Raw genomic sequence first — 113,637 nt, forward strand, 5'->3', positions numbered from 1 at the left:
AAACAGCCCGTTCGATCTACAAACAGTCCACTGGACTGTTTGCTTCACGATCAAACCTCGTCAGGCTCATAACCTGAAGGTCAGAGGTTCAAATCCTACTCCCGCAAACCAAAATAAAACACATCATATCAGTATGTTACGCACCGCCCCCGGCGGTGTTTCTATTTGTGCCAAACCAACTGGAAGCACTGTGGAAGCAAATGGACGCGAATTGGGAGTGTGGCCACGGCGGCGGTAACGGACAACCATATGTGCCTGCTGGCCGTTGCGGCAATGATGTATTCGACAAATGTTGGGGCACAGACCCCACGGTATCTCGTGGTCGGCAATGACAGGGGTGGATATTTACATGACCGACTGTTGGAGCTTGAAAACCTGGAACGCAACGGTGTGCAGGTCCGGATTCGAGGACGGGTGTGCTTTTCAACCTGTACGATGTTTCTCGGACTGCCAGGTACATGTGTGGACCCGGATACGATATTTGGATTTCACGGACCGTCCCGCGGCGGGCGACGACTGCCTCAAAAAGACTTTGACTATTTCAGCCGGGTTATGGCTGACTACTACCCGGAACCCCTTAAATCATGGTTCATGGACAAAGGGCGCAATCGGATCACAGGAGTCTACCGGATCAAAGGGTCGGAGATCATCCAAATGGGTGTACCAGCCTGCCAAACAGCCTGAAGACAGGCTTGCCCGGACCAACCGTCACAGGTATCTCTCTGTGATCCATTTCGATAGCGACTTCGGGAAAATCACTCGGAAGGTCATTGCAGCGTGCTGCCATCTCTCCCTAACCTCTTCGGACGCCGAGCTGTTTTTTCGACGCCTGCCCCGGATAATCCCATCTGTGTGATTGGGGACGTGCACGGTTGTATAGCTCAGCTTGAAATGCTGTTGGTCCAAGTGCCAGAGGATCATCAAGTTATTCTGGTTGGTGATTGCGTTGATCGCGGCGAGCACAGCGCAGAGGTGCTCCGCTTGATCAGTGCGCGTCCGGAATTCACCTGTCTGAGGGGCAATCATGAGGAGATGCTGTTGCGGTTCCTCGAAAGCCCCGAGGCTTACGGACCGCGATGGCTGCGCTATGGTGGGCTGCAAACTCTGGCCTCATTTGGTGTGCGGAGTGCCAGGGCAGAGATGAGCAAATCAGAATTGCGAGGTTGCCGGGATGCTTTGCAGGACGCGATGGGGGACGTGCTGTGTCAATGGGTGCAGGGGCTGAAGACGTCCTGGTCTTCTGGCAATGTGCTGGTCACCCATGCGGGCGCGGATCCTAATTCAGATCCAGCCCAGCAATCCGATACATCGTTGGTTTGGGGACACCCGTCTTTCCAAAAAGTCGATCGGCGCGATGGAGTTTGGGTGGTTTACGGGCATACCATCGTTGGTCAGGCAGGTGCCACAAGAGGGCGCATCGCGGTGGATACAGGTGCTTATGCGACAGGTGTGCTGAGTGCGGTATGTCTTGACGGAAACGAGCCAAGGTTTCTGACGGCACGCCCGTGATTTTGGACTGTTTCCATTCTATCAAGCCCCAAGTTTCTGTTATTTAAGTATTTTTCACACCCTCGAGACGCATCATGCCCCGCACGAAAAAAACATTTATCCTGCTGAGGTAGCAGCAAAAAAGCTCTTTTTCTGGTTGATTTCAGTCTTGGACTTGTCACTGTAACTCACATTCAATAGGACCAAGTTAAAGTTGAACAGATTTCGAGCCCAATATGTTGATTACTCCAGTTCTCCTCTGCGGAGGTTCCGGTACGCGCCTTTGGCCTTTGTCCCGCAAAAGCTATCCCAAGCAATTCGTGCCATTGGTAGGGGAAGAAACTCTGTTTCAGGCATCCGCACGACGGCTGTCGGGCAAAACCGGAGATCTGAGTTTTGCCGCACCGGTTGTGCTGACCAACTCGGATTTTCGGTTCATCGTTGTGGAACAGCTTCAGGCTATTGGGATTGATCCGGGGACGATCATCATTGAACCCGAAGGGCGCAATACGGCTCCGGCCGTTCTGGCCGCTGCGCTGTGTGCGTATCACGAGGACAAGGATGCGGTTCTTTTGATTGCGCCGTCAGACCACGTTGTTCCAGATGCCGCTGCGTTTCAAGCAGCAGTAGCGCGTGGTCTGGACGCGGTTGCACAGGGGCAACTGGTGACGTTTGGGATCATGCCAACCCATGCTGAGACCGCCTATGGGTATCTTGAGCTCGCAAATACGCCGGATGAAAACGGCTCGCCTGTTCCGCTAGAGCAATTTGTCGAAAAGCCAGACCTGCCCCGCGCGACCGAGATGCTGGCGGCCGGAACCTTTAAATGGAATGCGGGGATCTTCCTGTTCCGCGCCAGTGAAATCATCGCGGCCTTTAAGACACATGCGCCCGAACTGATTGAGCCGGTCACCGCAGCGGTTGAAACCGCAACCGCGGACCTGGGATTCCTGCGCCTGAACCCCGAACCTTGGGGGCAGGCCGAGGATATCTCGATCGATTACGCCGTCATGGAGAAAGCCACAAATCTGTCGGTGGTTCCGTTTGATGCCGCATGGTCAGACCTGGGCGGCTGGGATGCGGTCTGGCGCGAAAGTGAGCCGGACGCGCAGGGCGTGGTGACCAGCGGCGGCGCGACCGCAATTGACTGCCACAACACGCTCTTGCGGTCGGATAGCGACCAACTGGAAGTAGTTGGTATTGGTTTGGACAACATCATTGCCGTTGCGATGAACGACGCGGTTCTGGTTGCCGATACATCGCGGGCCCAGGACGTTAAGAAAGCCGTTTCCGCATTGAAGGAAAAGGGCGCGGCTCAGGCGACGACTTTCCCCAAGGACCACCGCCCGTGGGGCTGGTTTGAAAGCCTTGTGGTCGGTGACAGGTTCCAGGTGAAACGGATTGTGGTTCACCCCGGTGCGTCGCTGAGCTTGCAGAGCCATTTCCACCGGTCTGAACATTGGATCGTTGTTGAAGGCACCGCCAGTGTGACGATTGACGACACGCAGCAGTTGGTGACAGAAAATCAGTCGGTATACATCCCGCTGGGCGCGGTCCACCGGATGGAAAACCCGGGTAAGGTTCCAATGGTCCTGATCGAAGTGCAGACCGGTGCCTATGTCGGCGAAGATGATATCGTTCGCTATGAAGACATATATGCGCGGGGCCAGGGGGCAAAAGGCTAAGCGTCGTGAAGGTCGCAATCGTTCACTATTGGTTGGTGGGCATGCGCGGTGGAGAAAAGGTGCTTGAGGCCTTTCTGGATATTTATCCGGATGCTGTGATTGTCACCCATGTCTACGACCCCGGAAGTGTAAGTGACAAAATCCGGCAACACGAGGTGCGGCAAACCTTTATAGGTCGTCTGCCTGGTGCCAAGTCGCACTATAAGAAGTATCTGCCATTGATGCCGATGGTGGAACTCGCGGGTTTTCACAGGGTTGTTGTGTCTTAAGGCTTGCTCAAAAAGCGGCTGAGGCCCTCTTGGACGCCATCGCCGTGGATCAAAAAATTTGACTAAATAGTAAAAAAATGCTCGCATCCTGCAAAACAGGAGAGAGTGATGACCCAAAACAGATTAACACGTCGAGTGCTGCTGGCTGCGGTTGCTGCCGCCTCAACACTATACTCCGCCGGGCTGGCTGCTGCCGAAACGGTCAAAGTTGCTGCGATTTACACATTGCCGGTGGAACAGCAATGGATCAGCCGCATCCATTTGGCGCTGAACACTGCGGCCGAACGCGGAGACATCGAATATGTGTTCTCGGAAAACGTGGCCAACACGGATTATGAACGGGTGATGCGCGAATATGCCGAACAAGGCGCGCAGTTGGTCGTAGGTGAGGTTTTTGGTCTAGAGCGCGCCGCGCGCAAAGTGGCGAAAGACTATCCCGACACCGCCTTTCTGATGGGCTCGTCCTTTGGTCCGGTCGGACCCAATTTCTCGGTTTTTGACAACTGGATTCATGAACCGTCCTACCTGACCGGCATGGTGGCTGGTGCAGCCACCGAATCCAACGTGATTGGCATGGTCGGTGGCTATGCGATCCCTGAAGTGAACCGGTTGATGAACGCGTTCATGGAAGGTGCGCGCGAAGTGAACCCGGATGTCACCTTTCTGGTGACCTTCATCGACAGCTGGTACGACCCGCCAAAGGCCAAGGAAAGCGCCATCGCGATGATGGATGCGGGTGCGGACATTATGTATGCCGAACGCTTTGGCGTCTCGGACGCGGCGGTTGAGCGTGGTGTGAAGGCCGTGGGCAACGTGATCGACACGTCCGGCGATTACCCAGGCACTATCATGGCCTCGGCCCTTTGGCATATGGAGCCTACGATCGACAAGGCCATCTCGAACGTGGCCGACGGATCGTTTGAGGCGTCTGATTACGGCCAGTACAGTTTTATGGGCTATGGCGGTGGATCGATGGTTCTGGACGAAGCGTTGGTTCCGGCCGAGGTTCTTGAGGCGGTCAATGCCCGGCAAACCGAAATCCTTGAAGGTCTGTACCGGGTTAACGTAAATGACGACCGCCCGGTCTCGGACAATTGATTGCAATCGGGCCGGCTCTTGTGCCGGCCCGCCATTTCCATGACTGATTCCATAGTTCTCAAGCTCAATGGGCTGAGCAAGCGTTTCGGCTCGGTCGTAGCCAATGACGACGTCAGCCTGACCCTGAACCGGGGTGAGGTGCTGGCGCTGCTAGGCGAAAACGGCGCGGGCAAGACTACGCTGATGAATATGCTATTTGGGCACTACCTGCCCGATGCGGGCACCATCGAGGTGGCGGATGAGACTGGCGTGCTGCAACCGCTGCCGCTGGGCCAGCCGCAAGTGGCGCTGGGTGCGGGCGTTGGCATGGTGCACCAGCATTTTACGCTGGCCGAGAATATTTCGGCCCTAGACAATATCACGTTGGGGTCGGAACCTTTGTTTGCGCTGCGCCGGAACCGGCGTGAGGCCCGCAAGAAGATCGAGGCGATCATAGCCCAAAGCGGATTGAACGCGCCGCTGGATACACCTGTTGGGCGGTTGTCTGTTGGTGAACGTCAGCGGGTTGAGATTCTCAAGGCGCTGTATCGGCGGGCTCGTATTCTGGTGCTGGACGAACCCACGGCGGTGCTGACCCCGCAAGAGGCTGACACGCTGTTCGAGAACATTCGGATGATGACGAATGAAGGGCTGTCGGTCATCTTCATCAGCCACAAACTGCGTGAGGTCCTGGCCTTTTCCGACCGCATCGCAGTGCTGCGCCATGGGCACCTTGTCGGTGAAATGGCGACATCTGAGGCGGACGAAACATCCATAGCGCGGATGATGGTTGGTGCGGAAACGCCCGAACTTGCGAGCACCAGAATCGCGCCGGGCTCACCGGTTCTGACCCTGTCTGGGGTCTCGGTCTCGGGTCGGTCCAAACGGGATACGCTGAGCGCGGTTGATCTGACCGTTCACGCGCATGAAATTCTGGGGATCGCCGGGGTTTCGGGCAACGGGCAGAGCGGGCTGGCCAACGTGATCTCGGGGTTGGCGCAAGCAGAACAGGGTCTGATTAGGGTAAATGAGGTGGAAATTGACGCGCCAACCCCAGCCGCGATGGTGCGCGCAGGTGTGGGTCGTATTCCCGAAGATCGTCACCACGAAGGTATTGTCGGCGCGATGAGCGTGGCCGAAAACATGGTTATCGAATATCTGGATGACCCGGGCGTGCAATCGCGCGGTCTGTTGCGGCATGAGGCGATTCAGTCCAACGCCGAACGTCTGGCCAAAGCCTATGATGTCCGCGGCCCGGGTGTGGACGCCCCGGCACGGCTGCTGTCGGGTGGTAATATTCAGAAACTCATTCTGGCGCGCGTATTCGACCGCGCCCCCCGTCTGATTCTGGCCAATCAACCAACACGCGGGCTGGACATGGGCGCGGCGGCCGAGGTCGGGCGACGCTTGCTTGAGGCACGCGAACGCGGGGCTGGTGTTGTGTTGATCTCGGAAGATCTGGACGAGATTCTGGGCCTTGCCGACCGGATCGTCGTGATCCGCGACGGAGAACTGCACGAAGCCCCTGGCCGCGATCGGGAACAGATCGGACTGATGATGGCAGGAGAACCGGCATGATCCGTATTGAACCGCGCGAGACGCAATCGCGGACCTTCACGCTGGGTGTTCCGATCCTGTCAGCGGTGATAGCGCTGGCCTTGGCCGCCATCCCGTTGCTGGCCGCCGGGGCCAACCCAATCGTGGCTTATGCCGAGATGTTTCGCGGTGTGTTTGGGTCTGTTTTTGCGTTTTCCGAAGTGTTGACCCGTGCCACGCCGCTGATCTTTACCGGTTTGGCTGCCGCTTTGGCGTTCCGGGCAAAGCTGTGGAATATCGGGGCAGAGGGGCAGCTATATTTGGGGGCAATGGCTGCCGTGGCCATCGGGTCCGGGGTGCTGGATGTGCCCGGTATTCTCCTGTTGCCGATGATCGTGATTCTGGGCGCGGCTGCTGGCGCTGCGGGGATGGTCGCCCCTACCTATCTGAAAACGCGGTTCGGCGCGGATGAGGTTGTCACCACGCTACTGCTGAACTTTATCATTCTGATCTTTGTGCAGATGATGCTGGAAGGGCCTTTGCAGGACCCGATGAGCTTGGGCTGGCCACAATCGGCGCCGGTTCTGGATCAAGGCATGCTGCCCCCGTTGATGGAACGGCTGCGGGTGCATTCCGGGCTGATTTTGGCTCTGATACTGGCCGGATTGGCTCAGTTTATGCTGGCGCGCTCGGTCTGGGGGTTTCGGTTGCGGGCGGTAGGTGAAAACGCCGCTGCCGCGCGCCATGCCGGGATCAACGTGAAGCGATCCTTGTTTGGCGTCGCCATCCTTTCGGGTGGTTTGGCCGGTCTGGCTGGGGTCAGCGAAGTGGCGGGACTCAAAGGCTATTTGACCGCCGATCTGTCGCCCGGATTTGGCTATACCGGCATCGTTGTGGCCATGCTGGCGGGCTTGTCACCTGCGGGCGTAGTGATTGCCGCGCTGTTCATCGCTTCGGTCTTTGTGGGCGCGGACAGCATGAGCCGCGCCATGGGCGTGTCGTCCTTTCTGGCCGATCTGGTGGTTTCAATGTCTTTGCTTTGCGTGCTGGTCGGCGGCTTTGTCGCCCGTTACCGGATCGTTCGGTCCAGTACCGCGAGGGCCGCCTCATGATGGACATACTCAACATCCTGTTGTCCGAGAGTTTCTGGGCTGCGTCCCTGCGTATCGCCACGCCACTGATCTTTGGCGTGCTGGGCGCGTTGATCTGCGAGCGGGCGGGCGTGTTGAACCTGGGGATCGAGGGGATCTTTGTCGTTGGCGCCATGTGCGGCTGGATGGCGGTCTGGCTGGGCGCTGGGCTGTGGGGTGGCGTGTTGGTGGCGGCACTTGCGGGTGCGTTTTTCGGCCTGTTACATGCGATCCTGACCGTGCCGCTGGGCCTGTCGCAGCACGTCTCGGGGCTGGGGATCACGCTGTTTGCAACCTCGGTCAGCTATTTCACCTATCGCACGGCGTTGCCGAACGTATCCTCGCCGCCGCGGATCGAGCCGTTTCAGCCGTTGGACCTGCCGATCCTGTCAGATTTGCCATTTTTAGGGTCTGTTTTGTTCCAGCAAACCGCATTGACCTGGCTGGCCCTGCTGCTGGTCGCGGTGGTGTGGTATGTGATGAACCGCACCGCGCTGGGCGTGGCGATAAAGGCTGTAGGGGACAACCCCGACAGCGTCGATGCCCAAGGATTGTCGGTCTATGCGCTGCGGATGGGCGCGATCACCGTGGGATCAGCGCTGATGGCGCTGGGCGGGGCATTCCTGACCATGAGCGCCTTTGATGCGTTTTTCTTCGGCATGGTCAACGGGCGTGGCTGGGTCTGTATTGCGCTGGTGATCTTTGCCAGCTGGCGGCCGGGCAAGGCCTTGCTGGGTGCGTTGCTGTTTGGGGCCTTCGATGCCCTGCAAGTGCGTCTACAGACCGAGATCGGTGCGCTGGTGCCAGGGCAGGTGTTCCTGATGGCGCCCTATATCCTGTCGATCATCGCCCTTGTGATTGCGGCGCGCTCGGCAGACTATCCGCGTGCATTGCTCACCCCTTGGTTCAAAGGCCAACGCTAATCATGCTTGATCTGCTCATCAAAAATGCCACCCTGCCCGACGGCCAGACCAAAGCGGACATCGCCTGCAAGGATGGCAAGATCACTGCGGTCGAGGCCGGGATCACAGCCGAAGCCGCCGAGGTCATCGATGCTGAGGGCCAACTGGTATCCCCGCCCTTCGTTGATCCGCATTTCCACATGGATGCCACTCTGTCGCTGGGGACGCCACGCATGAATGTCTCTGGCACCTTACTGGAGGGCATTGCCCTGTGGGGCGAACTCAAGCCGATCCAGTCAGTAGATGACATCGTCGCCCGCGCGCTGCGTTACTGTGAGTTGGCCGTTGCTAAGGGGATCGGAGCGATCCGCAGCCATGTGGACACCTGCGATGATGAACTCAAGGGCGTGCAGGCTCTGCTGCAAGTACGCGAACAGGTGAAAGACTACCTAGACCTGCAATTGGTGGCCTTCCCGCAGGACGGTGTTCTGCGTGATCCGACCGCGATGCAGAACACGATTCGGGCGCTGGATATGGGTGTCGACGTGGTGGGCGGTATTCCGCATTTCGAACGCACCATGGGTGATGGGGCAGAATCCGTGCGTCTGTTATGTGAAATAGCCGCTGAGCGTGGTCTGATGGTCGATATGCATTGCGATGAAAGCGACGACCCGCTGAGCCGCCATATCGAAACGCTGGCCTATGAGACTCAGCGCCTTGGTCTGCAGGGCCGGGTGGCCGGATCGCACCTGACCTCGATGCATTCGATGGACAACTATTACGTCTCGAAATTGATTCCACTGATGGTCGAGGCCGGGGTGCATGCCATCCCCAACCCGCTGATCAACATCATGCTGCAGGGCCGACACGACAGCTATCCCAAACGCCGTGGCCAGACCCGTGTGCGCGAGTTGCGCGATGCAGGGGTCACGGTCGGCTTCGGCTCGGATTGCGTGATGGATCCGTGGTATTCGCTGGGCAAGGCCGACATGCTGGACGTGGCCTTTATGGGGTTGCATGTTGGGCAACTGTCCAGCCGCGCCGATATGGCCTGGTGTTTCGATGCCGTGACCGAAAACTCGGCCCGGATCATGGGGCTGCAGGGCTATGGCGTGGCCAAAGGGTGTGACGCGAATTTTGTGCTGTTGCAGGCGACCGACAGGATCGAGGCGATCCGGTTGCGTGCCCATCGTCTGGCTGTGGTGCGCAAAGGCCGGGTCATCGCCCGGTCAAACCCGGTGACGCATGCGCTGAACCTGCCCACTGGCCCGGCCATTCTGGACGAGGCGCGGGTGCCGTTCGAACAATGACCGCAGCCGATTGCTGACAACGCATCCCCGGATTGATACTCTGGAGGTATCCAGTGCCTCATTTTCAGCCCGGAGATTTCACATGCTTTTCATCACCAACCGATTTCCAACCCAAAGCATTCGCACGCGCCGCGGGCGACGGTTTACCTTTGATCTGAACAACAACGCGCCGTCTAACTCGGTCTTTTATTGCGAAAAAGGCCCGGACGAGCACCATACCGAAATTACCAGCAAGGAACTGCTGCGCCGGGTGCGTGACAGCCAGTGCCGGCAGATTCTGCTGTATCTGCACGGGTTCAACAATCTGCCCGAGGACGTGTTCGAAACCACGGCCGAGCTGCAAAGGCTGTGTGATGCTGCCAATCCAAACGAAGTTCTGGTGCTGCCCCTGATTTGGCCCAGTGACGCCGAAGAGGGCATCGTGCAGAAATACTGGGACGATCAGAAATCCGCAGACCAAAGCGGGTTTTCCTTTGCCCGGGTGCTGGAGCGGTTCATGGAGTGGCGTAACAGCGCCGATAACGAGCCCGATGTTGCGCCCTGTCTGAAACGGATCAACCTTCTGGCCCATTCGATGGGCAACCGGGTGCTGCGGCAGACTCTGATCGCCTGGGACCGGTATGATCTGGCGTCCGGGGTGCCGCTGCTGTTCCGCAATACATTCATGGTGGCCGCCGACGTGGTAAATGAGACCGTGCACGAGGACGAGCCGGGTGTTCTGGTTAGCCATGCCTCGCGCAATGTGGTGGTCTATTACGCTTCTGACGATCTGGCGTTGCGGGCCAGCAAGGCGGCGAACCTCAGGAACAAGGTGGCCTCACGCCGGTTGGGGCATACGGGGCCGGAAAATATCGACCGCACCCCGCGTAACGTGTTTCAGGTCGATTGCGATGACGTCAACACCCGCTATGACACGCCGACCGGACACAAGTATTTTGGCGCCAAAAAACGCGGCGGAGACGCCGGCAAGGTGTTCGTGCATATTATGCAATGCGTGCAATCGGGTCGTGTCTTTCCGCAGGATCCGCATCAGCGCTCGATCATACTGGATTAACATCTTTACCCGTCTGATATGTGACGTTTCCAGCCGACTTTCCCTTGGGTCGGGGCGGGTGAGCACAATCTAATGTTGCAACTGGCAAAATGATCTGGATGATCAGGTTCACCATGGCCGCAAAAAGCGGCCCGCCGTCCAAAACCGACGGTGCATACAAAAAACAGGGGAGACTATAATGATCCTAAGAAACTTGATGATGGCTGCCAGCGCCACCGCGTTGATGGCCACAGGTGCATCTGCTGAAACTTTGCGCTGGGCGCGTGCTGGCGACTCGCTGACGCTGGACCCGCATGCTCAGAACGAAGGTCCGACATCGGCGCTGGCGCACCAGATCATGGAAACGCTGGTGATGCGCGACCATTCCGGCGCGCTTGTGCCCTCGCTGGCCACCGAATGGGCCCCGTCCGAGGAAAACCCGAACATTTGGGTGTTCAAGCTGCGTGAAGGCGTGACCTTCCATGACGGTGCCGAGTTTGACAGCGAAGACGTTGTGTTCTCGCTGAACCGGGCGATGACGCCGGACAGCGATTACAAGGAACTGCTGGCCTCGGTCAAAGAGGTGCGCGCACCGGACAAATACACGGTTGAGATCGAAACCGATGGTCCGAACCCGATCATGCCCAACAACCTGACCAACATGTTCATGATGGATAAAGGCTGGGCCGAAGCGAACAACGCCGTCAAGGTGCAGGATTATGAGGGTGGTGAGGATACGTTTGCCGCCAAGAACGCCAATGGCACCGGCCCCTACAAGCTGGTTAGCCGCGAACCGGACGTGAAAACTGTTCTGGCGGCCAATGAAAACTATTGGGGACAGGGTGAGTTCCCGCTGCAGGTGACCGAGGTGATCTACACCCCGATCCAGAACGCCGCCACCCGCGTTGCGGCACTGTTGTCGGGCGAGGTCGACTTTATTCAGGACGTGCCCGTACAAGACCTCGAGCGGGTTGCGGGTTCCGACGGTCTGGACGTGCGCACCGCGCCGCAGAACCGGGTCATCTTCTTTGGCATGAACATGGGTGATGCGGATTTGGCCAATGACAATGTCGACGGCAAGAACCCGTTGTCAGATGTGCGTGTGCGTCAAGCCATGTCCAAGGCGATCAATCGCGATGCGATTAAACAGGTTGTGATGCGCGGCCAGTCGGCCCCGGCAGGCATGATCGCGCCGCCTTTTGTGAATGGTTGGGACGAAGGCATGGACAGCTCGTCCAGCACCGATATCGAAGGGGCCAAGGCGCTGATGGCCGAGGCGGGGTATCCGGATGGGTTCTCGATCCAGCTTGATTGCCCGAACGACCGTTATGTCAACGATGAGGCGATCTGTCAGGCTGCCGTCGGTATGCTGGCGCAGATCGGCATCACCGTTAATCTGGATGCCAAACCCAAGGCGCAGCATTTCCCGCTGATCAACAACCTGGAAACCGATTTCTACATGCTGGGCTGGGGTGTTCCGACCTACGACTCGGAATACATCTTCAACTTCCTGACTCACACCAAAGGTGAGAAATATGGATCATGGAACGGCACACGCTATTCCAACCCGGATCTGGATGCGAAGATCGTGGCGCTGGCCTCGGAAACCAACCTGCCCGAGCGCGATAAGCAGATCGCCGAGATCTGGCAGGTGGTGCAGGACGAACAGCTGTATATTCCGATCCACCATCAGGTGCTGAACTGGGGTATGAAGTCGAACGTCGGCACCGTGGTCGAGCCCGAGGATTCGCCCAAGATCAAGTACTTCACTCTGAATTAAGTCATTCAGATCGGTGATTTGGCAGGGCGCGTGTATAGCGCCCTGCCTTTTGCGCTATGGTTTGGTGCACCACCCGTTGCGGGACATACAGGGAGATTTCGCCATGATTCTCAGGAACAGTGCCATTGCTCTGGCCGTGCTGGCCGCCACCAGTGCCCAGGCCGCTGAATTCAAATGGGCCTCGACCACCGACCCGCAAACGATGGACCCGCACGCCGTCAACTCGGCCCCTGTTCTGGGGTTCTTGAACAACGTCTACGAAGGTCTGGTGCGCCGCGACAAAGACATGAGTGTTGAACCCGCGCTGGCTGTCAGCTGGGAGACGATTGGTGACGGCGAAGGCTGGCGGTTCAAGCTGCGCGAGGGTGTGACGTTCCACGACGGCAGCGGCTTTGATGCGCAGGACGTGTTGTTCAGCTATCAGCGCGCCTCGGGCGAGGCGGCGGATACCCGTAGCTGGTTTGCACCCATCAGCGAGGTGACCGTGGTCGACGACTACACTGTCGATTTCATGACCACCGCCCCGAACCCGTTGTTCCCGTCCTCGATCGCCAACTGGATGATCATGGATCAGGGCTGGACCGAGGCCAATGATGCCGTGGTGCCGGACAAGGAAACCGGGAACTATGCGACGCTGAACGCCAATGGTACCGGTGCCTTTAAGGTCACCGCCCGCGAGCCAGGTTTGCGCACGGTGCTGGAACCTTTTGAGGGCTGGTGGGATCAGGCCGAGCACAACATCACCAGCGCCGAGTTCACTCCGATCCAGAACCCAGCCACCGCCGTGGCGGCGCTGTTGTCGGGCGATGTCGATATGATCAACCCGGTGCCCATTCAGGATGTGGCGCGCCTGCAGCAAAGCGGTGATGTCGAGGTCATTCAAGGCATCGAAGCCCGCGTGATCATGCTGGGGTTCGATCATCAGGCCGAGGTTTTGAAATACACCGACGATGCGGGTAAGCCGAACCCGTTCCGTGACCCGCGCGTGCGCAAAGCCGTGGCGCAGGCGGTCAATGTAGACGCTATTCTGGCCACCATCATGCGCGGCAATGCCGAGGCTGCCTCGCAACTGGTCAGCCCAGCGATGAGCGGCTATTCTCAGGCCAATGCAGACCGCCCCGCTTTTGACGTCGAAGCCGCCAAGGCGCTGTTGGCCGAGGCCGGGCATGCGGATGGGTTTTCCTTCGGGCTGAAATGCCCCAATGACCGCTATCTGAATGACGAAGCGGTCTGTCAGGCGGTTGTCAGCATGCTGGCGCAGATCGGGATCACGGCAGAGCTGGACGCGATGCCCGTGCGCAACTACTGGCCCGAGCTGCGCGAAGACAAGTACGACATGTACCTGCTGGGCTGGAGCCCCGGCACTTTTGATGCCGAACATCCCGTACGCTTCCTGGTCGCCACGCCAAACGAAGAGAAAAAGCTGGGCAGCTGGAATTTCGGTGGCTTCTCGAATGCGCGGGTGGATGAATTGCTGCCGGTGATCCAGTCGGAACTGGATGCGGGTAACCGGCAAGCCATGCTGGATGAGGTCGCGCAGATCATTCAGGACGAACAGGTCTATGTCCCGATGTATGTGCAGCCTTTGGTCTGGGGTACGCGCAGCACGGTTGATCTGACGCAGCGCCCGGATAACTTCTTTTTGCTGCGCTGGGTGACTGTGAACTAAAGGCCAGAGTGTTAGCGATACCTTGACCATCTGATCACGCGCGGCCTAGAGAGGCCGATCAACGAGGAAAACGAATGTTCGCTTATATTGTCCGAAGGATGTTCCAATCCGTGATCGTGCTTTTGGTCGTGGGTTTGGTTGCCTTTTCGATGTTCCGCTTTGTCGGTGATCCGATCGACAACATGCTGGGGCAGGAACGGACGCAGGCCGATATCGACCGCCTGCGGACGGAACTTGGCCTGGATCAGCCATTCCCGGTGCAGTATTTCAAGTTCCTTAAGGGCGCTGTGCAGGGCGACTTTGGCGTCTCGTACCGACAGGGGCGTCCGGTCTCGACGATCCTGATCGAGCGGGCTCCCGCCACGCTTGAGCTGGCTTTTGTCTCGGGCTTTCTGGCCATCACCATGGGCATTGCGCTGGGCGTCTTTACGGCGATTCGACGACAAGGGGTGGCTGCGAATGTCATCATGACCGTGTCCCTGCTTGGAGTGTCCCTGCCGACCTTCCTGATCGGAATATTGCTGATTTACGTCTTCTCGATTGAGCTTGGCGTTCTCCCCAGCTTTGGGAGGGGCGAGACCGTTATGATTGGCAGTTGGTCCACGGGGTTCCTGACAACCTCGGGGCTGAAGGCGCTGATCCTTCCGGCGATTACGCTGGGCCTGTATCAGATGACGCTGATCATGCGACTGGTTCGGTCGGAAATGCTTGAGGTCATGCGGGCTGATTACGTGCGTTTTGCCCGCGCCCGTGGGCTGTCGGACCGGGTGATCAACTTTCGCCATGCGCTGAAGAACACATTGGTTCCGGTGATCACTATTACCGGTCTGCAGCTGGGCTCGATCATCGCCTTTGCCATCATCACTGAGACGGTGTTCCAGTGGCCGGGCGTTGGCCTGCTGTTCATCAACGCGATCCAGTTTGTCGATATCCCCGTCATGGCTGCGTATCTGATGCTGATCTCGGTCATGTTCGTGTCGATCAATCTGATCGTCGATCTTCTTTATTATGCCATTGACCCGCGCCTGCGCGTCGACGCGAGGGCCACATGACCGACACCATCGAATCCCCCAAGACCCCCGAGCAATCACGCTTTGCCAAATTCTGGGACAGCGATTTTGCGTGGTCGTTCCGCCATTCGCCGGTGGCTATTGTGGCCTCGGCCGTTGTTGTGCTTTTGGTACTGGCGGCGATCTTTGCACCGCTGATTGCACCGCATAACCCGTTTGATCCGGCAACCCTGAACCTGATGAACGGGTTTACGCCCCCGGGTACGCCAAATGCCTTCACACAAGAGAGCTTCTTGCTGGGCACCGACGATCAGGGGCGCGATGTGTTTTCGACCATCCTGTATGGGATGCGTATTTCGCTGTTTGTTGGCGCCTCGGCGGTGCTTTTGGCGATGATCATCGGTGTGATCCTGGGGCTGGTTGCAGCCTATTTCGGCGGTTGGGTCGAGACCCTGATCATGCGGATCGCCGATGTGCAGTTGACCTTTCCCGCCATTCTGGTCGCCATGCTGATCTTTGGTATCGCCAAAGGCGTAACCCCGCCCGAATACCGCAATGAGATGGCGATCTATGTGCTGATCATCGCCATTGCCCTGTCGGACTGGGTGCAGTTTGCACGCGTCGTGCGCGGCGCGGCACTGGTGGAAAAGAACAAGGAATACGTGCAAGCCGCGCGCCTGATCGGGCGCGGGTCGATCCCGATCATGTTCCGTCACATCCTGCCCAATGTGCTCAGCCCGGTTCTGGTGATCGCAACGATCTCGCTGGCGCTGGCCATTATTGCCGAGGCGACGCTTAGTTTTCTGGGCGTCGGGGCGCCGCCAACCCAGCCGTCTCTGGGTACGCTGATCCGGATCGGGCAGGGGTTTTTGTTCTCGGGGGAATGGTGGATTCTGTTCTTCCCGTCCTGCACGCTTTTGGCGCTGGCCCTGTCTGTTAACCTGCTGGGCGACTGGCTGCGCGATGCGCTGAACCCCAAGCTGCGGTGATCTCATGAGCCTTCTGACAATCAACGACCTGACAGTCGAATTTCCCACGCGCCGCCAGTTGTTTACGGCCGTGGATCATGTCGACCTGTCGGTTGAACCCGGTGAAATCCACGGTCTGGTGGGCGAATCCGGTGCTGGCAAGTCGACCATCGGCGCCGCGATCATGGGTCTGCTGGACCGGCCCGGGCGCATAGCCAGTGGCATGATCCGGCTGAGCGGAGACCAGATCAGCGGGTTGGACGCCGAGGCGATGCGCGGACTGCGGGGCAAGAAGATTTCGATGATCTTTCAGGACCCGCTGACCTCTCTGAACCCATTGTTCACGGTACGCGAGCAACTGACCGAGACCATTCAGGCCCATCTGGGCGGCTCTGAAGCCGAGGCGAACCAACGGGCTCGTGACCTGATTGACCGGGTTGGTATTCCCGACCCGGATACCCGGCTGGATCAATACCCGCACCAGTTCTCGGGCGGGATGCGGCAGCGTGTGGTGATTGCGCTGGCGCTGTGTACCGAACCCGATGTGATCATCGCGGATGAGCCGACCACGGCGCTGGATGTCTCTGTTCAGGCGCAGATTCTGGACCTGATCAAGGAACTGGCGCAGGAACGGCAGGTTGGGGTCATCCTGATCACCCACGACATGGGTGTGATTGCGGATACCACCGACAAGGTAACGGTGATGTATGCCGGCAAGGTGGTCGAAACCGGCCCGACCGCGCAGGTGATGGGTCAGCCCAGCCACGAATACACCAAATCGCTGATCGCCGCCGTGCCCCGTCCGACGCTGAAACTGCACCGCTTTCCGCAGATCAGCTATGGCGGGCGCGAGACCCGCTTTGCCATCGAAGACATGGCGCGCCACTGGCCCAAGGTGGACAATGACACTTCAAAACCGGTGTTTGAGATCCGCAACTTGACCAAGAAATTCCTGCAACGTCGCGGATTGTTGCCCTGGGACCGGACCTATTTCACCGCCGTGGACGAAGTCAGCTTTGATATTCGGGCAGGCGAAGTTTTTGGCGTCGTGGGCGAATCCGGCTCGGGGAAATCCACCATCGCGCGGATGATTGCGGGGCTGTATCCGGTGGATGGTGGCACCATCACGTTTGAAGGTCAGGTGGTCAGCGATCTGACCAACCGCGCCGCGCTGGATGCGTATCGCAAGAACATTCAGATGATCTTTCAGGACCCGTTTTCCTCGCTCAACCCCCGGATGCGGGTGGACGATATTGTGGCCGAACCGATCCGCCATCACCGGCTGATGGACGGGGCTGATATCAAGCGCCGCGTTGATGAGTTGCTGGATCAGGTCGGGCTGGGCCACGTTGCCGGAACAAAGTACCCGCATGAGTTTTCAGGCGGGCAGCGGCAGCGGATCTCAATCGCTCGCGCCCTGGCCACGCAGCCGCGGTTCCTGATCTGCGACGAACCGACCAGCGCACTGGACGTGTCCATTCAGGCGCAGATTCTGAACATCCTGAAGGATTTGCAGGAACATCTGGGCCTGACCCTTTTGTTCATCAGCCACGACCTGCCGGTGGTGCGCCAGATGTGCGACCGGGTGGCGGTGATGAAGCAGGGCAAAGTGGTCGAACTTCAGGCCACCAACGACCTGTTTGCCAATCCGCAAACGGATTACGCAAGTGAGTTGCTGCGCCTGATGCCCAAGCTGGATGATCTGTCGACCGAAGGCCTAACCGCCGAGACTTGATCCATTGGTTCATGCCGGGCGGGGCAACATGACATTGCCTGCGCTGTGCGGCCTGCGGTCCGGCCTTGATCACAGGTTTCTGACAGGGCTCGGGCAATTTCGCGGTTGAGGCGCTGGTGTCATCGGTCAACAAATTCATCGAAGGTGAGCCTGGATCTGCATGCGCAGTGGGACGCGATGCAGAAAACCGGCCAGTGGCGCTTAACCCCTCCGACCTGTGTGGTTGCGCCGCCGGGCGCGGAGCCCGCATACTGAGAACCGCGAAGTCATGGTTTTCGGGATGCGGGCACTGGGTTTGAAACCCTGCTATCGAATGAATGGCTGTCACCCATCATTGTGACGTGCTTCTGCCCGGCAGACCCGAATTTCAACTTCGGCCAGTTCTACGATGTGATGAAGGATCAGGGGTTTATCATCTATCCGGGCAAGCTGACGAACGTTGAGAGTTTTCGCATCGGTTGTATCGGTCGGATGGATGCGACGGTTATGCGGGCGGTGGTTGCCACGGCGAAACAAGCGCAGGATCAGATGCAGGTCACCAGCGCCGCACCCAGGTCCGAGGCGGTGGCCGACGCATGGTGCAGATCACTTGATCTGACTATTTGACAACTATTTCGTCAACATGACGGAAATATTGGTGATTTCGTCAAGATTGCCCCTGCGGTTCGAACAGGCGCGGCCTCATACTTTCTGAAAAGAAAGAGGAGACCTGTTTTGAGCTGGAACATTTGTGTCATTGGCGCAGGCAAGATCGGTCAGATGATCGCCAGCCTGTTGCATGCATCGTCGAACTATTCGGTCACGGTTGCCGACCGGGATTTGCAGGCTTTGTCGGTGTTGAACAGGCAAGGGATTGCGACCCGCCAGATCGACGTGAGTGACGACCATGAAATGGCACAAGGGATGGCTGGCTTTGACGCGGTCATTTCGGCGGCTCCGTTCTTTCTGACACCGAACATCGCCAGGGCCGCCAAAATCGCTGGCGCGCATTACTTTGACCTGACCGAAGACGTTGCGGCCACAAACGCCGTGCGCGAACTGGCAGCAGACAGTAAAACCGCCTTTATGCCGCAATGCGGTCTGGCGCCTGGGTTTGTTGGTATCGCCGGCGCGTCGCTGGCGGCCGAGTTTGATGAGCTCGACAGCCTGCATATGCGGGTCGGCGCGTTGCCGCTCTATCCGACCAACGCGTTGAAGTACAACCTGACCTGGTCGACTGATGGGCTGATCAACGAATACTGCAACCCCTGTGATGCCATCGTGAACGGCCAGCGTGTAAAGACCGCGCCGCTGGAGGATTACGAGGTACTGGGCCATGACGGGGTCGAGTATGAGTGTTTCAACACCTCCGGTGGCTTGGGAACGCTGCCCGAAACGCTGGAGGGCAAAGCGCAGGCAGTGTCCTACCGCTCGATCCGGTATCCGGGTCATTGCGATATCCTGAAACTGCTGCTCAAGGATCTGGGGCTGGAACATCGCCGTGATTTGCTAAAGGACATCTTTGAAACCGCCTTGCCGCGCACGGATCAGGATGTGGTTCTGGTCTATTGCACCGCCAAGGGCAGGATCGACGGCGCGTTGCGCGAGAAATCCCTGATCAACAAATCCTTCGCCCGCACACTCAACGGTCAGGTCTGGAGCGCCATTCAGGTCACCACCGCCGCTGGCGTTCTGGGTGTGGTCGATCTGATGCGAACCGGTGGTCTGCCCAGCACAGGGTTTGTCCGGCAGGAACAGGTGGCGCTTGCGGATTTCCTGAATACCGAATTTGGCCGGCTCTATCGCGCTGGCGACGTAACCGAACAGAACAAGGCGGCCTGAGATATGAAAGACATCGTGATGACTGCACAAACCACACTTGCAAATCTTGACCTGACATCGTCCGAACTGACCGGCGGGACACTGGCCGTGCATTCGCCCATCGATGGCAGCCTGCTGGCCGAGGTGCATGAAACACCGGTATCTGAGATGGACGCCGTCTTTGCCCGGTCCAAAGCGGCATTCAAAGCCTGGCGCGTTGTGCCCGCCCCGCGTCGGGGTGAGTTGATCCGCCTATTGGGCGAGGAACTGCGCGCCGCCAAGGACGATCTGGGCGCGCTGGTCAGTTGGGAGGCCGGCAAAATCACTTCCGAAGGTTTGGGTGAAGTGCAGGAGATGATCGACATCTGCGATTTCGCCGTCGGACTGTCACGCCAGCTATATGGTCTGACCATTGCGTCCGAACGTCCCGGCCATCGGATGATGGAAACCTGGCACCCGGCTGGTCCGGTCGGCGTGATCTCGGCCTTTAACTTTCCGGTCGCTGTCTGGTCGTGGAACGCGGCGATTGCGCTGGTCTGCGGTGATCCGGTGATCTGGAAACCGTCCGAGAAATCGCCCCTGACCGCGATGGCTTGCCAGAAGATTTTTGAACGCGCGCTGGCCCGGTTCGGGGACGCGCCTAACAATCTGTTGCAGACCCTGATCGGCGGTGCCGCGCTGGGCGGGGCGCTGGTGGCCAGCGAGGACGTGCCGGTGATCTCGGCCACCGGATCAACCCGCATGGGCCGCGCTGTGGCCCCTATTGTGGCCCAGCGTTTCGGCAAATGCATTCTTGAGCTGGGCGGCAACAATGCGATGATCGTTGGCCCCTCGGCTGATCTGGAAATGGCCGTGCGCGCCATCGTCTTTTCCGCCGTCGGTACCGCCGGTCAGCGCTGTACCACGCTGCGTCGCCTGATAGTGCACAACTCGATCCGGTCAGAGTTGGTTAGCCGTCTGAAAAAAGCATATGCTGGTCTGCCCATCGGTAACCCGCTGACCGAGGGTACGCTGATCGGCCCGCTGGTGGATGAGGCCTCGGGCACAGCAATGACCGCAGCGCTGGAGGCCGCAAAGGCCGAAGGCGGCACCGTGTCCGGTGGTGACCGGGTGACCGAGGGCGTGCCCGCCGGTGTCTACATGCAGCCCGCCATTGTGGAAATGCCCGGTCAGACTGCCACGGTAAAGACCGAGACCTTTGCTCCGATCCTGTATGTCATGGGCTATGACACCTTCGACGACGCGCTTGAGTTGCAGAACGACGTGCCTCAGGGCCTATCATCCTGCGTGTTCACCCTGAATATGCGCGAGGCGGAACAATTCCTGACCGCAGCCGGATCGGATTGCGGCATCGCCAATGTGAATATCGGCCCTTCGGGGGCCGAAATCGGGGGCGCCTTTGGCGGCGAAAAGGAAACCGGTGGCGGGCGTGAAAGCGGATCGGATGCGTGGAAAGCCTATATGCGCCGTCAGACCAATACAGTGAACTATTCCGCTGAGTTGCCGCTGGCGCAGGGCGTTAAGTTCGATATCTGACCGATCGGCCCGGCGGCGCACCAGGTCGCCGGGTCAATCCGCAAACAGATACTCCAGTCGCATTATTGCCTGCGCCTGGTCTTGTGAGATGCCCAGAAACTCGGCCACGGCCGCTTCGTTTTCGATGCGCGGGCTGGATTCGCGGATGCGCAGATACCCGTCAAACCCGGCGCCCCGGATTAGTTCGGATTCATAGGCCATCGAATTGCGTAATGTTGGGATCAGATGGGCTAAGGCCTCAGCCGGGTTGTGTGCCCCGGCCAGCCCAACCCGCCGGGCATGTCCGATAAGGTAGTCGTCTGAATAGTCACACTCGATCTCAAGAATATGGGTTTTGGCCTGATCGGCGCAGAAATCCTGAATGACCTCCAGATCAGAAGGATCGACGCAGATTACCAACTTGTCGGTGTCAAAGCTGTCAAACAGCATCCGCACCACCGCGCGCCTGTGCCGGGACCGTTTCAGCAAGGTCGTCTCGATCCCGCCCAAATCGGGCAGAGCCGTTTCCTCTTCGTTGAACAGGTATTCGACACACGGAATATCCGTCTCAGAAACGATCTGATCCACCAGCCGTTTGGCGACGTGCCATTTCTTGCAGACGATCAGATAGACCTCACGTTCCGGGCCCAGCGTATTCCCGGCCTCCCAGAAGCGCTGGCCGAAACGGCGACCAACCCGGCCGCGCCCGGTCAGGAATCCAAACAGGTTGCGTCCCTCATCCGAGATTTTGAACGCGACCCCTTCGCTGGCATAAAGCTTGCCAAGCCGCTCCTTCAACTCATGCGCCTCGGGGCTGATCTTGCGGGCAAACAGGTAATCCTGACCCAGCAGTAGGTCGTAGTGGTCGTTGTAAAACGAAACCGGCATCCCGTAATCCGAGAACATCAGGAATGTGGGCGTCCGATTTTCAATCTCTTGCTTTGGGATCAGGTGCCGGACGAGGGTTTGAAAGAACGTCTCGTCCGGAATCCATGTGGTAGAAAAGAACCGCACCACATCCGGGCGTTGTTGCAGGAAATCCAGGATCATTTCGACCGTACGGCGGCGCAGACACCACCATTGACTGCCGATCATGATCTGAAGATCGGCCGGTATGTCACGTGTCAGGCCAAAACGCTTCTGCATTTCGAACGCGGTGTAGAACAGTTTGCTTTGGGTGCGTTCATTGAAGAAATGACGATAGATCAGCCGGTCTTTCTTCATGCCGGTCTTGATCCAGTTGCTGGCGAAAAAATCGTGACTTTCGACAAAATCCTTGTCGTTTTCGTCCAGAAACCAATGAGCATATTCGGCGGTCTTGATCGCCATGCAATCGCCCGACAGCATGTAGAAATGCGTCGCGCGCGGAAACGCGTCAACGGCCGCTTGCACGGCGTTCAGGGTGGCCTGCACCAAAGACCACTCTCCCCAACCGCACTTGATGCGCTTGGCTGCAAAAGTGACGTTGGGGTTGTCCTTCAATGCGTGGCGCATGCGGTCATAGGCCTTCGCATCAGCGCGTGCATCAAAGTGAATGGCCATGCAGTCCCCGGCGGCAGTCAGTTGCTCGGCCTGAGCAATGATGGCGTCGGGGTCTTTGTGACATAACAGAATATAGGCAATCCTTGCCATAATGCCCCTGTAAGGTTTGTTTTAGCTCGTTTCCATCCGTGATACTGAGGATGAGCGATTGAATAAACAGAATATTTTTGGTTCTTTGGGTACAAAAGCAGGCGTGTTTATTAAGTACCGACCGGTAAGGAGGCACAGCAGATGGGTTTTCCCGGCACATGGATGACCGAAAGTGAAAGCATGGTGTACCGTGTTGTGCCGAAATGTGCCTGCTCGACCATCGGGCAGATCATGTATTATTCGGACCATGGACAGTTCTTCGAGGGTGACATTCACGACGCCAAGGACGGGATGCACAAATGGGCCTTTGACGGCAGTCAGGGCAAAATCTCGAACAATGTCCGTGATCATGCCTCTTTTACGTTTACCTGCGTACGCAACCCGTACACGCGGATCCTCAGTTCGTTCTTCGACAAGATTTGCGGCATTCAGCGCAACGGCAAACGCTATCGCGGCAATCTGGTACCAACACTGATCTATAATTATGGGATTGATGTGGGCGGGGACGATGGCAGGGGCGAATTCGACCAGATTGCCAGCTTTCGGCGGTTTTTGTTGTTTGCGCGCGATACGATCCGTTGGCGCAGGCCGATGGATCCCGACATTCACTGGTCGGCGATGTCAGGCCATGTGTCGACCTTCATTGTCAACGGTGGCCGGTATGATCGGATTTTCTGGACCGAGAAATTCAATGACGGGATGCAGGGCGTTCTGGACAGCCTTCAAACGCAGCACGCGGTCAACCTGACCGAGATTCCACGGTTCAACGAATCCGAAGGTCATGGCCCCAAACGCGCCCATCCGGTCGAGGATTATTTCGACGATCTGTCGATGCATCTTGTGTACGAAATCTACAAACAGGATTTTGAGCTGTTTAAATACGATTTCGAGAATCCGGGGAACAAGATGCCAATTGGCGAGATCGATCTGGACGAGGTCCAGGCCAAGCTCGGCGACTAAGACACACAACAGCCACTCCCGCCCATCCTCGCTGTCTCAAACGAGACATCTCCTATGGTTGGGCCCGGCGCCGCGCTTTGCGCGGCGCCGGGCCCAAGACCGAACGTGGCATCTGCGCAGCAGATGGTGCGTTTCGGGGGCGGGAGGGGCTGGGTATGATCAGACCTCGCGTACTGCCCCTTTTGCGGCGCTGGTTGTCAGCTTGGCATAGGCCTTGAGCGCAGTAGACACTTTGCGCTTGCGCGGTGCAGCGGGTACCCAGCCTTTTTCGTCTTGCTCTGCGCGGCGTGCCGCCAATTCTTCGTCAGATACGGCCAGATGGATCGAGCGGTTCGGGATGTCGATTTCGATCCGGTCACCCTGACGCACCAACCCGATCACACCGCCTTCGGCTGCTTCGGGTGAGACGTGGCCGATCGACAGGCCGGAGGTTCCACCTGAGAACCGTCCGTCCGTCAGCAAAGCGCAGGCTTTTCCCAGGCCTTTGGATTTCAGGTAAGACGTCGGGTACAGCATTTCCTGCATCCCCGGTCCGCCGCGCGGACCCTCATAGCGGATGACAACAACATCCCCCGCTGTGACCTTGCCCGTCAGGATGTCATTGACGGCCTGATCCTGGCTTTCGCAGACATAGGCTGATCCGGTGAAGGTCAGGCTGTTGGCATCGACGCCTGCGGTCTTCACGATACAGCCGTCGCGGGCGATATTGCCAAACAGCACGGCCAGACCACCATCCTGACTGAACGCGTGTTCCTTGGATCGGATCACGCCTCCTTCGCGGTCGGTGTCCAAGTCTTTGTACCGGTTCGACTGGCTGAATGCCTGCGTTGTCCGCACGCCGCCGGGCGCTGCTTTGAACAGGTCTTGCGCCTTGGGATTGTTCGCGACCTTGATGTCCCAGTTCGCAATCGCCTCGCCAATCGTCCCGGAATGTACGGTGCTGCATTCATTGTGAAACAGCCCCGCGCGGCTGAGTTCACCCAGGATCGAGAAGATGCCACCAGCACGGTGTACGTCTTCCATGTGAACATTCTCGGTATTGGGCGCGACCTTGCACAGGCAAGGCACTTTCCGGCTGAGGCGGTCCATATCGGTCATGGTGAAATCAACCTCACCCTCGTGGGCGATGGCCAGCAGGTGCAGTACCGTATTGGTGGACCCGCCCATGGCGATATCCAGGCTCATCGCGTTCTCAAACGCTTCAAACGTGGCGATCTCTCGTGGCAGAAAACCTTTTTCGTTCAGGTCGTAGTGGCGTTTGGTAATCTCGACGATCCGGCGACCGGCTTCAAGAAACAGCTCTTTCCGATCTGAATGCGTGGCCAGGGTTGAGCCGTTGCCCGGCAGTGCCAAACCCAGCGCCTCGGCCAGACAGTTCATCGAATTGGCAGTGAACATGCCTGAACACGAGCCACATGTCGGGCAGGCGTTTTCTTCGATATGCTGGACCTGCTCATCGGTGAACTTGTCGTCAGCGGCGGCAACCATGGCATCAACCAGGTCGATCTTTTTGGCATCCAGATCGGCGATGTCGATCTTGCCCGCCTCCATCGGCCCGCCCGAGACAAAGATGGCCGGAATGTTCAGGCGCATCGCGGCCATCAGCATGCCCGGCGTGATCTTGTCGCAGTTCGAGATGCAAACCATCGCATCAGCACAGTGCGCGTTGACCATGTATTCGACGCTGTCCGCGATCACCTCGCGCGAGGGCAGGGAATACAGCATCCCGTCATGGCCCATGGCAATGCCGTCATCCACCGCGATGGTGTTGAACTCTTTGGCGACACCGCCTGCGGCCTCGACCTCGCGGGCGACCATCTGGCCCAGATCCTTCAGGTGCACGTGGCCCGGCACGAACTGGGTGAACGAGTTGACGATGGCGATGATCGGCTTGCCGAAATCGTCGTCACCCATACCGGTGGCACGCCACAGGCCGCGGGCACCGGCCATGTTGCGGCCATGGGTTGAGGTTCTGGATCGGTACAATGGCATGATGCTGTTTCCCTTTTGCCTCGGGTTGCATATCTTCGGGTTTGTGCGTTATAGCGCACGTATCACATGTGCGCTATAACGCACAAGAGGATTCGCAAGGTGGGACCATGGCACCGGACGACATAACGCTGAAACTACGCGATGTGCGGGCGGCCTCGGGTCTCAGCCTGTCCAAAGTGGCTGAGATGACCGGCGTCAGCAAGGCCATGCTGGGCCAGATCGAACGGGGCGAATCCAGCCCGACCATTGCGACGCTATGGAAGATCGCCAAGGGATTTGAGTTGCCGCTGAGTGCATTGATCGGGTCAGGGGCACTGCGCGACGCGGCCACGCCGGATGTGTTTCGCACGGTGACCTTTCCCGGCAGCATTGAGGTCAAGATTGTCTTTCCCTTTGACCCCGCCCTGCGTGCTGAAACCTTCCATGTCGACCTTGCGCCCAGCCAAAGCCATGAATCTGCCGCCCATGCGGCCGGTGTGACCGAAGAGGTCTTTGTTCTGAACGGGACTCTGGACATTCTGCGTGACGGGGCCTGGGTGCCGTTGCAAGCCGGGCAGGGGCTGCGATTTGCTGCGGATTTGCCACATGGCTACCGGGCAGGGGATCAAGGCGCGGCATTTCTGAACATGCATCATTACGCGCAGACCGACACGCTGGCCGCGATTGGCAAAGTGTGACGTAACAAAAAGGGGCACGCCATGGCGGCTTTTATTGACAGTCTGACCCTGGCGGATGCGGTTGGCTCGTTCGGAGCCCTGATCGTTGTGGCGGCCTATTTCGCCACCCAGATGCGGATGATGAATTCGGATGATCTGGCCTTTCCGATTCTGAACCTCGGCGGGTCGATCCTGATCGTCTATTCCCTGCTTGAAAGCTTCAATCTGGCCTCGATGCTGATCGAGTCCTTCTGGATTCTGATCAGTCTGCTCGGTATCGTTCAGTTTTTCCGGCTTAGGCGCGCAGGTTAGGCGTCCAAGACCCCATCCAGTCTTGAACCTGTACCCAGCCACGTATAGGGAAAACCCAAGCGCGCTTAGGGGAGGCTTTGATGAAGGACGATCCGAAAACCCTCGTTTCCACTGAATGGCTTGCCGCCCATCTCAAGGATCCGGACCTGCGGGTTCTGGATGGGTCGTGGTACTTGCCACAGCACGGGCGCGACGCCAAGGCTGAATATGACGCAGGTCATATCCCCGGTGCGCGGTTCTTTGATATCGATGACATTGCCGATCACCGGTCGGACCTGCCGCATATGGCACCTCCGGTCGAGAAATTCATGTCGCGCCTGCGGGCGATGGGCGTGGGCGATGGCCATCAGGTTGTGGTCTATGACGGGTCGGGCTTGTCCTCGGCCGCGCGGGTCTGGTGGATGTTCCGCCTGATGGGACAGGACAACATCGCCGTGTTGGATGGTGGATTTCCGAAATGGCAGTCTGAGGGGCGCGAGGTCGAGGATCTGCCCCCCGTGATCCGTGATCGGCACATGACCGTGCGGGTTCAGAACCACCTTGTCCGCGATGTCACCCAGGTTTCCGCGGCTGCCAAACTGGGCGATCACGAAATCATCGACGCGCGCGCGGCGGGCCGGTTCGTAGGGACAGACCCCGAGCCGCGCGAAGGCCTGCGTTCGGGCCGCATCCCCGGATCCAGCAATGTGCCCTTTGGCACATTGCTGAACAAAAACCACACGATGAAATCGCCCGAGGAGTGCCGCGCCATTTTCGAGGCCGCAGGTGTCGATCTGTCGAAACCGGCGATCACCTCGTGTGGGTCGGGCGTGACTGCAGCGATCCTCAGCCTGGCGCTGGAGCGCATGGGCAAGAAAGATCATTCGCTATATGACGGCTCCTGGGCTGAATGGGGTGCCTTCCCAACCCTGCCCGTCGCTACCGGAGAGAACTGATGTTCGAAAACCTGAAACCGCAACCCGCCGACAAGATTCTGGCGCTGATGCAAGCGTACCGTGAAGATCCCCGCGATCAGAAGATCGATCTGGGTGTGGGTGTCTACAAGAATGCCGACGGGATCACCCCGGTCATGCGCGCGGTGAAAGCAGCCGAAAAGCGCATTTTGGAAGAGCAGCAGAGCAAGGCCTATACCGGTCTGGCCGGTGATCCGGCCTATGCGGATGCGATGATCGACCTGATCCTTGGCACATCCATTCCGCGCGGCAACATCGCCGCCGTGGCAACCCCCGGCGGCACCGGAGCCTGCCGTCAGGCGTTTGAGATGATCCGCATGGCCAACCCCTCGGCGCGTGTGTTTGTGTCGAACCCGACTTGGCCGAACCACCTGTCGATCCTGAACTATCTGGGGATGGAGACGGTCCAGTATCGGTACTTCGACGGCGAAACCCGCGGCGTTGATTTCGAGGGCATGATCGCCGATCTGAAAACCGCCAAAGCGGGCGACGTTGTGCTGTTGCATGGCTGTTGCCACAACCCAACAGGTGCCAACCTGAACCTGGTGCAGTGGCAAGAGGTCGTGAACATCATCAACGAACTTGGCCTGGTGGCGATGATCGACATTGCCTATCAGGGCTTTGGCGATGGTCTGGAAGAGGATGCGCAGGCGACCCGTTTGGTGGCCTCATCGGTCAAACGCTGTCTGATCGCGGCGTCCTGTTCCAAGAATTTCGGCGTTTACCGCGAACGCACCGGTCTACTGATGGCGATCAGTGATGATGCGGCGCAGACTGCCCTGAATCAGAGCACATTGGCGTTTTTGAACCGCCAGAACTATTCCTTCCCGCCCGATCACGGCGCACGCGTGGTGACTACGATTCTGACCGACCCCACCCTGCGGGCCGACTGGGAGGCTGAGCTGGAGGAGATCCGCCTGTCGATGCTGGGCTTGCGGCAACAGCTGGCTGATGAGCTCCAACGCCACAGCGGCTCGGACCGGTTCGGGTTTGTCGCGCAACATCGCGGCATGTTCTCGCGCCTTGGCGCAGCCCCGGAACTGGTAGAACAACTGCGCGCTGATCACGGCATCTATATGGTCGGCGACAGCCGTCTGAACATTGCCGGGCTGAATGCCAACACGGTTCCGATTCTGGCCAAGGCGATTGTCGACGTCGGAGTTTAAATCTGCGGAAAAAAAGAAACCCGGGCGAAACCGCCCGGGTTTTTTGTTGGTTTGGGTTGGATATCAGCCCTTTGAGAACTCTGGGTACGCTTCCATGCCCAGTTCAGCCATGTCCAGGCCGTTGATCTCATCCTCTTCGCTGACGCGAATGCCGACGGTGGCCTTCAGGATCGACCACAGGATCAAAGCGCCGACAAAGGTGAACAGACCGTAGGCGAGGATACCCAGCAGCTGCGTACCCAGGCTGGCTTCGCCGTAAAAAATCACGGCGACGGTGCCCCAGATCCCGGCGAACAGGTGAACCGGGATGGCACCAACCACGTCATCGATCTTGAACTTGTCTAGCATCGGAACCGCAAAGACCACGATGACACCGCCAACGGCACCGATCCACAGCGCGCCGAACAGGGTCGGGGCCAGCGGCTCCGCAGTGATCGACACCAGGCCGGCCAGCGCGCCGTTCAGCACCATGGTCAGGTCAGGTTTTTTGTACAGCAGCTGTGTCAGGATCAGGGCTGCCACTGCGCCTGCGGCTGCGGCCATGTTGGTGTTGGCAAAGATGCGCGACACGTCGGATACGTCACCCACGGTGCCCATCGCCAGCTGCGACCCGCCGTTGAAGCCGAACCACCCCAACCACAGGATGAATGTCCCCAAAGTGGCCAGCGCCAGGTTCGACCCGGGCATCGGATGAACCTTGCCGTCTTTGTACTTGCCAATCCGCGGACCCAGGATCAGGGCACCCGCCAGAGCCGCCCAGCCGCCAACCGAATGCACGATGGTCGAGCCGGCAAAATCCGAGAAACCAGCCTCGGACAACCAGCCGCCGCCCCACTGCCACGAGCCAGAGATCGGGTACATGACGCCGGTCAGAACAAGCACGAAGATCAGGAAGGGCCACAGCTTGATACGTTCAGCTACAGCACCCGATACGATCGACGCAGTTGCGGCCACAAACACCAGCTGGAAGAAGAAGTCCGAACCAACCGAAGCATAATCCAATGCCGCGGCGTCAGCACCCACGCCCACCGGATCCAGGACCGTGGTTTTGAAGAACGGTCCAACCCACCCCGCGATGGTCCAGCCGTCGCCGGGGTACATCAGGTTGAAGCCGATCAGCCAGTACATGATCGCGGCAAAGGAAAACAGCGCCACGTTCTTGATCATCTGCATGGCCACGTTTTTCGACCGCACCAGCCCGCCTTCGAGCATGGCAAAGCCGGCGGCCATGAAGAACACCAGGAACCCTGCCATCAGAAACAGCAGCGTGGTGAAGATGTATTGTGTGTGCAGCGCGGCTTCGCCGGTGGCGGCCTCCTGCGCTAGGCCCACCTGCGGCAGCGCGACGATCGCGGCGGCAGGGATGAGAGATTTCATCAGGTTCATTGTCAGTCCTCGAATAGTGTTGAGTGGGGGCGCTTACAGCGCCTCTTCGTTCGTTTCCCCGGTCCGCACGCGCAGGGCCTGCTCGACATCAAGGACGAAAATCTTGCCGTCGCCGATCTTGCCGGTCTTGGCGGATTTGGTGATGGTTTCTACGATCTGGTCGGCCATCGTGGCGGGCACCACGATCTCCAGTTTGATCTTGGGTACAAAGTTCACAGCGTATTCTGCGCCGCGATAAATCTCGGTGTGACCCGATTGCGAGCCGAAGCCCTTGATTTCGGTCACCATCATGCCGCGAACGCCCGCTTCGGTCAGTGCTTCGCGCACCTCCTCGAGCTTGAACGGCTTGATTGTCGCAATGATCAGTTTCACGTTAATCCCCTCTGCTTCCCCGGTCTGTCCGGTTTGTTTGCACCTGCAGAAAAAGAACGCGCCTGAACGCTGTTAGGAACGGTATTGCGGGTAAATCGCCGGGGAAAATACAGGCAAGGTGCACATTTTTTGCACAGAATCTGCTGTTTGATTAAATTATAGGCGTGTTGAGGAGGCTGCCTTCCGGAATTTCATACCTCTACTTCGCGGGTATGGCAGGGTATGGTGCCCCAAAACGATAACGGGCAGAGTTTGAGCATGACTGAGTCCAGGCGCCGCAAGGCTCCGCTTGTCGCGGACAAGAGATACCCGTCGAAAGGGCGCAAACCCACGGCGACCAAGCGGGCTGCAAAGCCCGCGGGCAAGAAAGCGACGGCGCGCAAGACGACGACGCGGCGCACCACCCGCAAGAAAACACGCAAGAAGTCCGGCGGCGGCGGCGGGTTCTTCCGCCGGTTGTTCCGTTGGGCCTGGCGGTTGATCTGGGGCGTGACCTGGCGTGTCGGAGCGATTGCGGCGCTGTTGCTGGCGCTGGCGGTCGGGATTGTCTACTCCTCGCTACCCGATGTGGACGCGTTGCTGGACGGTCGGGCGCGCGGGTCGGTGACCCTGTTGGATCGCGACGGCAAGGTCTTTGCCTGGCGCGGTGATCAGTTTGGCGGGGTAATTACTGCCGACACCGTCTCGCCCTATCTGAAGAACGCCGTTGTCGCGACCGAGGACAAGCGATTCTACCGTCACTTCGGTGTCAGCCCCCGGGGTGTCGCCAGCGCGGTGCGCATCAACCTGAGCGAGGGGCGCGGGCCGCTGTCAGGCCATGGCGGGTCGACCATCACCCAGCAGACGGCCAAGCTGTTGTGTTTGGGTGTGCCTTATGTGCCCAGCGAATGGGAGTCTGAGAAAGCCTACGAATCCGATTGCCGTCAGGGATCGCTGTGGCGCAAGGCCAAGGAAGCGGTCTATGCGATGGCGATGGAGGTCAAATACTCCAAGGATGAAGTTCTGACCATCTACCTGAATCGCGCCTTTCTGGGCTCTGGCGCTCGTGGGTTCGAAGCCGCCAGTCAGCGCTATTTCGGGATTTCAGCCGCAGAAGTGAACCCATCCCAGGCTGCGATGCTGGCTGGTTTGCTTGTTGCGCCCACGCGGTACGCGCCCACAAACAACCTGCAACGGTCGCAGGATCGGGCCCAACTGGTGATTGGGCTGATGGAGGCACAGGAGTACCTGACTGCCTCACAGGCCAGCAAGGCGCGCAGCAATCCGGCTCAGCTGTCCGAGGCCGCTGCAGCGCGCGCTGGCGGTTATTTCGCTGATTGGGTCATCACCGAGCTGCCCAGTTTCTTTGGCACCGACACCACCGATGATGTTGTGATCCGCACCACACTGGATCAGCGCTTGCAGAAATCGGCAGAAGAGGCGCTGAAATACATCTTTGAGGAAAAGGTGCGCGAAGGATCGAAAGCGCAGGCCGCGATTGTGGTAATGTCAGCAGACGGAGCCGTGCGGGCCATGGTCGGCGGGCGCAAGACGCGGGTGTCGGGGGCGTTTAACCGCGCCACACAGGCGCTGCGTCAGACCGGGTCATCCTTTAAGCCCTTCGTCTATGCCACGGCGCTGGAGCTGGGCTATTCGCCGCTGGATACGGTGATGGATGAGCCGACGTGTTGGAACATCGCTGGATCGGGCCAATGGTGCCCCAAGAACTACACGAATAAATACTATGGGCGCGTCTCACTGGCCGACGCGCTGAAGAATTCACTGAACATTCCGGCGGTGAAAGTGGCCGAAATCTCAGGGCTGGACAATGTCCGCACCGTTGCCAGCGAGTTTGGTATCGAAAGTAATTTGGCTGAAGGACCCGCACTGGCGCTGGGCGCGTCGGAAAGCACTTTGATCGAGATGACCGGGGCTTACGCCGGTATCCTGAACGGGGGCTCATCCGTTGAACCCTATGGCCTGTCCGAGCTGAAACTTTTGGGCGACAGCGCGCCCATGATGGTGACCACAACGGGCATCGGCGAACGGGTGATCAACGACAAAGCTGCCAAGCAACTGACCTGGATGATGGAGCGTGTAGTCTCTGAGGGTACTGGCGGGCGCGCCAAGCTGCCCGGATGGCAAGTGGCGGGCAAGACCGGCACGACGCAGGCCGCGCGGGATGCCTGGTTCATCGGGTTCACGGCGGATTACGTGACGGGTGTCTGGATGGGCTATGACGACAACACGCCCCTGTCGGGTGTGACCGGCGGGGGCCTGCCTGCGGAAATCTGGAGAGAGACGATGGTGCGCGTGACCGAGGGGATGACCCCGACACCGCTGCCAATGTTGGCCCCGGACCCACCGGTTCGGACAGCACAACCGCAACAACAGCGCCGTAAGGGCAAAGGCTTCGAAGATACGATAAACAATCTATTGAAGAATATCTTCGGAAACTGAGAAGCAAAAGAAAAAGGCGGCGCACTGGGCACCGCCTTTTTTTCGAATATGGACCTGGATCAGAGGCTTTCCTCCAAAGCGGCAAGAATAGCGTCGCCCATTTCGGTGGTGGAAACCGGCTGAACACCTTCGCCGGCCAGCAGGTCTCCGGTGCGGACACCATCGGCCAGAACTTTTTCAATCGCGGCTTCCAGACGACCAGCCTCGTCACCTTGATCAAAGCTATAGCGCAGCGCCATGGCAAAGCTGAGGATACAGGCGATCGGGTTGGCCTTGCCCTGACCCGCGATATCCGGGGCCGATCCATGGACCGGTTCGTACATCGCCTTAGGGCGGCCATTGGCCATCGGTGCGCCCAGAGACGCCGAGGGCAGCATGCCCAGCGAACCGGTCAACATCGCGGCACAGTCCGACAGGATATCGCCAAACAGGTTGTCGGTCACGATGACGTCGAATTGTTTGGGCGCGCGCACCAACTGCATCGCACCATTGTCGGCATACATGTGCGACAGCTCGACCTCGGGGTATTCCTTGGCCACACGGTCGACGACCTCGCGCCACAGGATGCCGGATTCCATCACGTTGGCCTTCTCCATCGAGCAGACCTTTTTGTTCCGGCGCATCGCCAGTTCAAAGGCCGAGCGCGCGGCGCGTTCGATCTCGGATTCGGTATAACGCTGGGTGTTGATGCCCACACGTTCATTGCCTTCTTCAAAAATTCCGCGGGGCTCGCCGAAATAGACGCCCGAGGTCAACTCGCGGACGATCATGATGTCGAGGCCAGCGACGATGTCTTTCTTTAGCGAAGAGAAGTCCGCCAGCGCGTCAAAGCACTGCGCCGGGCGCAGGTTGGAATACAGGTCCATCTCTTTGCGCAGGCGCAGCAAACCGCGTTCGGGCTTGAGGCTGAAGTCCAGATCGTCGTATTTCGGGCCGCCTACAGCGCCCAGCAATACCGCGTCTGCCTCTTGCGCCTTGGCCATGGTCTCGTCCGACAGCGGCTTGCCATGGGCGTCATACGCGGCACCGCCGACCAGATCCTCGCTCACGTCGAATTCCAGGTCTCGGTTCGCACCGAACCAAGTGATGATTCTGCGTACTTCGGCCATGACTTCGGGGCCAATTCCGTCTCCGGGCAGGATGAGGAGCGAGGGGTTGGACATGAAGGATCTCCTTGCGTTTCGTCGAAAAGGCCCTAGCGCCTGTGCTGCATCGGGTCAATGAGACGAACAGGCTTAAACGTCGGAACAGTGCGGGAAATCGGGTTTCTGTGCCCTGCAGGCCGCCTGCGGCGGTGATTACGCTTTCAGACCGGACCTTAGCCCCTCGGCCAGCAAGTCCCAGACGCGGCGGATTCGCGGTGTCTGGCGCATCGCCTGTGGCGCGGCCAGCCAAACCGGAAGCACGGGGATCTCAACGTCCAACGGCAGCACTTCGACCAGCGGATCAGCTTCGGCCACCTGCACCTGGCTGAACCCGATGCCGCATCCGGCGCGGATCAGCTCCCAATAGGCGCTTTGCAAATCGCAGCGGGTGGCAAAGCTGCCCCGGTTCGCGGGCCAGCCCTTTTCCTGCATTTTGGTGATGATCTGTTCATTGGCGTCGAACCCGACCAGATCGTGATCAAACAGATCTTCGGGTTTTTCAGGCCTGCCGACGCGGTCCAGATAGGATCGTGCGGCACAGAAACACAACGGTACGTCCCCCAGATAGCGCGAGATGAGGTCCACCTGTTCCGGTCGGTACATGCGCACGGCAATGTCGGCCTCGCGGTACAACAAGTTTTCGGTGGCATCCGTGGCGACCAGATCCAGCTGTATGGCGGGTTCTTCCACCCGGATATGCGCCAGGATCGCGGGCAACAGATGGTGCGAGGCAAAGACCGAGGCCGTGATGCGCACCGAGCCTTCCAGTTGTTGCGATTGACCGGCGGCGGTCAAACTGAACGTATTCATGGCCAGGTGCATCTGCTGGGCCATCGGCAACAATTGCGCGCCAACATCGCTCAGCTTGAGGCCGCGCGCATGGCGGTCGAACAGAGACACGCCAAGCTCGTCCTCAAGCGCATGGATCTGGCGGCCCAGCGTCGGCTGGCTGCGATCCAGTCGCCGCGCCGCCGCAGATAATGAGCCGGTTTCAGCCACGGCCAGAAAGCTCTGAATCAGCGACCAGTCAGAATGGGTGAGAGATTTGTCCATTCAAAAATGAATACACGTTCTGTGCTTTTCGGCAATTCCCTGAATGAACTGAATGGCCCAAACTGAAGGGGAAACAGGAGGTGACCATGACAAAGACCGTTCTTATCTTGGGCGCGACTGGCCGGTTCGGTCGCAATGCAGCCGAGGCATTCCGCGTTGCAGGCTGGTCGGTGCGCAGCTTTGATCGACAGACTCAGGACTTGCGACAGCAGGCCGATGGCGTCGACGTGATCGTGAATGCTTGGAACCCACCCTATCCGGACTGGGCCCGCCTTGTGCCCAGGCTGCATGGCGAGGTTATTGCGGTGGCCGCAGACACCGGAGCGACGGTGATTATTCCCGGAAACGTCTATGTGTTTGGGGCGCAGATGCCGGGTTCCTGGTCAGGTGCCACGCCGCACATGGCCCAAAACCCTTTGGGGCGGATTCGAATTGAGATGGAGGAGGCCTATCGCAAATCTTCGGTCAGAACGATCATTCTGAGGGCCGGGGACTTTATTGATACCACGGCGTCGGGCAATTGGTTCGATATGGTTCTGACCAAAGGTCTTGCCCGCGGCGAACTGGTTTATCCGGGTCGGCCTGATGTTTCCCACGCCTGGGCATACCTGCCGGATCTTGCCCGTGCAGCTGTGGCGCTGTCCGAGCAGCGGGGCAGCCTGCCGCGGTTTTGCGACGTGCCCTATACGGGCTACACCCTGACTGGATCCGAGCTGGCACAGGCCCTGTCGCGCGTGACCGGTGACACCGTGCGGCTAAAGCAGATGCGCTGGTGGCCCCTTTGGCTGGCCCGCCCGTTCTGGCGCATGGCGCCGTTTCTGCTGGAAATGCGGTATCTTTGGAACCTGCCACACAGCCTGGATGGGACGTTCTTTGATCAGTTGGTCGCAGGGTTTGAGCCCACGGAACCGGATGTCGCGCTGCGTCATGCGATACCTGACCCAACCGCGCGGCCGTCGGCGCTGGCGCAGGCCTGACAACTGCTATGGCGCGGCGATATCGACCCAGATCAATCGGTGCCGGCTGGCCGTTTCGGCGGCCTCCCGCAGTGGTGTGCCGTCTGCGGGCCAGAACACGCCAGACCCCGTCACGCGCAGATCGGCTGAGGGCAGGATGTAATCGACACGCAATTGCCCCACGGCTTTCCATTCTACCGTGGTCAGTGCCCCCGAAGGGTCACTGGGCTGTGGGTCCTGCAAGCGGCGATCAGCCAATAGGCCGTGTATCGCCTCTTTGCGGCCCTCGCCCAGTGTGGGATCCTGATTGGCGTCTCCGGCGACCACAAAGGCCCCTTCGGGCCTGCGCCCCAACTCACCGTTCAGCAGCACGGACCACAGTCGGATTTCGTCGCGGTTGCGCAATCCGTTGCGATCCTCTGGCCCGTCAAAGACCGGCGGCGCGGCGTGAAACGTCATCAGCTCCAGCGGTCCAATCGGAGTGTTCACCGGCACGACCCAATGGGCCATCGAAGACAGGCGCTGAATTTCTTGCGCCGCCTCCGAAGGAAAGGGCCCGGCCTCGGTCTGCGGCAATTGCGCCCCGGGCAGGTCGCGCCACAGCAAGTCGGTAAAATCCTGCGCCGTGTCTGTGTCGATGGCAAACCGCGACAAGACTGCAAGCCCACCCTGCCCGGTGAAACGCCCCCAGCCTTGCGCGTCGGCGGGGCCAGCCGTGCGTCCATCCCCATTCAGATCGAAGTGTGTTTCTCGCCCCGCATTTGGTTGGGGCGCAAAATGATAGGGGTAATCCAACCCTGCAGAGCGCAATTCGTCTGCCAGCGCGCTGAGGGCCTGGCCCTGCAAATCCCAGTCGATGCCCTGAAGGGTCACGATATCCGGCTGTGTCGCGACCAGCACATCCACCACCGCTTGCACCTGCGGATCGCCGCGTTGGATATCGCGCAGCAGCAGCCCTGGACCTTTGCGACCAAGCTCGGTGTTGTACGTGGCTATGCGCACCGTTTCTGCCTGCGCCATCATCGGCAGCAGCAGCAGAATAAGGGTGCGGATCATGCGGCCTGTGTGGACTCGGCTGTGGAATAGGCGCGGCGCTTTTCGACGATCAGGCCCGCGATGCGCAACGTTGCCATGCCGCGCATGATCATGCTGGCTGGCAGGAAGGCCCAGGCGCTCATTGTCCAGATCAGGGTCTGAGGGTTGCTCAGCGAGATCGGATTGGCAAAATCGGTCAGCATTTTGATCAGAGCCGGGATCAGGAATGGCAGCAATACCCCGATCGAGATGTTCAGACGTCCGTCGCGCTGCAAGCGGGTGACCACGTCACCGCCTTTGGTCGGGTCGAACAGCGGCAGATTGGTCCAGACGTTGAATGCGCCGTTACCGGTGGGCCAGCCTTTCAGCTTCACGGCATAGGCAAAGCTGCCGATGGTGACCAACGCGGCCACGTAGGCGACACTTGCGGATATGCGAACCAGCTCGAGCAGGGGCGGGCTCGCATCCGCGGGCAGCATCAGGACGATCAGGCGCACGGGCGAATAAGGGAAGTCGACGACGTTGGCGACACCCAGACCGATTGCATAGGCAGAGGTGGTCAAATCAGTCGGCGCATAGGCATTTTTGCAGATCAGCGTCAGAAAAGTGACCATCGACATCAGGCCGACGAAACGCAGGCGGTTCACCGGCGGTGCGTCCCGGAATTCGATAAAGCTGGGAAAGGCCGAGTTGTATTCGGCAAAGGTCAGAAAAAAGGCCAGAATCGCGAGAAAGACAACAATCTCGGTGCCATTCGTTGACGATACGGGCAAGTACAACGCGGGGGTCAGCACCATGAGCGCGACCAATATTCCCCGAATTGCCGCCCCTGTTGTGCGTGCAATCACTATCCGAACCCTTTCACACTGGATTAGTCGATTCTTCGCCGACTTCATTCCAACTTGTGCCTGCCGTGTTCCGTCACAGCAGATGCCAAATCTCACCAACGTTTTTGTCTGGTGGGTGCCTGTCTCCACCAACATTGACGATAAGCGGCATTTCGCTCAAGCCGAGGTGCAGATAACATGTCATTTCGGGCAAAATGATGGCGCAACTGGTGCGCGATTGCATCATTTTTGACGCAAACGCGACGTGTGTATCGAATTGAGACCTAGATGTTGTGGCGGACTTGATTTCAACCCCAAGAATGCGAATGGGACCGCCTTGGCGATCCCATAAAGTTGAGTGTCCACAGATTCGTCCCCAGAATCATACCCAGGGGCGGGCTTGACTCGCGTGGTCTTCGAACTTGTCGATGTGATGGTCTTTTTCCATCGTCAGGCCGATATCGTCCAAACCATTCAGCAGGCAGTGCTTGCGGTGGGGGTCGACTTCGAATGCGATCACAACGCCGTCGGACGTGGTGATCTGCTGATCTTCCAGATGCACGGTCATGCGAGCGTTTTCGCCTTTATGTGCATCTTCCATCAGTACGGCATGATGTTCTTCTTCGACTACGATGGGCAGGATGCCGTTCTTGAAGCAGTTGTTAAAGAAGATGTCGGCAAAGCTAGTCGAGATCACAACCTTGATGCCGAAATCCTTGATTGCCCAGGGCGCGTGTTCCCGGGATGAGCCGCAGCCAAAATTGTCGCCGGCAACCAGAATCTCGGTGGCGCGATAGGCGGGCTTGTTGAGAACAAATTCTTCGTTCTCGCCGCCGTGGTCGTGATAGCGCATCTCATCAAACAGGACGACGCCAAGGCCGGACCGTTTGATGGTTTTCAGATGCACTTTCGGAATGATCATATCGGTGTCGATATTGATCAGAGGCATTGGGGCGGCCACCCCGTGGACTTTTTCAAACTTTTCCATGTCTACACTCCTGCAGGAGAGGGCCGCGCCCAAGTCCCGCTGTTAAGCTTCTTTCGCTTCGTTTGTTTCGCCTTTGGGTGCGTCTTTGATGAAGAACGCCATGAAGACCAGCCCGAGTCCGTTGAACAGCATCTCGATGCCCAGCAGAATCCCCAGCAGTTGCAGCAGCACGGCCGGATCAGTGGCGGCGAACCGCCAGATGATGATCGCCAGAACAATCGACATGATGCCGGAAATCAGCGTGGCCCAGAAATACTGCGTTCCCTTCATTTGGAACGACAGGATTACCCGGGCAATGCCGCCTGCCATGAACAGGATCAGGCAGACCGTGGCCAGCGTCACGGTGCCCTGCAACGGGTGATCCAGAAAGGACCAGCCCAGAAACAGCATCACCGCACCCATAATGAGCGACAGAGCCTTGTTGCCGGTGCCTTCTACTGTGAACCCGCCAACAACCTGCAATGCGCCGGAAACCAGCAGCAATATGCCGGTCACCACGGTCACGGCAATCGACGCCACCGCCGGCGCGCCCAGCACGAAAATGCCGAACACTATGGACAGAAGCCCCAGCAGGAGCCATTTGATCCAGTCACTCATGTCTTCAATCCCTCAAATATCTAGATATGAGAGCTTCTTACATCAATTCACGGACGTCTGTCAGCCGTCCAGTGATTGCCGCAGCGGCAGCCATCGCCGGGCTCAGAAGATGGGTGCGCCCACCCCGGCCCTGACGGCCTTCAAAATTGCGGTTCGAGGTTGCGGCACAGCGCTCGCCCGGCTGCAACTGATCGGGGTTCATAGCCAGGCACATCGAACATCCCGCCAGACGCCATTCAAACCCGGCCTCTTTGAAAATCTCCGCCAGACCTTCTTCCTCGGCCTGTGCGCGAACAAGGCCCGAGCCGGGCACAACCATCGCCCGCATACCGTCCTTGACCTTCTTGCCCTTCAGAATCTCAGCTGCGGCACGCAGGTCTTCGATCCGACCATTGGTGCACGAGCCGATAAAGACGGTGTCGACTTCGACATCGCTGAGTTTTTGACCAGCTTCCAGCCCCATATACTCGATGGACCGGCGGGCCGCGTCGACCTTGCCGCCCTCAAAGTCTTCGGGGTGCGGCACAGTTGCGGTGATCGGCAGCACGTCCTCGGGGCTGGTGCCCCAGGTGACTACAGGGGCGATGTCTTCGCCGCGCAGGGTGATGACCTTGTCGAAATGTGCGTCATCGTCGGTATAGAGCGTTTTCCACCAGTTCAAGGCAGCTTCCCACTGCGCGCCCTTCGGAGCGTGTGGGCGACCTTTGACGTAGCCATAGGTGGTTTCATCCGGAGCAATGAGACCGGCGCGCGCGCCGCCTTCGATCGCCATGTTGCAGACGGTCATGCGGCCTTCCATCGACAAATCGCGAATCGCTTCACCGCAATATTCGATCACATAACCGGTGCCCCCGGCGGTACCGGTCTCGCCGATCACAGCAAGAGTGATATCCTTGGCGGTCACGCCCGGCTGCAATTTGCCGGTGATCTCGACCTTCATGTTCTTGGATTTCTTCTGGATCAGGGTCTGCGTGGCCAGAACGTGCTCAACTTCGGACGTACCAATGCCATGGGCCAGCGCGCCAAAGGCACCGTGCGTTGCGGTGTGGCTGTCGCCGCAAACCACGGTCATACCGGGAAGGGTCCATCCCTGTTCCGGGCCGACAATGTGGACGATGCCCTGACGCACGTCATGAACTGGATAATAGTGAATGCCAAAATCCTTGGCGTTTTTGTCCAGCGCTTCGACCTGAATGCGTGATTCGGGGTTTTCGATCCCGTTCACACGATCGGCGGTGGTCGGAACGTTGTGGTCCGGTACCGCAATGGTCTTTTCCGGTGCGCGCACCGGGCGGCCGGCCATGCGCAGCCCTTCAAAGGCCTGCGGGCTGGTTACTTCGTGAACCAGATGGCGGTCGATATACAGCAAACAGGTGCCATCATCGGCTTCGTGCGCGACATGGGCATCCCAGATCTTGTCATAGAGTGTTTTGGGGGACATTGGTCCTCTCCCGTATGTAATGAGAAATAGCTGGCGAGTGGCTGGGTGCCGCCTATAGGCAGGCCAGAACCGTGCGGGCGGCCCCAAAGAACCGTTCACGCAGGCGCGTGCGGTCTTGCAGTGTCGGAGCAGGGGCCAAGTTGAGTCTCATGCGCACCAGATATATCGGGCCTTGCTGTCAATCAAGGTTCAATCCGGCATCAGGCTTGCATCACAACAAAACGCTGTTCAAGCTGCGGGTCAGGAGACCTGCATGAACCAAGACCTGATCCCCAGTTCGCTGGCTGACCTTTATGACACCATGGTCGCGGGCTTTACCGTACAATTTGAGAACCTTGCCGAATTGGTCGTCACGCCGGGCTGGCGGCAGTACCAGCTTGTGATTATTCTGGGTCTGTGGGCACTTGCCGTTGTGCTGAAGCTGACGACGCAAACCCGGTGGGACGCCTGGGCCCGCGCCCGCATCGGATGGCCAAAATGGCGACTGCGCACGTTGATTCAGCTGAAGCAGCGCCTGACACTGGTCTATTTCGTGCTGATTTCCTGGGCGCTGTATACGGTGATGCAGCAGATCACCTGGCCCTCACGCAGCTATATTATCGGAGTGGTCGCGACGCTGGCCGCCGCCTGGCTGGCTATCGCGCTGGTGGCCCGGTTGGTGCGCAACCGGACGCTGCGGCGGATATTCAAATGGGCAATGTGGGTCTATGCAACGCTGATTGCGCTGAATCTGACCGACGATGTGGCTGGTTTTCTGGACGGGGTGGCGATTTCAATTGGTGATCTGCATATCTCGGCACTGGGAATCCTCAAGGCGATTTTGCTGATTGGTGTCTTGCTGACTTTGGCGCGCATTGGCACCCGCGCTGCTGAACGGGGGCTGCAAAACAACGATGACATCACTCCGTCCATGCAGGTTCTGTTGTCCAAAGGAATTCAGGTGCTGTTGTATGGCGCCGTCTTTCTGGCCGCCATTCGCACGTTGGGGTTCGATCTGACCGGCATTGCGCTGTTGTCGGGGGCAATTGGCGTGGGGATCGGGTTTGGCCTGCAAAAGGTGGTGTCCAACCTGATTTCAGGTATCATCATCCTGATGGACCGGTCAATCAAACCGGGCGATGTGATCTCGCTGGGCGATACGTTCGGATGGATCAACGCGCTGGGTGCGCGCTATGTGTCGGTGGTGACGCGCGACGGGCGCGAATACCTGATCCCGAATGAGGACTTGATCACCAATCAGGTGGTGAACTGGTCGCATTCGGACCGGTTTGTGCGTTTGGATCTGGAGTTTGGCACCAGCTATGACGACGATCCGCACAAAGTGCGCGCAACGGCCAAAGATACGGTGAAAACTGTCCCGCGCGTGCTAAGCGGAAGTGGCCATGAACCGGTCTGCCATATTACCGGCTTCGGCGACAGCAGTGTGGACTATTTGCTACGTTTCTGGATTAGCGACCCGACCAAGGGGCTGACCAATATCCGGGGCAATGTCTACCTTGCGCTGTGGGATGCGTTCAAGGATCAGGGCATCTCGATCCCCTTCCCCCAGCGCGAAGTTCGGCTGCTATCCGACGACGCAGCTGCGCAACAGGTCGCCAAAGAGTGAGCCGCCGTGCGCCCGCCTACGCGGCCCTTCATTGAAATGTTGCATTCCCCTTGCTACCTTATTAGTACCCCTGCGCCGGGGTTTCACGGCGCGCAACAAAGGAGGACTATGTCCTGTCTCTACATACCCAGGCGGGTTTGCCCGCCGATGAAGGGGCCAAGATGATGGCCCACTCTCAGTCAATCAGCGACAAGCTGCTTGAGCGTATCCTTTCCTCACTTTCCGATGACAAGGCCGAAGACGTCGTGCAGATCAACCTGCAGGGCAAGTCGTCCGTCGCGGATCACATGGTCATTGCCTCGGGTCGTTCGACCCGACAGGTCTCGGCCATGGCGGAAAAACTGACGGATCGCATCAAGCAGGAATTCGGTTTCACCTCAAAGGTCGAAGGCAAGGATGCCGGCGATTGGGTGCTGATCGATACGGGCGACGTGATCGTCCATATCTTCCGCCCCGAAGTGCGTGAATTCTATCAGCTGGAAAAGATGTGGTTGCCCCAGGGCGGCAGCGCCTCGGCGAACTGAGGCGCTATCCCGGCCTGTATTGAAAGGCCGGAGACGAGAGAGACATGCGTATCAGCATAGTTGCGGTCGGGCGATTGCGCGCCGGACCGGAGAAGACCCTGCTTGACGATTACCTGACACGATTTGACCGGACCGGGCGTGGCTTGGGCCTTGGGCCTGCCCGCGTGATCGAGGTTGAGGACAAGAAAAACGCAGGCCAGGGGGCCGAGGCCGCGTTGCTGCGGAAGGCGCTGCCCAAGGGCGCGGTGATCTGCACGCTGGACGAACGCGGGCGGGTGATGACCTCACCGGATTTTGCCAACAAACTGGGCGGCTGGCGCGATGCGGGGCGGCAAGATCTGGCGCTGATCATTGGCGGGGCCGACGGAATAGGCCCTGAATTGCGGGCCGAGGCCGATTATTCCCTGTCTTTCGGATCGATGGTCTGGCCGCATATGCTGGTTCGTGTGATGCTGTCCGAGCAACTTTACCGGGCCGCAACCATCCTGTCGGGCGGTCCCTATCACCGGGTCTGACATGGCGCAGTTACTGATCGTTTACCATTCGCGTACCGGCGGAGCCCGGCAAATGGCCGAGGCTGCGGCAGACGCTGCACGGAATGAGGCCGAAGCCATCCTGAAACCCGCTGATCAGGCAGGCCCCGAAGATTTGCTGCGCGCCGATGGTTACATCTTTTGTGCACCTGAGAATCTGGCGGCGATTTCGGGTCTGATGAAAGAATTCTTTGACCGATGCTATTACCCGGTGCTGGGGCAGATCGAAGGCCGCCCTTATGCCCAGATGGTCTGTGCCGGATCAGATGGCGAAAACGCCGCCCGTCAGACCGCCCGTATCGCCACCGGCTGGCGGCTAAAAGAGGTTCAGCCGCCGCTGATCATCTGCACCCACGCGCAAACACCCGAGGCGATTCTGGCCGACAAGACCATCCCGCAGGATCAATTGGCCCTATGCCGCGAGATCGGCGCCGCGCTGGCGGCGGGCCTCAGCTTGGGTGTGTTCTGAAAGTTACTCCAGCGTGACGACCGTCGCGTCGGAATTCCAGCCGTCCACATTGCAGCGCGCTTGAATCTGCACCTGGCCCACCCCTTCCGGAATGACCACGCCGCTAAGCGACCGGGTGAAGGGCTGTTCGGTCTCATGCGGGTGATGCAGCACCCGCATCCCCAGTTCCTGCCCGTTCATATCCAAAACCCGCCATCCGTCCGCGTAGTGATCCCAACCGGTATCCGGGTGCCGGATGGTCACGTCGAATCGCCATGTCTCACCAGTCTGACGGGCCGATACGTTCTCGATCACGGAAGGATCGGCAAAGGCGGGTGTGGCCAGAAGGGCGCTGAGAATCAGATATCGCATTGCGCGAATATAGAAGCGTGGTGGATGCATGGGGATCACGTCTCTGTGTTGGGCGGAAGGGTCAATAGGATCGACCGTGATTGCGAGGCAAACTCGCGTCGGTACAATACGCCAAGGGTGATTAGTGTTCCCAAAATCAAAGCAATTGGCCCCAGTATCCACGCCAAAGATGCCAGCGCGAAATAGGTGGCCCGCAGGCCCCGGTTAAAGCTGCGCGCGGCGGTGACACTGATTTCGGCCGCCTGCGCCGCGCGTGGATAAGCTAGCGGGTCGTCCGGTTCATTCGGAACTGCGGCCATGATGACGGCGCAATAGCCAAACAGGCGATGCGCCCAGACATATTTCAGAAACGCATTGGCCAGGAACAGGATGACGACCAGGATCTTGATCTCCCACACCAGTGCCGGGGCGCTGCCGATGGCCAGATCGCTGGCCACCCCGGCCAGCCGTTCAGTATTGCCCAACAGCGCAAGCCCACCCCCTATGGCGATCATCGTGGTTGAGGCAAAGAACGTGCTGCCCTGCCGCATCGCCGCAACAACCTGTGCGTCGAACATCCGGGGCTGCCGTGTGACCATTTCCTGCATCCAGCAACGGCGGAAATCGTCCATCATCATCGAGACAGACTGCCTGTCCGGCGATGGATGCTCGATCCGCCAGCCGATCCACTGCCAGGCGCATAACAGCAGCACTACAGCGGCGTAATCCAACGTTGAAAACAGCAGGGCGCGGTCAATCCAGGTCATGGGTGCGACAGTAGGGGCAGAGATAGGAACTTGCCAGATGGGTAAATTGGTAATATTATTTTACCAAACGGAGGATCAGCGATGGAAATGCCCCGGCCAAATCCCGAAGTTCTGGCGCGCAAGCAGACCGTGGTATCGCGTCTGCTGCGAGTCTTGCCGCAGGACGCGGTCATTCACGACCCGGCCGAGACGCGCGCCTATGAATGCGACGCGCTGACGGCCTATCGCTGCCCGCCGATGCTGGCGGTTTTGCCATCATCGACGGCAGAGGTCGCGGATGTGCTGCGCATCTGCAATGAAGAGGGCGTGCCGGTGGTCCCGCGCGGCTCGGGCACCTCGCTGGCGGGTGGGGCGCTGCCCACGGCGGATTGCGTGATTCTGGGCATCGCCCGGATGAATGAGGTGCTGGAGGTCGACTACGACAACCGCTTCATCCGCGTGCAGACCGGTCGCACCAATCAGAGCGTCACCGGGGCCGTGGAAGAGGATGACTTCTTTTACGCCCCCGACCCGTCATCGCAACTGGCCTGTGCGATTGCGGGCAATATCGCGATGAATTCGGGCGGTGCACACTGCCTGAAATACGGCGTGACCACCAACAACCTGCTGGGCGTGACGATGGTGATGATGGATGGCAACGTGGTCGAGATTGGCGGTGCCCATCTGGATGCGGGCGGGCTGGACTTGCTGGGGGTAATCTGTGGCTCCGAAGGTCAGTTGGGCGTTGTGACCGAAGCCACCCTACGCATTCTGCGCAAACCCGAAGGCGCAAGGCCTGTTCTGATGGGGTTCGACGATAATGAGGTCGCCGGGCAGTGTGTGTCAGACATCATCAAGTCAGGCATCCTGCCTGTCGCGATCGAGTTCATGGACACGCTGTGCATCAAGGCCTGCGAAAACTTTGCCCATGCAGGATACCCGGACTGCACCGCGCTGCTGATCGTTGAGGTTGAAGGATCGGAGCCCGAGATCGACTATCAACTGTCCAAGATCATCGAGATCGCCAAACGCCACAACCCCGTGGAGCTGCGCGAAAGTCAGTCGGCCGAGGAAAGTGCGAAAATCTGGTTGGGCCGTAAATCCGCCTTTGGCGCGATGGGGCAGATGAACGACTACATGTGTCTGGATGGCACGATTCCGGTGTCCTCGCTGCCCGAGGTGCTGCGCCGGATCGGCGAGCTGAGCGAAGACTACGGTCTGCCTGTGGGCAACGTGTTCCACGCCGGTGATGGCAATATGCACCCGTTGATCCTGTTTGATGCCAACAAACCCGGCGATCTTGAAAAATGCGAGGCGTTTGGCGCTGACATTCTGCGGCTTTGCGTGGATGTGGGCGGCTGTCTGACCGGTGAGCATGGTGTGGGCATCGAAAAACGAGATTTGATGACCCATCAATATGACCCCGCAGACCTTGAGGCGCAGATGGCCGTCAAGGATGTGTTCGATCCGAACTGGTTGCTGAACCCAGCCAAAGTCTTCCCGCTGGATGTGTCCGAGGCTCGCCGCGATGCGCAGATCGCTGCAGAATAACGGCTCTAACAAAGAAGAATTGAAATGAAACCTGAGACAGAAGCCGAGCTGGCCGAGATGGTGGCCGGGTTGACCGAGCCGGTAAATATTGTTGGTGGCGGCACCCGTGGCATAACCGGACCCGCAGCCACAATCGAAACCGTAGGCTTAAGCGGCATAGCGCTGTACGAACCCGGCGCTCTGACCATCGTGGCACAGGTCGGAACGCCGCTGGCTCGGATTGAGGCCGCGCTAGAGGCGGAAGGGCAACAACTGGCGTTTGAGCCCATGGATCACCGGGGCTTACTAGGCACCGGAGGAACGCCGACCATTGGCGGTGTCGTGGCCACCAATATCTCGGGTCCGCGCCGGATTCAGGCTGGGGCCTGTCGCGATTTCCTGCTAGGCGTGCGCTTTGTCGATGGCACCGGGCAGGTGGTTAAGAACGGCGGCCGGGTGATGAAGAACGTGACCGGCTATGACTTGGTCAAGTTGATGGCGGGGTCCTGCGGCACATTGGGTGTACTGACCGAGGTGTCGCTGAAGGTTCTGCCCAAGCCCGAGGTCTCGGCAACGCTGGCCATCCAGGTTCCGGACACCACAACCGCCATCCGTGCGCTGTCAGCGGCGTTGAAATCCCCGTTCGAGGTCAGCGGCGCAGCCTATGACCCGCAGGACGGCCAAGCCCTGCTGCGGGTCGAAGGGTTCGCAGAGTCAGTGGCCTATCGCGTCGAACAGTTGAAGTCCGTGTTGGCGGGTATCGGCGAGATCGCCGAGGTCTCGGATTCCGCTGCTCTGTGGCGGGCGCTACGGGACGTCGCCGCGTTTCACGGCAAGGACGGCGATGTCTGGCGCATTTCAGTCAAGCCCTCGGACACGCCTGACCTCGCCGCGCGTCTTGAGGCAAAGCAGACACTGTTTGACTGGGGTGGGGGGCTGATCTGGGCTTTGGTTCCCAATGGCACCGACCTGCGCGCCCGGTTGGGTGCTTTTGAAGGTCACGCAACGCTGGTCCGGGCAGAGGCCTCTACGGCTGAAACCCTAGGGCGGTTTCAGCCTGAAGCTGCGCCTATTCAGGCTCTAACAAACGGAATTCGGCACAAATTTGACCCACGCGGTTTGTTGAATCCGGGGCTGATGGGGTAAGCACATGCAAACGACGTTTACCGAAAAGCAGTTGCAGGACCCGGCGATCAAACGCTCGAACGAGATCTTGCGCAGCTGCGTGCATTGCGGCTTTTGCACCGCTACCTGCCCGACCTATCAGGTGCTGGGCGACGAATTGGACAGCCCGCGCGGGCGCATCTACCTGATCAAGGACATGCTTGAGAATGAGCGGGTCCCCGACGCGAAAACGGTCAAACATATCGACCGCTGCCTGTCTTGCCTGGCTTGCATGACCACCTGCCCGTCGGGTGTGCACTACATGCATCTGGTCGACCACGCGCGGGAATACATCGAAGAGAACTACAAACGCCCCTTCACGGATCGGGCGCTGCGGTGGGTATTGGCACAGATCCTGCCCTACCCGATGCGGTTCCGCTGGGCACTGATCGGGGCAAAGCTGGGCCGCCCGTTGCGGCATTTGATGCCGGATGCGCGATTGCGGGCGATGTTGGACATGGCGCCGAAACATATCCCGCCCGTCAGCCGCAATGACGACCCGCAAAGCTTTGCGCCCCAAGGCCCGCGCATCAAACGCGTGGCACTAATGACGGGTTGCGCGCAAAAGGCGCTGAACACTGATATCAACGACGCCACAATCCGCCTGCTTACACGGACGGGGTGCGAGGTCGTGGTGGCGGACGGGGCCGGGTGCTGTGGCGCGCTGACCCATCATATGGGCAAGTCGAATGAAAGCCATAAAGCTGCAATAGCCAATATTAGAGCCTGGATAAATGAGTTGGACGGTGACGGTCTGGACGCCATCGTCATCAACACCTCAGGCTGTGGCACCACTGTGAAAGACTATGGCCATATGTTCCGCGATGGCCCTTTGGCCGAAGACGCCGCGCGGGTGTCCGCCCTTGCCATGGATATCAGCGAGTTGCTGGTGCAGCTGGACCTGCCTGAAGGCGCGGACAAGGGCATGACTGTTGCCTATCACGCGGCCTGTTCCCTGCAGCACGGGCAGCAGATCAAAACCCATCCCAAGGACCTGCTGAAACAGGCCGGATTCACAGTGGCTGAACCCGCCGACAGCCATTTGTGCTGCGGCAGTGCCGGGACTTACAACCTGATGCAGCCCGAAATCTCGGGCCAGTTGAAACAGCGCAAGGTCAAAACGTTAGAGGCTAAGAACCCTGATGTGATTGCGGCTGGCAATATCGGCTGCATGATGCAGATCGGGTCTGCCACGGATGTTCCGATTGTGCACACGGTCGAGTTGCTGGACTGGGCCACTGGTGGCCCCAAACCCCCGGCAATGCAGCAGAATCGCACTGTCGCATCGAATGTCCCGATCCTCAGGTAAAACCGGCTGATGCGGCGCTGCATCAGTTACCGCATGAAACCATTTCCGGCACACGCGCCCTATTTTCGCCCTACCCGACACATAGGAGAATAGGTCAACAGAAACGCCGGAGATTTGCGTGCGAAACTGGATCAGGGCTTTAGCGCTGGCTTTAACGCCGATGGCCGCCATGGCGCAGGACAGCGGGCTGAAAAGCCTGGACACCACCGATGCCGGACGGGCATGGATGGCGGTTGGCCGTCTGAACATAAATGGGTCAGGGTTTTGCACCGGCACACTTGTGTCGCCCACACTTGTTCTGACCGCAGCCCATTGTCTGTACGACAAGGTGACGGGCCAGCACATCGACTTATCGCAGGTCGAGTTTCTGGCCGCGTGGCGTCTGGGTCGTGCCTCGGCCTATCGGGCGGCGCGACAGGCCGTCATCCATCCGGATTACCAGTATGACACCAAGACCCCGAACGCAGGTCTGCGCAATGATATCGCGCTGATCGAGCTGTGGCAGCCGATTCGAAATACAGCGATCATTCCGTTTGAAACCGGCACCCGACCACGTCGGGGCGAAGAGGTCGGCGTCGTCTCATACGCGCATGACCGGGCCGAAGCCCCTGCGCTGCAAGAGGTTTGCTCGGTCATCACCCGCCGGACAGAGGTTCTGGTGATGTCCTGCGATGTTGAGCTCGGCTCGTCTGGTGCTCCGGTCTTTTCCTTTGACGGCGACCGCCCGCGCATCGTGTCGGTTGTTGCAGCCAAAGCTGAATATAAGGGGCAGCGCGTCTCCGTTGGAACCGCAGTAGAAGGTTCGCTGGAATTACTAGAGGCAGAACTGCTCGCTGGACGCGGATTTTCTGCGGCGGCCCCGCCAGGTGGAACAAGCCGAAACATCGGCGCTCGGTTTATCAAGCCATGATGCGGTCTGTATTAAGCTTTTTGCTGTGCCTGACGGTCTTGCCACTTGCCTCACACGCGCAAAGTGACAAGCGGAAACTGACGGACCGGGATGATCTCTATGGCTGGGAAGCGGTTGGTCGCCTGGATATCGGCGACCAGGGCTTTTGTACGGGCACCTTGATTGCGCAGGACCTGGTTCTGACGGCGGCTCATTGCGCGGTGGATCGCGCGACGGGGAACCCCTATGCGCCTGAAACTGTGACATTCCGGGCTGGCCTGAGTGACGGAACTTCCCTGGCCGATCGCAAGGTTACTCAGATCGCGGTCTATCCCGGGTATACCAACCGCCCGGAATTGATGGTCGAGTCTGTTCAGGCAGATGTCGCTCTGATGCGGTTGGACCAACCGATACCGTATACCGTGGCGAACCCGTTCGCGTTGTACAGCGGCCGCGTGACAGGAGCCGAGGTCAGTCTGGCCTCGTACGGGCGCGGTCGCTCCGAGGCGATCATGCGTGAGCGGTCCTGTCATATCCTGGACCGTCAACAAGGCCTGATCGTCTTTAATTGTGATATTACTTATGGCTCATCCGGCTCGGCGCTGTTGGCCAAAAAGGGCTCGCGCTGGCAAATACTGTCGGTTGTATCTGCCGTGGGCGCCTATCGCGGCCGGAAAGCCGGATTTGGCATGGAACTGTTTGGAATCGTTTCTGAACTCAAGGCGATTTTACGCCGCGATGCCCCCCAACCCAAGGCCACTATTCGCCGCTTGCAGGTGGGATCGGGTAAATCGAATACGGGCGCGAAATTCATCAATTCCGGCGGGTCTTGAACTCGGCCAAAAAGCTACCCATGTGAAATGTATCGGGTCGCCACAGACGGGGCCCGGCTACATCACCGCCCGTCCAAACGGAGGGCAAAACCGTACATCGCTCTGATATGAGGATATGACACATGCGTACATTTGATTTTGCACCGCTGCACCGCGCCACAGTTGGCTTTGACCAGATCGCCGACATGATGGATCGGGTTTTGACCAATGACGTGGCTCAGCCCAGCTATCCGCCTTACAACATCGAAAAAACTGATGCCGACACCTATCGCATCTCGGTTGCTGTCGCCGGGTTTTCGGAAAGCGATCTGTCGGTCGAAATGAAGGAAAACGCACTGATCGTTGCTGGTAAAAAAGCCGCCGAGGACGCAGAGCGCAGCTATTTGCACCGCGGCATCGCCACCCGCGCGTTCGAGCGCCGCTTTGCCTTGGCCGACCACGTCCGCGTCACTGGCGCGAGCCACGAAAACGGTATGTTGAACATTGACCTCAAGCGCGAGGTCCCCGAGGCCCTGAAACCGCGCCGGATCGAGATTTCCTCGTCCAAGGCCATTGAAAAGGATGTGGTTGACGCCAAAGCCGTGAACTAAGGCGGTCGATCACCACGCCGCGATAGTCTTCTCCTCTCTGGGCTATCGCACCACACGCCCCGCGTTCCTCCAGACGCGGGGCGTTGTTTTTAGAGCAGGTGAGCGGCGGGCAAAAAAATAGCGCCCGCACTATTGCGAACGCCTTTTTTCAGAACCATTTTTCACGCAGGTGAAAGCGGTTGAACTACCCAGAGCGTATCAAGCTGCGGCTTTTCTTCTGCGATGGGTTACGAAACCCAAGCTAAACAATGCGCCCCCCAACAGTAAAATCGACGGAGGCAAGGGAACAGCGGCCACTTGTATCGCGTCGATCGAGAAGCCGTCATTCCGACGGGCGACATCACCACCCAACGCGGTATAGTTGGCCAGCGATATTCCGGCAGTCTTTGTCGGAGCCCCGAAATTAATTGTAACCAACCTAACGTTGCCATCCGACAATCTGCGATCAGTACGGAGTTCATGGCTCTCGCCACCTGCGGTTATGCGAAGGAAGCCACCAGCATCGCTGCCGTCGCTCAGAGCAAACGTCAGTTTATCAAACGCTTTTCCACCAGCAAGCGCCACATCCCAGCTCAATCCCCAGGTGTCATTGCTGTCCAAAAACCACGAGCCGTTAGGAGAAAGGTTTTCACGTCCAAAAACGTTTCCCTCTCGCAAGGCCAGCATACTTCCACTGTTGCCCGGCAATCCGGAAACCGTGCCACCCGAGCCGATGCCACCCAGAGTCGAGAAGGTTCCAACCGAAGTAGAGAAACCGTTGGCAACTTCACCTTGTCCGTAGGTGGCGCCATGCGTTTCAAACCCTTCTAAAATCCCAGAGCCCGATCCGTAGATTGAGTTGTAAGAAGCCTCGGAATACTCGACCACGTCGATTGTTAACGCGTGGGCGCTGAAAGCCCAACAGGCCGAAACACTGGCCGCAATGAGTACTCTTGATAAGTTCACCGAAACTTCCCCCACAACTAACAGAAGAATGATAGCTCAATAATCTGTTTCCGCAAAACGTTCTGTTTAAACACGCGGTTCCCTATTGTTCTGGGGAGGTTTTAATTTGAAACTATTCAGTTAGTTTGCTTTGTGAATGTGTATAAGTCGCCTTTTGGAATGGCTCTGGGAAAACTGAAAGACCCCACGCATGATTCGCGCGGGGCCGATCACAGTTTGGAACGCTGATCAATTCCCGGCCGTCACCGACCCGATGGACCAGAACATCGTCTCGCCCGAGGCATCGTCGACGCCGTCATTGTCGGTCATCACAAAGGCTTCGCCCGAGGGCAGGATGGCCAGACCTTCGATTTTGTCCAGAACGTAACCGCCGGTTGAGGACAGGTCGGGCAGCAGGTCGCGGACTTCTTCCTTGCTGACCACGGGCAGATCGCCGCCAAGCGGCGCGGGCGTCATGTCCGACAGCGGAATGCGATAGACCTTTTTGGTCACAGCGCGGTGGTCATGCTGGTTGTCACGCTCGATGACATAGACATAGTCGCCAAAGGCCACAATTTCAGACAGGCCGATCCAGCCCTTGGCGGGTTCTTCTTTGGGGTAATGCACGGCGCCCCATTCCTTAGTGTCTAGATTATAGGCGACCAGCTTTACGTGGTTCTTGGGATCGTCCTTCCATTCGCGCTGCACCGCCATCCACAGGGTGTCGCCGACGCGGGTGATGCCCTCAAAACCAAAGCGTTTCTCGACGGCCATCAGTTCCGGTGGCAGGCCGATCTCGCCTTTGCGGTCCTTGATCTTGCCGTCCGCTGCGACGTGATAGATCGCATGTGGGATCAGACGATCCGTGCGCCCTTCGGAGGCGACATAGAACCCGCCCTTACCATCCAGCGTGATGCCCTCCAGATCCAGTTTTTGCGCCGGGTTGCCGTCCTGACGGTGGACGCGGATCACATCCACAATGCGGGCGGGTTTCTGGCTGGGGTCGATCTTGAAGATCGAAGGCTGGAAGCCGTAAAAGCTGTCGTTCACCGCATAGATCATGCCGTCCTCATCAGCAACCAGACCGGACAGGGCACCCCATCCGATCAGCTCATCCGCGCCTTCCGATGTCAGGTGAGGATAGGTGGCGGGGGCGTCCTGGTATTCATAGATCATGACATGCGCACGCGGACCGCCATCTTCGATCAGGTCTTTTTCGTTAGCCGATATCAGCAGGTTGCGGTCCGGGATCGCAACATAGCCTTCCGGACCAACGCCAGACGGTAGAAGTTGTTTCAGAACCGGGTGGGCCGGATCGGTGGCGTCATAAACACCCACGACCGAGGCACGTTCAGCCCCCACAAAGATCATCGGCGTGTCGCCGAAGGTCGCGGCGGTCACACTCTCTGGCTCAACGCCTTTACTGTCCGAGCGCTTGTCGGGGTAGTGGCCGATCTGAATGATGGCTTTCTCAAACGCGGTGCCGTTTTCGTAAACAACTGTGCCGTCCTTGTGGAAGATCGTCCAGCCACGCGAACCGCCCTCGTAATCGCCTTCGTTGGCGGTGGCAAAGTGATCATCGTCGATCCACTTAACCGCGTCCGGTTCGCGCAAGCGACCCTGTTGGTTTTCGGTAAAGATCAGCGCGCCGCGTTCGTCCGTGGCGTCGATGCCGTCCAGATCAACAGCTCCGGCTGAGAAATGGCTGATCACGGTGCCATTCTTGTCGACAACCGCGATGTGGTTGTTTTCCTGCAGGGTGATGACGGTTTCACCCAGGCCGTTGATGTCGACGAACTCGGGCTCTGGGTCGGTGGGGGCAACCTGGGCCAGGCCGGTCAGGCTGGTCATTTTCATCGCTGAACAGTCCAGCGCGCCGTCTTTCAGCGGCACCAGTGCAAGCGATCCGGCGGGCAGCTGCGGGATGAGCCCGCCGTTCAGGTCTTCGTCCCGTTCGTTTTCAATAGCCACGGCGACAAAGCTGCCGTCGGGGGCAATGGCGACGCTGTCGGGCTGGCCGCCCAGATCACAGGCGCCGGTTTCCGCCCTGTCTGCGATATCGAACGAGATCAGCTTGCCAGAAGGCGCGGTGTAGCTGTCAGAAGTGTTCACACCGACAAATGCCGTCGTGCCGATGATACCAACGGATGTCGGCTCACCGCCCACATCCATCGTGCCTAGCGGGGCCGGGTTCGCAGGGTCGGTGATGTCGACCATACCGATCGCACCCAGCGGGCTGTCGGTATAGACCAGCGTCGTGCCATCCGCTGTGGCGGCGATGATCTCGGGCGAGGTTTCGCGGTTGGTATCGGCGCCCTCGACCATGTTTTTGACCACGGGGAAGGACGCAATACGGTTGAAGTTCATCTCTGCCACGGCCTGACCGGCGGTCAGGGCAAGGGCAGATGTCAGGCAGGCAAAGCGCAATGACATCGGTAGTTATCCTCTCTCACTTGGATGCAAGGGGGATGGACCGGGTTCATTACGCAGTTGTGACAGTTTGACTGCAGTTTTGTGACAAGCGTGAGGACAAGACCGGCCACCGCGCTTTGGCGATGGCCGCAATGGATCAGACCGACAGGCAGACGTATTTCATTTCCAGATAATCTTCCATCCCGTGATGGCTGCCTTCGCGGCCCAGACCGGATTGCTTGACGCCGCCAAACGGACCCAGCTCGGTCGAGATGATGCCGGTGTTCACGCCGACGATGCCATATTCCAACGCCTCGGCCACCTTGTAGACGCGGCTTAGGTCCTTGGCATAGAAATACGAGGCCAGTCCAAAGATCGTGTCATTGGCCATTGCAATCACGTCGTCCTCATCGTCGAACTTGAACAGCGGGGCCAGTGGGCCAAAGGTCTCGTCCTGGGCGACCAACATGTCCTGAGTCACTCCGGTCACGATAGTGGGCTGAAAGAAGGTGCCGCCCAGATCATGGGGTAAGCCGCCGGTCAGAACCGCGCCGCCCTTGTCGGTGACGTCCTTGATATGTTCTTCGACCTTGGCCACGGCGTCGGAATTGATCAGCGGGCCGGTTGTGGTGCCATCAGCCAATCCGTCGCCAACCTGCAGCGCCTCGACCGCGGCCTTCAGCTTGGCGGCGAAGGCATCATAGACACCGGCTTGTACATAAATCCGGTTGGCGCAGACGCAGGTCTGGCCGTTGTTGCGGAACTTGCACAGCATCGCGCCTTCGACGGCTGCGTCCAGGTCGGCGTCGTCAAACACGATGAACGGCGCATTGCCGCCCAGCTCCATCGAGCACTTCATCACTTGTTCCGACGCCTGTCGCAGCAGGATGCGCCCCACTTCGGTCGAGCCGGTAAAGGTCAGCTTGCGCACGCCGGGGTTTTCGCAGAACTCCTTGCCGATCTCACTGGAGCGGGAAGATGGGACCACATTGAACACTCCCGCCGGGATGCCCGCCTGTTCGGCCAGAGCCCCCAGAACCAGAGCCGACAAGGGTGTTTCCGCCGCCGGGCGGGCAACAAAGGCACAACCCGCCGCCAGCGCTGGCCCGGCCTTGCGGGTAATCATCGCGTTGGGAAAGTTCCACGGCGTGATCGAAGCCGCAACGCCGATGGGCTGTTTCAGAACCATGATCCGCTTGTCGCGCTGATGGCCGGGAATAGTCTCGCCATAAACCCGTTTGGCTTCTTCGCCAAAAAATTCGATGAAAGACGCGCCATAGCCGATTTCACCAACGGCCTCGGCCAGCGGCTTGCCCTGCTCGGCGGTTAGGATTTTGCCCAGATCCGCGGCGTTTTCCATCATCAGATCGAACCAGCGGCGCAGGATTACAGCGCGTTCCTTGCCGGTCAGCTTGGCCCATTCCTTTTGCGCGGCTTCGGCCTGCGCAATCGCGCCGGCGACCTGTGCACGGCTCAGGTCTGCGACCTCGGCCACCACATCGCCCCGCGCCGGGTTGGTCACTGCGAAAGTGCCGTTATCGCCGTCGACCCACTGCCCGCCGACATAGGCTTTGGTCACCAGAAGATCAGGGTTTTTCAGGATGGATTTCAGGTCTGTTGTTGCGTCCAGCATGGGTCGGCCTCCGGCAGAAATGATGTCCAGCGCACACAATCAGGTGGCGCCCGGATTGTCTATGTCCACTGTGCTGCGCGGATCGCTCCAGATTTGATCAAATGTCGCCTGTGCATCCGGCCAACACTTCGCCATTCGCTTGTGCAAACGCGCTTTCATTTTGCTGATGAGTTTGCCAGAGTCCGCAGGAATTTTGAGCCCAAGGGGATGTAAATGGACGTAACATTCCCTATCTTATTGGGTAAATAACGAAAAAGGGGACAGCAGAGATGTCGAACCAGCAATTTGAAGCGCTGATTGAAGAAACGCAAACCAAAGTCCGCGAAAGCCAGTCGCAGATCGAAGGGCTGACCAGCCGGATCGAAGCTGCGCGCGCCAAGATCGGTACCGCCGAGGCCGATATCGACATCGAAAACGCCACGCTTGAGGACGTGCATGCCCATACCGAGGTGATGAACGCCAATATCGCTGAGCTGATCATGGGGCTGGACGACGTCACCAGCGCCTTTTCCAAGGATTTCGACGAGATGCGCTCGAAATCTGGGTGGGAGAGCTTTGTTGGCATCTTTTCCAAAGGCAAATCTGAATCGATGCGGCAGGAACGGATGCGCACGGCCAATATCGATGACAAGCTGCAGGACCTGATCGCCAAATCCGACGTGATCGTGAAGCTACTGGAGGGTCAGCTGTCCGTTTTGGAAGAACAGCGCGTCAAGGTTGAAGAAAACCTGACCGGTACGCTGGACGACCGTGAGGCGACCGTTGCCGAGTTGGAGGCTCTGCGGGTTGAGATTCAAGGCATGGACCCAACCATTATCACGCTGGAGAACAAGATCAGCGTCGAACAGGACGCCGCCGCGCGCACCCAGTTGGAAACCGAACTGGCCGAGCTGAACAAGCAATACAACGCCAAGGTTCAGGAAGAGCAGGTCAAGCTGGCCAAGTCACAAACGCTGGAGCGCTATATCGAAAAGGGAAAGACCTGGGTCGATTCACTGCAGAACCAGGCGGCGACACAGATGGTGCTGATCAACAAACTGCAGACAGACACACAACAACGCGTGGTGCTGTATGATGCCCTGACCAAATCGCTGAAAACCGCGCAGCAGCAGGACGTGGCCCACCGCATCAACGAGATCGGCGTGCAGACCGACCAAGAGGCGCAGACCGCCATGGCCGCCATCGGCACCGCGACCAACCAGAAAATGGCCGACATGCTCGAGGCGCATGAGGACCACATGGTCTTTGCCCGCGACGTGCTGGAAAAAAAGGCCAAGGCGGATGAACGCTTTGCCCGCCGGTTTGCCTCGATTGTCGAGAAGCATGATAAGAATTTGTATGGGGGCTGAGGTAGTCGGCGAGATTTGACGTGACGAAAGACGTATTCATTCTGCTCCTCAAGCTGCTAGCGATGTTCGGGTGCATAGTTGGAGCGATGCTTTTCGTATTTTTCGTAACTCAAAGGTTTTTGGGTGAATACGATTTCCTCTTCCAGCTAGTGGGCATATCCGTTGCACTCGGTAGCTTTTGGCTACTTCTGTATTCGGTGAGGATGCTCAAAGAAGAAATGCTGAAAATCGAAAAGAAACATCGTCCATGGCTTTTCGATAGGTTTGGGAACCGTTTATGAGTGACCCCACCCAAGACCATGTCGGCCTGACCGACACCTTCGCCTCGCGCCGCTATTTCCGCAAATTCGAGGTGATCACTGTCCACCTCCTGCGCGTGGCAGCGACGATGGAGGCGGAGGGCGCGATCTCGAAACAAGAGGTGCGGATTGTGTCGCGCTACCTCTCGGGGCTGCTCTACACGTTCCGGGCGCTCAGCATGAAATACCTGCTGGTCGGGCGCGATACAGGGCGGTTCTTTGGCAGCCTCGCCATGGACAAGCGCGACAGCGGGTTTCCGGTGGCTGCTGAGTTGTTGACCATGGCCAATGACGCGCAGCAGGCGCAGGTGCATCTGGCGAATATGCCGTCCGAAGACGACCTGAAAACCGACATGGTGCGGACCATCATTGGCGACCGGGAAATCCCCACCAAGCTGCAATTCGCGCTTTCTCAAAGGCTCTATTACGAGGAATTGTTGAAGGGTGAGCTGTTCTGGGCCCGCAACGATCCCGAATGCCACTGGATCGGAAATGAGGGCGAGCGGCGCAAGTTCATGATCCACTGGGCGGTTTATGACAGCCAGATTAACCTGCCGGTCATCTACCTGATGCAGTTGGAGGACAGCGGCAAGACCGCATTGCCGAAAGACCAACGCCGCTGGCCCGAAGTACAGGCACATCTGATGGCGCAGTCCTTGGGCGGTCTTAAACTGGTGACGATCGCGAAAGGGTTTGATCAGGATTTCGACGACCTGCACCCCAAACACCTACGCCGCATCCATGTGGGGCCGATGTATTCCTCGGCCTATACCGAGCAATCCGGACCACTGCGGCAAGTGCTGGAAGACGCCCAGGCCCCACAAGGTCAGGACTGGGCTCTGGCCTGGACCATGGAGGAATTGGACAGCGCCGAGGTTGTCGAAGAACGCGCCGGCTGGTTCTCGACCGTCGAGCGCGAGGTCTTCGCACTGGACCCGTTCGGCGGGCAAGGGGCAGAAACCGGGGCAACGCGGACCCAGCGGTCGATCATCCTGCCCCAACGCCCGTTTCAGGTGCTGGCTGAACGAAATCCACCGGGCTTTGGTGATGTGCAAAAGTTTGTCGTCAGCAAAACCGGGCAGGTGCTGCGATATTGAACAAAGAAAAGGCGATTTTGAGATGAGCTTGACGTCAGATCAGATGGAATTGCGCGAAGGCGACATTCGCAAGCACTACCCGGCGGCCACTGCTCTGCTAAACGGGTTCGATCATGCACCGCGGATTGCCAAGGCCGTTGCGGTGACGACAGAACGGTCCCCGGGTGTGTCGACAGGACGGCGGTTCCGGTCCACCACGCCGGGGTTGGTGACGCGACGCACCGTGCGCGCCGACGGGGTGCATCTGGTGGAGCGGATCGAGGCTTCGGATGATGGCGATACGCTGGTGTCGCCCCCGCAGGCCACCACGCAGCAGGCGATCCGCCGCGCCATCGCCATCGCGCTGGCTGTGGCCGAAGCCTATGCGGAACAGACCCCGCTAGCCGATCTGAAACGCGCCAATCTGGCAGGTGACCTGCCTGCTGCGCGCAAGACTGAGTTCTCGGAACTGTTGACGGCTGAGGCGCTGATAACCTGCCATAGCTTTAGCAATGCGCTGGCCTATCTGATGTCCTCTCACTTAGGCGAAACCACCGTCGATATCGGTGAGATCGAAGAGGTCCTGACTGATAACGGCCAGCTTGCCCTGCACGGCGCGCTGTGGGAGCTGGACCAGACACTAGCCAAACATGCCTCCGACGATGCGCATCTGATCGCCGCCACCAGCGCCTATGCGGAACAACTGATGGACAAGGCCGCCCTGCGTGCGCAGTCGGCGGGCCATCTGGCCCCGTTCCAGAATGCCGCCTGGCATATCGAGGCCGATGATCTGACGATCCGGGGTTTTGAGCCGGCCTCCAAGGCGAAATCCACCACGCTCACCATGACGTTCAAGAAACCGAACGAAGTGGTCGGCAACCACATCGCCAAGTATCAGGCAATGAAGCTGGCCAAAATGGTGATGGCCTATGACTTCGACCGCCGCCTGAACCCGTTCGCCGAACTCGGCGGGTTCATCTTCACCTTCATGGGCGATGGCAAACCGGGCACCGGCAAGACTACCCTGATCCAGATGATGGCCGGGCTGATCAACGACTATTGCCACAACGCGGGTTATCCGTTCCGCTATCAGAACCTGAGCACCGACAATATCGACAGCTATCAGGGCAAGTCCGGCCAAAACGCCAAGGCGTTTATCAACACGATCCTCGACCCTTCGGTCATTGGCTTTGGCACCATTGACGACATTGACCAATTGGCGGGCAAGCGCGGTGACAGGCAATCGTCAGCCGGGCAACTGGAAATCACCGCCGTACTGATGGAGAGCTTTGCCGGCGCCAACACCGTCGTGCGCGGCAACTGCACCTTTGGTATGTTCTCGAACTACCCCGAGAATGTGGACGACGCCCTGCGTCAGCGGGCGGGTGCGCGGTTCCTGGTGGACGGGCCGCAAACGCGCGAGGATTACATCGACATCCTGCACCTGCTGATGGGCCGCAACCACGGCATTCCGCTGGGCGAACACGAAGCGTATGCAGCGCAAGAGATCAAAAAGGCCGTCGCCGCCAGTTTCGAAAGCCATTCCCGCCCGCATGAGGACGCTCTGCTGCAGGTTTATGACCGGGTGTCCGGCGATATCGGCCAGATGGATACGATTGCCAAGATGGGTACCTATCTCAAGGCGATCCAGCAGGCGGATGAACGGTTCACTGGTCGCGCGATCAAGAACATCACCGACGCGGTCAAGGTTCGCGCGATGGACTTTGAGCTGCCCGACGAATGGATGGAAAACCCCGACCTGTTCCTGACCCGCGACTACGACACCAAGAAGGCCATGATCGAGGACCTGCGCCAGCCGATCACGGTGGAAATGGTAATCCAAGAGATCAACCGCTACGCCGACAGCGAGTTCCGCTATGCCGACAAGAGCGACGAGGTCGCCATAGAAAACGCGGTGCGTGAGATGGGCCGGATGGAAGAGGCCAAGCGGCGGTATCTGGAGGGGAAGGGGTGACTGGAGGACTTTTTCTCATCCTCGCCACATTGATCGCGGCCTGTATCTTTTTCGGGATCGCTATGGCCCGAAGGCGGCCAGGTAAACTTTCCTCATTCGCGCAGCTTTGCCTGATCATTTTTGCGATCTGTTATGTATGGAGTTCGCTGTTTGAGATTTGGATGAACGGCGCTTCATTGGACAATGCGGAGTCCTTGCTGCACGCTTTTGGCCCCGGACAGATGCCAACGTATTTCCTAAAAAATGCGTTCATCTGGTTCATACCGGCTACGTTGATTGCAGCCATCAGCTTTGGGTTGACGCGTGCGCGAATAGTGAGTTCTCGCGATAATTTGGAGCAGCGCTGAGGCTGGGAATAGGAGACAATGATTGCATTAGCATTGATAGGTATGATTGCGTTAGTCGCTATCCTAAGCTCAGGGGTTGGTGGAGCGATAGCATGGAAACAGGGCAAGAAAACAAAGACCCGGGAGGTTTCTAAAACAGCTGGCTTATTGACCTCGCTAATGGCCCTTGTGTGCCTTTCCGTCTTTGTTAGTTTCTTAATTTCCTATTTCTTCGATGGGCTAAATTGGGTCATTGGTGGCGAAACAACATTTGCTATGTATGTCGAAGCGATGGCGTTCTTGGCACTCAGATCCCTGACAGTTGCTGTTCCATTCGTTTGTTTTTGTTTCTTTTTTTCCGCATGTAGGGCAGGTAATACACAATGATCCGCCTCATCGAAAAAGGCCTGATGTTTGGCAATCTCGTCCACATCTCCAGCCCGGCTCTGGTCGAGCGGTATAACCGCGCGCTGCAACATCTTGCGGACAAGACCACGGCGCTGACAGATTTCCACGTCGATATCTCGGGCTATTCGCCGGAGGTGGGGATTGAGTTGGAGGATGAGCTCTACCTCAACCCCAACGGGGTCAACCGGCAGTTCATCCTGCTGACAACCGAGCAGAAACGCGCGCCGCTGCTGAACGTCAAATTCTCGACCTCGCGCGATATCCTGCGCGAATTTATCGAAATGAACGAGGCGCAGCTGTTCGCCCTGACCGCCACCGATGCAGTGGCCGGAGAGCTGGTGAACTCGGTCATCAAACTCAGCACCCCGCGCGATCTGTTCAACCTGCACAAGATCGAGGTTGAAGTCGACACCGCAGGCGGCACCCTGCGCAAAGCTCAACAATTGGCGGGCATGGTCGAAAAATTCAAATCCGAAGAAGACGCCTGGTTTGATGACGTGCTGATCGCCCGGATGATCGAAACGGCAAAGGAAACCGGCGACGTAACGCGCAACCCGGTGCGTCCGCACCACACCGCCTTCGAGCAGCGCAACTTCTGGACGGCGCATTTTGGCGGGCTGTATCTGTTCCCGGACATGGACCACCCGGCTGCGATCTGCATGGGTGAAAAGCCCGATGATCTGCCGATCAAATACACCTTTGACCCCTCGCAGAGGAACCAGATTGCCAAGTTCCTGGATTACAACGATCTGGTCGAACCCATCGTCAAAGCGCGCGGCGTGGATGCCGCCGCGATCCTGCGGCAAAAGATGGATTTCCTGACTATCGACGCTGCCGCAAATGCCGACGTCGACCTCAGCGCTTTGGATCGCAGCGACATGCGGCGTCTGGCCCGCAACCACGCTGAGCATCTTCCCGAGGCCTATCACGGATTGGCGCAGCTGCTGCGCTGGGCGACTGATGGCGGGCAGTGGCCGCGTATCACCTCGGATCACCCGGCCTACTTCTATACCCTGCGCGCCGCCGATACCCCGAACCGCGATCTGGTGAACATGCTGCTGGCCGAGCTTGCGCCCTTGGACCCGCGCCAGATGTTCATCTGCCACAAGGAACTGTTTTACAGCACCTATGCGTCCTGGCCAGAGACCAAAAAAGCCTATGTTGCCGACTTCCTTGCGCGCGAGTATCAGGTGGACAAATCAGGCGCTCGCGCCGCGCTGTTCGGGCACGAGCCGGACATGAGCGGTGACGACCGCGTCAGCGAGGCGCTGATTTCGCGTGTTGGCCCCTGGGGTGCGGTGAGGAAAGGTTAAGATGTTCGGAGCGCTACGCTTGTTTCTGATTTTACTGGTTGTCCAGACGATTGCCTATTTTGCGCTGTCTCTGTATTCGCGGAGCGTTCGTCGGCGCAAACTGGCGGATTGGTGGGACGCGAAGGGTAAAACCGGTAACAAGGAAGCTTTTGTCGCGCGCGGGCTTCACGTCTATGACAATTCGTTTCGTCGCAAGCTGATCTTGGGTGTCTACATTGTGCCCTGGCTGGCGATTGGCGCGCTGATCTATATTGTGAACTATATGTGAGGGTTACGGCATGGCCTATTTGAAATGGGCATTCATTCTGATTTTCTGGGGCACGATTGCCGTGATCCTGCAGTATTCCTTGCCGCAGCGTGACATCGTCCGCATTGTTAACACCTATGAAGAGCGGCAGGATTTGAACGATTGGACCCGGATTTTCTGGTCCGAACCTGATGACCAGTCGACCAGCTTATCCAACCGGGATGTCCAGTTCATTCAGGCGGTGCGCGCAAACGGCAAGCCGATCGTCTACAGGAACGAGGACACCAGTTGGGGTTGGCCGCCATATTTCAAGTTTGACACAGCCAACCTGTATACCGAAGCCAATGACGCGATCTCTGACAAGAATGATCCGGACTGGGTTGTCGTCACCCACTATGGCTGGCGCAACGAGTTCATGTCGATCTTTCCCAATGCGGTCTTCATCAAACAAGTCGACGGTCCTGATGTGCGCATCATCCCCTGGTTCAACATAATCTTCCTGACCGTTTTCTTTGCCATCGTCTGGGCGCTGTGGGTGCGCTGGCGCCGGTTCCGTCAGCGGCGTATCGATCCGGTGTTGGAAAGTGTCGAAGACGGGTTTTACGCCGCCGGTGACGCGATTGAAGAGCGGGGCAGCAAATTCAGACGCTGGCTGGACAGCTGGAAATCAAAGTGAAAATCCCGCGCGGTCATTGATCCAGACTTGGAACTGACCGGGCCCTTGGTCCGATCACCGAACTATGAATTCAGCATGCAGCGCGCCCGCGGCTTTGATTGTTTTCAATATGTCGATCATGTCGCGGGGCGATACCCCGAGCGCATTCAGCCCGGCCACAACCTCGGACAAGGTGGTTGCTTCGGGTATTTCAGCCAATCCGGTGCCTTCCTCTTCTTCGATACCGGCAATGGTTCTGGGCACGACCACGGTTTCGCCCCGCGCGAAGGGGTTCGGTTGGACGGCGATTGGTGCCTCTTCAACAGTCAGGGTCAGGTTGCCCTGAGACACCGCAACGCGTGAGATGCGGACTTCTTGGCCCATGACAATCGTGCCTGAGCGTTGATCGACGACAACGCGCGCTTTGGATTCCGGTTCAACCAGTATATTCTCGATCCGCCCCAAGGCGTGAGCAGTTGAAACGGCCTGTGTTGCCGCAATGTTCAGTTCCACGGTACCGGAATCCCGCATGATGGCCACGGTCCGGTTGAATTCGGTGTTGATCGCAACTTCGATACGACCGGCGGTTGTGAAATCAGGTTCGCGCAGGGCCAATCGCATTTGCGTCAGGTTTGACAATTCAAACTCAATCTCGCGCTCGACCCGGGCACCAGAGGGAATAACGCCCGAGGTCGGCACGCCGCGAACAACCGATGCGGCCTCACCCTCGGCTACGGCACCGCCTGCCAGCACGGTGCCCTGTGACACAGCATAAATCTGCCCGTCTGCGGCATTGAGTGGGGTCATGATAAGGGTTCCGCCCAGCAGGCTTTTGGAATCGCCGATGGCAGAGACGGTCACATCGATCTGGCCGCCAACGCGCGAAAAAGGCGGCAGGCTTGCAGTCACCAGAACGGCGGCCACGTTTTTGGGGCGGAAATCCTCGCCGTTGACGTTGACGCCCAACCTTTCGAGAATGTTGGACATGATCTCTTCGGTAAAAGGCGAATTCCTGAGCCCGTCACCGGTTCCATTCAGCCCTACTACCAGACCGTAACCGACCAGATCGTTTCCGCGGACTCCGTCGAAGTCCACCAGATCTTTCAGTCGGATAGCGCCGGCGGAGGCCAGGCCAGGAAGCAACATCAGAAGAAAAACAAGAACTCTCATCTCAGGAAATTCACCAGCGACAGGTTCGCGTTACGAACGGTTACGGAATACAGGCTTTCTAACTGGAACTGGACGGTCTGCAGTTGTGCCGCGGTTTGGTAGGGGTCCGCTGCCAACAGTTCGTTCCGGCTGAATTCCAGGCTTGTGCGCGCGGCGCTGTTGCGCGTTGCGGCTTGTTCAATCCGGGCCTCGGCAAATCCTACCAAAGCACGCAGGTTCACGGTGTCGTTTTGGGTGTTGGCCAGGTCAACACCCAGTTGAGTGAACAACGCTGTGCGTTGATCGGACGGCACGGCCAGAGCCGTGTCCGACACCACGGCCGCGACAGCGATATCCCGCAAGGCCGTTTTCAAAGCGGGATCCGTGGCGGTAAGGGGGATGGTGACGCTTTCATTTTCGGATATGCGCATTGCTGCCAGCCTTTGACAGCAGCGCCTCGGTTAGGTCGGCCGCGCGCATGTTGCCGGTGCCAAAACTTGAACTTGCAACCGGTCGCGCGTCACTTAGTACGGCACCAAAGGCCCTCAGTTGCATGGCGTTGCCCGGGTCTCCAGGGGCGAGTGCCCCTAGCCCTGCCCGCAGTTTCCAGCTGTCGCCGCCATTATCCGGGTCAACAACCGTGTTCAGGCTGATACGCGACGCCAGCCCGGCCGGCGCGGTCACGTCAAAGCGGTTGCCGTCATCCGTGAACACCCCCGGGTCGGTTGCCAGTGCCGTCGGGTCCAGGCCGGGGGTTTCAAAACGCTCAATCAGGTCACGGGCTACAGTGTCCAGATGGGTTTGGGTCTCGACGGCCAGCTCATCCCGGATCTGGAACTGTGCCATCAGCGAGCCGCCCCTGATCTGGGCACTGTCGCCGCTGGTGCGCACAGGGTTGCCATTCATTTCCAGCCCCGAGAGCAACCCGTTTGCCACAGTCATATGCGGTTTGGTGTCGCCGGTTGTCGTAAACGAGAATTCCGCGGCGGTGCTTTCCAACAGGATCAAGCCGCCGTCTGAATAGAGTGAGACCTGATCATTCGCGCGGGGCACGGCGTTCACCGGCACCAGTTCGTTAACCTGATCGATCAGCACCTGTCGCTGGTCCAGCAACGCGTTGATATCGCCGCCCGAATATTTGATCGCTGGCAGTCTGGCATTCAGTTCCTCAATATCCTTGAGGGTCTGGTTCAGGCGATCCACCTGCTTGCCGATCGCGCGATCCGCGTCTGATCGCACCTGCCGCAGCCCCTCGGACGCGGCGTTCAGGCCCGTTGCCAAGTCCCGGCCTGTGCGGGCGACCTGATCCAACCGCTCGGCCGAGTCGGGCAGGCTTGCGGCCGTAATCAGGCTGCCATCAAAATCCGCCAGACGTGTGGCCAGCGAAGTCGCATCATCCGCAGATCCAACAAGGCCTTCCAGCCGGGTATGAAAATTGGACAGCGCGGTTTGATGGGCCAGATCAGCATCGGTGGTGCGGCGATTTGCGGCCAGAATCGGATTCTGGTGTCTGACCACACCGGCCGTACGCACGCCATTGCCTGTGATCGCGTTTGTTGTCAGTTCCAGAGACCTGCGCGCATAGCCGGGCGTCAGTGCGTTGGCGATATTGTCCGACACAACCGATGCACCACGGCTGGCAGCAGTCAATCCGCTGAGAGCGTTGTTCAATGCTGTCGACATGTTCATGAGGCAGGTCCCCTTCCTGGGTCAGATCCCAAATCAGCGTTTGATATTGGTTGTTTCCTGAAGCATCTCATCCACGGTTTGGATCACCTTGGCGCTGGAAGAGTAAGCGCGTTGAGTCTGAATCATCGAGGTGAGCTCAGTAGCCACATCGGTGGTGGATTCCTCGCGCGCAAAGGAAATCAAATCCCCCGTCGGGCCTTCGCCCGCGTTCCACAGGAAGAACGTGCCGCTTTCCCGCGATGGCGCATAGGTCTGGCTGTCCAGTGCTGTCAGACCATTGGGGTTTGGCACATCAGCCAGAGGAATCTGGAACATACGGCGACTGACGCCAGTATCATAAAACGCGTAGACATAGCCGTTTTCGTCGACCTGAACACTGGTCATGGTTCCGACGGCCGAGCCGTCGCGCGTAATCGACACCGGTGCAAACGTGTCAGACAATTGCGTGATCCCGTGCACGATCACTCCCATGATCAGACCCATCACCAGATTCAGCAGCGTGATCAGCAAGCCGGCCACTGCATCTCCTTTGACGAACTTCGATGCCCCGTCCAGCGAACCGAAGAAGGTCGTCTCTTGCTGTTCCCGTTCGCGCCGCTCCTTGGCTTGCTGGTGGTCGATGGCCCCGGCGGACATGTCGCTGTCAATGGCCAGCTGCTTGCCGGGCATCCCGTCCAGCGCAAAGCGCGCACCGACTTCGGCCATACGCGCAGCACCTTTGGTGATGACCATGAAGTTCACGATTAGCAGCACGCCAAACACAACCAGCCCCAGAAAGACGCTGCCGCCCATGACAAACTCGGCAAAACCTTCGATCACATCCCCGGCGGCGTTAGGGCCGGTATGCCCCTGTCCGATGATCAACTTGGTCGACGAGACATTCAGCGACAGCCGCAACATCAGCGAGGCTAGCAGGATCGTCGGAAAGGACGAAAAATCCAGCGGCCGTTCGATGAACAGCGTCAGCGTGAAGATCAGGATCGCCAGCGCAAAGGATGTGGCAAGGCCCATATCCAGCACCCAAGCGGGCATCGGCAGGATCATCATCACAATGACCGTCATCAACGCCAGCGCCAGCAAAACAGTAAGAGAGAAAAGGGAACGGGCGTCGATCTTGGGCACGCAGAGCTCCTAGTTGAACGAGATAAAAGCGGTGGCCGCGTCCGCGGGCGGAACCAGCGACCCCAACACACTGGTGCCGGTGTGCGGGGCGATGACCGGGATCAGAGGTGTAGAGGTCGCAGTGAACGGATCGCGGGTCATAGGCTGGGTCGCAGCAGGTAGATTATGGTCCAGCTGGGCCAGCACTGACTGAAACCGGCCGGAATAGGCGTGGGCCAGTTCAGGGGTGCGGGAATGATAGGCGCCCACGGCATCAGGCCACGATCCCAGTTCCGCATACAGCTCGGTCAGAAACCGGGCGGCATAGGTCGCGTTCTCGTCCGGGTCGAACATGGCGTCGATGGATCGAAACGCCTTGCCATGCCAGCGGTAATTGATCTGAAAGCAGCCGATATCAAAGCTGCGTTTGCCCGCTTTGAAGATGTTGAAGACATAGGTTTTTGCTTCGAACTCTGAGGTGAACCAATATCCCTGCCCTTCGACATTGATTGTCCAGGGCCAGGGTTCCAGCCGTCCATCCCGGGTGCGCCCGGTTTCCACCCGCGCAATCGCGCGCAATACATTCAGCGGAACGCCCTCGGCCGAAGCGGCGCGCTGGGCGGCTGTGTCGCAGATACCTGCCACGCGGGCGTCGGGCATGGAATAGCCCTGTTGCGCATTCAGCAGCGCAAGGAATGTCATTCCAAAGATCGTGCGATGGGGCATTCTGCCGGTCCGGGATTCTGATCAGTCCCGGCCACGCTAGGGGCAGTTGGGTTTACAGAGGGTTAGCGGCGGTTCAGATTCGATCAATCCGCCGACCAAACACCACGCTTGTATTGGTGCGCAGCACGCCGGGGACCTTGGCCAGCTCGTCGACCAGAATATCCAGATCCTCGATCCGGGGGGCCTCGGCTGACAGCAGCAGGTCGAACTCACCATTGATCGACAGGCACAGCTTGACCTCTGGATAGGCCTCGAGCCGTTTGATGATGCGCGTTGTTTCCTTTTGCTGCACTTCCAGCAGAACAACGACCTGCACGCGCGGTGCATCTTCTGGGCTGCTCAGAACCACCGAATACCCCGCGATCACACCGCGTTCCTCCATCCGGTGGATGCGCTCATGCACGGTTGTGCGCGCCACGCCCAGTTTCGCCGCGATCTTCGAGGTCGACTCGCGGGCGTTGTGTTGAAGGGCGGCGATGATACGGCGGTCTAACTGATCCATGGTAGCCAAGGTGTAGAGCAGACAGGCCCGGGGGCTCAAGAGATGTCGGGATGTTCTTTGGAAACTGTTTTGTGGTCAGTGCCTGGCGCGATCAGCGTCGCTGCGACAAGGCCGGGTACGGCGGCCAAAGTCATCCAGGCCAGTGTCTGCGCCGTGCCGGTTTGTGTCAGGATCCAGCCCGCCAGCGGATAAAGCACCAGCCAGCAGGCATGGGACAGGGTAAACTGTGCTGCAAAAACCGCAGGGCGATCCTCGGGGCGGGCCGAGCGGGTCAGCAATCGGCCCGAAGGCGTCAACGTTGCGGAATAGCCAAACCCGACACAGGCCCAGAGCAATGTCAGCCCGGTCAGTGAGACCGACGTAAGCGCAAAGGCCGTGGACGACATGGCCATGGACGCGGTGCCGAAGATCGCACCACTCAGCATAACGCGCCGGTCTTTGTACTTGCCCAACAGGCGGGGCAGAATCAGGGCCGCCAGCATTGAACCGCCACCAAACCCGGCCAGCGCAATGGCAACTGCGCTTGCCGAAAGGCCCAGATCGGTGCGCACGATGACCACGGTGTTGACGATGACCATCGCGCTGAGCGCCGCCGCTGCCCAGCTGAGCGCCAGCAACCCGCGCAGGCGCGGCGTGGCCAGATACAGGCGAACACCGCGGGTAGTGCGCTGATAGATGCCCCGGCGCTTTGTGGACTGGGGTGAGGGCAGCGCCACTGACACCACAAGCAGGGCCGAGGCGACAAAACCCAGGCCGGTGCCCCAAAACAGGTTGTCAAAACTGACAAACAGCAAAAGTGCGGCGGCCAGCATCGGGCTGAGCAGGCTTTCCATGTCGTATGCAAGCCGCGACAGGGACAGTGCCTTGGTATAATCCTGCTCGTCGGTCAGAACGTCCGGGATCGTCGCCTGAAACGCCGGGGTAAATCCGGCAGAGGCAGATTGCAGCACAAAGATCAGCGCATAGATCTGCCAGATCTCGGTCACAAACGGCAGGCACATTGCCACCAACGCGCGCACCACATCCAGCGCCACCAGCATCCGGCGCCGGTCGGCACGCTCGGCCAGTGCGGCCGCAATGGGCGCAATGACCACATAAGCCACCATCTTGATCGTCAGCGCGGTGCCCAGAACCAGCCCAGCGGCGTCTCCGGCCAGCTGATAGGCCAACAGTCCCAGCGCAACCGTGGCGAGGCCAGTGCCAGTCAGCGCCACGACCTGAGCCGCCAGCAAATGGCGATACGTGCGGTTCTGTAAAACGCTCAGCATCCGGTGTGGGTTTCCTTTGACCAATCCGGCACGGGTTCTGTACCGGGGGCAATCCTGTGACCCTACGGCGCGGTGCCTGCATTTCCTATTGTCCCGTCAATGGCTTCGGGGTCAAGAAATCCGCGCATCTTGGCCGCATTCTATTGATAGCGTTGAGTTTACGGATCAAACCTCCTATCTCGGGGGCGATATCGCATAAAGGAAGACCCCGTGGTGAACCATCTCTATCAAAACGACCTGCCGGACGGGTTGGATATGGGCCCTGTTGTGGCCATTGACTGCGAAACCATGGGGCTGAACCCGCATCGTGACCGCCTGTGCGTGATCCAGATGTCAGGGGGCGATGGCAACAGCCATATTGTGCAGGTTGAGATCGGCCAGACCAAGGCTCCGAATCTGTGCGCCATGCTGGAAGATCCGGATGTGCTGAAACTGTTCCATTTTGGCCGGTTCGATATCGCCGCCATGTATCACGCCTTTGGCGCGCTGGCGGCACCGGTCTATTGCACCAAAATCGCCAGCCGTCTGGTGCGCACCTATACCGACCGCCACGGGTTGAAAAACCTGTGTCAGGAACTGATCGGCGTCGATATCTCAAAACAACAACAGATGAGCGACTGGGGCGCCGAAACCCTGACCACCGCACAGCTGGATTATGCGGCCTCGGATGTTTTGTACCTGCACCAACTGCGCGACGCGCTGGACGGGCGTCTGGCCCGCGAAGGCCGGACCGAGATGGCGCAGGCCTGTTTTGATTTCCTGCCGATGCGTGCGAAGCTGGACCTTGCCGGTTGGCCCGAAACGGATATTTTTGCGCACTCATGACCGATACCGAAGCATTCCTGAAAACCGCCCGACAGGTTGTCACCGACGAGGCCCGCGCGCTGGACGTGCTGGCCGAGAGTTTGGATGAGCACTTTGCCGAGGCGGTGCAACTGATCCTGCAGGCCCCTGGCCGGATTATCATTAGCGGCATCGGCAAGTCGGGCCATATCGGCCACAAGATTGCCGCCACGCTGGCCAGCACTGGCACGCCCGCTTATTTCGTGCACCCGGCCGAGGCTAGTCATGGCGATCTGGGCATGGTGTCAAAAGGTGACGTTGTGCTGGCGATCTCGAACTCGGGCGAGGCACCGGAACTGGTGAATATGCTGGCCTTTACCCGCCGCTTTGGCATTCCGCTGATCGGCCTGTCCAGCAAACCGGAAAGCACGCTGATGACACAGGCGGATGTGCATCTGCTGATCCCGTCCATGGGCGAGGCCTGCGGGTTTGGTATGGTGCCGTCGATCTCGACCACACTGACACTGGCCATGGGTGATGCGCTGGCGATTGCGTTGATGAAACATCGCGATTTCAAGCCCGAGGATTTCCGCGCCTTCCACCCCGGTGGCAAGCTGGGTGCGCAGCTCAGCACGGTGCGCGACCTGATGCATACCGGATCCGCCCTGCCGTTAGTGGCGGCGGAAACCCCTATGAGCGACGCATTGATCGAGATCAGCCAAAAGGGCTTTGGCGTGGCGGGGGTGACCGACGAACAGGGTCAACTGGCCGGGATCATCACCGATGGTGACCTGCGCCGCCATATGGACGGGCTTTTGGACAAGACCACCCGGCAGGTGATGACGGCAAACCCAACCACAATCGGCCCGGACGCCCTCGCGGAAGAGGCGGTCTCGATCATGAATGACCGCAAGATCACCTCGCTTTTTGTGGTGGGTCCCGGCGCAGAGGCTCAGCCTGAAGGGGTGCTGCACATCCACGATTGCCTGCGCGTCGGCCTGGGTTAGACAGGGGGCAGGGCGGTGGACGGTCACTCACGCATGGTTCAGTTCTTCAAAGTGGTGCTGCCTCTGGTGGCCATTTTGATGCTGTCTACCGTGTTTTTATTGTCACGCAGTATCGAAACCAACGTGACTGTTCCTTTCACTCAGCAGGATATCGACAAACGATTGGCCGATCAGGTGGTGACCCAGCCCAACTACCGCGGCACCACGCGCAAAGGCGAAGAGGTTCAGATCGAGGCGATCCGGGCCTCGCAGGGAACCGAAGGGGCAATCCCCACTGCGGCTGAATTTCGCGGCCGTCTGGGCCTGTCTGACGGCGGTGTCATCACGCTGGATTCCAATTCTGGCCTGATCCGCCCCGACAAGAATACCGCAACATTTGTCGGCGACGTGGTCATCACCTCGACTGACGGGACCGAAATCACCACCGATTTGCTGAACACCTCACTGGACGAAATACGCGGCGATACCCCCGGTCAGGTCAACGGAACCGGGATTATCGGCAATTTCACCGCGGGGCGCATGACCTTTGGCACAGAAAAAAAAGACGGTCCGGTCCATATTATTTTTACAGACGGCGTGAAGCTGGTATACGAGCCTGAAAAAACAGAAAGATAACCTGTGTACGATTTTCGTTTTGTCCTTGTGTGTTGTGCCCTTTTAGCCGGTGCCGTCTCTGCGTCCGCGCAAGAGACTCAGGTGGCGTTCGGAGCGGTTAAAGCCGATCCCAGCCTGCCGGTTGAGGTGACCTCGGAGAAACTGAACGTCAACCAGGAGGACGGCTCGGCCGAGTTTCTGGGCAATGTGATCGTTATTCAGGGCGAAATGCGCCTGACGGCGGAACGTGTGCTGGTGATCTACAACGAAGACCGCTCGGGCATTGAACGGATGGAGGCGACCGAGGATGTGGTCCTGATCAGCCCCCCCGATGCAGCCGAAGGCGACTGGGCAGAGTACACCATCGATTCAGGTGTGATCGTCATGAAGGGCAATGTGCTGCTGACACAGGGGCCCAGCACGATCACTGGCGATCAGATGGATGCCGACCTGACCGCCGGCACGGCGACGATGATCGGCAACGTGAAAACCATTCTGCAGCAAGGGCAAAACTGATGGCACGGCCAAGTCTGACCGTGGCTGAGGGCAATTCCGGTCTCAGGATCGAAAAGCTGCGGAAATCCTATCGTAAGAAAACAGTGATCCGGGACGTCTCGATGACGCTGGACCGGTCCGAAGTTGTAGCCCTTCTTGGGCCAAACGGGTCGGGCAAGACCACGACGTTCTATTCCGTGGCCGGGCTGGTATTCCCTGAGGCCGGCTCAGTCACGATTGACGGGCAGACGGTAACCACGCTGCCGATGTATCGCCGTGCGCGACTGGGTATCGGGTATTTGCCCCAAGAAATGTCGATTTTTCGCGGCATGAGCGTCGAAGACAATATCTCGGCCGTTCTGGACATCACCGTCAGCCACGCGCACCGCCGCAAAGAGCGGCTGGAAGAACTGCTGTCGGATTTCTCGATTGAGCACCTGCGCCGGGCACCAGCGCTTGCCTTGTCCGGCGGCGAGCGTCGCCGGGTCGAGATCGCACGCTGTCTGGCAGCTGATCCGAAATACCTGCTGTTGGACGAACCATTTGCCGGTGTCGACCCAATCAGCGTAGGCGATATCCGCCACCTTGTCGCTGACCTGAAAAAACGCGGCATCGGCGTTCTGATCACCGATCACAATGTGCGTGAAACCCTAGAGATCGTGGACCGCGCCTACATCCTGCACGACGGGCAGGTGCTTATGTCCGGCACCCCGGATGAAGTGGTGGAAAATGAAAATGTGCGCCGTGTCTATCTTGGTGAAAATTTCAGGATTTCATGAGCTTGCGCGGAAATGCGCCGGACGCATGGCGGAAATCACGTATATACACACCTGTTTTGATTGACTCTCCCGCCGTCTCTTGCCTCAATTGGGTCATGGCATTTCTTCGGTTCCCGTCTGGATCACGATGCTCCTTCTTTGAAGGGCGTACATTTCGGTTACCGCAAGATATGCCGATGTCCCCCACCCGATAAAAACAACTACGTCATATTGCATGACGTCAGAATGGGTGTGAATAGTGAAGGAGATCACATGCGTTACCAAATCAGCGGAAAACAGATCGACATTGGCGAAGCACTACAGAATCATGTGCAGACCGAGCTAGGCGAGGTTGTTGGCAAATATGCCCAGCGTCCGACCGACGCCAATGTCGTCTTTTCCCGTTCTGCGCATGAATATGTATGCGAAACCACTGTGCATCTTTCCACCGGCCTGACGGCGCAGGCCAAAGCGCATGCCATCGAAATCTACGCAGCGTTTGAGGCTTGCTGCGACAAGATGGAAACCCAATTGCGCCGGTACAAACGCCGCCTGAAGGACCACCACAAGGATCGCGCCGAGCCGGTTGAACTCTTTGGAGCTTCCTCTTATATCCTCGCCTCTGACGAATCGGAATCGGCTGATGAACCCGACTCTTTGCAGCCGATGATTGTGGCCGAGATGGAAACCAAGATTCCATCGTTGAGTGTTGGTGAAGCCGTTATGCAGATGGAACTCGCTGGTGCCCCGGTGCTGGTGTTCCGGAATGAAAACAAGGACGGATTGAATGTCGTGTATCGTCGTGAAGACGGGAATATCGGCTGGATCGATCCGTAACAGGCAAGAATAGCAAAGGCACGCCCCTGCTACCTGCAGGGGCCTCGCCATGGAGCGTGATCATGGAGCTTTCGAGCATACTGAAGCCCGAAGCAGTACGTGTATTATCCGCCGCTTCCAGCAAGAAGCGGTTGTTTCAGGAAATAGCTGATGTCGCTGAGGCGGCGCTGGCCCTGGACGCACAGATTGTTGTTGATGGCCTGCTGGAACGCGAAAGCTTGGGGCCAACCGGCGTTGGCCACGGAGTAGCCCTGCCGCACGCCCGTATGGCAGAGCTGTCAACAGTGTCCGGCGTGTTTGTGATGCTGGAAAAGCCGATCGATTTTGGCTCGGTCGACCGGCAGCCGGTCGATATTGCGTTTGCGCTGTTTGCCCCGGAAGAGGCGGGTGTGGATCACCTGAAAGCCTTGGCGCTGGTGTCCCGCACCTTGCGCGACACATCCGTGTGCGTAAAGCTTCGCGCCAACCCCGATCCGGTCAAACTGTATGCCATATTGACCGAAGCGCAGTCGATGCAAGCGGCTTAATCCCCGCAGAATCCAAATTGGCAAATAATAAAGCTCCCGAAAATCGGGAGCTTTATTCATTTAGGGGGGGTGAAGATCAGCCGCCGGATCCCATTTCCAGCGTCCACCAGATTTTGCCGCCACTTTCCTGATGCCAGGCAAAACCCATCTGTGTGGCTTTTGAGTCCATAATTACCGACCGGGGGCCGGGTTCCTGCATCCAGGCGGCCAGTGTTTCAGTCTCGGTCTCGTAGGTTTCTGCAATCGCCTCACCCAGGAGGGTGCCGAAATACCCAACGCGCTGCGCGCGATCCAATGGCGACGACCCGTCCGAGCCAAAGTGCCAGGGACGGTTCTGGCGGGCCATGTCCTTGGAATGCGTGGCCGCGGCTGCGTTCAGCTGTGAATTCAACTGCACAGATTGCAGACCTTGCGCCTGTCGCAATGCGTTGACCGAATCAAGCATGCGGAATTGGAGCTTTTCGGGGTTGCCCCGGATTTTGTAGACCGAGGGCAAGGGCTGGCCATCCGACCCATAGGTTGGGGTGCTGCCAGTGGTACATGCGCTCAGCGCGACAAGGCAAACGAACAGAAAAGAAAGGATACGCGTCATGATTGACCTGATTATTGTGCTATCCTAGGGCATAGCGCGACCAGACGCCTTGAGCAAACGGACAATGGCGTTGTTTTGCGTGATTCTGCCGGTTTGATTTGCGACTGAAGCATTCTGGCAATAATATGGGCCAGATTTTTAGTTCAGCCTTAGCAAAGGACCGTTCGACATGGTCAAAAAACACATTCGCTTTTCAACCCGCCGTAGTTTCATGGCCGGGGCGTCGGCTTTGCTGGCTTCGCCCGCTATCGCCCAGTATACGCCGGGCGATCCGCTGCGCCCCGCGCCCGAGGCAGAACCACAGGTGCGCCGCAATATTTCGGGGTTCCGGGCGCTGGACTGGCAGCCCTACTTCTCGAACACCAATAACGGTGCCATTCTGGTCGATACCGTGTCACGCGCGCTGCATTACTGGTCAGATGATCAAACCGTGTACAAACTCTATCCGTCGTCGGTTCCCCTGACCGAAGAGCTGACACGTCGCGGTCGCACCAGTGTTATCCGCAAAGTCGAAGGCCCAAGTTGGTCGCCGACCCCGTCAATGAAAAAGCGAAATCCGGAATGGCCGGATCATATTCCGGCAGGTCCTGATAACCCATTGGGAACACATGCTTTGTATCTGAGCTGGAAGTATTACCGCATCCATGGGACCCATGATACGCGCAAGATTGGGCGCAGATCTTCAAACGGCTGTATCGGTCTGTTCAACGACGATATCGCCGAGCTGTTCTCGATGGCGAAGGTCGGCACGCAAGTGTTGCTTATTTGACGACATTTTCGCGCACGAACCTGCTTGCGGCGCAAGTTGCAATTGCATTCCAGTCAGATAGCTGGTTAGAAAAAAAGCACGAGGTAAGTCTTGGGTGTGCGGTTTCACTATTCGGAGCCGCGCAAATTCTGGAGGTTAATATGAAGAAACTCGTTCTCGCCGCGGCTCTGACTGCTGCTGCATCGACGGCTTATGCCGGCAACCTGGAAGAGCCGATTGTTGAGGCACCGGTTGTAGTTGAAGAAACACAGGGTTCGTCGCAGGGTATCCTCCTGCCGCTGATCCTGCTGGTCGTAGTTGCCGCTGCTGTTGCAGCAAGCTAATTCGACAAGCATCAACTAGAGAAAAGGCGGTGGATCGCTCCACCGCCTTTTTTCATGCCAGATTGTAGCGGGCCGGTCAGTCCAGCCACCCTTTCAGATTATCTTCGATCACCTTGCCCAGCGCCGCGATATGCGAATCATCGTCGTTCAGGCAGGTGATATAGGTAAAACTCTGGCCACCGGCCTCTTCGAAGCTTTCCTTGATCTCTTCGTTGATCTCTTCCAGCGTTTCGATGCAATCGGCGGAAAAAGCCGGTGCAATGACGGCGATGTTCTTCTTACCCAGGCGCGCCAACTCGGCCACATGTTCGACCGTATACGGTTGCAGCCATTCCTCGGGTCCGAATCGCGATTGGAAGGTGGAAACCAGTTGCTCGTCCGACCAACCCAGCCGTTCTTTCAGCAGTCGGCTCGTTTTCGCGCATTGGCAGTGATAGGGATCACCTTGCTGCAGATAACGCTGTGGCATACCGTGATACGAGCAAACAAGGATGTCGGGCTTCGTCTCCATCGCTGCATAGGCTCTTTCAACCGACCCTGCCAGCGCGTCGATATAGGCCGGCTCGTCGAAATAGGCGGGTACGGTACGGCTGGCCGGTTGCCAGGTTTCATCCATCAGGGCGCGAAAGAACTGATCGTTGGCGGTGGCGGTCGTGGCACCCGCATATTGCGGATACAGCGGGAAGAATAGGATGCGATTGCAACCCGCGGCCACCATTTCCTGTACTTTGGATTTGGTCGACGGATTGCCATAGCGCATGCAGAAATCCACCATCACCCGATCGCCATAGCGGGCCTGCATCGCATCACGCATCTTGGCGGTCTGGTCCTTGGTGATTGTCATCAGCGGGCTTTCGCCCTTGTCATGGTTCCAGATCGACTTGTACGCCTCGCCCGAGCTGAAGGGCCGTTTGGTCAGGATGATCCCCTGCAGAATCGGCTGCCATTTCCACTTGGGGTAGTCGATCACCCGCTGGTCTGACAGAAACTCATTCAGATAGCGACGCATCGGCCAATAGCTGTAATCGTCCGGCGTTCCCAGATTGGCCAGCAGGATGCCAACACGGCCCATTTTGACCTTGGGGTGGTCGGCCGGTGCGTGATCGGGGCGAGTGGCGTCAAACATGTTTCACTTCCTGAGATTTCCTTGCTTTGGGCTGAGATAACCGGAATTGCCCAATCGTCAATCGGACAGTTTGCCCTCTTTTGTGCCCAAAGCATCCGCAAGGCGCATCTGAGCCGATCCCGGACGCATCGGTTTTTGCTGGCTGTCATCGGGCGCCCAACCGGTCAGGCAGGTCAGTTCGAACGTGGCCTTCAAGCGCCCATCTGGTGTGGCGAAATGGTCGGCATAAATCTGCTGGGCTTTGCCGAAAACCTGCCGCCGGGTCACGTGTTTCAGGCGGCCGGCAAGGCTGTTGGCCTCACCCATCGCGCGCAGATCGTGCATCAGATGAGTAAGATCGCGGTATTCTGCCGTCAGCCTGGCGGTATCCGCCACTGGCAGAGCCAGGCCCGCCCGTTGCAGCAACCCACCCAGATCGCGGAGCTCGGCCATGGGCGCAACGCGGGGACTGAGTCCACCGGTCACTTCGATCTCGGCCTGTCCCAAAGCCGTGCGCAGCTCATGCAGGGTTTCTCCACCCAGGCAGATCACCAGCAGCAATCCGTCAGGGCGCAGAGCGCGGTGGCATTGAATCAGCTGACCCACAGGATCATTGGCCCAGTGCAGTGCCATGGCGTGAATCACCAGATCGTATGCGCCAGGGGTCAAATTCAGCACCTCATCGTCGGCAACGATCTGCGCCTTGGGTAAATCCGCCTGCCAGATATGTGCAAACGGCGTCACGATCGCCGAGGCCGTAAAGGTTTTGTTAACCATGGACAGTCGATCCTGCACCTCGTCCACGGCGGCACGGTGCAGAAACAGAGCCTCGTCCCGCGCGCGGGCGCGATGCCGGGTGACGGCCGGGCGGTCAAACAATGAGGGTGCGTTGGACTCAGGCAGTTTCATAAGGCGCAACTATCGCATGTGGCAGCGGATTCAAACCGCTGTTGAGCTGATCTATCCGCCACGCTGTCTGGGATGCGGAGACCTGACCGAAGCCGATTTTGGCCTGTGTGGTTGTTGTTGGCGTGACACGCCCTTTATCGGAGGGGTGATTTGCGAAAGCTGCGGCGTACCTTTGCCGGGTGAGACGGACGGCCATCGGATCGAGTGTGATGATTGCATGAAAACGCCGCGCCCGTGGCGGGACGGCCGTGCAGCGCTGTTGTATGACGGCAAGGCGCGGTCGCTGATCCTGGCCCTGAAACACGGGGACCGGCCCGAACTGGCCCGTCCGGCGGCCCGTTGGATGGCGCAGGCAGGGCGGGATCTGCTGCGCAAGGATATGCTGATCGCACCGGTGCCGCTGCATTGGTCCCGATTGGTGAAGCGGCGGTACAACCAGTCTGCCCTGTTGGCCCAACATCTGGGGCGTCAAACCGGCCTCGAGGTTTGTCCGGACCTGCTGGTGCGCCGAAGCCGCACGCCGGTTCTGGATGGAAAGACCGCGTCACAGCGCGCGGAAATCCTGTCACGGGCGATTATTGCCCATCCGAAACGCACCCGGTTGATGCAGGGCCGGGATGTTTTGTTGGTGGATGACGTCATGACCTCGGGCGCGACTCTGGCGGCCTGTGCGCGTGTCTGCCTTGCATCCGGTGCAAATCATATTTCCGTGTTGGCTCTGGCGCGCGTTGCTAAGGATACCTAATTCGCTCAAGATTATGCGAAACCCGAGGGAACGGAATATGAAACCGGTTGAAATCTATACCTCGCCGCTATGCGGCTTTTGCCACGCGGCGAAACGTCTGTTGAAACAGAAAGGCGTCGAATTCAAAGAGGTCGACGTGCTGATGCACCCAAAACGCAAGCCCGAGATGATCCAGCGTGCAGGCGGCAAGCGGACCGTGCCGCAGATCTTTGTCGGAACCACGCATGTGGGCGGTTGTGACGAGCTGTATGAGCTGGAGCGTCAGGGCAAGCTGGATACCCTGCTGGCAGCCTGATGAAAACCGCGCTGCTGCAGATCACCTCGTCAGACGATCCGGCCGATAATCTAAGGACGGTTCACGCCATGATGGCCGAGGCTACAGCGCAGGGCGCGCAGTTCATCCTCACGCCAGAGGTGACGAATTGCGTGTCCACCAGCACGACGCGGCAGCGCGAAGTTTTGCAGCACGAAGAAAACGATGCCTCACTGGCTGGCCTGCGCGCATTGGCCGCTGAGTTTGGAGTGTGGTTGCTGATCGGCTCGCTGGCCATCAAGACCCACGATGCCGATGGGCGTTTTGCCAACCGGTCCTTCATGATTGGCCCGCAGGGGCAGATCGTGGCGCGGTACGACAAAATTCATATGTTCGATGTGGCGGTCACCGAATCCGAGACCTTCCGCGAATCCAAGAACTACCGACCTGGCAGCAGTGCGGTGATGGCTAAGACAGAGTTCGGCACAGTCGGCATGACCATCTGCTATGACATTCGCTTTCCTCCCTTATACGCGGCGCTGGCGCAGGCGGGTGCGCGCATCCTGACGGTTCCGGCGGCGTTTTCGCCAGTGACCGGCGCGGCCCATTGGGAATCCCTGCTGCGGGCGCGGGCGATTGAAAACACCTGCTGGGTCCTCGCCCCGGCTCAGACCGGCACGCATCCCAAAACCTGCGGAAAGACGCGGTATACCCATGGTCACAGCATGGTTGTGGCCCCGTGGGGAGAGGTCGTCATCGACGCAGGCACCGATCCGGGCATTCACATTTTCGATTTGGATGATAGTTCTGTGACAGAGGCGCGCCGCCGTGTGCCCTCATTGACGCATGCCCGTTCCTTTGATGGGCCCTGATTCAGAACCGGACGATGACAGAAGATACCAATGCCCTGGCGGTCACGCTGTTCAGCGAGATCCTGACCGCCGATCAGTTATTGCGGAACCGGCTTAGCCGGGTGCTGCCCAAGGGCATGGAAATCTCGCATTTTTCGGTGCTGAACCATCTGGTCTTCGTGGGAGACGAGCGCAGCCCGGCGCAACTGGCCAGCACCTTTCATGTCACGCGTGGCGCCATGACCAACACATTGGCCAAACTGGAATGGGCCGGATACATCCATATCCGTCCCGATTGGGACGATGCGCGGCGCAAAATGGTGGCGATCAGCCCCGCGGGTCGCAGGGCGCGTGATCAGGCGATTTCTGCGATCGCACCGCTGATCAATCGCGTTGTTGATGAATTGGGGCAGGAGCGGGTGCGCAGCACACTCCCGGTGCTGCGGGATTTACGGTTGCAGTTAGAAGGTGAGTAACATCAGCCCGGTTTCACACTGGCGGTGACGTAATTCACGCTCAAATCGCGGTCCGAGATCGACCAGCTCCACAGGATCGGGTTGAACACGAATCCCTTGCGATCCACCGGGTCCAGCCCGGCCTGGCGTAGCAGGTCGAACAGCTCGTCGGGGGTGATGAACTTGTTCCACTCATGCGTGCCGCGCGGCAGCCAGCGCATGACGACCTCGGCCCCGAAAATGGCCATCGCGTAGGATTTCGGGTTGCGGTTGATGGTTGAACAGACCTGCAACCCGCCAGGTTTCAACAGGTCCTGCGCTGCAGTCAGGAAACTGAGAGGATCGGCGACGTGTTCGACCACCTCCATGTTCAGAATTACATCAAACTGTTCACCTGCGGCCGCCATGGCCTCGGCCGTGGTGTGTCGATAGTCGATCTCAAGACCCGATTGTTCGGCGTGGATAAGCGCAACTGGCAGGTTGCCCTCGGCGGCATCGGCACCCACGACCTCGGCCCCCAGTCGGGCCATAGGCTCGCTCAGCAATCCGCCGCCGCAGCCGATATCCAGCAGGCGCAGGCCCTCGAACGGCTTCGGCGCCTTTAGATCGCGGTCAAATTCACCCGCGATCTGCTGCGTGATGTAATCCAGACGACAGGGGTTCAGCATGTGCAAAGGTTTGAATTTTCCGTGAGGATCCCACCATTCCGCAGCCATTGCCTCGAATTTTGCGATCTCGGACGGGTCCACCGTGTTCGGATGCGCTTGCATTCCTGTCTCCGTGTGCTCTTTTAGTTGTAAGGACTATATAGGGCCATAATGGACAAGTACCCGGACCAAAAGCGCGCAGTTCAATATCTGTATCCGCCGATCGACCCGTTCGATCAGCGCATGGTGGATGTGGGCGACGGGCACCGTATTTATATGGAGCAATGCGGCAATCCCAATGGGGTGCCGGTTGTTGTTCTGCATGGCGGCCCGGGCGGCGGATGCAGCCCGGCGATGCGGCGTTACTTTGATCCAAGTATATTTCGGGTGATTCTTTTTGATCAGAGAGGCTGTGGACGCTCGCGTCCGCACGCGTCGGTCACAGACAACACAACCTGGCATCTGGTGACCGATATCGAACGGCTGCGCACCCTGTTGGATATCGACGACTGGACCGTGTTTGGCGGCAGCTGGGGTGCGACCCTGGCGTTGATTTATGCGCAGGCCCATCCCGATCGCGTGAATCGTCTGGTGTTGCGTGGCGTGTTTCTGGCGACCCAGTCCGAGCTGGACTGGTTTTATGGCGGCGGCGCAGGCAAGTTCTGGCCCGAGCAATGGGCCAAGTTCACAGCGCTGCTGACCAAAGCCGAACTGTCCGACACGATCGGTGCGTATAACAAGCGTCTGTTCTCAGGCGACCGTGCGACGGAAATCCTGTACGCGCGGGCATGGTCGGCATGGGAAAACGCGCTGGCGTCGATCCATTCGCATGGCGCGACAGGCGAAAGCCCCGGTGAATATGCCCGCGCTTTTGCGCGGCTTGAGAATCACTATTTCATCAACGCAGCTTTTCTTGAAAAAGACGGTCAGATCCTGGATCAGATGGACAAGATTGCCCATATCCCCGGCCATATCGTGCAAGGGCGTTATGACATGATCTGCCCGCCGCAGGCCGCGTGGAACCTGGCCGAACGCTGGCCCGATGCCGAAGTCAAAATGATCCGTCAGGCCGGGCACGCCCTGTCTGAACCCGGAATAAGCGCCGAACTGGTCCGCACCATGGATCGTGTGGCTGAGGGGGTGGCATGACCCGGATTGACCGCCGTGCTTTGTTCGCCTCGGGTGCTGCTGCTGCGTTGCTGGCGGCCACGGGGGCCTCATTGGCGGATACGCCGAAATCGGGCGGCGCCCTGCGGCTGGCCGTTCCGCGCGATGACAGTCTGGAATTGGTGGCGCGCGGCGCCGTGTTCGACACCCTGACCGAGATCGCCCCGGATGGCACCTTGCGTGGCGAATTGGCAACCGGCTGGCATACGGACAGCGATGCGCAGGTCTGGCACTTCGATCTGCGCGAAGGCGTATCTTTTGACGACGGCGCACTGCTCGAGGTCAGCGATGTTCTGGCGGTTCTGAACGAAGTTGGCCGGGCCGAGGCGCTGTCGCATGGCGCAGTGCGGCTGGATCTGGCCGAGGCCAATCCGGGCCTGCCGTTCCTGCTGGCCGACAGCCGGTTTGTCATCCCGCGTGCCGGACAGGGGGTCACCCCGCTGCACACAGCCAACGGCACCGGGTGTTACCGGGTCGAGCGGGCCGAGGATGACCGGCATTTCCTGGCCCGCAAGGTGGCGGGGCATTACAAACAAGGCCAGTCGGGCTGGGCCGAGACGTTCGAGATCATCGTCATCCCCGATGCCCGTGTCAGGGCCGAAGCCCTGCGGGACGGCTATGTCGATATTGCAGCCCTGCCTGAATCCGACGATTTGAAAGGACAACGTGGCCTGCGGTTTCACCCCGGCGAATCGCATATGGCCCTGGCCGTGGCCCCGCATGTGGGAATGCCGCGGCAGATCGGCGCGGGCCGCGCGCTGGATGATGGGCGCATGGCTGAACGGTGGTGGCGGGCGTAATTCTGATCACGTTTCCTGCTAGGGGTTGCAGACTCGGGAAACCCTGCGTATATGCAGTTTCAACAGCGGCGTGTCGGACTAAGGTCCGGGGCTCCACCGGAAATTTCGACGGGCCGCGCGCCCGTTTTTTTGTGCCCGACTGACAGGGTAGAGACCCAGATGACAAACGACTTGATAGCCAAAGCAGCCCTCGACCGGCGACTGGCCGAGATTCTGATCCCCGTGATCGAGGATCTGGGATATGAACTCGTCCGTATTCGCCTGATGAGCGGCAAGCTGACCACATTGCAGATCATGGCCGACAAGCCCGATGGCGGGATTGAGGTGGATGATTGCGCCGAAATCTCGAACGCGGTCAGCGCCACGCTGGACGTCGAGGACCCGATCCTGGACGCCTATACGCTGGAAGTGTCCAGCCCCGGCATTGACCGCCCTCTGACTCGTCTCAAGGATTTTGAGATGTTCGAAGGATATGAGGCCAAGATTGAAACCGCCGAGCTGATCGACGGCCGCCGCCGTTTCAAAGGCGAACTGGCTGGGATCGAAGGCGATGAGGTCCTGATCAACATCGCCGAAGGGGAAGAGACGATCACAATCGGCCTTCAATTCGACTGGCTGAGTGACGCCAAACTGGTCCTGACCGATGATCTGATCAAAGAAATGCTGCGCCAGCGCAAAGACGCCGGTGCCCTGAACGAAAACGCTTTCGACGAGATTGAGACCGAAGGGTCCGAAGAGGAGACGAACTGATGGCAATCACCTCAGCCAACCAGCTGGAGCTGCTGCAGACCGCCGAGGCCGTGGCCCGCGAAAAGATGATCGACCCCGGTCTGGTTGTCGAGGCGATGGAGGAATCGCTCGCCCGTGCCGCCAAGAGCCGCTATGGCGCTGAGATGGACATCCGCGTGTCGATCGACCGCAAAACCGGCAAGGCAACCTTTACCCGCGTCCGCACTGTGGTCGAGGATGAAGAGTTGGAGAACTATCAGGCCGAGATGACCGTCGAGCAGGCCAAGCAGTACATGGAAGCGCCCGAAGTCGGTAACGTCTATGTCGAAGAAGTTCCTCCGGTCGAAATGGGCCGGATTGCCGCCCAGTCGGCCAAGCAGGTGATTCTGCAAAAGGTCCGCGAAGCTGAACGCGACCGTCAGTACGAAGAATTCAAGGACCGCGCCGGCACCATCATCAACGGGGCCGTCAAACGCGAAGAGTTTGGCAATGTCATCGTCGATCTGGGCGGTGCTGAGGCCGTTCTGCGCCGCAACGACAAGATCGGCCGCGAAAGCTATCGCCCCAACGACCGTGTGCGCGCCTATATCAAAGAGGTTCGCCGCGAGGTGCGTGGCCACCAGATCTTCCTGTCGCGCACCGCGCCGGAATTCATGGCCGAACTGTTCAAGATGGAAGTGCCGGAAATCTATGACGGCATCATCGAGGTCAAAGCTGTGGCCCGTGACCCCGGTTCGCGTGCCAAGATCGCTGTGATCTCGTATGACGGATCCATCGACCCCGTCGGTGCCTGCGTTGGTATGCGCGGCAGCCGCGTGCAGGCCGTTGTGAACGAGCTGCAGGGCGAAAAGATCGACATCATTCCGTGGAACGAAGATCAGCCGACCTTCCTGGTGAACGCGTTGCAACCCGCCGAGGTCTCAAAGGTGGTCCTGGACGAAGAAGCTGGCAAGATCGAAGTTGTGGTTCCTGAAGAACAGCTGAGCCTTGCCATCGGTCGTCGTGGTCAAAACGTGCGTCTGGCCAGCCAGCTGACCAATCTGGACATTGACATCATGACCGAGGCCGAGGAATCGGCCCGCCGTCAGAAGGAATTCGAAGCCCGGACCGGTCTGTTCATGGAAAGCTTGGATCTGGACGAATTCTTCGCTCAGCTGCTGGTGTCGGAAGGGTTCACCAACCTCGAAGAGGTCGCGTATGTCGAACTTGACGAGTTGCTGGTGATCGACGGTGTCGACGAAGGCACTGCGCAAGAGTTGCAGACCCGTGCCCGTGAACACCTGGAAGCACAGGCCAAGGCGGCACTGGATGCAGCGCGCGCGCTGGGTGTCGAGGACAGCCTTATTGAATTTGAAGGCCTGACGCCCCAAATGGTAGAGGCATTGGCAAAAGACGACGTGAAAACGCTGGAAGACTTTGCCACCTGTGCTGACTGGGAACTGGCAGGCGGCTGGACCACGGTCGATGGTGAACGCATCAAGGATGACGGTGTTCTGGAGCCTTTCGGCATAGCGCTGGAAGAGGCGCAGGATATGGTCATGACCGCGCGCATCATGCTGGGTTGGGTTGATCCGGCTGAACTGGAACAAGCCGAAGAAGACGGCGAAGTTGCTGAAGAGGAAGCCGAGGCCTGATCTCAGGTCTCGGGTCACGAGCATGGGTCGCGGTGGCGTCCATAAGGATCGGTCTGACGGACCCGAACGCAAGTGCATTGCCACGGGCGAGGTTCAGCCCAGATATGGGCTGATCCGCTTTGTGGCCGGGCCGGACGGGCAGGTCTATCCGGATGTCGCGGCAAAACTGCCAGGGCGCGGGGTTTATGTGGCAGCAGAACGCGCTGCGCTGGACAAGGCGGTGAGCAAGAAGCTGTTCGCACGCGGGTTCAAAGCGCAAGTAACGGTGCCCGCGGATCTGGCCGATGAGGTCGAAAAGCAAATCGCGCGCCGTGTGGTTGAACTGCTTAGCCTGGCGCGCAAGTCCGGCGATGCGGTCGCGGGCTATGAAAAGGTCAAGACGTGGCTGGACCGGGAAGAAGCTCAGGTCTTGCTTCAGGCTGTTGATGGATCAGGGCGCGGCAAGTCGAAGTTAAGCACGCCGCACTTTGGAAAATACATCGGCTGGTTGACCGCGGATGAACTGGGGGCGGCATTTGGGCGCCAAACCGTGATTCATGCGGCGCTGGCCTCTGGCGGACTCGCCAAACGTGTTGTAGAGGAAGCGCAGCGCCTGCGTGGCTTGCGCGAAACGGATGACGGCGGCAGGGGCCGCACGGAAGGGTAAAAAGCTTTATGAGCGATAATGACGGCAAAAAGACATTGGGTCTTCGTGGCGGGGCACGCCCCGGAAATGTGAAACAGAGTTTCAGCCACGGACGCACCAAGAATGTCGTGGTGGAAACCAAACGCAAGCGCGTGGTGGTCCCCAAGCCGGGTGCCAGCAAACCGGGTGGCGGTGCTACGCCTTCGGGTGATCCGTCGCGTCGCCCGGCGGGCATCTCTGACGCTGAAATGGCGCGCCGCATGAAAGCCTTGCAGGCCGCCAAAGCGCGTGAGACCGAAGAGGCCGCCCAGCGTGAAGCGGCGGAAAAGGCGCGTGAAGAAGAACGCGCCCGTCGCCGCGCGGAACAAGAGGCCAAGGAACGCGAACAGCGCGAAGCTGAAGAACGTGCCCGTGCCAAGGCCGAAGAAGAAGACCGCAAGCGCAAAGAGGCCGAAATTGCGGCCCAACGCGCTGCCGCTCCGGCTGCACCGGCAGAACCCAAGGCCGCTGCTCCGCGCAGCCCGGCCAACAAACCTGCGCCGGCTGCAACACCGCGGAAAAACGATCGCGAGCGTGAACAGCGCGGCAATCGTGGCAAAGGCCGTGATGACAACCGCCGGTCCGGTAAGCTGACACTGGGTCAGGCCACGGGCGGCGAAGGCAATCGCCATCGCTCGATGGCGGCGATGAAGCGCAAGCAGGAACGTGCCCGTCAAAAGGCGATGGGTGGCACGGTCGAGCGGGAAAAGGTGATCCGCGATGTGCAGCTGCCTGAGGCGATTCTGGTGTCCGAACTGGCCAACCGTATGGCCGAGCGTGTGTCAGATGTCGTCAAGTCGCTGATGAACATGGGCATGATGGTCACGCAGAACCAGACCATTGATGCTGATACGGCCGAGCTGATCATCGAAGAATTCGGTCACAAGGTGACCCGTGTCTCTGATTCGGATGTCGAGGACGTCATCAAAGAAGCAGAAGACGACGACAAAGACCTGCAGCCGCGTCCGCCGGTCATTACCATCATGGGTCACGTCGACCATGGTAAGACCTCGTTGCTGGATGCGATCCGTGACGCGCGGGTTGTGGCAGGCGAGGCCGGGGGTATCACCCAGCATATCGGTGCCTATCAGGTGAAAACCGATAGTGGCACCACGCTGTCCTTCCTGGACACACCGGGTCACGCGGCCTTTACCTCGATGCGCTCGCGCGGGGCTCAGGTCACGGATATCGTGGTTCTGGTTGTGGCTGCCGATGACGCAGTGATGCCGCAGACGATCGAGGCGATCAATCACGCCAAGGCGGCCGAAGTGCCGATGATTGTGGCGATCAACAAGGTCGACAAGCCGGGCGCAGACCCGGACAAGGTCCGTACCGATCTGCTGCAGCATGAAGTGATCGTCGAGAAAATGTCGGGTGAAGTTCAGGACGTCGAAGTCTCTGCAATCACCGGTCAGGGTCTGGGCGAGCTGCTGGAAGCCATCGCGCTGCAATCCGAGATTCTGGAGCTGAAAGCCAACCCGAATCGCGCCGCCCAAGGTGCCGTGATCGAAGCGCAGCTGGATGTGGGCCGTGGACCCGTCGCCACCGTTCTGGTTCAGAACGGCACGCTGCGTCAGGGTGATATCTTCGTTGTGGGTGAGCAGTACGGTAAGGTTCGTGCGCTGATCAACGACAAGGGCGAACGCGTCAAGGAAGCTGGCCCCTCGGTCCCGGTCGAGGTTCTGGGTCTGAACGGCACGCCCGAGGCCGGGGACGTGCTGAACGTCACCGAGACGGAAGCGCAGGCCCGCGAGATCGCGGAATACCGCGAACAGGCCGCCAAGGACAAACGCGCTGCCGCTGGTGCCGCGACCACCCTTGAGCAGCTGATGCAGAAGGCCAAGGAAGACGAGAACGTCAACGAACTGCCAATTCTGATGAAAGCAGACGTTCAGGGCTCGGCTGAGGCCATCGTTCAGGCGATGGAGAAGATCGGCAACGACGAGGTGCGCGTGCGCGTGCTGCATTCGGGCGTTGGTGCGATCACCGAAACGGATGTCGGCCTGGCCGAAGCATCCGGCGCGCCGATCCTGGGCTTTAACGTGCGTGCCAATGCGTCGGCGCGGAACACGGCCAACCAGAAGGGCGTGGAAATCCGTTACTACTCGGTGATCTACGATCTGGTCGACGACGTAAAAGCCGCCGCATCGGGCCTGCTGAGCGCCGAGATCCGCGAAAAGTTCATCGGCTACGCCGAGATTCGCGAAGTCTTCAAGGTTACCGGCGTCGGCAAAGTTGCTGGCTGTTTGGTCACCGAAGGCGTGGCGCGTCGTTCCGCAGGCGTCCGCCTGCTGCGCGACAACGTGGTGATCCACGAAGGCACGCTGAAGACACTCAAACGCTTCAAGGACGAAGTGGCCGAGGTTCAGTCAGGTCAGGAATGCGGTATGGCGTTCGAGAACTACGATGATATCCGCGCAGGCGATGTGATCGAAATCTTCGAACGCGAAGAGGTAACCCGCACGCTGGACTAATTCGGTTCCACAATAGACAATTTGAAACAGCGGCTTACACGGGCCGCTGTTTTGCTTTGGGGCTACTGCCCGGCAGGCAGGAATGTGCTGGGGTGCATGATAATGTCGAAATGATGCATCCCATTCTGCAGATCAAAGCCGACCGAATGCCCGCCCTTGCGCAGCAGTTCCGCGTACTCCCGGCTTTGGCGGATAAATTCGGGTGTGTCCCGTTCTGCCACTGTCACATGGTATCGCGGGCCGGGGGCGGGCAAATGCAGGATCGGGGATAGGTCATGCACCTCAACCGGACTCAGCTGCAACGGATCGTTCACCGGCGTCAGGCTGATCGGTTCCAGATCATAGACGCCACTGATCAGGATCACATCGCGCACCCGCAGCCCGGCACGTGCCAGTTCGTCAGCTGAGGTGGCCATGACCATGGCGACCAGATGTGCCCCGGCACTGTGCCCCGATAGGGTGATCCGTGACGGATCGAACCCCAGATTGAAGGCGTTCGCTGCAAGCCAAAGCAAGGCGTCGCGGCATTCGTTGACCATCTGATCCAGCCGCGCATCCGGGGCGAGCGTGTAGTTCAACGTGGCAAAGGATTGCTCGGCCTCGATCAGTGCGGGGGCCATCATCGCCGATTCGCGCTGGCTGAGCGCTTGCCAATATCCGCCGTGAACAAAGACGTGCAGCGGCGCGCCTGCTCCCTTCGCGGGAAAGAAATCCAGCACTTGTGTCGGCGATTCGCCATAGGCAAGGTCTTCCCGCACTTCCATCCTCGCCCGGTGCTGCGCGCTGAGTGCGGTGTAGCTGTCCAGATAAGGTGTCAAATCGCCACCGACCATCGAACTGGGCGAATATTCCTGATCCAGTTCTTCCTGCGAAAACCCGCGATACAGCATTGCCTACTCCTGCCCGCTATACATCAGTTCCGTGCGCATGTCGTAGAGGTCATGAAAGAACCGCAGCTCCAGCGCTTTGCGCAGGAACGCCACACCGCTGGACCCGCCGGTACCTGGCTGCATGCCGATAACCCTCTCGACCGCAGTGGCATGGTCAAAGCGCCAGCGTTGGAACAGGGATTCCACATCCATCAGCTTTTCCGCCAACGCATACAGATCCCAGTATTTATCCGTGTTGCGGAACACATTGCACCAGATTTTCACCACGCGCGGATCGCCGGAATAGGGCTGCGCATAGTCGCGGTTCAGCAAGTCGGCGGGCACGTCGAACCCTTGTCGCGCCAGCATGTGCAGCACTTCGTCGTAAAGCGAGGGTTTGGTCAGGGCTGCATTCAGCATCTCCATAACTTCAGCGTCATGTTCATGCACCTTCAGGGTCGAGGCGTCCTTATTGCCCAGAATGAATTCGATCTGGCGATAGCCATAGCTTTGAAATCCGGAAGAGCTGCCCAGTGCCTGCCGGAATGTCATGTAGTCAGCGGGCGTCATGGTCAGCAGGGTCTCCCACGCGGTGATCAACTGCCGCTGGATCGCTTTGATCCGGTCAAGGTTCTTCATCGCCGGGCCAAATTCGTCCTGTTGCAGGAACCGGCGCACTTCGACCAGTTGGTGGTGCATCAGTTTCAACCACAGCTCACTGACCTGATGGATGATGATGAACAGCATCTCATCGGGTTGGGCCGGGTCCTGAAAGGTCTTTTGCAGGTTCAGGAGCGTTTTAAGCTGCAGGAAATCGCCATAGCTATTGCGATGCGTATCCGCGAAATCGGTGACCAGCGAGTCCTCGATTCCGCGCTCCAGATACCTGTTATCCTTGTCGCCCATCTGCTCCTCCAAACGTCCAGGGGTTACTCCTGTGAATATCAGAGCGTCAAGTCCAGTCCAGAACCACCTTGCCCGACTGCCCCGATTTCATTGCAGTAAATCCTTGGGCAAAGTCGTCGACGCCAAAGCGGTGAGTGATCACACGGCTGACATCCAGACCGTTTTGCAACATGGCGATCATCTTGTACCAGGTCTCGAACATCTCGCGCCCGTAAACGCCCTTGATGGTGATGGCCTTGAACACGATGCGGGACCAGTCGACGGGGGATTTGCCGGGTGGGATGCCCAACAGGGCGATCTTCCCGCCCATCACCAACGCCTCGACCATCTGGTCCAGCGCGACTTGCGACCCCGACATTTCAAGGCCCACGTCAAAGCCTTCTTTCATGCCCAGCTCAGAGATGACGTCCTGCAGGTCTTCTTTGGTGACATCGACAGGACGCAAAGTTGGCACCACATGTTCGGCCAGTTTCAGGCGATCAGGATTGATGTCGGTGATCACTACGTGCCGGGCACCTGCGTGGCGTGCGACTGCTGCGGCCATGATACCGATGGGGCCTGCACCCGTGATCAGCACATCCTCGCCCAACAAGTCGAAACTCAGCGCGGTGTGGACCGCATTGCCCAACGGGTCCAGAATGGCGCCGATTTCATCCGGCACATCATCGGGCAGGGGCACGACGTTAAAGGCGGGCAGTTTCAGGTATTGGGCAAAGGCCCCCTGTTCGTTCACCCCGATCCCGCGCGTGCCGGGGTCCAGATGGAACTTGCCCGCGCGGCTTTGGCGGCTGTCGGTGGTGATCAGATGGCCTTCGCCGGAACAGCGCTGGCCGATTTCCAGGCCGGTCACGTTTCGGCCCAGTTCAACGATCTCACCGGCGAACTCATGCCCGGTGATCATCGGGGTTGGCACCGTGGCGGCGGCCCAGTCATCCCAGTTCCAGATATGGATATCGGTTCCGCAAATGCCGGTCTTGTTGACCCGGATCAACACCTCTTCGGGGCCAATTTCGGGCACTGGGGCCTGCACCATCCACAGCCCTTCCTCGGGCTTGGATTTTTCCAGCGCTTTCATCGTGTTGGGTCGCATCAGATGATCCCCAGTTCTTTGCCGACCTTGCCAAAGGCGGCCAATGCGCGGTCCAGTTCATCACGGGTCAGGGCCGCATTCATCTGCGTTCTGATCCGCGCCTGGCCGCGCGGGACGACCGGGAAGAAAAAGCCCGAGACATAGACGCCTTCGTCAAACAGCTTTGAGGCCATGTCCTGCGCCAGCTGCGCCTCACCCAGCATCACCGGGATGATCGGGTGTTCACCGGGCAACAGGTCAAAGCCCAAGCCTTCCAGCCCCGCGCGCCAGTATTTGGCGTTGCCGAACAGTTGCGCGCGCAGCATCTCGCCCTGTTCGACCAGCCGGATCGCCTCGATCCCAGCGGCGACGATGGATGGCGGCAGCGAGTTCGAGAACAGATAGGGCCGCGCCCGCTGCCGCAGCAGGTCGATCACTGGCTGCGGCCCGGCGATATAGCCGCCGATTGCCCCTCCAAGTGCCTTGCCCAGGGTTCCCGTCAGAATGTCCACGTCGACGCCGAAATGATCCGGTGTTCCGGCCCCGTTTGGCCCCATGAAGCCGGTTGCGTGGCAATCATCGACCATGACGATGGCCTCGTACTTGTCGGCCAGTTCGCGGATTTTCGGCAGGTTGGCCAGATAGCCATCCATCGAGAACACGCCATCGGTCGCAATCATGATATGGCGCGCGCCGTCGTCACGGGCCTGTTTCAGCCAGGCTTCCAGATCGTTCATGTCGTTGTTCAGATAGCGATAGCGTTTCGCCTTGCACAGCCGCACCCCGTCGATGATCGACGCATGGTTCAGACTGTCCGAGATGATGGCGTCTTCGGGTCCAAGCAGGGGTTCGAACAGGCCCCCATTGGCATCGAAACAGGCGGCAAACAGGATCGCGTCGTCCTTGTTCAGGAACCGCGCCAGCTTCTGTTCGAGCTCGCGGTGAATGTCCTGCGTGCCGCAGATGAACCGGACCGAGGCCATGCCGAAGCCTTTGGGTTCCATCGCGCCCTTGGCGGCCTCGATCAGCGCCGGGTGATCGGCCAGACCCAGATAGTTGTTGGCGCACAGGTTGATGACCTGTTTGTCACCCACCGTAATCTCGCCGCCCTGCGGCGAGGTGATCATGCGTTCACGTTTGTACAACCCCTCAGATTCGATCTGCGCGAGAGTGTCCGTGATATGGGACAGGAATGCATCAGCCATGGCGATCTCCGTTCAACTGAGTCGCACTTCTAACATAACGGATGCAATTCCCAAATAGGGGAATTTCAGGATTACGGAAAAAAATCCGCAAAGGTGGAAAAATGACGGATCAGGCGTTTTTGACGATCAGAAACACGCGGGCCGGTCCATCTGACGCCATGATCGCATGCGGTACATCGGCGGCATAGCGGGCCGTGTCCCCCTGGCTGAGGTCCATTGTGGCCGCGCCGGACGTCACGCGAACCGATCCTTCCAGAACGGTCAGCTGTTCCTGCGCGCCGCGCGTATGCGGCTGGCTGGCCAATGCGCCGTGCTGATCGAACTGAATGTCATAGACCTCATGTCCGCCGGCCTCTTCGGGCGGGGAGAGGATGCGTATCCGGCATTTCTCGCCCATATTGTCGATGCTGGGTACTTCGGCATTGCGCAGCACTTCGATCTGGTCACTGTTGTCTGCGTCCTCCAACAATCCTGCGAAATCGACCTGCAGCGCACGGGTCAGGTTCCACAGGGTCGAGATGGTCGGGCTGCTTTCGCCCCGCTCGATTTGGCTGACCATCGAACGGGACACGCCGCTGAGGTTTGCCACGGCTTCCAAAGACAGGCCTTTTGCGCGGCGGGCCTCTTTCAGGCGAGCGGGCAGGCGTGTCAGGATATCGTCTGGGTTTTCCGTCATGACGGAATCTCATGCGCGTTTGCGGGTGCCATGTCAATTCCGCTTGTGACGGTACGTCCCATGGGACAGCCCCACATGACAAAGGCATAGTGCCGCCAAACCCACGAGGAGTAGAGACATGAAAGATATCGTCATTCTTGATGGTGCCCGCACCGCAATCGGAACCTTTGGTGGGGCGCTGGCCTCGACCGCGCCGATTGACCTGGCAACCGTAGTGACCGAAGCGGCGATGGAGAAATCCGGGGTTGAGGCGAACCAGATCGGCAATGTGCTGTTTGGTCATGTCATCAACACCGAACCGCGCGACATGTACCTGTCGCGCGCGGCCGCAAAACAGGCGGGCATTCCGGTTGAAACGCCAGCGATGAACGTGAACCGCCTGTGTGGATCGGGTGCGCAGGCCATCGTTTCGGCGGTGCAGTCCCTGATGCTGGGAGATGCGGAGTTCGCTGTTGCGGGCGGCGCTGAGAGCATGTCGCGCAGCCCGTACATCGTACCTCAGGCGCGCTGGGGGGCGAAGATGGGTGATGTCACGTCGATGGATATGATGCTGGGCGCGCTAAACTGCCCGTTTGGCACCGGTCACATGGGCATTACGGCCGAAAACGTGGCGGATGAGCACCAAATCACCCGCGAGCAGATGGACGGTTTTGCCATGACCAGCCAGACCCGCGCGGCAGCAGCCCTGGAGGCAGGCTATTTCCAAAGCCAGATCGCGCCGGTTCAGGTCAAGGTCAAGCGTGACATGGTCGATTTCATGGTCGACGAGCATCCCAAGGCGACCTCGGCTGAGGCGCTGGCAGGTTTGCGCCCTGCCTTCCGGAAAGACGGGCGTGTCACGGCGGGCAATGCGTCAGGCATCAATGACGGTGCAGCAGCGATAGTACTGGCCACCGCCGAGGCTGCCGAGAAAGCGGGCCTGAAGCCCAAAGCGCGTATCCTGGGATATGGTCACGCCGGCGTGCGCCCCGAGGTCATGGGCATCGGCCCGGTGCCCGCAGTGCAGAACCTGATGGCCCGCACCGGTCTGTCAATTGACGATTTCGATGTAATCGAAAGCAACGAAGCGTTTGCATCGCAGGCGCTGGCCGTCAACAAAGAGCTGGGCCTGGACGCGGCAAAAGTGAACCCAAATGGTGGCGCGATTGCATTGGGTCATCCGGTGGGTGCGACAGGCGCCATTATCACTTTGAAGGCACTGTACGAGCTGGAGCGCACGGGCGGGTCCAAGGGGCTGGTCACCATGTGCATCGGCGGCGGTCAAGGTATCGCCATTGCCTTTGAGCTGCTCTGATCACAAACCAGGCAGGGGGGCTGTCTGCCCCCCATCGCACTTTTGGTGCGATTCCCCCCGAGGATATTTTTAGCCAGATGAAGCGGGCGGGCTCGGGTTAGCCGAAGGTCGTTAGCAGAAGAACCAGAGCGGCACCTGCGGCGGCCCCGATGGTGGCGGGCAAGGCCACGGACCAAAGGCGCGAAGGGGTTGGTTCGTCCTTTTGGGTCTGTGCGATCAGCGCGTTTTCCACCAGTGCAGGCAGGCGCGGTCCGAACCGAGCCAGGACCATCGCCGTTTTGCCAAAATCCCGCAATGCGGCGCGGGGGCCGATAGATTTTTTGATGTAATCCTCGACCACAGGGCGGGCGACTTCCCAGATGTTCATATGAGGATCGAGCGAGCGCGCCACACCTTCGACCACCACCATAGTGCGTTGCAGCAAGATCAGCTCGGTCCGGGTTTCCATGCCGAACCGTTCGGTGACTTCGAACAGATAGTTCAGCAGTCGGCCCATTGAGATATGGGTGGCATCCATGCCAAAGATAGGCTCGCCCACCGCGCGCAGGGCCCGGGCGAATTCGTCGACATCTTGGTGGGCGGGGACATAGCCTGCCTCGAAATGCACTTCGGCCACGCGTTTATAGTCGCGGCGAATGAAGCCGAACAGAATCTCGGCATAGACCCGGCGGGTGTATTCGTTGATTTGGCCCATGATGCCAAAATCATAGGCGATGATGTCGCCATTGGCTGCGACCTTCAGGTTGCCCTGATGCATGTCTGCGTGGAAAAACCCATCCCTCAGGGCGTGGAGCAGGAACATCCGCAACACCCGTTCAGCCAGATCGGGGCGGTTATGGCCTGCGGTGTCCAACGCGGCGTTGTCGCCCAGTGCAATGCCATCTGCCCAGCTGAGCGTCATCACACGGCGCGCGGACAGCGACCACACCACGGGCGGCAGCCAGAAACCGGCGTCGTCCTTGATATTGGCGGCGTATTCCGAGGCCGCAGCGCTTTCCAGACGCAGGTCCAGCTCTCCGCGAACCACACCGTCGAAATGTTCGATCACCTCCATCGGGCGCAGGCGGCGCGCACCGGGGGCAAAGAGCTGAACGATCCGGGCCGCGAAATAGAACGCGTCGACGTCTTTGCGGAAGGCGCGTTCGATGCCGGGGCGCAGCACTTTAACAGCGACATCCTCGCCGGTGCTGGTCAGCTTGGCCTTGTGGACCTGCGCGATCGAGGCTGCCGCAATGGGTTCGCTGAACTCCGAGAACATCTCGGAGACCGGTTGCCCCAGCTCTTTTTCCACTTCGGCCATGGCCTCATCGCGGGAAAAAGGCGGCAGCTTGTCCTGCAACACGCGCAGCTGATCGGCAAGTTCGTCGCCAACCACGTCGGGACGGGTCGAGAGCACCTGGCCGAATTTAATGTAAGCCGGTCCCAATGCAGTCAGCGCACGGGTGGCGGGGGGCATGTTCGGGTCGCCCTTGTATCCCAGCCATTGGAACGGTTTGCCCAGCGTATGGGCCACGATGCGCAAGGCGCGCGGGGCTTCGAACGCGTCCAGGACGACATTCATGGCGCCTGTGCGCTCTAACGTGGCGCCTGTGCGGATCAGGCGGATGATGTTATGGGGTCCTCGCATGCGTCAGATCTTCCAGCCGGAATGTAGCGCGGCGATGCCCAGGCTCAGGTTGCGGTACTTGGCATTTTCGAACCCGGCGGCGCGGATCATCTCCAGAAACGTGTCCTGGTCAGGGAAATTGCGGATTGATTCCACCAGGTACTGATAGCTGTCGTAATCATTGGCGATCAGCTTGCCCATGCGCGGGATGACGTTGAAGCTGTAAAGGTCATAGAGCTTTTGCAGCCCGTCATTGGGCAGTTGGCTGAATTCCAGCACCATGAGGCGGCCACCGGGTTTCAGCACGCGGAAGGCTTCGTTCAGCGCCTCTTGCGGGCGGGTGACGTTTCGGATGCCGAACGAGATTGTGTAGACGTCAAAGGTGTTGTCGTCGAAGGGCAGGGCCATCGCGTCGCCCACCACCCAGTTCAGGCTGTCAGACATCTGGTCAGCTTCGGCCCGCTGGCGACCTTCGACCAACATGGGTTCCGTCAGGTCCAGTACGGTGGCATGGCCAAAGCCCGCACGTTTCAGAAAGCGGAACGAGATATCGCCGGTGCCCCCTGCCACATCCAACAGGCGCTGCCCAGGGCGCGGTGCAAGCCAGTCCATCATTGCGTCTTTCCAGACCCGATGGATGCCCATCGACATGACATCGTTCATCACATCGTATTTTGAGGCGACCGAGTTGAACACGCCCTGCACACGCCCGGCTTTGTCAGCCTCGCGCACGGTTTCGAACCCGAAATGGGTGGTCTTGTCGCTGTTGTCGGACATAAGCCTTGCCGTTTGTCGAATTTCGCCTCTGTTATAGGGCGATACGAACCGGGCACAATGCGGCCCTTTGGAATAGGAGCCGTGTAATGCCGGAATTGCCCGAGGTTGAGACAGTAAGACGCGGCCTTTCCCCCGCAATGGAAGGGGTGGTGATCGAAAAGGCGGATGTGAACCGGCCCGATCTGCGCTGGCCCTTTCCCGACCGCATGGTCGAGCGGCTTACAGGTCAGCGAGTTGACCGGTTGCGGCGCCGGTCGAAATACATCCTGGCGGATCTCAGCAGTGGTGAAACCCTGTTGATCCATCTGGGCATGTCCGGGCGGATGACCGTGTCGGGTGATCCGCTGGGTCAGTTTGCGCATACGCACCCGATGCCGGAGAAACACGACCATGTGGTCTTTCACATGGCAAACGGCGCGCGCATCACCTTTAACGATCCGCGCCGTTTTGGTGCGATGGATTTGTTGCCAACCGCAACGGCCGAAGATCACAAGCTGTTGTCCGTTCTGGGGCCAGAACCTTTGGGCAATGATTTTCACGAGCAACATTTGGTCGACGCGTTCCGAAGCAAGAACACTCCGGTCAAATCTGCGCTTCTGGATCAGGGAATCGTTGCCGGATTGGGCAATATCTATGTGTGCGAGGCGCTTTATCGCGGCCGCGTGTCGCCACGTCGCAAGGCGGGACAGATTTCTGTGGCCCGTGTTGCGGCCCTTGTTCCGATCATCCGTCAAGTGCTGCAGGACGCCATCGACGCAGGCGGCTCATCGTTGCGGGATTTCCGGCAAGCCGATGGAGAACTTGGATATTTTCAGCACAGCTTTGATGTCTACGGGCGTGAAGGCGCGCCCTGCAGGACCCCAGGTTGTGGGGGTGAAATCAAGAGAATCACCCAGTCTGGTCGCTCATCCTTCTATTGTGCGCAATGCCAAAGATAGCTTGATCCAGGTTTTTCGCGTGATAATGAATCGTATCTGAACGGAACAACCGAAAGCTCAAACCTCATGGCTTTTGAGACGATCATCGTCGAAATCGAAGACCACGTCGCCCTTATCAAACTCGACAGGCCGGACGCTCTGAACGCGCTGAACACTCAATTGCTGGGTGAAGTGTGTACTGCGCTGGAAGAGGCCGACGGCAATGACAAGGTGCGCTGCATCGTCATCACCGGCTCAGACAAGGCCTTTGCCGCCGGTGCGGATATCAAACAGATGTCCGAGATGAGCTTTGTGGACGTCTACAGCCAGAACCTGTTTGGCGACGTCAATGACCGCATCTGTGCGATCCGCAAGCCGATCATCGCGGCCGTTGGCGGCTATGCGCTGGGTGGCGGGTGCGAGTTGGCCATGCTGTGCGATTTCATCATCGCCGCAGACACCGCCAAGTTTGGCCAGCCCGAGATCAACCTGGGGGTCATCGCCGGCTTGGGTGGCAGCCAGCGCCTGACCCGCTTTGTCGGTAAGTCCAAGTCGATGGACATGAACCTGACCGGCCGCTTCATGGATGCGGAAGAGGCCGAGCGCGCGGGTCTGGTCAGCCGGGTTGTGCCGGCCAAAAAGTTGATGGAAGAAGCCATCGGTGTTGCCCAGAAGATAGCCGAGAAATCGCAGCTGTCTGCAATGGCTGCAAAAGAGGCGGTCAACCGCAGCTATGAGCTGCCGCTGAGCGAAGGCATGTTGTTCGAACGCCGGGTGTTTCATTCGATGTTCGCAACCGACGACCAGAAAGAAGGCATGGCGGCCTTCCTTGAAAAGCGCGCAGCGCAGTTCCGGGACAAGTAGGCACATTGCATCGCTGACGGGGATCAGGCGGGCCAGGCCCGCCTTTTTCATTCCTGCCCTGCAAATACGAAGAATCGGCTTGGCAAACCCGACAAACTTGGGTAAAGACCGCCGCTATACATGCGCGTGCGGCCCGCTCTGGCCCGACTCACACTCGTGATCGACGATCCGGTGCGGAATTTTCCGTGGCGCGCAAACCCAGATAACCGCACCGAACAAAGGTCACACACATGGCAAATTCGCCCCAGGCAAAGAAGCGCGCACGTCAGAACGAAAAGCGTTTCGCAGTCAACAAAGCGCGCCGTTCGCGCATCCGCACCTATCTGCGCAAAGTCGAAGAAGCGATCGCATCTGGCGACAAAGACGCGGCAACCGCTGCTCTGCGCGCCGCTCAGCCCGAGCTGATGCGCGGCGTCACCAAAGGCGTTTTCCACAAGAACACAGCATCGCGTAAAATGTCGCGCCTGTCGTCTCGCGTGAAGGCGCTGGGTTAAGCCGCTACTTGACCCATGGTCACGTAAGTAAAGCTGATATATTTTGAAAGGCGTCGCTTCATGCGGCGCCTTTCTTGCTGTTGCCAGAATACCGCGCCTTCACGAAACCGAGAGATTCTTTCGGCCAAGAATCCGAGTCAATATCAGAGTTTCGTTGCCGTAAGCGTCAGCCTCTTGTTACCACTGATACAGCGATTCACTCGCTTGGGGGGACAGGCTGTTTCACCGATCAGACTGACGGGCATCAGGACGATTGTGAAACGAATGTTGGCATACGGTCACGACCGGATTGCTGATCTGCTGTAGGTCTTGGGGCAACCAAAGATCTGCGCCCTGTCGAAAAATTAGATTGCGACGCGCAACCCGGATTCCGGGACGTCCTTCTGTTGGGCGTCAACTGACCAGGAAGCGCCGACTTTCGGGGACAAACCCGCCAGGCTCTCTGAGTTTGGCGCAGGGCATCCTTTTGCGTGTGAAAGCTTTTTCCGGGCAACCGGAGCGTAGCAAAAAGGCCGACAGGCCAATAAAGAACGGGATGCGTGAGGCGCTTGATGACACAAGAGAAATGGGGACTACTGCGTAACAAATTGCTCAAGGCAGTTGGCAAGAACAACTACACGACCTGGATTGAACCTCTTGAATTCCAAGAGCTTCAGGATGGCGTGGCCGTGTTTTCTGTGCCGACGAACTTTATGGGCAATTATGTCAGTCAAAATTTTGCGGATCTCATATTGTACGAGATGAACACCGCAGGTGAATCTGTGGAACGCTTGGCGTTTCGCGTTGCCGCCAACTTGCCGGCGCGTCCGTCGACCGACGCGGCGCCAGAACCGGCACCAGAGCAGTCGTTGTCGCAACAGGCTCAGGTTGGCAATGACGCGCTGGGTTCGTTGCAGGCCGCACCGCTGGATTCACGATTTACCTTTGACAGCTTTGTCGTCGGCAAGCCCAATGAGCTGGCCCATGCTGCTGCGCGACGGGTATCAGAAGGTGGTCCTGTGACATTCAATCCGCTGGTTTTGTATGGCGGTGTTGGTCTGGGTAAAACCCACCTGATGCACGCCATCGCGTGGGAACTGAAAACCAAGTGCCCTGACCTCAACGTACTTTACCTGTCGGCGGAACAATTCATGTACCGCTTTGTGCAAGCGCTGCGGGAACGTCGGATGATGGACTTCAAGCACCTGTTCCGCTCGGTTGACGTGCTGATGGTTGATGATGTGCAGTTCATCGCTGGCAAGGATTCGACTCAGGAAGAGTTCTTTCACACGTTCAATGCACTGGTGGATCAAAACAAGCAGATCATCATCTCGGCTGATCGTGCCCCGGGTGAAATCAAGGATCTTGAGGACCGCGTGAAATCGCGCCTGCAATGCGGTCTGGTTGTCGACTTGCATCCCACCGATTATGAGCTGCGTCTGGGCATTCTGCAGACCAAGGTACAGCAATACAGCAGCACTTATCCCGACCTGACCATTGCCGATGGCGTGCTGGAGTTTCTGGCGCAGCGCATCTCGACCAATGTGCGCGTGCTTGAAGGGGCTTTGACTCGTCTGTTCGCCTTTGCTTCGCTGGTCGGGCGTGAGATTGACATGGATTTGACGCAGGATTGTCTGGCCGACGTGTTGCGCGCATCCGAGCGCAAGATCACCGTCGAAGAGATTCAGCGCAAAGTCTCGGACTATTACAATATCCGACTGTCGGACATCATCGGCCCCAAGCGTCTGCGGTCTTACGCCCGCCCGCGTCAGGTTGCGATGTATCTGTGCAAACAGTTGACCAGCCGCTCGTTGCCCGAGATTGGCCGCCGCTTTGGCGGGCGTGACCACACCACGGTCATGCACGGTGTCAAACGGATCGAAGAGTTGAAAACAACCGACGGCCAGATTGCCGAAGATGTCGAAATGCTGCGCCGGTCTTTGGAGGCCTAGGCTTTATCACTGACTAAAAGGAAAACGCCCCGGACCCTCACGCCCGGGGCGTTTTCTTGTGCGCTTTAATCCACGGTTGAAAAGGAACTGTGCCCAAGGGATCACGCGCCCCTTGACGCCTTGGGCATTCCGACCCAGAAATCCATAAAAAATCCTTGTGCATCAGGGCGGAACCGCTAACGTGCCAGTCCCGCCCATTTCGGCACGCAAGTCAGAGGAATTGAGGGTATGAAGATCAGCATCGAACGCGGCACCCTTCTGAAGGCCGTTTCCCAGGCCCAATCCGTTGTCGAACGGCGTAACACAATCCCCATACTTGCCAATGTTCTGATCGAGGCCGAAGGCGATCAGGCGCAGTTTCGCGCCACCGATCTGGATATTGAGGTGGTCGACAAGGCTCCGGCGCAGGTGGAAAAAGCCGGTGCAACCACGGTGGCAGCCACAACGCTGCACGAGATTGTCCGCAAGCTGCCCGATGGTGCCTTGGTGACGCTGACCGCCGACAGTGCCGCAGGCCGTCTGACAGTTGAGGCCGGGCGGTCGAACTTCTCGCTGGCGACGTTACCGAAAGAGGATTTCCCGGTGATGGCGTCCTCGGAATATCAATCGAATTTCACAGCCTCGGCTGCCCTGCTGCGCCGGCTGTTCGACAAATCGAAATTCGCCATTTCAACCGAAGAGACCCGGTACTATCTGAACGGCGTCTACATGCATGTCTCGGATGGCTCTGAAGGCGGCAAGGTGCTGCGCTGTGTGGCCACGGACGGTCACCGCCTGGCACGTATCGATGCCGACTTGCCAGAAGGTGCAGCGGATATGCCGGGCGTGATCGTGCCGCGCAAAACCGTGGGCGAGCTGCGCAAGCTGCTGGATGATGATGAGATGGACATCGCCGTGTCGGTCAGCGAAACCAAAGTGCGGTTTGCGACGCCGGATATTACCCTTACATCCAAAGTGATCGACGGCACTTTCCCCGACTATACGCGCGTGATCCCGCAGGGCAACACGCGCCAGCTGGAAGTGGACGCAGCCGAGTTTGCACAGGCTGTGGATCGCGTGGCAACGGTGTCCTCAGAGCGATCGCGCGCGGTGAAACTGCAGTTGGACGCGGACAAGCTGGTATTGTCTGTGAATGCCCCTGACAGTGGCGCCGCCGAGGAAGAGCTGGCTGTAGCCTACGGGGACGAGCGGCTTGAGATCGGGTTCAACGCCAAATATCTGCTGGAAATTGCCTCGCAGGTTGATCGCGAGAACGCAGTGTTCCTGTTCAACTCGGCCGGTGACCCGACCCTGATGCGCGAAGGCAATGACCTGAGCGCGGTTTACGTGGTCATGCCGATGCGCGTCTGATGACCCTGCGGGGTGATCTCTGACAAAGGGAACGGCCATGGCCAAAGGCTATGAGCATACAAACCCCAGAGCCCGCAAGCCGGATGAGTTTAGGGGCACGTGGAAAAGACGGATGTACCGACGTGGTGTTCTGCGGGCCTTGGGACTTAACTTCGTTTTGTTTGGAGTGATATTGTCCTCTGTTCTGTATGTGGCTCATGTAAAACAGCAGACCAGAGACAATCCGAGAGTTTGGACGCTGGGTTCACAATAAGGAGGGGTCATGGGGTTGGCCCTGACCGAACTTACGGTCTCGCATTTTCGCTCGCACAAGCTGGCGCGTCTGGCGCTGGATGGACGGCCTGTGACCATTCATGGGCCAAACGGGGCGGGCAAAACCAACATTCTGGAAGCGGTGTCTTTGTTTTCCCCCGGTCGCGGAATGCGGCGGGCAAGTGCGGCCGACATGACCCGACGCCCCGAAGCGTTGGGCTGGAAACTGTCCGGGCTGCTGAATGCCCAGGGCCAAAAATATGAGGTCGAAACCTGGTCCGAAGGCGGCACGGCGCGGCAGGTTCGGATAGATGGCAAGGCCTCCAGCCAGATTGATCTCGGGAAACTGGCCCGCGTAGTATGGCTGATCCCTTCGATGGACCGGCTATGGATCGAGGGATCCGAGGGAAGGCGTCGGTTTCTGGACCGCATCGCGCTAAGCTTTGATCCCGCCCATGCCGAGGCGTCGTTGATCTATGAGAAATCCATGCGGGAACGGAACCGCCTGCTGAAAGAGCAGGTCCGGGACGCCCATTGGTATGCTGCCCTCGAAGGGCAGATGGCCGAGACGGGGTATCGGATACATGCGACGCGTCTGGCAGCGCTAGAGCATTTACGCACAGCACAAGAGCAGGCGGAAACGGCTTTCCCTTCGGCCACGCTGGAATTGGTGCAGACCGAAGGGGCGATGCCCGAAACAGCAGATGATCTACGCGAGGCGCTGAATGAAAGCCGGTTTCGCGATCTGGCCGCAGGCCGCACTTTGGTCGGGACGCACCGATCTGACCTGTATGGTGTTTTCGCTGCCAAGGGTGTTCCTGCCAAGGATTGTTCAACCGGAGAGCAGAAGGCGCTGTTGGTCTCGCTGATCCTGTCCAATGCGCGCGCGTTGGCCGGGCAGGTCGGGGCACCGCCGATTGTTTTGCTGGACGAGGTGGCCGCCCATCTGGACGCACAGCGGCGCGCGGCGTTGTATGAAGAGATTTGCGCCTTGGGGGCTCAGGCCTGGATGACGGGCACCGGGCCTGAGCTGTTTGCTGAACTGGGTGACCGGGCCCAGACCCTCGTGGTGACCGAAGGCGATGAGGGCTCGGTCGTCAATTCTTAGGCAGGTTCGCCGACTTTACGTTCCCACAAAAAGCCGCGCATGACCTCGTCGACCGGAGTTTGCGCCATGTGGTTCACATAGTTTGACATGGTTTTCTGTGCCAGCCCCAGAACCACGTCCAGAACCGCGCGGTGCGAATAGCCTGCGTCAAAGAACGCCTGCAATTGCGCGTCAGTCACGTTGCCCTTCTGATCCATCATCTGCAGCGTAAAAGTGCGTAGCGCCTCAAGCTTGGCGTTGGGCAGGGGGGTTTCGTTGCGCAGCGCTTCGGTGATGTCGTCCGAGACCTTCATCATCTTGGCGATGCCAGTATGGGCGGGCACACAATAGTGGCATTCATTGGCGACATTGATGGTCTGCCAGACAACGGTTTTTTCGTCATTGTCGAAATCGGTCTGCAAGAACAGGTGATGCAGAACCTGGTAACCTTCCAGATGCTGCGGGCTTTCCGACATCACTTTGTGCAGGCCGGGCAGGCGACCAAACGCGGCCTGAGATTTCTCGAGCAGCGGTTTTGATCCTTCTGGGGCGGTGGTCAGGTCGTGGGATGGGAAGTTGGCCATGTCGGAACTCCTTTTTTGGCGTCTGAGCTGGAAATAGTCTTTATTGAGCGATCACTCAAGTATATATTTGAGCGAGTGTTCAAGAATTGGTGAAGATGATGCCCCGCAAACCCTCCTATGACCGAGACGCGCTGATCGCGCAGGCCAGGGATATCTTTTGGCGTCAGGGCTGGGCCGGGACGTCACTCAAGGACCTTGAGCGAGAATTGAAGCTGAAGCCCGGCAGCTTTTATGCGGCGTTCGGCTCAAAAGACGCGCTGTATGCTCTGACGCTGGAGCGTTACGCGCAGGACGGTGTTGCCCGCTTGACCGCGCTGGCCGAAGAGCTGGGGCCATTGGCCGCGCTCAAGACGCAGCCGCGCATCGTGATCGATTCCAGCCAGATGCCCGCCCGGGCCTGCATGTTGGCCAAGACCTATGCCGAATTGCAGGCGAAAGATCACGACCTGGCAGATAAGGCAGGCCAGCATATGGCCGAGATGAAGCATTGCTTTGCAACGTTGTTCCGTCGCGCTCAGAGTGCGGGTGAAATAGGTCCCGATCATGATCCGGATCGTCTGGCAGCCCGCTATCAATCCGACCTGCTGGGTCTGCGGTTGTCGGCTGAACGTGAAGACGTGAACGCCGCGGAAATCGCGGCGGATATCGCCGCAGACCTCGATCGCCTTTGATCTTCTGGCCAAGGCGATCTTTGACACAAAATGTTGGGGGATCGCGTGACATTCCCCCCCAGAAAACGTATAAGTTACCAAAATAATATAGGTACTAACGGCATGTCCGAAGACGCACAGGCACCACAAGAATACGGCGCAGATTCCATCAAAGTTCTCAAGGGCTTAGAGGCGGTTCGCAAACGTCCCGGCATGTATATCGGCGACACGGACGATGGCTCGGGTCTGCACCATATGGTGTATGAGGTGGTCGACAATGGAATTGACGAGGCTCTGGCTGGTCACGCCGACCATGTGACTGTCAAAATCCATGCCGATTCCAGCGTTTCTGTCAGCGACAATGGCCGGGGTATTCCGGTGGATATTCACCCCGAAGAAGGTGTGTCCGCCGCCGAGGTCATCATGACCCAGCTGCACGCGGGCGGTAAGTTTGACAGCAATTCGTACAAAGTGTCGGGCGGTCTGCACGGCGTCGGTGTTTCGGTTGTGAACGCGCTGTCCAACTGGCTGGAGCTGCGTGTCTGGCGCAACGGCAAGGAACACGTGGCCCGGTTTGAGGGTGGTGAGACCACCGAGCACCTGAAGATAGTCGAAGAGTGTGGCGATCGCACTGGAACCGAGGTGCGGTTCCTGGCCTCAACCGATACGTTCTCGAACCTTGAATATTCGTTTGAAACGCTGGAAAAACGCCTGCGCGAATTGGCCTTTCTGAATTCGGGCGTGCGGATCATCTTGATCGACGAACGCCCTGCAGAACGGCTTGAGACCGAGCTGTTCTACGAAGGCGGCGTCAAGGAGTTCGTCAAATACCTCGACCGGTCAAAGACGTCGGCCATGCCCGAACCGATCTATATCAAGGGTGAGCGGGATGATATCGGCGTTGAGATCGCGATGTGGTGGAATGACAGCTACCATGAATCGGTGCTGCCCTTTACCAACAACATTCCTCAGAGGGATGGTGGTGCCCATGTGGCCGGGTTCCGGGGTGCTTTGACGCGGACCATCAATAACTATGCGCAATCCAGTGGGATCGCGAAAAAAGAGAAGGTCAGCTTTACAGGTGATGACGCCCGCGAAGGTTTAACATGCGTTTTGTCGGTGAAAGTGCCTGATCCGAAATTCTCCTCTCAGACTAAAGACAAACTGGTCAGCTCGGAAGTACGCCCGGCGGTCGAAGGCATGGTGAACGAGAAGCTGGCCGAATGGTTTGAAGAAAACCCAAACGAAGCCAAAATCATTGTCGGCAAGATCATCGAGGCCGCACTGGCCCGCGAGGCTGCGCGTAAGGCTCGTGAACTGACCCGCCGCAAGACGGCGATGGACGTGAATTACCTTGCTGGCAAGCTGAAAGACTGCTCGGAAAAAGACCCCTCCAAGACCGAGGTTTTTCTGGTCGAGGGGGATTCGGCCGGCGGTTCGGCCCAGACAGGTCGCGACCGGCTGACCCAAGCCGTACTGCCTCTGCGCGGTAAGATCCTGAACGTGGAACGCGCCCGGTTCGATCGGATGCTGGGCAGTCAGGAAATCGGCAACCTTGTCATGGCGCTGGGTACTGGTATTGGCCGTGATGAGTTCAACATCGAAAAGCTGCGCTACCACAAGATCGTCATCATGACCGATGCGGACGTCGACGGCGCGCATATCCGGACGTTGTTGTTGACCTTCTTCTACCGACAGATGCCGGAACTGATCGAGGGCGGGTACCTCTATATTGCGCAACCGCCGCTTTACAAGGTGTCGCGCGGCAAGTCCGAGGTGTATCTGAAGGATCAGGCCGCACTGGACGATTACCTGATCAATCAGGGGGTTGAGGGCGCGATTCTGAAGCTCGGATCAGGTGAAGAGATTATCGGTCAGGACCTGACCCGCGTTGTCGATGAGGCGCGCCAGCTAAAACGCGTGCTGGACGCCTTCCCGACCCACTATCCGCGCCACATTTTGGAACAAGCCGCGGTCGCCGGAGCATTTGTACCCGGTGCCGTCGATGCTGACCTGCAAGGCGTGGCCGACAAAGTTGCTGCGCGCCTGGACCTGATTGCACAGGAATACGAGCGCGGCTGGCAAGGCAGGATCACGCAGGATCACGGCATCCGTCTGGCCCGCATCCTGCGCGGTGTTGAAGAAGTCCGCACGCTGGATGGCCCCATGTTGCGCTCGGGCGAGGCCCGCAAAACCGGCAGCTTCACCCAAAGCCTGCAAGAGATCTATAACAGCCCGGCCACGCTGATCCGCCGCGATCGGTCGCAGGCGATCCACGGCCCGCTGGAACTGCTGCGCGCCATCCTGGAAGAGGGCGAAAAAGGTTTGTCTCTGCAGCGCTACAAAGGCCTGGGTGAGATGAACCCCGATCAGCTGTGGGAAACCACTCTGGACCCGGATGCGCGGACACTGTTGCAGGTACGCGTGGATGATATGGTCGAGGCTGATGACCTGTTCACCAAGCTCATGGGCGATGTGGTCGAACCCCGCCGCGAGTTCATTCAACAAAACGCACTGAGCGTGGAGAACCTGGATTTCTAGTATTTTGTAGGTAAGCGCAAAAAACTGCAATCGCCCCAAAAGATTGCATAATTTGCTCAAAAGTCTGCATGAATTCTCTGTAGGGTAGTCTCATGAGCGCCCAACTCACCCATGAATTGTCCGACGGTTGTCGTGCTGTGAACATTGGTTGGATCAAGGACTGCGTTTTTTACTTACATGCGATTGAGTCCGTCTCCCTCAACGTTTTGAGGAAGATACCTCATTGAAAACTTGACGGAAAGCTGCTGGAACTGTCTATTTGAGACATAATATTCAATTTCAAGTTGTAGGGACATAGATGACTGAAAAGTTGCCAGATTACCTGGCTTAAGGCGAAGCTGCCCGTTTGTTCCCCGTTCTCTCAACCACGTCAAAGGAAGGCCGAACAACATCCATTGTGTTGGCCTGTATGGTTCAGATTGAAGAGCTGGGAGCCGCGTTGCAGCAATCAATAGGCCAGAAGCGTTGAAAACGGGCCCAAGTTCATGCTTTCACCGAGGTTGTGTTCAAGAACCAATCCAAGACAATCAAGGATCGGCCCGACGGATTGATCGTCCTGAAGGTTACTGCCTCGATACCTTGCCACATGGCCTGTTGGGCAATTTGCACGAGTCTTCGGGTTGCGGGAGCAGCATTCCCAACCAGATATGTCTTGCTTGAATCAGCAATGAACCCGTTCTTTTCCAGCGTGATGTCAAAGTTCACGATGTCACCATCCTGAATGACATCATCATCTGATGGCACCCCATGGCAGACGACTTCGTTGATCGAGGAGTTCAGAACATACTCGAACCCTTACTACCCCTTGCTTGCCGGCCGGGCAGCAATATCCTTGGTGATAAACTTCTCGACCAGATTATTTACCTGCAAGGTGGACATACCCAGAAAGTTCTGCTGATCCAGCATCTCAAATACAGAGGCCAGAAGCTTTCCAGATACCCGCATCAGTTCGATCTCTTCAGGGGTTTTGACCATTTATTCTACCTTCTCAGCTCACTACCAGGCTCTCAGCTCTGATCGTAACCGCATTACGTTTCGTTTTTGTTTCGGAACCAGGAGACAGTTTAGGGAACCCAGTTTTGGTGGGTGATCGCGTAGTTCAATGCTTCAAGATCTTCAGTCAGTTGGCTGATTGAGATTGGTCCTCCCAGGCATACCCTGACCGCTTCATCGGGCGTACCTGCCACCGTAAAGGCGTTGCTCGGCATAATTCCAATTTGACGATTGGCCATGTGGCTCATCACGTCAGCTCGGCTGGCCCCTTCAGGTAGCGTCAGCCAAATATTGAAAGCCTCGCCGCTGCCAGAAAAGTCCTGGCTCTGCATAATCCTGGATGCCAATTTCTGTCTGCGATTTGCTTCCTTGCGGACGAACTTCTGCACCGCCGCGGCTGTGCCATCCTCGATCCATCGCGCCATCAGAGCTGTTGTGATCGGTGATGCCATGACATTCGATGCCTGCAACGCCCGAGTGAAGTGAGTTTTCGACAGACCTGATGGAACCACCGTGATTGCCAGCCTCAAACCAGCACCAAGGCATTTTGAAAGACCCGCGATGTACCACCCCAATTCAGGGATAAAAGTTGAGATCGGCGCTGGCGCATCTGACGACACAAAACGACAAGCGTCATCTTCAATCAAAGGCAAACCATACTTGTCCAAAACGGACGCGATCTGCTGACGTCTCTCCATCGGAATTGTAAGCGTCAGGGGATTTTGCAGCGTCGGGTTCAGATAAAGAGCAGAAGGCGCGTGCTCTTGGATAGCGGAATCCAGATCATCAGGAAGAATACCGCTGTCGTCTGATCTCACGCCAATCAGCCGGATGCCAAGTTGGGCCGCGATGGCGCGAATACCGGGGTAGGTCACGCGCTCACAGATCACGGTGTCTCCGGGCTTGGTGAGCAATGTCAGGATCGACAGCAAACTGGCATGTGCGCCAGGCGTGATTGCCAATTGGTCTGCTGTAACGTCGATACCATTGATGTTCATCCAGCGCGCTGCGGTCTCCCGGTCTTGCCGGCTCCCGATAATGGATTGGTAGCGAAGCAGAGGAACTAGGTTTGCAGCAACATGTGTGAGGCCTTGTTCCATACGAGCCACCAGAGCCGGATCATCTGGCTCCGGAGGCATATTCATGTTCGGGTCTTCTTCTAGCGCGCGGCGCGGGTCAGCTTTTTCTGATGTTTCTTCTGGTATCCGGATAAACGAGCCCCGCCCGACAAAGGTGTCGATGTACCCTCGCTTTGCGGCCTCAGAATACCCGCGAGACACAGTTGTGAAGTCTAATCCAACAAGCTTGGCGACGCTGCGTTGAGGCGGAAGCCTGTCACCTGCATCAAATACACCGGTCTCGATATCATGCCTGATCGCTTCCGCGATCTGGACGTAAAGGGGCTTTCCGTCGTCACTGAGGTTCGGCGTCCATGGCTTCATGGCTGTATTCCATTCAATACAAGAGATTGCATCCACTATTGGTAATTGTTTTTGAACTGTTTTTCAAGAAAATAGCACATACCTCATAGTATTGATTGGATATTGATTGTATTTTGTTGCAGGGTACACTATCTGAGGCGCAACCGAAGGAGATCAAAGATGTCCGAACTTGCAATTAACGCCCACGACGACAGTGAAGAGCGCCCCATCAAACCCGCGATCATGAATGGGATGCGCCTCAAGTGCCCCAAGTGCGGGGAAGGAAAACTGCTGCATAGCTACATCAAAGTGAACGATGAGTGCTCGAATTGCGATTTGGATCTGAGCCATCAGCGGGCAGATGATGGTCCGGCTTATCTAACGATCCTGATCGTTGGCCACCTTATGGGATTCGCATTGCACATCGCCTGGGTAACATGGAGGCCAGAACCCTGGGTCTTGGCACTCAGCATGTCTGTGATTGCAGTTGTAGGTGCCTTGGCACTGCTGCCGGTCATGAAGGGCCTGATTGTTGGATACCAATGGGCCAAACGCATGCACGGGTTCTAGCCAGCCTACTTTTGCAGACTAGCCATGCGCCTGTGGCTTGCTTTTGCTGCCAAGCTTCGAGGTCATGCCCGAACGACTTCGGTAGTTGAAGCTGGAGGATTCCGTGATGGATTTGAATTTCTATTCACTTGAGGCGACAGGAAAGACAATTGCGGATCTCACATCAGCCGCCCCCCTTATTCCTGCGAGAACCCCTGTCAATGTGGCCTGGCTGAACGATGAGGATGACTACGACCGGTTGCGAACGGTGCGCCGGATCGACGATGCCGGACTATTGCCGGTGCCGATATTTGCAGCTCGACGCCTTCAATCAAAGAAACACTTGTTTGACCTGACCGAAAAACTCCGGTTTGCCGGCGCCCAAGGACAAGTCATGGTCGTTGGTGGTGACCCATCTGATGCGTCGGGCCCCTTCAACAACACGATGGATCTCCTTCGAACCGAGTGGATTGAAAAGTATGCGATCAAGAGGGTCACCTTGCCGGGTTTTCCTGAGGGAAACGCTGCCACAGGTTATCGTTCAGACGTGGCCTTACTGGAGGAAAAGGTAAAGCTTCTGAAGTCCTTCGAATGCAGCGTGAGCATAACCACCCAACTTGCCTTTGATCCCAACAGAATTCTCAACTGGATCAGCCAGCTTCGAAACGTTGGTGTTAGCCAGACCATCCAAATTGGGATAACAGGGCCGACCAAAAGGGATCTCCTGCTCAGGTTTGCACGCTCATTTGGGGTTTCGGCTGGCGGGTTGAACAACGTGAGTGACACCGTGGACGGGATCGTTGAGTTCTCCCGTCTGGTCTGCTTGATCGAACAAGGGCTGCAACGACGCAATTTAGCTGATGTTGCGGTTCACCTTTATCCCTTTGGTGGCACGAAGGCTGCCGTTGAGTGGCTTATTGCGATTAAGGCGCGGCAAGTTCGGGGCGCTTCGAGCAAAATGCAGGCGTGAGGCAAAAGGCCGACCATTGAGGTCGGCCATGCTAGTTTTTCGAGAGGGTTTCTTCTTATTGTTGAGGGTGTCACGCCGCCAGTGCGACAGAGTCCTTTCCGGCAGGGATCCGAAGTGGGCATGTGCTGTCGGTGACGGCTCTCCAGATTGCCTGCACGACGTCCTCTGAGTAGGTAAACTCTTTCCCTTCAGCGTTCATAAAGGCGGCCATAGTCTGCTCGACGAACGGCTTGTAGTCTTCAGGCGTATCATTGGTTTCTGACATCATTGCCATTGCGTTCTTGCCGAAATTCGTTGTTGGGGCCTGACCTGGTAGAACGATATGGGTCCGAATACCCACAGGTGCCAGTTCAAAGGAAAGGCATTCTGTAAAGGCGTTCACTGCGGCCTTGCTTGCTGTGTAGACCGAAGCCAGCGGCAGCGGTTTGAGTGTGACGCTGGAAGAGACATTCACGATCACCCCCGACGCTTTCGCGCGCATTTGTGGCAGCACAGATCGGACCATTTCCATGGTGCCAAACGTGTTGGTCTCAAAGATCCGGCGCAGGTTATCCTCTGATGTACCCTCAAAAGGGGAAAGCCAGCCGACGCCTGCATTGTTCACCAAAGCGTCGATGGGGCCCGCAGCTTCCACAGCCTTTGTGATGCTCTCGCTGTCCGAGATATCCAATGGCAGGATCGTCAAACGATCCGAGGCCGGAAGTAAGGCCTCATCTGGCTTTCGCATTGTCGCGACAACCGACCATCCTTGTTCGAGGAAAAAGCGCCCCGTCTCCAGGCCAAATCCCGAAGAACATCCTGTGATCAATACGGTCTTCATGACGTTGTCTCCTATTTGTTGATGCCTTGAAAGTAGAGGACGTCGGCAGTATTATATATAATCAATAGTCCGTTACTTTTTATCGATGGTCCAAAATGGCAGATCCATTCTCTGAAATCATCACCCTCCTTCAACCCAAAGCGTCCTATTCCAAACTGGTGCATGCATCGGGGCCGTTTCGGGTGCATCGTGAGAATGTAAACGAGGCCTTCTACTGCTCACTTCTAACCGGACGTGCACGCCTGGAGGTCGAAGGAAAAGAACCATTGGTATTGAATGCGGGTGATTTTGTGCTGATCCCT

General features: G+C 58.5%; 114 protein-coding genes and 1 pseudogene (1 of these 115 only partly in view). 75 read left to right on the top strand and 40 right to left on the bottom strand.

The window, feature by feature from the left end; translation table 11 throughout:
* The 18 genes from RUM8411_RS23050 to amaB form a co-directional block, all read left to right on the top strand.
* A partial coding sequence (locus tag RUM8411_RS23050) for a hypothetical protein (protein ID WP_234995248.1) occupies positions 1-238 on the top strand: 238 nt, incomplete at its 5' end.
* 614 nt (positions 239-852) lie between these two features.
* Positions 853-1,509, top strand: a complete 657-nt coding sequence (locus RUM8411_RS14820) for a metallophosphoesterase (RefSeq protein WP_268808359.1) — start codon at positions 853-855, stop codon at positions 1,507-1,509.
* Between the two features lie 215 nt (positions 1,510-1,724).
* On the top strand, positions 1,725-3,173 hold the full coding sequence (locus tag RUM8411_RS14825; protein WP_085823500.1) for a mannose-1-phosphate guanylyltransferase/mannose-6-phosphate isomerase: 1,449 nt from the start codon (positions 1,725-1,727) through the stop codon (positions 3,171-3,173).
* 5 nt (positions 3,174-3,178) lie between these two features.
* Complete coding sequence (locus tag RUM8411_RS14830) at positions 3,179-3,442, top strand: glycosyltransferase family protein (protein ID WP_200818586.1); 264 nt, start codon at positions 3,179-3,181, stop codon at positions 3,440-3,442.
* A gap of 108 nt (positions 3,443-3,550) precedes the next feature.
* Complete coding sequence (locus RUM8411_RS14835; protein ID WP_085823501.1) at positions 3,551-4,540, top strand: BMP family protein; 990 nt, start codon at positions 3,551-3,553, stop codon at positions 4,538-4,540.
* Positions 4,541-4,579: 39 nt separating this feature from the next.
* Complete coding sequence (locus RUM8411_RS14840; protein ID WP_085823502.1) at positions 4,580-6,097, top strand: ABC transporter ATP-binding protein; 1,518 nt, start codon at positions 4,580-4,582, stop codon at positions 6,095-6,097.
* Positions 6,094-7,167 (top strand): ABC transporter permease, encoded by a 1,074-nt coding sequence (locus tag RUM8411_RS14845; protein ID WP_085823503.1) that lies wholly within the window; start codon positions 6,094-6,096, stop codon positions 7,165-7,167. The genes RUM8411_RS14840 and RUM8411_RS14845 overlap by 4 nt, the downstream gene beginning before the upstream one ends.
* The gene (locus RUM8411_RS14850) at positions 7,167-8,108 is read left to right on the top strand and encodes an ABC transporter permease (protein WP_085823504.1); all 942 of its coding nucleotides are present in this window, start codon (positions 7,167-7,169) and stop codon (positions 8,106-8,108) included. The genes RUM8411_RS14845 and RUM8411_RS14850 overlap by 1 nt, the downstream gene beginning before the upstream one ends.
* A 2-nt stretch (positions 8,109-8,110) precedes the next feature.
* Positions 8,111-9,397, top strand: a complete 1,287-nt coding sequence (locus RUM8411_RS14855; protein ID WP_200818587.1) for an amidohydrolase family protein — start codon at positions 8,111-8,113, stop codon at positions 9,395-9,397.
* Positions 9,398-9,479: 82 nt separating this feature from the next.
* Positions 9,480-10,451 carry an alpha/beta hydrolase gene (locus tag RUM8411_RS14860; protein ID WP_085823505.1) on the top strand — a complete coding sequence of 324 codons (972 nt, stop codon included), beginning with the start codon at positions 9,480-9,482 and terminating at the stop codon, positions 10,449-10,451.
* A gap of 178 nt (positions 10,452-10,629) precedes the next feature.
* On the top strand, positions 10,630-12,210 hold the full coding sequence (locus tag RUM8411_RS14865) for an ABC transporter substrate-binding protein (protein ID WP_085823506.1): 1,581 nt from the start codon (positions 10,630-10,632) through the stop codon (positions 12,208-12,210).
* Between the two features lie 103 nt (positions 12,211-12,313).
* The gene (locus tag RUM8411_RS14870) at positions 12,314-13,879 is read left to right on the top strand and encodes an ABC transporter substrate-binding protein (protein WP_085823507.1); all 1,566 of its coding nucleotides are present in this window, start codon (positions 12,314-12,316) and stop codon (positions 13,877-13,879) included.
* Between the two features lie 74 nt (positions 13,880-13,953).
* Positions 13,954-14,931, top strand: coding sequence for an ABC transporter permease (locus RUM8411_RS14875; protein WP_085823508.1), 978 nt, complete (start codon positions 13,954-13,956; stop codon positions 14,929-14,931).
* Positions 14,928-15,878, top strand: coding sequence for an ABC transporter permease (locus RUM8411_RS14880; protein WP_085823509.1), 951 nt, complete (start codon positions 14,928-14,930; stop codon positions 15,876-15,878). Before RUM8411_RS14875 ends, RUM8411_RS14880 begins: the two co-directional genes overlap by 4 nt.
* Before the next feature lie 4 nt (positions 15,879-15,882).
* A complete protein-coding gene (locus tag RUM8411_RS14885; protein ID WP_085823510.1) occupies positions 15,883-17,592 on the top strand; it encodes an ABC transporter ATP-binding protein in 1,710 nt (569 codons plus the stop codon).
* Positions 17,593-17,928: 336 nt separating this feature from the next.
* Positions 17,929-18,198, top strand: coding sequence for a hypothetical protein (locus RUM8411_RS14890; protein WP_085823511.1), 270 nt, complete (start codon positions 17,929-17,931; stop codon positions 18,196-18,198).
* A gap of 108 nt (positions 18,199-18,306) precedes the next feature.
* Positions 18,307-19,413: a saccharopine dehydrogenase family protein gene (locus RUM8411_RS14895; protein WP_085823512.1), complete on the top strand. Its 1,107-nt coding sequence runs from the start codon at positions 18,307-18,309 to the stop codon at positions 19,411-19,413.
* A 3-nt stretch (positions 19,414-19,416) separates the two neighbouring features.
* Positions 19,417-20,928: an L-piperidine-6-carboxylate dehydrogenase gene (gene amaB / locus RUM8411_RS14900; RefSeq protein ID WP_085823513.1), complete on the top strand. Its 1,512-nt coding sequence runs from the start codon at positions 19,417-19,419 to the stop codon at positions 20,926-20,928.
* Between the two features lie 33 nt (positions 20,929-20,961).
* On the opposite strand, the gene RUM8411_RS14905 is transcribed toward amaB, so the two are convergent.
* Positions 20,962-22,539 (bottom strand): DUF5928 domain-containing protein, encoded by a 1,578-nt coding sequence (locus RUM8411_RS14905; RefSeq protein ID WP_085823514.1) that lies wholly within the window; start codon positions 22,537-22,539, stop codon positions 20,962-20,964.
* A 141-nt stretch (positions 22,540-22,680) separates the two neighbouring features.
* On the opposite strand from RUM8411_RS14905, the gene RUM8411_RS14910 reads away from it, so the two are divergent.
* Positions 22,681-23,499, top strand: a complete 819-nt coding sequence (locus RUM8411_RS14910) for a sulfotransferase family protein (protein ID WP_085823515.1) — start codon at positions 22,681-22,683, stop codon at positions 23,497-23,499.
* 159 nt (positions 23,500-23,658) lie between these two features.
* Here the strand turns inward: RUM8411_RS14910 and ilvD are convergent, their stop codons facing one another.
* A complete protein-coding gene (gene ilvD / locus RUM8411_RS14915; protein ID WP_085823516.1) occupies positions 23,659-25,491 on the bottom strand; it encodes a dihydroxy-acid dehydratase in 1,833 nt (610 codons plus the stop codon).
* A 107-nt stretch (positions 25,492-25,598) separates the two neighbouring features.
* On the opposite strand from ilvD, the gene RUM8411_RS14920 reads away from it, so the two are divergent.
* The 4 genes from RUM8411_RS14920 (at position 25,599) to RUM8411_RS14935 (ending at position 28,578) form a co-directional block, all read left to right on the top strand.
* Positions 25,599-26,168, top strand: coding sequence for a helix-turn-helix domain-containing protein (locus RUM8411_RS14920; protein WP_085823517.1), 570 nt, complete (start codon positions 25,599-25,601; stop codon positions 26,166-26,168).
* A 21-nt stretch (positions 26,169-26,189) separates the two neighbouring features.
* Complete coding sequence (locus RUM8411_RS14925; RefSeq protein WP_085823518.1) at positions 26,190-26,459, top strand: CBU_0592 family membrane protein; 270 nt, start codon at positions 26,190-26,192, stop codon at positions 26,457-26,459.
* Positions 26,460-26,539: 80 nt separating this feature from the next.
* A complete protein-coding gene (gene sseA / locus RUM8411_RS14930; protein ID WP_085823519.1) occupies positions 26,540-27,394 on the top strand; it encodes a 3-mercaptopyruvate sulfurtransferase in 855 nt (284 codons plus the stop codon).
* Positions 27,394-28,578, top strand: a complete 1,185-nt coding sequence (locus RUM8411_RS14935; RefSeq protein WP_085823520.1) for an amino acid aminotransferase — start codon at positions 27,394-27,396, stop codon at positions 28,576-28,578. Before sseA ends, RUM8411_RS14935 begins: the two co-directional genes overlap by 1 nt.
* A 63-nt stretch (positions 28,579-28,641) precedes the next feature.
* On the opposite strand, the gene RUM8411_RS14940 is transcribed toward RUM8411_RS14935, so the two are convergent.
* Together RUM8411_RS14940 and RUM8411_RS14945 are read right to left on the bottom strand one after the other, a co-directional pair.
* Complete coding sequence (locus tag RUM8411_RS14940) at positions 28,642-29,964, bottom strand: ammonium transporter AmtB (RefSeq protein ID WP_085823521.1); 1,323 nt, start codon at positions 29,962-29,964, stop codon at positions 28,642-28,644.
* Positions 29,965-29,997: 33 nt separating this feature from the next.
* Entirely contained in the window at positions 29,998-30,336 is a 339-nt protein-coding gene (locus RUM8411_RS14945; RefSeq protein ID WP_085823522.1) for a P-II family nitrogen regulator, read from the bottom strand.
* Positions 30,337-30,594: 258 nt separating this feature from the next.
* Between RUM8411_RS14945 and RUM8411_RS14950 the strand changes: the two genes are divergently transcribed.
* Positions 30,595-32,775: a transglycosylase domain-containing protein gene (locus tag RUM8411_RS14950; RefSeq protein ID WP_085823523.1), complete on the top strand. Its 2,181-nt coding sequence runs from the start codon at positions 30,595-30,597 to the stop codon at positions 32,773-32,775.
* Positions 32,776-32,834: 59 nt separating this feature from the next.
* Here the strand turns inward: RUM8411_RS14950 and leuB are convergent, their stop codons facing one another.
* Together leuB and RUM8411_RS14960 are read right to left on the bottom strand one after the other, a co-directional pair.
* Positions 32,835-33,938 carry a 3-isopropylmalate dehydrogenase gene (gene leuB, locus RUM8411_RS14955; RefSeq protein WP_085823524.1) on the bottom strand — a complete coding sequence of 368 codons (1,104 nt, stop codon included), beginning with the start codon at positions 33,936-33,938 and terminating at the stop codon, positions 32,835-32,837.
* Positions 33,939-34,073: 135 nt separating this feature from the next.
* Positions 34,074-34,973: a LysR family transcriptional regulator gene (locus tag RUM8411_RS14960; protein ID WP_085823525.1), complete on the bottom strand. Its 900-nt coding sequence runs from the start codon at positions 34,971-34,973 to the stop codon at positions 34,074-34,076.
* A gap of 86 nt (positions 34,974-35,059) precedes the next feature.
* On the opposite strand from RUM8411_RS14960, the gene RUM8411_RS14965 reads away from it, so the two are divergent.
* Positions 35,060-35,950: a Rossmann-fold NAD(P)-binding domain-containing protein gene (locus RUM8411_RS14965; protein ID WP_085823526.1), complete on the top strand. Its 891-nt coding sequence runs from the start codon at positions 35,060-35,062 to the stop codon at positions 35,948-35,950.
* Positions 35,951-35,956: 6 nt separating this feature from the next.
* Here RUM8411_RS14965 and RUM8411_RS14970 read toward each other — a convergent pair whose 3' ends face one another.
* Both RUM8411_RS14970 and RUM8411_RS14975 read right to left on the bottom strand, forming a co-directional pair.
* Positions 35,957-36,985 (bottom strand): endonuclease/exonuclease/phosphatase family protein, encoded by a 1,029-nt coding sequence (locus RUM8411_RS14970; protein WP_085823527.1) that lies wholly within the window; start codon positions 36,983-36,985, stop codon positions 35,957-35,959.
* Positions 36,982-37,761 carry a hypothetical protein gene (locus RUM8411_RS14975; protein WP_234995250.1) on the bottom strand — a complete coding sequence of 260 codons (780 nt, stop codon included), beginning with the start codon at positions 37,759-37,761 and terminating at the stop codon, positions 36,982-36,984. Before RUM8411_RS14975 ends, RUM8411_RS14970 begins: the two co-directional genes overlap by 4 nt.
* Here RUM8411_RS14975 and RUM8411_RS22855 point away from each other — a divergent pair.
* On the top strand, positions 37,760-38,044 hold the full coding sequence (locus tag RUM8411_RS22855; RefSeq protein WP_200818593.1) for a hypothetical protein: 285 nt from the start codon (positions 37,760-37,762) through the stop codon (positions 38,042-38,044). The genes RUM8411_RS14975 and RUM8411_RS22855 overlap by 2 nt on opposite strands.
* 129 nt (positions 38,045-38,173) lie before the next feature.
* Here the strand turns inward: RUM8411_RS22855 and leuD are convergent, their stop codons facing one another.
* From leuD to leuC, 3 genes are read right to left on the bottom strand one after another with little or no spacing between them, the layout of a single operon-like run.
* Positions 38,174-38,779, bottom strand: a complete 606-nt coding sequence (gene leuD / locus RUM8411_RS14980; RefSeq protein ID WP_085823529.1) for a 3-isopropylmalate dehydratase small subunit — start codon at positions 38,777-38,779, stop codon at positions 38,174-38,176.
* A 42-nt stretch (positions 38,780-38,821) separates the two neighbouring features.
* The gene (locus tag RUM8411_RS14985; protein WP_085823530.1) at positions 38,822-39,376 is read right to left on the bottom strand and encodes an HdeD family acid-resistance protein; all 555 of its coding nucleotides are present in this window, start codon (positions 39,374-39,376) and stop codon (positions 38,822-38,824) included.
* A gap of 37 nt (positions 39,377-39,413) precedes the next feature.
* The gene (leuC, locus tag RUM8411_RS14990) at positions 39,414-40,817 is read right to left on the bottom strand and encodes a 3-isopropylmalate dehydratase large subunit (protein ID WP_085823532.1); all 1,404 of its coding nucleotides are present in this window, start codon (positions 40,815-40,817) and stop codon (positions 39,414-39,416) included.
* Between the two features lie 253 nt (positions 40,818-41,070).
* Here leuC and RUM8411_RS14995 point away from each other — a divergent pair, with 253 nt between their 5' ends.
* The 4 genes from RUM8411_RS14995 (at position 41,071) to RUM8411_RS15010 (ending at position 43,949) form a co-directional block, all read left to right on the top strand.
* The gene (locus RUM8411_RS14995; RefSeq protein WP_085823533.1) at positions 41,071-42,423 is read left to right on the top strand and encodes a mechanosensitive ion channel family protein; all 1,353 of its coding nucleotides are present in this window, start codon (positions 41,071-41,073) and stop codon (positions 42,421-42,423) included.
* Between the two features lie 161 nt (positions 42,424-42,584).
* Positions 42,585-42,947 (top strand): ribosome silencing factor, encoded by a 363-nt coding sequence (gene rsfS / locus RUM8411_RS15000; protein WP_050605604.1) that lies wholly within the window; start codon positions 42,585-42,587, stop codon positions 42,945-42,947.
* Positions 42,948-42,991: 44 nt separating this feature from the next.
* Complete coding sequence (gene rlmH / locus RUM8411_RS15005) at positions 42,992-43,462, top strand: 23S rRNA (pseudouridine(1915)-N(3))-methyltransferase RlmH (RefSeq protein ID WP_085823534.1); 471 nt, start codon at positions 42,992-42,994, stop codon at positions 43,460-43,462.
* Position 43,463: 1 nt separating this feature from the next.
* The gene (locus RUM8411_RS15010) at positions 43,464-43,949 is read left to right on the top strand and encodes a flavodoxin family protein (protein ID WP_085823535.1); all 486 of its coding nucleotides are present in this window, start codon (positions 43,464-43,466) and stop codon (positions 43,947-43,949) included.
* A gap of 3 nt (positions 43,950-43,952) precedes the next feature.
* On the opposite strand, the gene RUM8411_RS15015 is transcribed toward RUM8411_RS15010, so the two are convergent.
* Together RUM8411_RS15015 and RUM8411_RS15020 are read right to left on the bottom strand one after the other, a co-directional pair.
* Positions 43,953-44,300 (bottom strand): hypothetical protein, encoded by a 348-nt coding sequence (locus RUM8411_RS15015; protein WP_085823691.1) that lies wholly within the window; start codon positions 44,298-44,300, stop codon positions 43,953-43,955.
* Positions 44,301-44,335: 35 nt separating this feature from the next.
* Entirely contained in the window at positions 44,336-45,046 is a 711-nt protein-coding gene (locus RUM8411_RS15020; RefSeq protein ID WP_085823536.1) for a DUF599 domain-containing protein, read from the bottom strand.
* Between the two features lie 81 nt (positions 45,047-45,127).
* On the opposite strand from RUM8411_RS15020, the gene RUM8411_RS15025 reads away from it, so the two are divergent.
* The 6 genes from RUM8411_RS15025 to RUM8411_RS15050 all read left to right on the top strand — a co-directional run bounded on the left by RUM8411_RS15025 (position 45,128) and on the right by RUM8411_RS15050 (position 51,340).
* Positions 45,128-46,576 carry an FAD-linked oxidase C-terminal domain-containing protein gene (locus RUM8411_RS15025; protein ID WP_085823538.1) on the top strand — a complete coding sequence of 483 codons (1,449 nt, stop codon included), beginning with the start codon at positions 45,128-45,130 and terminating at the stop codon, positions 46,574-46,576.
* A 24-nt stretch (positions 46,577-46,600) separates the two neighbouring features.
* On the top strand, positions 46,601-47,701 hold the full coding sequence (locus tag RUM8411_RS15030) for an FAD-binding protein (RefSeq protein WP_085823539.1): 1,101 nt from the start codon (positions 46,601-46,603) through the stop codon (positions 47,699-47,701).
* Positions 47,702-47,705: 4 nt separating this feature from the next.
* Positions 47,706-49,028 (top strand): glycolate oxidase subunit GlcF, encoded by a 1,323-nt coding sequence (glcF, locus tag RUM8411_RS15035; protein ID WP_085823540.1) that lies wholly within the window; start codon positions 47,706-47,708, stop codon positions 49,026-49,028.
* A 118-nt stretch (positions 49,029-49,146) separates the two neighbouring features.
* The gene (locus RUM8411_RS15040) at positions 49,147-49,938 is read left to right on the top strand and encodes a trypsin-like serine peptidase (RefSeq protein WP_085823541.1); all 792 of its coding nucleotides are present in this window, start codon (positions 49,147-49,149) and stop codon (positions 49,936-49,938) included.
* A complete protein-coding gene (locus RUM8411_RS15045) occupies positions 49,935-50,750 on the top strand; it encodes a trypsin-like serine peptidase (RefSeq protein WP_085823542.1) in 816 nt (271 codons plus the stop codon). Before RUM8411_RS15040 ends, RUM8411_RS15045 begins: the two co-directional genes overlap by 4 nt.
* Positions 50,751-50,872: 122 nt before the next feature.
* Positions 50,873-51,340 (top strand): Hsp20 family protein, encoded by a 468-nt coding sequence (locus RUM8411_RS15050; RefSeq protein WP_085823543.1) that lies wholly within the window; start codon positions 50,873-50,875, stop codon positions 51,338-51,340.
* Positions 51,341-51,538: 198 nt separating this feature from the next.
* Here RUM8411_RS15050 and RUM8411_RS15055 read toward each other — a convergent pair whose 3' ends face one another.
* From RUM8411_RS15055 to RUM8411_RS15065, 3 genes are all read right to left on the bottom strand, one after another.
* On the bottom strand, positions 51,539-52,285 hold the full coding sequence (locus RUM8411_RS15055) for a hypothetical protein (protein WP_143534917.1): 747 nt from the start codon (positions 52,283-52,285) through the stop codon (positions 51,539-51,541).
* A gap of 228 nt (positions 52,286-52,513) precedes the next feature.
* A complete protein-coding gene (locus RUM8411_RS15060; protein ID WP_085823546.1) occupies positions 52,514-54,697 on the bottom strand; it encodes an esterase-like activity of phytase family protein in 2,184 nt (727 codons plus the stop codon).
* A 136-nt stretch (positions 54,698-54,833) separates the two neighbouring features.
* Positions 54,834-56,309, bottom strand: coding sequence for an NAD-dependent succinate-semialdehyde dehydrogenase (locus RUM8411_RS15065; RefSeq protein WP_085823547.1), 1,476 nt, complete (start codon positions 56,307-56,309; stop codon positions 54,834-54,836).
* Between the two features lie 269 nt (positions 56,310-56,578).
* Here RUM8411_RS15065 and RUM8411_RS15070 point away from each other — a divergent pair, with 269 nt between their 5' ends.
* The 8 genes from RUM8411_RS15070 to RUM8411_RS15110 all read left to right on the top strand — a co-directional run bounded on the left by RUM8411_RS15070 (position 56,579) and on the right by RUM8411_RS15110 (position 63,978).
* Positions 56,579-57,658 carry a coiled-coil domain-containing protein gene (locus RUM8411_RS15070; RefSeq protein WP_085823548.1) on the top strand — a complete coding sequence of 360 codons (1,080 nt, stop codon included), beginning with the start codon at positions 56,579-56,581 and terminating at the stop codon, positions 57,656-57,658.
* Between the two features lie 277 nt (positions 57,659-57,935).
* Entirely contained in the window at positions 57,936-59,054 is a 1,119-nt protein-coding gene (locus RUM8411_RS15080) for a hypothetical protein (protein ID WP_085823551.1), read from the top strand.
* Between the two features lie 22 nt (positions 59,055-59,076).
* Positions 59,077-61,008, top strand: a complete 1,932-nt coding sequence (locus RUM8411_RS15085; protein ID WP_085823553.1) for an AAA family ATPase — start codon at positions 59,077-59,079, stop codon at positions 61,006-61,008.
* The gene (locus RUM8411_RS15090) at positions 61,005-61,355 is read left to right on the top strand and encodes a hypothetical protein (RefSeq protein ID WP_085823555.1); all 351 of its coding nucleotides are present in this window, start codon (positions 61,005-61,007) and stop codon (positions 61,353-61,355) included. The genes RUM8411_RS15085 and RUM8411_RS15090 overlap by 4 nt, the downstream gene beginning before the upstream one ends.
* An 18-nt stretch (positions 61,356-61,373) precedes the next feature.
* On the top strand, positions 61,374-61,721 hold the full coding sequence (locus tag RUM8411_RS15095; RefSeq protein WP_085823556.1) for a hypothetical protein: 348 nt from the start codon (positions 61,374-61,376) through the stop codon (positions 61,719-61,721).
* Positions 61,718-63,055 carry a DUF6638 family protein gene (locus tag RUM8411_RS15100; protein ID WP_085823557.1) on the top strand — a complete coding sequence of 446 codons (1,338 nt, stop codon included), beginning with the start codon at positions 61,718-61,720 and terminating at the stop codon, positions 63,053-63,055. The genes RUM8411_RS15095 and RUM8411_RS15100 overlap by 4 nt, the downstream gene beginning before the upstream one ends.
* Position 63,056: 1 nt before the next feature.
* Entirely contained in the window at positions 63,057-63,323 is a 267-nt protein-coding gene (locus tag RUM8411_RS15105) for a hypothetical protein (protein WP_085823558.1), read from the top strand.
* Positions 63,324-63,333: 10 nt separating this feature from the next.
* Positions 63,334-63,978, top strand: a complete 645-nt coding sequence (locus tag RUM8411_RS15110; RefSeq protein WP_085823560.1) for a DUF1523 family protein — start codon at positions 63,334-63,336, stop codon at positions 63,976-63,978.
* 54 nt (positions 63,979-64,032) lie between these two features.
* Here RUM8411_RS15110 and RUM8411_RS15115 read toward each other — a convergent pair whose 3' ends face one another.
* The 8 genes and pseudogenes from RUM8411_RS15115 to RUM8411_RS15145 form a co-directional block, all read right to left on the bottom strand.
* On the bottom strand, positions 64,033-65,127 hold the full coding sequence (locus tag RUM8411_RS15115) for a flagellar basal body P-ring protein FlgI (protein ID WP_085823562.1): 1,095 nt from the start codon (positions 65,125-65,127) through the stop codon (positions 64,033-64,035).
* Positions 65,124-65,537 carry a flagellin gene (locus tag RUM8411_RS15120; RefSeq protein ID WP_085823563.1) on the bottom strand — a complete coding sequence of 138 codons (414 nt, stop codon included), beginning with the start codon at positions 65,535-65,537 and terminating at the stop codon, positions 65,124-65,126. The genes RUM8411_RS15115 and RUM8411_RS15120 overlap by 4 nt, the downstream gene beginning before the upstream one ends.
* Complete coding sequence (gene flgK / locus RUM8411_RS15125; RefSeq protein ID WP_085823564.1) at positions 65,518-66,795, bottom strand: flagellar hook-associated protein FlgK; 1,278 nt, start codon at positions 66,793-66,795, stop codon at positions 65,518-65,520. Before flgK ends, RUM8411_RS15120 begins: the two co-directional genes overlap by 20 nt.
* Before the next feature lie 33 nt (positions 66,796-66,828).
* Positions 66,829-66,978 (bottom strand): flagellar basal body rod C-terminal domain-containing protein, encoded by a 150-nt coding sequence (locus RUM8411_RS23260; protein ID WP_370738041.1) that lies wholly within the window; start codon positions 66,976-66,978, stop codon positions 66,829-66,831.
* Positions 66,952-67,857, bottom strand: a pseudogene (locus tag RUM8411_RS15130) (flagellar hook-basal body complex protein); the annotation flags it as partial. The gene RUM8411_RS23260 and the pseudogene RUM8411_RS15130, both read right to left, overlap by 27 nt.
* 69 nt (positions 67,858-67,926) lie before the next feature.
* Positions 67,927-68,622, bottom strand: coding sequence for a lytic transglycosylase domain-containing protein (locus RUM8411_RS15135; RefSeq protein ID WP_306372862.1), 696 nt, complete (start codon positions 68,620-68,622; stop codon positions 67,927-67,929).
* A 73-nt stretch (positions 68,623-68,695) separates the two neighbouring features.
* Positions 68,696-69,124: an Lrp/AsnC family transcriptional regulator gene (locus RUM8411_RS15140; protein ID WP_085823565.1), complete on the bottom strand. Its 429-nt coding sequence runs from the start codon at positions 69,122-69,124 to the stop codon at positions 68,696-68,698.
* Positions 69,125-69,159: 35 nt separating this feature from the next.
* Positions 69,160-70,392: an MFS transporter gene (locus tag RUM8411_RS15145; protein WP_085823566.1), complete on the bottom strand. Its 1,233-nt coding sequence runs from the start codon at positions 70,390-70,392 to the stop codon at positions 69,160-69,162.
* 210 nt (positions 70,393-70,602) lie between these two features.
* Here RUM8411_RS15145 and RUM8411_RS15150 point away from each other — a divergent pair, with 210 nt between their 5' ends.
* The 7 genes from RUM8411_RS15150 (at position 70,603) to RUM8411_RS15180 (ending at position 75,393) form a co-directional block, all read left to right on the top strand.
* The gene (locus RUM8411_RS15150; RefSeq protein WP_085823567.1) at positions 70,603-71,217 is read left to right on the top strand and encodes a ribonuclease D; all 615 of its coding nucleotides are present in this window, start codon (positions 70,603-70,605) and stop codon (positions 71,215-71,217) included.
* Positions 71,214-72,182, top strand: a complete 969-nt coding sequence (locus RUM8411_RS15155) for a KpsF/GutQ family sugar-phosphate isomerase (protein ID WP_085823568.1) — start codon at positions 71,214-71,216, stop codon at positions 72,180-72,182. The genes RUM8411_RS15150 and RUM8411_RS15155 overlap by 4 nt, the downstream gene beginning before the upstream one ends.
* 15 nt (positions 72,183-72,197) lie before the next feature.
* The gene (gene lptC, locus RUM8411_RS15160) at positions 72,198-72,797 is read left to right on the top strand and encodes an LPS export ABC transporter periplasmic protein LptC (RefSeq protein WP_085823569.1); all 600 of its coding nucleotides are present in this window, start codon (positions 72,198-72,200) and stop codon (positions 72,795-72,797) included.
* Positions 72,798-72,878: 81 nt separating this feature from the next.
* Positions 72,879-73,292: an LptA/OstA family protein gene (locus tag RUM8411_RS15165; RefSeq protein ID WP_234995251.1), complete on the top strand. Its 414-nt coding sequence runs from the start codon at positions 72,879-72,881 to the stop codon at positions 73,290-73,292.
* Positions 73,292-74,050 carry an LPS export ABC transporter ATP-binding protein gene (gene lptB / locus RUM8411_RS15170; protein WP_085823571.1) on the top strand — a complete coding sequence of 253 codons (759 nt, stop codon included), beginning with the start codon at positions 73,292-73,294 and terminating at the stop codon, positions 74,048-74,050. The genes RUM8411_RS15165 and lptB overlap by 1 nt, the downstream gene beginning before the upstream one ends.
* 252 nt (positions 74,051-74,302) lie before the next feature.
* Positions 74,303-74,866, top strand: a complete 564-nt coding sequence (gene hpf / locus RUM8411_RS15175; protein WP_085823572.1) for a ribosome hibernation-promoting factor, HPF/YfiA family — start codon at positions 74,303-74,305, stop codon at positions 74,864-74,866.
* Between the two features lie 62 nt (positions 74,867-74,928).
* Positions 74,929-75,393, top strand: a complete 465-nt coding sequence (locus RUM8411_RS15180) for a PTS sugar transporter subunit IIA (protein ID WP_085823573.1) — start codon at positions 74,929-74,931, stop codon at positions 75,391-75,393.
* Positions 75,394-75,469: 76 nt separating this feature from the next.
* Here RUM8411_RS15180 and dalA read toward each other — a convergent pair whose 3' ends face one another.
* Positions 75,470-75,985, bottom strand: coding sequence for a divisome-associated lipoprotein DalA (dalA, locus tag RUM8411_RS15185; protein WP_085823574.1), 516 nt, complete (start codon positions 75,983-75,985; stop codon positions 75,470-75,472).
* 169 nt (positions 75,986-76,154) lie between these two features.
* On the opposite strand from dalA, the gene RUM8411_RS15190 reads away from it, so the two are divergent.
* Entirely contained in the window at positions 76,155-76,754 is a 600-nt protein-coding gene (locus RUM8411_RS15190; protein ID WP_085823575.1) for a L,D-transpeptidase, read from the top strand.
* A gap of 140 nt (positions 76,755-76,894) precedes the next feature.
* Positions 76,895-77,077 carry a hypothetical protein gene (locus tag RUM8411_RS15195; protein WP_085823694.1) on the top strand — a complete coding sequence of 61 codons (183 nt, stop codon included), beginning with the start codon at positions 76,895-76,897 and terminating at the stop codon, positions 77,075-77,077.
* A gap of 76 nt (positions 77,078-77,153) precedes the next feature.
* On the opposite strand, the gene hemH is transcribed toward RUM8411_RS15195, so the two are convergent.
* Together hemH and RUM8411_RS15205 are read right to left on the bottom strand one after the other, a co-directional pair.
* Positions 77,154-78,203 carry a ferrochelatase gene (gene hemH, locus RUM8411_RS15200; RefSeq protein WP_085823576.1) on the bottom strand — a complete coding sequence of 350 codons (1,050 nt, stop codon included), beginning with the start codon at positions 78,201-78,203 and terminating at the stop codon, positions 77,154-77,156.
* Between the two features lie 57 nt (positions 78,204-78,260).
* A complete protein-coding gene (locus RUM8411_RS15205; RefSeq protein WP_085823577.1) occupies positions 78,261-79,091 on the bottom strand; it encodes a methyltransferase domain-containing protein in 831 nt (276 codons plus the stop codon).
* 16 nt (positions 79,092-79,107) lie between these two features.
* Between RUM8411_RS15205 and RUM8411_RS15210 the strand changes: the two genes are divergently transcribed.
* Genes RUM8411_RS15210 through RUM8411_RS15225 form a run of 4 tightly spaced genes read left to right on the top strand, consistent with a single transcriptional unit; the run spans position 79,108 to position 81,416 of the window.
* On the top strand, positions 79,108-79,836 hold the full coding sequence (locus tag RUM8411_RS15210; RefSeq protein WP_085823578.1) for a ComF family protein: 729 nt from the start codon (positions 79,108-79,110) through the stop codon (positions 79,834-79,836).
* 37 nt (positions 79,837-79,873) lie between these two features.
* Positions 79,874-80,131 (top strand): glutaredoxin 3, encoded by a 258-nt coding sequence (gene grxC / locus RUM8411_RS15215; RefSeq protein WP_085823579.1) that lies wholly within the window; start codon positions 79,874-79,876, stop codon positions 80,129-80,131.
* Complete coding sequence (locus RUM8411_RS15220; protein WP_085823580.1) at positions 80,131-80,961, top strand: carbon-nitrogen hydrolase family protein; 831 nt, start codon at positions 80,131-80,133, stop codon at positions 80,959-80,961. The genes grxC and RUM8411_RS15220 overlap by 1 nt, the downstream gene beginning before the upstream one ends.
* Before the next feature lie 14 nt (positions 80,962-80,975).
* Entirely contained in the window at positions 80,976-81,416 is a 441-nt protein-coding gene (locus RUM8411_RS15225; RefSeq protein WP_085823581.1) for a MarR family winged helix-turn-helix transcriptional regulator, read from the top strand.
* A 2-nt stretch (positions 81,417-81,418) separates the two neighbouring features.
* On the opposite strand, the gene ubiG is transcribed toward RUM8411_RS15225, so the two are convergent.
* The gene (gene ubiG / locus RUM8411_RS15230; protein ID WP_085823582.1) at positions 81,419-82,165 is read right to left on the bottom strand and encodes a bifunctional 2-polyprenyl-6-hydroxyphenol methylase/3-demethylubiquinol 3-O-methyltransferase UbiG; all 747 of its coding nucleotides are present in this window, start codon (positions 82,163-82,165) and stop codon (positions 81,419-81,421) included.
* A 48-nt stretch (positions 82,166-82,213) separates the two neighbouring features.
* Between ubiG and pip the strand changes: the two genes are divergently transcribed.
* The 6 genes from pip to infB all read left to right on the top strand — a co-directional run bounded on the left by pip (position 82,214) and on the right by infB (position 89,510).
* Entirely contained in the window at positions 82,214-83,191 is a 978-nt protein-coding gene (gene pip / locus RUM8411_RS15235) for a prolyl aminopeptidase (protein ID WP_085823583.1), read from the top strand.
* On the top strand, positions 83,188-84,009 hold the full coding sequence (locus RUM8411_RS15240; protein WP_085823584.1) for an ABC transporter substrate-binding protein: 822 nt from the start codon (positions 83,188-83,190) through the stop codon (positions 84,007-84,009). The genes pip and RUM8411_RS15240 overlap by 4 nt, the downstream gene beginning before the upstream one ends.
* Before the next feature lie 159 nt (positions 84,010-84,168).
* Complete coding sequence (gene rimP / locus RUM8411_RS15245) at positions 84,169-84,759, top strand: ribosome maturation factor RimP (protein WP_085823585.1); 591 nt, start codon at positions 84,169-84,171, stop codon at positions 84,757-84,759.
* The gene (gene nusA, locus RUM8411_RS15250) at positions 84,759-86,372 is read left to right on the top strand and encodes a transcription termination factor NusA (RefSeq protein ID WP_085823586.1); all 1,614 of its coding nucleotides are present in this window, start codon (positions 84,759-84,761) and stop codon (positions 86,370-86,372) included. Before rimP ends, nusA begins: the two co-directional genes overlap by 1 nt.
* Before the next feature lie 22 nt (positions 86,373-86,394).
* Positions 86,395-87,018: an RNA-binding protein gene (locus tag RUM8411_RS15255; protein WP_085823587.1), complete on the top strand. Its 624-nt coding sequence runs from the start codon at positions 86,395-86,397 to the stop codon at positions 87,016-87,018.
* Positions 87,019-87,026: 8 nt separating this feature from the next.
* Positions 87,027-89,510: a translation initiation factor IF-2 gene (gene infB, locus RUM8411_RS15260; RefSeq protein ID WP_085823588.1), complete on the top strand. Its 2,484-nt coding sequence runs from the start codon at positions 87,027-87,029 to the stop codon at positions 89,508-89,510.
* Positions 89,511-89,572: 62 nt separating this feature from the next.
* Here infB and RUM8411_RS15265 read toward each other — a convergent pair whose 3' ends face one another.
* The 5 genes from RUM8411_RS15265 to RUM8411_RS15285 all read right to left on the bottom strand — a co-directional run bounded on the left by RUM8411_RS15265 (position 89,573) and on the right by RUM8411_RS15285 (position 94,235).
* Complete coding sequence (locus tag RUM8411_RS15265; RefSeq protein ID WP_085823589.1) at positions 89,573-90,400, bottom strand: alpha/beta hydrolase; 828 nt, start codon at positions 90,398-90,400, stop codon at positions 89,573-89,575.
* A gap of 3 nt (positions 90,401-90,403) precedes the next feature.
* Positions 90,404-91,285 carry a tryptophan 2,3-dioxygenase gene (locus RUM8411_RS15270; protein WP_085823590.1) on the bottom strand — a complete coding sequence of 294 codons (882 nt, stop codon included), beginning with the start codon at positions 91,283-91,285 and terminating at the stop codon, positions 90,404-90,406.
* 46 nt (positions 91,286-91,331) lie between these two features.
* Positions 91,332-92,360, bottom strand: a complete 1,029-nt coding sequence (gene tdh / locus RUM8411_RS15275; protein ID WP_085823695.1) for an L-threonine 3-dehydrogenase — start codon at positions 92,358-92,360, stop codon at positions 91,332-91,334.
* Between the two features lie 14 nt (positions 92,361-92,374).
* Positions 92,375-93,559, bottom strand: coding sequence for a glycine C-acetyltransferase (locus RUM8411_RS15280; protein ID WP_085823591.1), 1,185 nt, complete (start codon positions 93,557-93,559; stop codon positions 92,375-92,377).
* Positions 93,560-93,668: 109 nt separating this feature from the next.
* On the bottom strand, positions 93,669-94,235 hold the full coding sequence (locus RUM8411_RS15285) for a helix-turn-helix domain-containing protein (RefSeq protein ID WP_085823592.1): 567 nt from the start codon (positions 94,233-94,235) through the stop codon (positions 93,669-93,671).
* 118 nt (positions 94,236-94,353) lie between these two features.
* Between RUM8411_RS15285 and RUM8411_RS15290 the strand changes: the two genes are divergently transcribed.
* Positions 94,354-95,529, top strand: coding sequence for an acetyl-CoA C-acyltransferase family protein (locus tag RUM8411_RS15290; RefSeq protein WP_085823593.1), 1,176 nt, complete (start codon positions 94,354-94,356; stop codon positions 95,527-95,529).
* Between the two features lie 97 nt (positions 95,530-95,626).
* Here the strand turns inward: RUM8411_RS15290 and ubiB are convergent, their stop codons facing one another.
* The gene (gene ubiB, locus RUM8411_RS15295; RefSeq protein ID WP_085823594.1) at positions 95,627-97,156 is read right to left on the bottom strand and encodes a 2-polyprenylphenol 6-hydroxylase; all 1,530 of its coding nucleotides are present in this window, start codon (positions 97,154-97,156) and stop codon (positions 95,627-95,629) included.
* Between the two features lie 3 nt (positions 97,157-97,159).
* A complete protein-coding gene (ubiE, locus tag RUM8411_RS15300) occupies positions 97,160-97,912 on the bottom strand; it encodes a bifunctional demethylmenaquinone methyltransferase/2-methoxy-6-polyprenyl-1,4-benzoquinol methylase UbiE (protein WP_085823595.1) in 753 nt (250 codons plus the stop codon).
* Positions 97,913-97,998: 86 nt separating this feature from the next.
* Between ubiE and mutM the strand changes: the two genes are divergently transcribed.
* The 6 genes from mutM (at position 97,999) to recF (ending at position 104,828) form a co-directional block, all read left to right on the top strand.
* Positions 97,999-98,850, top strand: coding sequence for a bifunctional DNA-formamidopyrimidine glycosylase/DNA-(apurinic or apyrimidinic site) lyase (mutM, locus tag RUM8411_RS15305; protein WP_085823596.1), 852 nt, complete (start codon positions 97,999-98,001; stop codon positions 98,848-98,850).
* Between the two features lie 66 nt (positions 98,851-98,916).
* The gene (acuK, locus tag RUM8411_RS15310) at positions 98,917-99,693 is read left to right on the top strand and encodes an acryloyl-CoA hydratase (RefSeq protein ID WP_085823597.1); all 777 of its coding nucleotides are present in this window, start codon (positions 98,917-98,919) and stop codon (positions 99,691-99,693) included.
* 230 nt (positions 99,694-99,923) lie between these two features.
* Positions 99,924-100,187 carry a 30S ribosomal protein S20 gene (rpsT, locus tag RUM8411_RS15315; protein ID WP_037313205.1) on the top strand — a complete coding sequence of 88 codons (264 nt, stop codon included), beginning with the start codon at positions 99,924-99,926 and terminating at the stop codon, positions 100,185-100,187.
* Between the two features lie 551 nt (positions 100,188-100,738).
* Positions 100,739-102,118 carry a chromosomal replication initiator protein DnaA gene (dnaA, locus tag RUM8411_RS15320; RefSeq protein WP_085823598.1) on the top strand — a complete coding sequence of 460 codons (1,380 nt, stop codon included), beginning with the start codon at positions 100,739-100,741 and terminating at the stop codon, positions 102,116-102,118.
* Between the two features lie 228 nt (positions 102,119-102,346).
* Entirely contained in the window at positions 102,347-103,468 is a 1,122-nt protein-coding gene (dnaN, locus tag RUM8411_RS15325; RefSeq protein ID WP_085823599.1) for a DNA polymerase III subunit beta, read from the top strand.
* 262 nt (positions 103,469-103,730) lie between these two features.
* Positions 103,731-104,828 carry a DNA replication/repair protein RecF gene (gene recF, locus RUM8411_RS15330; protein ID WP_085823600.1) on the top strand — a complete coding sequence of 366 codons (1,098 nt, stop codon included), beginning with the start codon at positions 103,731-103,733 and terminating at the stop codon, positions 104,826-104,828.
* Here the strand turns inward: recF and RUM8411_RS15335 are convergent.
* A complete protein-coding gene (locus tag RUM8411_RS15335; protein WP_085823601.1) occupies positions 104,825-105,391 on the bottom strand; it encodes a carboxymuconolactone decarboxylase family protein in 567 nt (188 codons plus the stop codon). The two genes, recF and RUM8411_RS15335, sit on opposite strands and share 4 nt — an antisense overlap.
* A gap of 98 nt (positions 105,392-105,489) precedes the next feature.
* On the opposite strand from RUM8411_RS15335, the gene RUM8411_RS15340 reads away from it, so the two are divergent.
* Together RUM8411_RS15340 and gyrB are read left to right on the top strand one after the other, a co-directional pair.
* Positions 105,490-106,062, top strand: coding sequence for a TetR/AcrR family transcriptional regulator (locus RUM8411_RS15340; RefSeq protein WP_085823696.1), 573 nt, complete (start codon positions 105,490-105,492; stop codon positions 106,060-106,062).
* A 102-nt stretch (positions 106,063-106,164) separates the two neighbouring features.
* Positions 106,165-108,582, top strand: a complete 2,418-nt coding sequence (gyrB, locus tag RUM8411_RS15345) for a DNA topoisomerase (ATP-hydrolyzing) subunit B (protein ID WP_085823602.1) — start codon at positions 106,165-106,167, stop codon at positions 108,580-108,582.
* Positions 108,583-109,065: 483 nt separating this feature from the next.
* Here the strand turns inward: gyrB and RUM8411_RS23060 are convergent, their stop codons facing one another.
* The 3 genes from RUM8411_RS23060 to RUM8411_RS15355 form a co-directional block, all read right to left on the bottom strand.
* Positions 109,066-109,326 (bottom strand): M24 family metallopeptidase, encoded by a 261-nt coding sequence (locus RUM8411_RS23060; RefSeq protein ID WP_234995252.1) that lies wholly within the window; start codon positions 109,324-109,326, stop codon positions 109,066-109,068.
* A gap of 54 nt (positions 109,327-109,380) precedes the next feature.
* Positions 109,381-109,557 carry a hypothetical protein gene (locus RUM8411_RS23065; RefSeq protein WP_234995253.1) on the bottom strand — a complete coding sequence of 59 codons (177 nt, stop codon included), beginning with the start codon at positions 109,555-109,557 and terminating at the stop codon, positions 109,381-109,383.
* An 89-nt stretch (positions 109,558-109,646) separates the two neighbouring features.
* Positions 109,647-111,017 carry an aminotransferase-like domain-containing protein gene (locus RUM8411_RS15355; RefSeq protein WP_085823697.1) on the bottom strand — a complete coding sequence of 457 codons (1,371 nt, stop codon included), beginning with the start codon at positions 111,015-111,017 and terminating at the stop codon, positions 109,647-109,649.
* Between the two features lie 159 nt (positions 111,018-111,176).
* Here RUM8411_RS15355 and RUM8411_RS15360 point away from each other — a divergent pair, with 159 nt between their 5' ends.
* Together RUM8411_RS15360 and RUM8411_RS15365 are read left to right on the top strand one after the other, a co-directional pair.
* A complete protein-coding gene (locus RUM8411_RS15360; RefSeq protein ID WP_085823603.1) occupies positions 111,177-111,566 on the top strand; it encodes a DUF983 domain-containing protein in 390 nt (129 codons plus the stop codon).
* Positions 111,567-111,672: 106 nt separating this feature from the next.
* Positions 111,673-112,515, top strand: coding sequence for a methylenetetrahydrofolate reductase (locus tag RUM8411_RS15365; protein ID WP_085823604.1), 843 nt, complete (start codon positions 111,673-111,675; stop codon positions 112,513-112,515).
* A 70-nt stretch (positions 112,516-112,585) separates the two neighbouring features.
* On the opposite strand, the gene RUM8411_RS15370 is transcribed toward RUM8411_RS15365, so the two are convergent.
* A complete protein-coding gene (locus RUM8411_RS15370; RefSeq protein ID WP_085823605.1) occupies positions 112,586-113,335 on the bottom strand; it encodes an SDR family oxidoreductase in 750 nt (249 codons plus the stop codon).
* A gap of 95 nt (positions 113,336-113,430) precedes the next feature.
* Here RUM8411_RS15370 and RUM8411_RS15375 point away from each other — a divergent pair, with 95 nt between their 5' ends.
* Positions 113,431-113,637, top strand: partial view of an AraC family transcriptional regulator gene (locus RUM8411_RS15375; RefSeq protein ID WP_085823606.1) — the 5' portion only. 699 nt of this gene lie beyond the right edge of the window; only the first 207 of its 906 coding nucleotides appear in the window; the start codon lies at positions 113,431-113,433; the stop codon falls past the right edge of the window.

Source organism: Ruegeria meonggei, from assembly GCF_900172215.1.
GTDB lineage: Bacteria > Pseudomonadota > Alphaproteobacteria > Rhodobacterales > Rhodobacteraceae > Ruegeria > Ruegeria meonggei.

Coding starts and splice junctions, on each gene's coding strand:
- RUM8411_RS14825 (WP_085823500.1), top strand. CDS start 1,725: ATGTTGATTACTCCAGTTCTCCTCTGCGGAGGTTCCGGTACGCGCCTT.
- RUM8411_RS14835 (WP_085823501.1), top strand. CDS start 3,551: ATGACCCAAAACAGATTAACACGTCGAGTGCTGCTGGCTGCGGTTGCT.
- RUM8411_RS14840 (WP_085823502.1), top strand. CDS start 4,580: ATGACTGATTCCATAGTTCTCAAGCTCAATGGGCTGAGCAAGCGTTTC.
- RUM8411_RS14845 (WP_085823503.1), top strand. CDS start 6,094: ATGATCCGTATTGAACCGCGCGAGACGCAATCGCGGACCTTCACGCTG.
- RUM8411_RS14850 (WP_085823504.1), top strand. CDS start 7,167: ATGGACATACTCAACATCCTGTTGTCCGAGAGTTTCTGGGCTGCGTCC.
- RUM8411_RS14855 (WP_200818587.1), top strand. CDS start 8,111: ATGCTTGATCTGCTCATCAAAAATGCCACCCTGCCCGACGGCCAGACC.
- RUM8411_RS14860 (WP_085823505.1), top strand. CDS start 9,480: ATGCTTTTCATCACCAACCGATTTCCAACCCAAAGCATTCGCACGCGC.
- RUM8411_RS14865 (WP_085823506.1), top strand. CDS start 10,630: ATGATCCTAAGAAACTTGATGATGGCTGCCAGCGCCACCGCGTTGATG.
- RUM8411_RS14870 (WP_085823507.1), top strand. CDS start 12,314: ATGATTCTCAGGAACAGTGCCATTGCTCTGGCCGTGCTGGCCGCCACC.
- RUM8411_RS14875 (WP_085823508.1), top strand. CDS start 13,954: ATGTTCGCTTATATTGTCCGAAGGATGTTCCAATCCGTGATCGTGCTT.
- RUM8411_RS14880 (WP_085823509.1), top strand. CDS start 14,928: ATGACCGACACCATCGAATCCCCCAAGACCCCCGAGCAATCACGCTTT.
- RUM8411_RS14885 (WP_085823510.1), top strand. CDS start 15,883: ATGAGCCTTCTGACAATCAACGACCTGACAGTCGAATTTCCCACGCGC.
- amaB (WP_085823513.1), top strand. CDS start 19,417: ATGAAAGACATCGTGATGACTGCACAAACCACACTTGCAAATCTTGAC.
- RUM8411_RS14905 (WP_085823514.1), bottom strand. CDS start 22,539: ATGGCAAGGATTGCCTATATTCTGTTATGTCACAAAGACCCCGACGCC.
- RUM8411_RS14910 (WP_085823515.1), top strand. CDS start 22,681: ATGGGTTTTCCCGGCACATGGATGACCGAAAGTGAAAGCATGGTGTAC.
- ilvD (WP_085823516.1), bottom strand. CDS start 25,491: ATGCCATTGTACCGATCCAGAACCTCAACCCATGGCCGCAACATGGCC.
- RUM8411_RS14920 (WP_085823517.1), top strand. CDS start 25,599: ATGGCACCGGACGACATAACGCTGAAACTACGCGATGTGCGGGCGGCC.
- RUM8411_RS14925 (WP_085823518.1), top strand. CDS start 26,190: ATGGCGGCTTTTATTGACAGTCTGACCCTGGCGGATGCGGTTGGCTCG.
- sseA (WP_085823519.1), top strand. CDS start 26,540: ATGAAGGACGATCCGAAAACCCTCGTTTCCACTGAATGGCTTGCCGCC.
- RUM8411_RS14935 (WP_085823520.1), top strand. CDS start 27,394: ATGTTCGAAAACCTGAAACCGCAACCCGCCGACAAGATTCTGGCGCTG.
- RUM8411_RS14940 (WP_085823521.1), bottom strand. CDS start 29,964: ATGAACCTGATGAAATCTCTCATCCCTGCCGCCGCGATCGTCGCGCTG.
- RUM8411_RS14950 (WP_085823523.1), top strand. CDS start 30,595: ATGACTGAGTCCAGGCGCCGCAAGGCTCCGCTTGTCGCGGACAAGAGA.
- leuB (WP_085823524.1), bottom strand. CDS start 33,938: ATGTCCAACCCCTCGCTCCTCATCCTGCCCGGAGACGGAATTGGCCCC.
- RUM8411_RS14960 (WP_085823525.1), bottom strand. CDS start 34,973: ATGGACAAATCTCTCACCCATTCTGACTGGTCGCTGATTCAGAGCTTT.
- RUM8411_RS14965 (WP_085823526.1), top strand. CDS start 35,060: ATGACAAAGACCGTTCTTATCTTGGGCGCGACTGGCCGGTTCGGTCGC.
- RUM8411_RS14970 (WP_085823527.1), bottom strand. CDS start 36,985: ATGATCCGCACCCTTATTCTGCTGCTGCTGCCGATGATGGCGCAGGCA.
- RUM8411_RS22855 (WP_200818593.1), top strand. CDS start 37,760: ATGAGCGCGACCAATATTCCCCGAATTGCCGCCCCTGTTGTGCGTGCA.
- RUM8411_RS14975 (WP_234995250.1), bottom strand. CDS start 37,761: ATGGTGCTGACCCCCGCGTTGTACTTGCCCGTATCGTCAACGAATGGC.
- leuD (WP_085823529.1), bottom strand. CDS start 38,779: ATGGAAAAGTTTGAAAAAGTCCACGGGGTGGCCGCCCCAATGCCTCTG.
- RUM8411_RS14985 (WP_085823530.1), bottom strand. CDS start 39,376: ATGAGTGACTGGATCAAATGGCTCCTGCTGGGGCTTCTGTCCATAGTG.
- leuC (WP_085823532.1), bottom strand. CDS start 40,817: ATGTCCCCCAAAACACTCTATGACAAGATCTGGGATGCCCATGTCGCG.
- RUM8411_RS14995 (WP_085823533.1), top strand. CDS start 41,071: ATGAACCAAGACCTGATCCCCAGTTCGCTGGCTGACCTTTATGACACC.
- rsfS (WP_050605604.1), top strand. CDS start 42,585: ATGATGGCCCACTCTCAGTCAATCAGCGACAAGCTGCTTGAGCGTATC.
- rlmH (WP_085823534.1), top strand. CDS start 42,992: ATGCGTATCAGCATAGTTGCGGTCGGGCGATTGCGCGCCGGACCGGAG.
- RUM8411_RS15010 (WP_085823535.1), top strand. CDS start 43,464: ATGGCGCAGTTACTGATCGTTTACCATTCGCGTACCGGCGGAGCCCGG.
- RUM8411_RS15015 (WP_085823691.1), bottom strand. CDS start 44,300: ATGCGATATCTGATTCTCAGCGCCCTTCTGGCCACACCCGCCTTTGCC.
- RUM8411_RS15020 (WP_085823536.1), bottom strand. CDS start 45,046: ATGACCTGGATTGACCGCGCCCTGCTGTTTTCAACGTTGGATTACGCC.
- RUM8411_RS15025 (WP_085823538.1), top strand. CDS start 45,128: ATGGAAATGCCCCGGCCAAATCCCGAAGTTCTGGCGCGCAAGCAGACC.
- RUM8411_RS15030 (WP_085823539.1), top strand. CDS start 46,601: ATGAAACCTGAGACAGAAGCCGAGCTGGCCGAGATGGTGGCCGGGTTG.
- glcF (WP_085823540.1), top strand. CDS start 47,706: ATGCAAACGACGTTTACCGAAAAGCAGTTGCAGGACCCGGCGATCAAA.
- RUM8411_RS15045 (WP_085823542.1), top strand. CDS start 49,935: ATGATGCGGTCTGTATTAAGCTTTTTGCTGTGCCTGACGGTCTTGCCA.
- RUM8411_RS15050 (WP_085823543.1), top strand. CDS start 50,873: ATGCGTACATTTGATTTTGCACCGCTGCACCGCGCCACAGTTGGCTTT.
- RUM8411_RS15060 (WP_085823546.1), bottom strand. CDS start 54,697: ATGTCATTGCGCTTTGCCTGCCTGACATCTGCCCTTGCCCTGACCGCC.
- RUM8411_RS15065 (WP_085823547.1), bottom strand. CDS start 56,309: ATGCTGGACGCAACAACAGACCTGAAATCCATCCTGAAAAACCCTGAT.
- RUM8411_RS15070 (WP_085823548.1), top strand. CDS start 56,579: ATGTCGAACCAGCAATTTGAAGCGCTGATTGAAGAAACGCAAACCAAA.
- RUM8411_RS15080 (WP_085823551.1), top strand. CDS start 57,936: ATGAGTGACCCCACCCAAGACCATGTCGGCCTGACCGACACCTTCGCC.
- RUM8411_RS15085 (WP_085823553.1), top strand. CDS start 59,077: ATGAGCTTGACGTCAGATCAGATGGAATTGCGCGAAGGCGACATTCGC.
- RUM8411_RS15095 (WP_085823556.1), top strand. CDS start 61,374: ATGATTGCATTAGCATTGATAGGTATGATTGCGTTAGTCGCTATCCTA.
- RUM8411_RS15100 (WP_085823557.1), top strand. CDS start 61,718: ATGATCCGCCTCATCGAAAAAGGCCTGATGTTTGGCAATCTCGTCCAC.
- RUM8411_RS15105 (WP_085823558.1), top strand. CDS start 63,057: ATGTTCGGAGCGCTACGCTTGTTTCTGATTTTACTGGTTGTCCAGACG.
- RUM8411_RS15110 (WP_085823560.1), top strand. CDS start 63,334: ATGGCCTATTTGAAATGGGCATTCATTCTGATTTTCTGGGGCACGATT.
- RUM8411_RS15115 (WP_085823562.1), bottom strand. CDS start 65,127: ATGAGAGTTCTTGTTTTTCTTCTGATGTTGCTTCCTGGCCTGGCCTCC.
- RUM8411_RS15120 (WP_085823563.1), bottom strand. CDS start 65,537: ATGCGCATATCCGAAAATGAAAGCGTCACCATCCCCCTTACCGCCACG.
- flgK (WP_085823564.1), bottom strand. CDS start 66,795: ATGAACATGTCGACAGCATTGAACAACGCTCTCAGCGGATTGACTGCT.
- RUM8411_RS15135 (WP_306372862.1), bottom strand. CDS start 68,622: ATGCCCCATCGCACGATCTTTGGAATGACATTCCTTGCGCTGCTGAAT.
- RUM8411_RS15140 (WP_085823565.1), bottom strand. CDS start 69,124: ATGGATCAGTTAGACCGCCGTATCATCGCCGCCCTTCAACACAACGCC.
- RUM8411_RS15145 (WP_085823566.1), bottom strand. CDS start 70,392: ATGCTGAGCGTTTTACAGAACCGCACGTATCGCCATTTGCTGGCGGCT.
- RUM8411_RS15155 (WP_085823568.1), top strand. CDS start 71,214: ATGACCGATACCGAAGCATTCCTGAAAACCGCCCGACAGGTTGTCACC.
- lptB (WP_085823571.1), top strand. CDS start 73,292: ATGGCACGGCCAAGTCTGACCGTGGCTGAGGGCAATTCCGGTCTCAGG.
- hpf (WP_085823572.1), top strand. CDS start 74,303: ATGCGTTACCAAATCAGCGGAAAACAGATCGACATTGGCGAAGCACTA.
- RUM8411_RS15180 (WP_085823573.1), top strand. CDS start 74,929: ATGGAGCTTTCGAGCATACTGAAGCCCGAAGCAGTACGTGTATTATCC.
- dalA (WP_085823574.1), bottom strand. CDS start 75,985: ATGACGCGTATCCTTTCTTTTCTGTTCGTTTGCCTTGTCGCGCTGAGC.
- RUM8411_RS15190 (WP_085823575.1), top strand. CDS start 76,155: ATGGTCAAAAAACACATTCGCTTTTCAACCCGCCGTAGTTTCATGGCC.
- RUM8411_RS15195 (WP_085823694.1), top strand. CDS start 76,895: ATGAAGAAACTCGTTCTCGCCGCGGCTCTGACTGCTGCTGCATCGACG.
- hemH (WP_085823576.1), bottom strand. CDS start 78,203: ATGTTTGACGCCACTCGCCCCGATCACGCACCGGCCGACCACCCCAAG.
- RUM8411_RS15205 (WP_085823577.1), bottom strand. CDS start 79,091: ATGAAACTGCCTGAGTCCAACGCACCCTCATTGTTTGACCGCCCGGCC.
- RUM8411_RS15210 (WP_085823578.1), top strand. CDS start 79,108: ATGTGGCAGCGGATTCAAACCGCTGTTGAGCTGATCTATCCGCCACGC.
- grxC (WP_085823579.1), top strand. CDS start 79,874: ATGAAACCGGTTGAAATCTATACCTCGCCGCTATGCGGCTTTTGCCAC.
- RUM8411_RS15220 (WP_085823580.1), top strand. CDS start 80,131: ATGAAAACCGCGCTGCTGCAGATCACCTCGTCAGACGATCCGGCCGAT.
- RUM8411_RS15225 (WP_085823581.1), top strand. CDS start 80,976: ATGACAGAAGATACCAATGCCCTGGCGGTCACGCTGTTCAGCGAGATC.
- ubiG (WP_085823582.1), bottom strand. CDS start 82,165: ATGCAAGCGCATCCGAACACGGTGGACCCGTCCGAGATCGCAAAATTC.
- pip (WP_085823583.1), top strand. CDS start 82,214: ATGGACAAGTACCCGGACCAAAAGCGCGCAGTTCAATATCTGTATCCG.
- RUM8411_RS15240 (WP_085823584.1), top strand. CDS start 83,188: ATGACCCGGATTGACCGCCGTGCTTTGTTCGCCTCGGGTGCTGCTGCT.
- rimP (WP_085823585.1), top strand. CDS start 84,169: ATGACAAACGACTTGATAGCCAAAGCAGCCCTCGACCGGCGACTGGCC.
- nusA (WP_085823586.1), top strand. CDS start 84,759: ATGGCAATCACCTCAGCCAACCAGCTGGAGCTGCTGCAGACCGCCGAG.
- RUM8411_RS15255 (WP_085823587.1), top strand. CDS start 86,395: ATGGGTCGCGGTGGCGTCCATAAGGATCGGTCTGACGGACCCGAACGC.
- infB (WP_085823588.1), top strand. CDS start 87,027: ATGAGCGATAATGACGGCAAAAAGACATTGGGTCTTCGTGGCGGGGCA.
- RUM8411_RS15265 (WP_085823589.1), bottom strand. CDS start 90,400: ATGCTGTATCGCGGGTTTTCGCAGGAAGAACTGGATCAGGAATATTCG.
- RUM8411_RS15270 (WP_085823590.1), bottom strand. CDS start 91,285: ATGGGCGACAAGGATAACAGGTATCTGGAGCGCGGAATCGAGGACTCG.
- tdh (WP_085823695.1), bottom strand. CDS start 92,360: ATGAAAGCGCTGGAAAAATCCAAGCCCGAGGAAGGGCTGTGGATGGTG.
- RUM8411_RS15280 (WP_085823591.1), bottom strand. CDS start 93,559: ATGGCTGATGCATTCCTGTCCCATATCACGGACACTCTCGCGCAGATC.
- RUM8411_RS15285 (WP_085823592.1), bottom strand. CDS start 94,235: ATGACGGAAAACCCAGACGATATCCTGACACGCCTGCCCGCTCGCCTG.
- RUM8411_RS15290 (WP_085823593.1), top strand. CDS start 94,354: ATGAAAGATATCGTCATTCTTGATGGTGCCCGCACCGCAATCGGAACC.
- ubiB (WP_085823594.1), bottom strand. CDS start 97,156: ATGCGAGGACCCCATAACATCATCCGCCTGATCCGCACAGGCGCCACG.
- ubiE (WP_085823595.1), bottom strand. CDS start 97,912: ATGTCCGACAACAGCGACAAGACCACCCATTTCGGGTTCGAAACCGTG.
- mutM (WP_085823596.1), top strand. CDS start 97,999: ATGCCGGAATTGCCCGAGGTTGAGACAGTAAGACGCGGCCTTTCCCCC.
- acuK (WP_085823597.1), top strand. CDS start 98,917: ATGGCTTTTGAGACGATCATCGTCGAAATCGAAGACCACGTCGCCCTT.
- rpsT (WP_037313205.1), top strand. CDS start 99,924: ATGGCAAATTCGCCCCAGGCAAAGAAGCGCGCACGTCAGAACGAAAAG.
- dnaA (WP_085823598.1), top strand. CDS start 100,739: ATGACACAAGAGAAATGGGGACTACTGCGTAACAAATTGCTCAAGGCA.
- dnaN (WP_085823599.1), top strand. CDS start 102,347: ATGAAGATCAGCATCGAACGCGGCACCCTTCTGAAGGCCGTTTCCCAG.
- recF (WP_085823600.1), top strand. CDS start 103,731: ATGGGGTTGGCCCTGACCGAACTTACGGTCTCGCATTTTCGCTCGCAC.
- RUM8411_RS15335 (WP_085823601.1), bottom strand. CDS start 105,391: ATGGCCAACTTCCCATCCCACGACCTGACCACCGCCCCAGAAGGATCA.
- RUM8411_RS15340 (WP_085823696.1), top strand. CDS start 105,490: ATGCCCCGCAAACCCTCCTATGACCGAGACGCGCTGATCGCGCAGGCC.
- gyrB (WP_085823602.1), top strand. CDS start 106,165: ATGTCCGAAGACGCACAGGCACCACAAGAATACGGCGCAGATTCCATC.
- RUM8411_RS23065 (WP_234995253.1), bottom strand. CDS start 109,557: ATGGTCAAAACCCCTGAAGAGATCGAACTGATGCGGGTATCTGGAAAG.
- RUM8411_RS15355 (WP_085823697.1), bottom strand. CDS start 111,017: ATGAAGCCATGGACGCCGAACCTCAGTGACGACGGAAAGCCCCTTTAC.
- RUM8411_RS15360 (WP_085823603.1), top strand. CDS start 111,177: ATGTCCGAACTTGCAATTAACGCCCACGACGACAGTGAAGAGCGCCCC.
- RUM8411_RS15365 (WP_085823604.1), top strand. CDS start 111,673: ATGGATTTGAATTTCTATTCACTTGAGGCGACAGGAAAGACAATTGCG.
- RUM8411_RS15370 (WP_085823605.1), bottom strand. CDS start 113,335: ATGAAGACCGTATTGATCACAGGATGTTCTTCGGGATTTGGCCTGGAG.